A 109,096-nucleotide genomic window follows, 5' to 3' on the forward strand; every position below is an offset into this window, starting at 1 on the left:
GCGCCGTCGCCGAGCACCGTGCCGGGCGGCGCGCCGGCCTCGCCCTCGGTCGGCTCGGCGGCGAGGACGCGGATCGTCGTGCCGGCATGCTCGAAGAAGGTGCCGGGCCAGGGGTTGAGCGCGCGCACGCGGCGGTCGAGCGCGGCGGCATCCTGCGTCCAGTCCAGCCGCCCGTCCGCCTTGGTGAGCTTCGGCGCGTAGGTCACGCCCTCCTCGGGCTGCGGCACCGGGGGCGGGTCCTCCGCCAGCGCGCGCAGCACCAGCCGCGCGCCGAGCTCCGCGAGCCGGTCGTGCAGCTCCTGGGCGGTGGTGCGCGGGCCGATCGGCACCGCCTCGCGCAGCAGCATCGGGCCGGTGTCGAGCCCCTCGTCCATCCGCATGATGGTGACGCCGGTCTCCGCGTCGCCGGCGAGGATCGCGGCCTGGATCGGAGCCGCGCCGCGCCAGCGCGGCAGCAGCGAGGCGTGGATGTTGAGGCAGCCGCGCCGCGGCGCCTCCAGCATCGGCTTCGGCAGGATCAGCCCGTAGGCGGCGACCACGGCGGCGTCGAGATCGAGCGCGGCGAAGGCCGCGTGCTCCGCCGCGTCGCGCCGCAGCCGCGCCGGCGTGCGCACCGGCAGGCCGAGCTCGAGCGCCGCGCGGTGCACCGGGCAGGGCGTGGCGCGGTGGCCGCGCCCGGCCGGGCGCGGCGGCTGGGCGTACACCATCGCCACCTCGTGCCCCGCCGCGACCAGCGCGCGCAGCGCCGGCACGGCGAAGTCGGGGCTGCCCAGGAAGGCCAGTCTCATCGCCGCGTCCCTCGCCGGACCCCGCGCGCCGTCGCCGCGTGCCGCGGCGCTACGCCGCGCCGCGCGCCTTCGCCTTCAGCTCCTTGGCGAGCTTGCGCAGGATCATGTTGCGCTTGAGCGGGCTCAGGTGGTCCACGAACAGCACGCCGTCCAGGTGGTCGATCTCGTGCTGCAGGCAGGCGGCGAGCAGCCCGTCGGCCTCGATCTCCTGTCGCGCCCCGGTGAGGTCCTGGTAGCGCACCTTCACGCGGGCCGGGCGCTCCACCTCGGCGTACTGGCCGGGAAGGGAGAGGCAGCCCTCCTCGCGCAGCGCCCGTTCCTCGCTCACCGCGACGATCTCGGGGTTGACCAGCACGATCGGCGCCGGCTTGTCGTCCGGCTGGAGATCCACGACGGCGAGCCGCAGGCCGACCCCGACCTGCGGCGCGGCGAGGCCGATCCCCGGCGCCGCGTACATGGCGGCGAACATGCGCGGCACCAGCGCCCGCACCGCCGCGCCGTCGCCCGGCGCCACCGCGCGCGTCCTGGCGCGCAGGCGCGGGTCGGGGACGAGCAGGATCGGCAGGGGAGCGGCGGTGTCGGCGGTCGTCATGGCGAATGGGTGGACGGGCGGCGGCCTCGCGCCCGCGCCCCGCATGTAGCCCTCGCGGAACCCCCTTGCAACGGCGCGGGCGGCGGCCAACATCGGAACCGCGCGGGGTGCTTCGGGCCCCGCCGGACGCCCGCCGGCCGATGCCGCGCGAGGCGCGCTTCGCTCGCGACGAGGGGGCAAGAACGCCGTGACCCGCCATTCGCTGTTCGGCTCGCCGCTGTTCCTCGGCTTCGACCATCTGGAGCAGATGCTCGACCGGGTGGCCAAGAACGCCGACGGATACCCGCCCTACAACATCGAGCAGCTGCGCGACCCGAACGGGGGCGAGAGCCGGCTGCGCATCACCCTCGCCGTCGCCGGCTTCGGCATGGACGACCTGCAGATCACGCAGGAGGACAACCAGCTCGTCATCCGCGGCCGGCAGAAGGAGGAGGCGGCGGAGCGCGTGTTCTTGCACCGCGGCATCGCCGCGCGGCAGTTCCAGCGCGCCTTCGTGCTCGCCGAGGGCATCGAGGTGGAGGGCGCCTGGCTCGACAACGGGCTGCTGCACATCGACCTGCGGCGGCCGCAGCCGGAGAGCCGGGTGAAGACCATCCGCATCGCCGCCAGGGGCAACGGCGCCAGCCAGAAGCCGATCGTGGAGGGACGGGCCGAGAACGGGTGACCCTGGACTGAGGAGGAAGGACTGGCAGGGGCTGATCCGGGAGGGCCGCGCCGGACTCCCGCGAGCGTCAGCCCCCCGCGGGCCGCACGGACGGCCGCGCGAGGCAGGAGGACCGACGATGAGTCACGAGACCGACACCCCCGAGACCGAGCATCGCCCGGGCTGGCGCGCCCTTTCGGGCGCCGCCCTGAAAACGATGTCGCCGCATGACTGGGCTCGGTTCGGTGCGGGGGAGATCGCCTACATCCGCCCGGCCCTGGTCAACGGCACGCCGGGAGTGGTGATCCACGCCGCCGACGGCACGCCGATCGGCGCGGCGCCCGACGCTCGCCTTGCCGCCGCCGCGATCCGCCAGCACGAGATGGAGCCGGCGCTGCTCCACTGAGCGGGCCGGGCGGCGGAGTGCCGCCCGGCCCAGGCGCCCTGTGCGGCGGCGGGGCCGGCGGCCGCAGCGGCTGCCGGCACCCGCGCGATGCCGCGATCCTGGAACGGAACGCAGCGATACCCGATGCCGGCGCCGCCGCGTTCGCCCTCGCCTCGGCCGGGCACGGCGGCCGCGCCGCGCGGCCGGTTCCTCAGCCGGGGCTGCCGCGCTCCGCGCCGCGCAGGCGCAGCGGGACGAAGCGCTGCCCGCTCTGGCTCTCAACGAGCAGCAGGGCGGTGGCGCGGTTCTGCCGCCGCAGCCGCGCGATCTGCTCCTGCACGTCCTGCGGCGTGCTCACCTGCTGCTGCTGCACCTCGACGATGACATCGCCAGGGCGCAGCTCGCGCTCGGCGGCGGGGCTGTCCGGCGTGACCTCGACGATCACCACGCCGCGCTGATCCGGGCGCAGGCCGAACCGGTCCCGCAGCTCGGGCGAGATCGGCGCGACGCGCAGGCCGAGGCCGGAAAGCTCGGTCGGGCGCGGCGGCTCGCCGGGGGTCGCCGCGGCCTGCTGCGGCTCGGCCGGCAGCTCGCCGAGCGTGACCCGCACGGTCATCTCCCTGCCGTCGCGCCAGATCACCACCGCGACCTCGGAACCGACCCGGCTCTCCGCGACGATGCGCGGCAGGGCGCGCATCTCCCGCACCTCGTGGCCGTTGAAGCGCAGGATCACGTCGCCGGCGCGGATGCCGGCGCGGGCCGCGGGCCCGTCCTCCTGCGCGCGGGCGACCAGCGCGCCGCGCGCGCCGCCGGGAACGCGCAGCGCCTCGGCGATCTCGTCGGTCACCTGCTGGATGTTCACGCCGAGCCAGCCGCGGCGCACGCGGCCCGTCTCGCGCAGCTGGGCGACGATGTTCTTCGCGAGGTTCGACGGGATGGCGAAGCCGATGCCGATCGAGCCGCCGGAGGGCGAGTAGATCGCGGTGTTGATGCCCACCACCTCGCCCTGAAGGTTGAACAGCGGGCCGCCCGAATTGCCGCGGTTGATCGCGGCGTCGGTCTGGATGAAGTCGTCGTAGCGCCCGGCGCGGATGTCGCGCCCGCGGGCCGAGATGATGCCCGCCGTGACCGAGCCGCCGAGACCGAAGGGATTGCCGATCGCGAGCACCCAGTCGCCGACCTCGGCGGAGTCGGAGTCGCCGAACGCGACCGCGGTCAGCGGCTGCTCGGGCTTCACCCGCAGCACGGCGATGTCGGTGCTGGGATCGGTGCCCACCACCTCGGCGCGCAGCGTGGTGTTGTCGTGCAGGGTGACGCTGATCTCGTCGGCGCCGTCGATGACGTGGTTGTTGGTGACGATGATGCCCGAGGCGTCCACGACGAAGCCGGAACCGAGCGAGCGGGCGCGGCGCGGCGGGCGCGGCTGCTCCGGCTGGCCCTGGCCGGGCGGGCGCTGGCGGTTGAAGAACTCGCGGAAGAACTCCTCGAACGGGCTGCCGGGCGGCGCCTGCGGGATGTCCGGCATGTCCGGGCGCCCGGCGCGCGCCGCCGGCCGGGACTGGGTGGTCGAGATGTTGACCACCGAGGGGATGAGCTGGCGCGCCAGCGGCGCGAAGGTGTCCGGCCGGACGTGCAGCGGGACCGGCGTCGGCGAGGCCTGCGAGGCCGGCGGCGCCGAGGCGGCCGGCGGCGGGGCGGGCAGCGGGGCGGGCGGCGCCGGCACCGAGGGGGGCGGGACCGGTTGCGGCTGCGCCTGCTGCGCCGGAGCCGGAGCCTGGGCCAGCACCGGCGCGGCTGCCGTGAGGAGGGCGGCGAGGCTGAGGACGGCTATGCGCACTGGGGAGGCACCTCGATTGGAGAGACGGTGTCGTCGCCGATTAGGGCCGTTCCCGCGCCGAAGGGAAGCCGGAGGCGTGCAACGAACCGTGACGCGCGGCGGCGGCCGCTGCAAGGGCAGCGTCGGTCCCGGATGGATCCGGCCGCGGCGCCGCGCCGCACCGCCCCTCGCCCGCGCACGCTAGGCCGCGCCGCGCAGGGCCCAGGCGACGGCGATCCCGATCGCCGCCGCCACGAGGCCGCCGGTGCGCAGCCGCTCCTCCGGCGCCGCGAGGAGCGTCGCGAGGGCCCGGCGCATCGCCCCCGGGGCGAGGGCGTAGAGCAGGCCCTCGATGGCCAGGACCACGGCGACCGCCTGGAGCAGCGCCGTGACCGTCATTGCGCCGCCGGAGCGGGCAGTGCGGCCGCCGGGGCATCGGCGGTGGGCCCCTGCGCCCCGGCCACGCCCATGGCGCCCGCCGGCGGCGCAGCGCCGCCGGCGGCCGGTGCCGGCAGCGCGGCCGCGGCAGGCCGGGCCGCCGCGCCGGGCTGGGCCGCCGCGGCGGCGCCGGCCGGCGGCTGCGCGGCGACGACCGGCGCCGTGAGCGGGCCCGCCGGGCTCTCGCGGAAGAAGCGGAAGAACTCCGAATCCGGCGTCAGCACCAGCCGCGTCCCGCCCTCGCCGAGCGCTTCGCGATAGGCCTGCATGGTGCGCCAGAACTGGAAGAAGGCGGGATCGCGCTGGAACGCCTCGGCGAAGATGCGGATCGCCTCCTGCTCGCCCTGGCCGCGCAGGATGTCGGCCTGGGCCCGCGCCTCGGCCAGCAGCACGGTGCGCTCGCGGTCGGCGTTGGCGCGGATGCGCAGCGCCTCGCCCTGGCCCTCGGCGCGCTGCTCGCTCGCGACGCGCTGGCGCTCGGTCTGCATGCGCGCGAGGATCGCCTGGGTGTTCTCCTCAGGCAGGTCGGCGCGGCGGATGCGCACGTCCTCGACCTCGACGCCGAAGCGCCGCGCCTCCTCGTTCACGTGGTGGCGGATCTGGTTCATGATCCGGCCGCGGTCCTGCGAGAGCACGGCGAACAGCGGCTCCGTCCCGAGCACCCGGCGCAGCGCCGAGGAGACGATCGAGCGCAGCGTGGTGCTGAAGTTGACCTCGGTCCCGCGCACGGTCTGGAAGAACTCCAGCGGATCGGTGATGCGGAAGCGCGTGAAGCTGTCCACGATCAGCCGGCGCTGGTCGCCGAGGATCACCTCGTCGCCCGGCGAGGCGAGGTCGAGCAGGCGGCGGTCGAAGGTGATCACCGACTGGATGAAGGGCAGCTTGGCGTGCAGCCCCGGCTCGCGGATCACCCGCACCGGTTCGCCGAACTGGGTGATCAGCACCTGCTGCGTCTGGTGCACGGTGAAGAGCGAGGACAGCAGCGTGACGAGGGCGACGCCCGCGAGGACGAGCAGGGCGATGGCGCGGTTCATCGGGACAGTCCTCCCGTCGGCCTGCCGCCAGGCAGGAAGGATGATGGCTGGGCGCCGCCGCCCGTGGCCTGGCCCGCGGCGGGCACGGACACTTGGGGCGTGCCCGGCGGGCGGCCGGCCGGGGGCGCCGCGGGCGCCGGGCCGAGCGGCCGCCCGGCCTCGCCGAGCGGCAGGAACGGCACGATGCCCTGCAGCCGGTCGTCCACCAGCATCGTCGGGTTGCGCCGCAGGATCTCCTCCATCGTCTCGAGGTACATGCGCCGCACGGTGATGTCCCGCGCGGCCTGGTAGGCGGAGAGGACGGAGAGGAAGCGCTGCGACTCGCCGCGGGCACGGGCGATCTGGCTCTCGCGGAAGGCCTCGGCCTCCTCGATCAGGCGCTGGGCGTTGCCGCGCGCCTCCGGGAGGATGCTGTTGCGGTAGGCCTCGGCCTCGTTGCGCAGGCGCTCGCGGTCGGCGCCGGCGCGCTGCACGTCGCGGAAGGCGTCGATGACCTCGGCCGGCGGGTCGGACTTCAGCATCTGCACCTGGGTGATCAGCACCCCGGCGCCGTACTGGTCCATGATCGCCTGGGTGCCCTGGCGCACCTGCTCCTCGATCTGCCCGCGCGCCTCGGTCAGGGCGGGCTGGATCGGGGTGCGCCCGATCACCTCGCGCATCACGCTCTCGGCGGCCGACTTTACCGTGATCTCGGGGTTGCGGGTGTTGAACAGGAACTCGGCGGCGTCGCGGATCCGCCAGAACACCGCGAAGTCGATGTCGATGATGTTCTCGTCCCCGGTGAGCATCAGGCTCTCCTCGCGGACGTCGGTCTGGCGCTGCACGCGCTGCACCGGCCCGTCGAGCGGGGCGCGGAAGCCGATGTCGACGCGGTTGATGCGCGTCACGCTCGGCGTGGTCACGCTCTCGATCGGCCAGGGGATGTGGTAGTTGAGGCCGGGGCCGGCCCAGCGGTTGTAGGCGCCGAAGCGCATCACGATGCCGAGCTCGTCCGGCTGCACCCGGTAGAAGCCGGAGGCGCCCCACAGCGCGACGAGGGCGAGGGCGAGCAGCGCGACCCCCCGCCCGCCGCCGCCGCGCCGCGGCAGGAAGCGGCGCACCGCCTCCTGCGCCTGGCGGATGAGGTCGTCGAGGTCGGGACCGCGGCCGCCCGGCCCGCCGGGGCCGCCGCCCGGCGGCTGCGGCGGGCCCCCCCATGGTCCGCCGGGGCGGGGGTTGCCCCAGGGACTGGGTCCGCCGGGAGTGTTCCAGGGCATGCTGCGTGTCGCCTCCCAGTTCGTGGTCCGGTCGCAACGGGCGCTCGCCCGCCCGCACCGGCCGCGCGTCCCGCCGCATGCAGCCGGTCCGTCGCGGGGCGGCGAAGCCCCCGGGACACGGAGCGGTGCAGACGCGGCAGAGCCCGGCCATATATGCGGCCCCGGCCGGCGCCGGGCCATGCCCGCGGCGGCGGTGGCGCGGGCGGGCGCGGCCCTTCGCGACGGCGAAGCCCATCGCGATATTGTCGGGGATCGAGGGGTTTTCAAGCGATGGACGAAACGCATGCCGAGGCGATCCGCAGCGCGCTGCGCGCGCTGACGGACCCGGCGACCGGCCAGGACGTCGTCTCCGCCGGCATGGTGGAGGGGCTGACGGTGCGCGACGGGATGGTGCAGTTCGCGCTGCGGGTCCCGCGCGAGCAGGCGCGCGCGTACGAGCCGGTGCGCGAGGCGGCGGAGCGGGCGGCGCGCGCGGTGCCGGGCGTGCTGAGCGCGACCTGCGTCCTGACCGCGCACCGGGAGGCGGCAGCCGGGCCGCAGCGGCCGGCGGCGGGCCAGCCGGGCCGGCGCGCGGCGGCCCAGGCCGGGCGCGGGGCGGCGCAGGGGCCGATGCTGCTGCCGGAGGTGCGCGCGATCGTCGCCGTCGCCTCGGGCAAGGGCGGGGTCGGCAAGTCCACCACGGCGGTGAACCTGGCCGTCGCGCTCGCCGCGGAGGGGCTGCGCGTCGGGCTGCTCGACGCCGACGTGTACGGGCCGTCGCTGCCGCGCATGCTCGGACTGCGCGGGAAGCCGCAGGTCGCGGGGCAGCGCATCCTGCCGCTCTCCCGCTGGGGGCTGAAGGCGATGTCCATCGGCTTCCTGGTCGAGGAGGAGACGCCGATGATCTGGCGCGGCCCGATGGTGATGGGCGCGCTCGAGCAGCTGATGGGCCAGGTGGAGTGGGGCGCGCTCGACATCATGGTGGTGGACATGCCGCCGGGCACGGGCGACGCGCAGCTCACGATGAGCCAGCGGGTGCCGCTCGCCGGCGCGGTGATCGTCTCCACCCCGCAGGACGTGGCGCTGGCCGACGCCCGCCGCGGCGTGCGGATGTTCGAGCGGGTCAACGTGCCGGTGCTCGGCATCGTCGAGAACATGAGCTTCTTCTGCTGCCCGAACTGCGGCCACCGCACCGAGCTGTTCGGCCATGGCGGGGCACGCGCGGAGGCCGAGCGGCTCGGGGTCGAGTTCCTCGGCGAGCTGCCGCTGCGCCTCGCCATCCGCGAGCTGGCCGACGCCGGCACGCCGATCGTGGCGGCGCGGCCGGATACGCCCGAGGCGCAGGCCTACCGGCGCATCGCGCGGCGGCTGTGGGAGAAGGTCGCCGGCGGCGCCGGGGCGGCGCCGAGGCCCGGGCCGCGGATCGTGATCGACTAGGGCGGACCCGCGCGGCATATCATTCCTCCCGCGACGGGGTGGCGCGGAGGCGCGGCGCCCGCGGGGGGACGGATCCGGTCATGGCGAAGCAGCCGCTTTTCCGCGAGACGACAGGCTGGGCGGTGAAGAGCCTGCGGCAGGCGATGGGCGTCTGGAACGGCATGAGCCTGGTGGACAGCGACGTCTTCGACGCCACCCTCAGCACCTGCGTGCAGCAGTTCCGCGCGGCCTACGGCCTGCCGGCGAGCGACCACTGGGACTTCCCGGCCTGCTGCGGCTCGCCGCTGGTCTGGTGGGGGACGCGCTGCCCGTCCGGCACCTCGACCCCCTTCTGGTTCGACATCGCGATGTGCGAGATCGGCGAGCAGGAGGGGTCCGGCAAGGCGTCGAACAACCCGCGCATCGTCGAGTACCTGCAGCAATTCCAGCACCTGAACCGGTCCGGCCTCTCCGCCGTGGACGAGACGGCGTGGTGCGGCGCCTTCGTCGCCTGGTGCCTGCAGCAGGCGGGCGTCACCTCGAACGACTTCATCAACGGGAAGTACCTCGCCGGCGCGAAGATGTGGCTGCATGTCGGCGAGAAGCTGAACGAGCCGGTGCCGGGCTGCGTGACCGTCGTGTACAACGCCAAGGCGTCGTCCGCGACGACGGCCACGGGCTGGCACGTCGGGCTCTACGTGAGCGGCGGCAAGTCCGGGGTGACGCTGCTCGGCGGCAACCAGGGCAACAAGGTCTGCGTCGCGCCCTTCCTGCGCGCCAAGGGATGGAGCGTCGAGGGCTACCGCTGGCCCAGCGGGATGACGCTGCCGGCGCCGAAGGCAAAGGCCAAGCGGTAGGGCGCGGGAACGGGGCGGCGTCCGTCGCCGCGACGGGCGAGGCCGGGGCGCGGACCGCCAGGAGGTGCCGGAGGGCCGACCGGCTCCGCCTGGGCCGCGGCGGTTCGCGGACCGTAGGGACGGTATCTCACGCCCGCGGCTTGCCGGTCCAGCGCCCGAGGAGGAAGCCGAGGCCGAGACCGCCGAACAGCAGCACCCCGGCGTCGCCGAACAGCGCGTGGACGACCGGCAGCATCAGCAGCGCCGCCAGCGCGAGCAGCAGCGCCGCGCCCCAGCGGCCGAGCGCGGGCCGGCGGCGCCAGAGGGAGAGCGTGGCGGCGGCGCCCCGGCGGCCGGAACGACCGCGGCGCGGCGTTCCGCCCGCGCCGCGGGCGGCGGGCGCGACGCGGCTCATGGCGCCGGCGCCCGGGACGATCCCGGAGACTGCCGCGCGGCCTTCCGCCGACCGCTGCCGCGAGACGCCATGGCGCGCTTCTCCCCCCTCCGCCGCGCGTGGTTGACGCGGCCTGCATCGCCCGGAACCCGGAGGCGCGTCAACGCGCAGCGGGCGGGGCGGCGCGCCGCGGCTTGCATCCCGCCGTCGCGACGGGCGCAATGCGCGCCGAGGGAGGAGACCGCATGGACCCCATCACCGGACCCGAGCCCGCCGGACCAGGCGCCGCGCCGGCGCATCCGCTGATCGAGCGCGCGCGCGGCCTGGTGCCGCTGCTCGACTCGGCGGGGCCGCGGATCGAGGCGGCGCGCGAACTGCCGCCCGACGTGCTCGACGCGCTGTTCGAGGCCGACCTGTTCCGCGCGCTGCTGCCGCGCGCGCTCGGCGGGGCGGAGCTCGCGCCGCGCGTCTTCGTGGAGCTGACCGAGACGATCGCGCGCGGCGACGCCTCGGCCGCCTGGTGCCTCTGCCAGGGCGCGGTCTCGGCGATGTCGGTGGCGACCTACCTCGCGCCGGCCGTCGTCGCCGAGCTGTTCGATGGGCCGCGCGCCGTGCTCGCCTGGGGCGCGCGGCACGACCGCGCCCGCGCGGTCGCGGTCGAGGGCGGGCACCGCATCACCGGACAGTGGGGCTTCGCCAGCGGCAGCCGCCATGCGCGGCTGCTCGGCGCGCACATCCCGATCGCGCAGCCGGACGGCACGGTGAGGGACCGGACCTTCGTCTTCCCGCGGGCGAGCGCGCGGATCGTCGACGACTGGCAGGTGATCGGCCTGCGCGGCACCGGCAGCGACAGCTATGCCGTGGAGGACCTGTTCGTGCCGCTCTCGCGGAGCTGCGTGCGCGACGACGCCACGGCACGCACCCAGCCGGGGCCGCTCTACCGGCTGAACTCGCACCTGATGTACGCCGCGGGCTTCGCGGGCGTGGCGCTCGGCATCGCGCGCGGGCTGCTCGACCGGCTGCTGGCGCTGGCGCGCGACCGGCGGCCGCGCGGCCTGCCGATGCCGATGGGCGAGAATCCCGCCGTGCAGGGCCACCTCGCGCGGCTGGTGGCGCGCTGGCGCGCGGCGCGGGCCTATCTGCACGGGACGGTCGCGGAGGTCTGGGCCGAGCTGGCGCAAGGATGCGAGCCGAGCCTCGACCGGCGCATGGCGCTGCGGCTGGCGGCGACGCACGTGATCAACGAGGCGACGGAGGTCTCGGTCGCCGCCTACCGCGCGGCGGGGACCGGGGCGGTGCTGGAGTCGCAGCCCTTCGAGCGGCGCTTCCGCGATGCCTGCGCCGCCTCGCAGCACCTGCAGGGCCGGCCGGAACACTACGAGATGGTGGGACGGCACCTGCTGGGGCGGGAGCAGGAGACGCAGTTCGTCTGACGGGAGACGCGCCCGGGCGCGCCGGAACGGGGAGACGGCCGGGCGGTTGAGGGTAGCGGGAGCACCCGGCGCGCGTCCCGCTCCTGCGCCGGCGTGCGGCGCGGGAGCGGCGCCCCCGGCGGACGGGCCCGGGATCGCTGGCGGCGCCGATGGCTTCCGGCGTCATGGCGCGGGCGCGTCGGCTGGCTCCCCCGCCGACGTGGCAACGGCGGGCGGGAGCAGGTGCCGGATGCCGCGGGCATGGCCCTGACGGCCGCCGCACCGCGGCATGCGCGGCTGGCCCTGCCCTGCCCGCATGCCGACCTCTTCGGCCAGCCGGGGTCGAGCCGGCTTGCGAAGCCCTTCCGGCCCGATGACGAGGGGGCGGCCATCGAGCGGCCTCTGCGCGCGCTCGAACGGCCCGGCGAGGGCCGCGTCCTCGTCCATGGTCGGATCGGCGACCGCGCCGGCGTCGCGCGTGACGGCGATCGAGGGCGCCACGAACCCGTGGCGGGCAGCGGGCTGCCGCTGCCGATCGCCGAAAGCCCGTCGGGCGCGTGCCCGCGCCCCTGGCTGCGGGATCCGGCCTCCGCCCGCCCTGTCGGCGATGGCTCGGTTCGCCGCCCCTTCCCGTCTCGCGCAGCGGCGAGGCGCCGGGACGGCGACAAGGCCATGCGTCCGCACGCTCGATTGGGCCGGAACTGTGCGCGCATGCGCGATCGTCGCGATGCAGCACCCGATCGTGCCCAGGCCACGCGCGGGCGTCTGCGGTCAGGGGCCGGGCGCCCCGCGCGGCCCGTTCGCTTCCCCGTGTCCCGCGTCACCCGCGGGCGTGCCCTTGCGAGGGGCGCGCCTCACGCCTCCCGCATCGCCTCCGCCACCGCGCGGTCGCGCGGATCCGCGCTTGCGGAAAGCCCGGCGAGCACCCCGGCGCGGTCCGGCTCGCTGCGGTTCTGGCTCAGCTTGCGCTTGCCCTCGAGCGTCTCGATGCGGAGCGCCACGCCGACGATGCCGCGGAGCTGCGCGCGCACGAACTCCTCGGGCGCGTCCGAAACGGCCCAGGGCTCGGCGCGGCCCGCCTCGTGGCGCCGGGTCAGCATTTCGACCACGCGGCGCAGCCGCTCCGGCGCGTCGAACACCTCGACCGGTCCGCTCGCGTGCACGACCACGTAGTTCCAGGTCGGCACCACCTTCCCGTGGTCCGCCTTCGCCGGGTAGAGCGACGGCGAGACGTAGGTCTCCGGCCCCGCCAGCACCGCGAGCGCCCGGCCCGCCGCGGCCAAGCCGCGCCAGTGCGGATTGGCGCGCGCCAGGTGGCCGTAGAGGGTGCCGTTCGGCCCCTCCTCCGGCGCCAGGACCAGCGGCAGGTGGCTGGCCTCCGGCGCTCCGCCCTCGCATCCGTTGCTGACGAGCAGGGCCAGGCGCGCGGCCTCGATCATCGCCCGCAGCGCCTCGGGCCGGTCCTCGCGGAAGGCAGGCGGGTTGTACATGGCGCGGTCGGTCTCCCCGGGAGCGGGAAGGCGCCGTCCGTTCCGGCGCCTCGGCGGGACATGCCGACCATGCCGCGGACGCGGTTGCAAGGGCCGCGGCAGAACCGCATGTCCGCATGGCCTGCCTGCCCGAAGCCACCCCGGCCCCGACCTTGACGAGCCCGATTCCCGAAACCGCCGAGCGCCGCGCCGCCGTGGCCGCGGAGATCGCCGCCCGCACCGGCCTCGACGAGGCGACGCTGGAACGGGTGGTGCGCTCCTTCTACGGCACGGCGCGCCAGGATCCGCTGCTCGGCCCGCTCTTCGCCCACCTCACCGACTGGGAGGCGCACATCGGGCGGATCGTGGACTTCTGGTCCTCGGTCGTGCTGATGAGCGGCCGCTACCACGGCAGCCCGATGGCCGCGCACCTCCCGCTCGGGCTGGAACCGCATCACTTCGCCCGCTGGCTCGAGCTGTTCGGGCGCACCGCGGAGGCCGAATGCCGGCCCGAGGGGGCGGCGCTGCTCGCCGATCGGGCGCGGCGGATCGCGCGCAGCCTGGAGTTCGGCCTGGCGGTGCAGCGGGGCGAGCTGCCCCAGCGCCGCGGCGGGGCGGGCACCGCCGCCTCCGGCCGAAGCGGCCGCAGCACGGGGTGATCCGCGCCGGGGCGAACCGGGGCCGGGCCGGACGCGTTCGGTCGGCGACCGCAGGACGCCGCCATCCCATGGGATTCCTCGCCCGCACGGCGATCAACGCCCTCGCCCTCTGGGCGGCGACGGAGATCGTCCCCGGCATCCATGTCGCCGGCCTGGGCACCCTGATCCTGGCCGCGGTGGTCTTCGGCCTCGTCAACGCCGTGGTGCGGCCGGTCGCCGTGATCCTCTCGCTGCCGCTGACGCTGCTGACCTTCGGCCTGTTCCTGCTGGTGGTGAACGCGGCGATGCTCGGCCTGACCGCGCTGCTGCTCCCCGGCATGCGGATTGCCGGGTTCTGGCCGGCGCTGTTCGGCGCGATCGTCGTCTCGGTGGTGAGCTGGATCGCGGGCCGCGCCGTCGGCACGCAGCCGGACGGATCGGCGCGATAGCCGCCCGACGCGGGACCGTCCGAGGTCGCGGCCCGCTGGGGGGTGAGCCTTCCGGAGGCGTGGGCGGCAAGGCTGCCACCCGCCGGTCGGCGCCATCCTCCTCGCGCACCCCGCGGTCGGGCCGCTAGCCCCGGTGGTAGGGGTAGCAGCGGCCGCGATCGAGGGTCAGCCCGAAGTGCCTGCCCAGGTCGCGGATGGCGTCCGCATGCTCCGGGTAAGGATCGCTGTTCCCCGGGCCGACGATGATCGGGCTGAAGGCCCGGTCTTCCCGCCCCTGCGGGGGGAGCATCGCGGTCGCGAGGGCGTTCCCCTCGGCATCCCTCAGCGTCAGGAACATCGGCATGGTGCGCCGGATGTAGGCGGCGCGCCCGATGTCCTGCTCGACATACGGCCCCGGCGCCGGCGTGTAGGTCTGCGCCGCCCGCTCGTAGGCCCGGCGGAAGTGCTTCTCGACGGCATGGCGCATGAGTTCCGACTCCTGGGCGGCCTCCGCCTCCGTCTCGATCCGGAACCAGGTCTTCTGCCCCGTGGCGTCACACACGAACTGCATGACTCCTCCCCTGCGGACCGGAGGACAGTTTAGGGCGGATCAGGGCCGGGTCGACACGGCGCCGCGCCCGGGGCGGTGATGGTCGCGTGAGGAGCGGCCCCGCCGCGGGTGGACGCAGCCGCTCCCGGACCGCCGCGATCACGTTCCGGCGAAGGCGCGGATGACCGTCTCGCCGAAGCGCGGGAGGCTCTCCTCGAGGTCCGGCAGGAAGGCGGTGACGGGCAGCACGACGCGCCCGATGCCCCGCGCGCGGCGTTCCTCCACCGCGGCCAGCGGGTCCTGGCCGGAACTGGGCAGGGCGCCGGGGCAGCCGGTGATCATCTCGATGGCGGCGGGGTCGCGGCCCGCCGCCTCCGCGGTGCGGCGCACCACGTCGAGCAGCGGCAGGGTGTCCACCTGGGAGCCGATCGAGGGGAAGAAGCCGTCGCCGAGGCGGCCGGCGCGGCGCGCCGCGGCCTCGGAGTGGCCGCCGACGATGATCGGCACGCCCCGCGCCACGGGCTTGGGGTTGCAGCTCACGCGCTCGAACCTCACGAACTCGCCCGCGAAGCCCGCGCCGTCCTCGCGCCAGAGCGCGCGCATGGCGGCGACGTACTCGTCGGCGCGCCGGCCGCGCCGCTCGAACGGCACGCCGAGCGCGGCGAACTCCTCCTTCAGCCAGCCGACGCCGATGCCGAGCTCGATCCGCCCGCCGCTCATGTGGTCGAGCGTCGCGACCTGCTTCGCGAGCACCAGCGGGTGGCGCTGCGGCAGGATGATGACGCCGGTCATGAGGCGCAGGCGCGTCGTGGCCGCGGCCGCGAAGGCCATCCAGATCAGCGGGTCCGGGTAGGCGGTGGCGCGATTGCCCGGCAGCCGGCCGGTGGCCGAGTAGGGATAGGTGCTGGCGTATTCGTCCGGGATCACGACGTGGTCCACGGCGATGACCGAATCGAAGCCGGCCTTCTCGGCCAGGCGGGCCAGCCGCGCCGCGCCGGCGGCGTCCGGGAAGGTGTTGTTCCCGAAATGCAGCGCGAATTTCATGGCGGCCCTCCCTGCGAATCGCGTTCCGACGAGGCGCCGCCATGCGCCGGCGCGCTCCGGGCGCAGCATCGCACGGGACGCTCCGCGGATGGAGCCGTCATCGGAGGGCGCCGCGCCACGCCCCGCCGCGCCTCAGCCGGGCGCGCAGCCGAGCTGCCGCTGGATCGCGGCGAGGTCGCACCAGACGTTCTCGCGCGCGATCTTGCCGTCGCGGAATTCGAAGACGTGGAGCAGCCGGAAGCTCACCGGGCCGCTCCTCCCGTCGCAGAGGAAGGGCCGGCCGTCGGCGATGTGGCCGTGCCAGACCGCCTCGTCCACGACGAACCCGTCGCCGTACAGCCGCCGCACGGGCGTGACGCTCTCGCCCTTCAGGTCGCGGAAGAGCATCTCGTAGAAGGCGCGGATCCGCGCGCGGTCGTTGAGCGGCCCCATCGGGGAGGGGATCACCTCGTGCTCCGCGTCCTCGGCGAGGCTGCCGAGCACGGCCTCGACGTCGTCGGTCGCCTCGTAGGCGAAGTGCTCGTTGATGAGCTGGTCCACCTGCTCGCGGGTCATGCGCATGGGGTCGGCCCTCCGGGGTCGTGGGACTTGCGTCCCTTCGTGAGACGAAAGTATCATCATGCGATGTCGATCTCAGGTCAAGGGGATTCCGGGGCCATGGACAAGATGTCGGGGGCGCCGGTCCAATCGGACCCTCGGGCCAACCAGAAGGAGCGCACGCGCGCCGCGCTCGTCGCCGCCGCGGCGGAGCTGCTGCGCCGCGGCGCGCCGCCGACGGTCGCCGAGGCGGCCGAGGCGGCGCGCGTCTCGCGGGCCACCGCCTACCGCTACTTCCCGACGCAGGAGGCGCTGCTGCTCGAGGTGGCCGAGCTCGCCCCGGCCGTCGCGCCGGTGGAGGCGACGCTTGCCGCCCTGCCGGAGGGCGATCCAGAGGCGCGGCTGCTGCGGCTGCTCGACGCCTTCGTCCCCGTGCTGCTCGCCGAGCAGGTGCCGATGCGCAGCGCGCTCCGCGTCTACCTCGACAACTGGCTCGCGAGCCGCCGCGCCGGGGAGGAGGCTCCGCCCCTGCGCGAGGGGCGCCGGCGGCGCTGGCTCGACACGGCGCTCGAGCCATTGCGGCGGGAGCTGCCGGAGCGCGACTGGCTCCGCCTGCGCGCCGCGCTCTCCCTCACCCTCGGCATCGAGGCGGTGGTGGTGATGAAGGATGTCTGCCGGATCGAGGACGACGAGGAGGTGCTGGAGGTCCTGCGCTGGGCGGCGCGCGCCCTGCTGCGGGCAGGGATCGAGGAAGCGCGTCCGCGGCCGGTGGCGCGGGCCGACGGGACGCGCCGCCGCCGCGCCCGGGTCGGCTCTACGGGCGAGTCCGAGAGCTTCACGGGGCAGCCCACGGTCTGGAATGCGCCGCGCGTCGGGTAGTCGAGGTCGAGGATCATCTCGCGCCCGCAGGTGCGGGCCGGCCAGCACCTCGCCGGTGTCCTGGCAGGCGCCGCAGGGGACGCAGGCCTCACCCATCAGCCGCATGACCTCGTGCTTGCCGCGCTGGCGCGTCCACGCGCCGATGATGGCGTCGAGGACCTCGCGGGCCTCCCGGCGCGCAGGGGCGGGCCGTGCCGGGCACGACGCGGCCGAGCCGGTTGCCGGCGCGCGGCGCGACGGCGCCCGCCGGGCGCTTTCCGCCAGCGCCGCGCGGCGCTAGGGTCCGGCCGTGCCCTCCGCCGCCGCCCCCGCGCCGTTCTGGCGCGCCAAGACCCTCGAGGCGATGACCCGCGCCGAGTGGGAGTCGCTCTGCGACGGCTGCGGGCGCTGCTGCCTGCACAAGCTGCGCGACGACGAGACCGACGCGCTCGCCTTCACCGCGGTGGCGTGCCGGCTGCTCAACCTCGCCACCTGCCGCTGCGCCGACTACGAGAACCGGCGGAAATGGGTGCCGGACTGCGTGAAGCTGACGCCGCGGCGCGTCGCCGCCGCCGACTGGCTGCCGCCGACCTGCGCCTATCGCCTGCTGGCGGAGGGCAAGGACCTCCCCTGGTGGCACCCGCTCGTCTCCGGCGACCCGGAGACGGTGCACCGGGCCGGGGTGTCGGCGCGCGGCCGGGCGGTCCGCGAGCGCGACGCGGGCGCCTTCGAGGACCACCTGGTGGCCTGGCCCAAGCGCTGGCCGACGCGCACCGCCGGCCCGCCGCCGGGGCCGCTGCGGCGGCCGGGCTCGCCCGCGGGTGCGAGGACGCCGGGGGCGGGCCCGCGGACGGTGGTGCGCCGGGTGCCGGCGACGGCCGCCGCCGCGGCGCGCGGGCGGCCGACGGACAGGAACGGACGGAGATAGGAGCGGGACAGACCCCCATGCAGGACGCCCTCTTCGGCGGCATCAACGCCGCCGCCCTCACCCCCATGCACCCGGACCTCTCGCCCGACCTCGAGCGCATGGCGGCGCATTGCCGCTGGCTGCTCGCCAACGGCTGCAACGGCCTCGGCGTGCTCGGCACCACCGGCGAGGCCAATTCCTTCGGCCTGCACGAGAGGAAGGCGATCCTCGAGGGCCTCGTCGCCCGCGGCATCCCGGCCGGCGCGCTGCTGCCCGGCACCGGCTGCGCCGCGCTCACCGACAGCGTGGAGCTGACGCGCCACGCGGCGGCGCAGGGCTGCCGCGGCGTCCTCGTCCTGCCGCCCTTCTACTACAAGAACCCGAGCGACGACGGGCTGTTCGCCTACTTCTCCGAGCTGGTGAACCGCACCGGCGGGGCGACGCGGATCTACCTCTACAACTTCCCGCAGCAGAGCGCCGTGCCGTTCTCGCTGGCGCTGATCGAGCGGCTGCTCAAGGCCTTCCCGGGCGTGATCAAGGGGGTCAAGGACAGCTCGGGCGACTACGCCAACATGAAGGCGATGATCGCCGCCTTCGCCAAGGACGGCTTCGAGGTCTATTCGGGCAGCGACGAGTTCGTGCAGCGCATCCTCGCCGACGGCGGCGCCGGCTGCATCACCGCGGCCTCGAACATCAACGCCCGCTTCGGCGCGGTCGTCTACGCCAAGCGCACCGGGCCCGAGGCGGACGCGGCGCAGGCGGTGCTGAACGCCTCGCGCAAGGCGGCGACCAGCGTGCCGCTGATCCCGGGCCTGCGCGAGATCATGGCGCGCAGCACCGGGGATGCCGGCTGGCGCACCATCCGGCCGCCGCACCTGCCGCTCTCGCGCGAGCAGGCGGAGGCGGTCTGGGCGGCGCAGCAGGCGGCGGGCGTGCTGCCGCTGCCCGGCCTCGCCCCGGCGAAGGCCGCCGAATGAGCGAGGGGAAGGGCGGGGCGGCGCGCGAGCCGCTGCGCTGCCGCCCGCCGGCGGTCTGCACCCTGCAGCACGACGATGCGCATGTGCGCGTCTCGCGCTGGGATTTCGCGCCGGGCGCGGAGACGGGCTGGCACCGCCACGGCCTCGCCTATGTCGTGGTCCCGGTCACCGACGGCACGCTGCTGCTCGAACTGCCGGGGGGCGAGACGGCGACGGCGGCGCTCGCCGCCGGCGTCAGCTACGCGCGCGCGGCCGGGGTGGAGCACAACGTGGTCAACGCCGGGGCCGCGCCGCTGAGCTTCGTCGAGATCGAGCTGAAGCAGCTGCCGGGATAGGGGGCCGCCGCCCTCACTCCGCCCCGGCCCGCCCCGGCTGCGGCCGTGGCCGCGGGGAGGGGCCGCGCGCCATCAGGGCCAGCCCGACGAAGACCAGGCTGGTGGCAGGTACGGAAGCCAGCCCGGCACCTCGCCGAACAGCAGGAAGCCCCAGAGGAGCCCGGACAGGGTGACGAGGTAGCCGACCTGGCTGGTCACCACACCGCCACACGCCGCGAGCGAGCGGAAGTAGAGGAGGTAGGCCAGCGCAGTTAGCCCGGCCTGGAGCGGCGCGATCGCCGCCACCCAGCCGCCGGGTCCCGCCGGCAGCCACAATTGCCCGCTCAGCGCCGCCATCGGCACCAGCGCGGCGTGCCCGCGCACAGCGTTCCCGCGGCGAGCGGCAGGGGCGGCGTCCCGCGCGGGGCGAGCCGCACCGCGGCGACGTTGGACACCGCATAGCAGACGGGGGGGTGAGCGCCATCGCCAGCGCCACGCCGGCGAGCCCCAGCGCCGTGCCGGCCGGCCGCCCGAGGCCCGGCCGCTCCAGGCCGATGGCGGCGGCAAAAAGCGCGGTCAGCATGGGAGAGGGCGGAATGAGCAGGGCGAACAACCCGGCGGGCGCATATTGAAGGCCGGTCAACGCGAACAATTTGGTTGAAGGCCGGTCAACGCGAACAGATTGGCCAGGGCAAGGCCGCTCGCCCCGGCCAGGGCGTCATGGCGCAGATGCGCCCGGCCCCGGGGCACCCGCCTGGCCACGGGCCCGGCACACGACGAGCAGGATCGCGGCGCTTCCGGCGGCCGCGGCCAGCGTGACCAGGAGGGGCGGCCGGCCGCCCGAGGGGATCAGTCGTTTCGCCAGCGGGGGGTGAGCCCCCAGATCGCCCCCAGGGCGAAGAGGGTCGGCAGCACCCCGCGGACGATTCGGGCACGGGCACTCACATCGTTTCGCAACAGATCGTGTCAACCCATTGATCCGGAACCGGCGAGCAGGCCATCCTGGTGTCATGGACCCGTCGCATCCTGAAACCGTCGCGTTGCCCCTGCGAGCCTCCTCTCCGCCGGTGGAATGTCCCGTGCGCTGGCGGCGATCAGCGCGCGCGCGCCGGGTGTCGCTGCGGATCGACGCGCGGGCCGGGGCCGTGGTCGTGACCCTGCCGCCACGCGCCGGCCGCCGCGCGGGCATGGCGCTGCTGACCGCGCACGCCGCATGGGTGATGGAGCGGCTCGGCGCCCTGGCCCCCCACATCCCCTTCGTCCCGGGGGCGGCGGTGCCGCTCGGCGGCATCCCGCACGTCATCCGGCATGCGCCGGAGCTGCGCGGCGGCGTGATGCTGGCCGACGGCGAGATCCTCGTCTCCGGCGCGCCGGAGTTCCTCCCCCGGCGGGTGGGCGACTTCCTGCGCCGCGAGGCGCGGCGGCGGATCGGCACGCTGGTCGCGGGGCATGCCGCGGCGCTCCGGGTCAAGCCCAAGGCCATCCGGCTGAAGGACACGCGCAGCCGGTGGGGGAGCTGCGCGCCGGACGCCACGCTCGCCTTCTCCTGGCGGCTGGTGATGGCGCCGGACTGGGTGCTGGACTACGTCGTGGCGCATGAGGTGGCGCATCTGCGCGAGATGAACCACTCGCCACGCTTCTGGGCCGAGGTGGAGAAGCTGACGCCGCATCGGGAGGCGGCGGTGGAGTGGCTGCGCACCCACGGACCAGCCCTGCTGCGGGTGGGATAGCGGTCGAGCGGCGGCGGCCGCCGCCCTGCCTGCGCCGGCCTGCGAAGGGTCCGCTTCGCGGCTCGCCGGGCGGGCCGGTCGGGCGGCACCGGCACGGTGCGCCGCCGGACGCGGAGGTTCGCGCTGCGGCGGCGGACTGGAGGAGCACCTCTCGAGCTTCGGCCTCCTCCCGGGGGCCGACGACATCCTCGCCGCCGCCGCGCTGGCCGCCTGGTTCGGCCTGACGGACCCCTGGCCGGTCGGCGCCCCTCTTCCTGCGGTGACCCCCGCCCTCCGCGCTCGCTCCGCCAGGCGCGGGGCTGGCGCCGGACCGTTTCGCGGGCGCTCGGGATATCGCGGCGCCGGAGCGCGTTGAGACGGGGGTGGTGCCCGGCGGCGGACCTCCGCTCCGCCCGCCTGCCCATCGCCGCAGGAGCGGCCCGGAGAGGACCATGCCGAACCATATGAGCAGCGGCATCGAGGGCGTCTCGATCGCCGTCACGCCCATGCATCGCACCGAGGATGGGCTCTGGGAGAACGGCCCGCGCGAGGGTGCGCGCTTCTTCCTGGTGGAGTTCGTGCGCGGCGACGGAGAGGACGCCGAGGTGATCCTGGAATGCCGCGACGAGCGCACCGCCGCGCTCGCCGCGCGGATCGCCTCCGCCACCGTTGCCGCCCTGGGCCTGGCTACGCTGGGCGACAGCCTCGACGTCGAGGCCTTCGACGACCAGACCGCCGACATCCTCGCCGACAACCCGACGCCCGAGGTGGCGGCACCGTCGGGCGAGTGGCGCGCGCGGGACGACGATCCGGAGGAGACCGCGCCCTAGGGGCCGCTGCCGCGCGCAGGCCGCCCGGTCGCGGCGCCTCGCATCGCGGTCGGGCGTCCGGCGGCGAGGACAGAGCGCTCCGGCGCCGGCGCCTTGCGCCGCGCCGGCGCTGTCCCGTGCCGCCCCGGGCCGGCGCCCGCCTGGGCCGCAGCCGGCGAGGACCTCCCCCTCGGGGAGCAGCGAGCGGCGGCCCCCGCGGAAGTATCTGGCGCCCCCGGACCCCTGGCGCGGCTTGCCCCTTCCCCGCTCTGCGGCGAGCATGGAAAATCGCCTCTGGCACCGGACGGGAGGAAGCCGATGGGTCTGCGCCGCGCCGCCGCTTGGGCGGCCGTTCTCGGGGTGCCGGGGCTCGCGCATGCCCACCATGCCATGGACCGCGCGCTGCCGGTGACGGATTGGCAGGGCTTCGTTTCCGGACTGGCCCACCCGGTGATCGGGCTCGACCATCTCGCCTTCGTCCTCGCCGCCGGCGTTCTCGCCGCGGAGGCACGTCGCCGGCCCGGCGTCCTGGCGCTGCTGGCCTTCGTGGGCGCGGGGGCGGCCGGCACCGGCCTGCATCTCGCCGGCATCGGGCTCGGGCCGGTCGAGGCGATCGTGGCCCTCACCGCCCTCGGCGCCGGCCTCGCGCTCGCCGCGGCACCGGGCACGCGCCGCCCCGGCGGCGGCGCCCTCGCGCTCGCCTTCGCGATCGCCGGCCTGTTCCATGGCCATGCCTACGCGGAGGCGGTCGTCGGCGCGCAGCCGGGGCCGATCGGCGCCTACCTGGTCGGCCTCGCCATCGTGCAGGGGGCGATCGGGCTCGGCGCGATGGAGGCGGCGCGGCGGCTGGGGCGTCCGGAGGCGCTCGGACCTCTGCTGCCCCGCCGTGCGGTGGGCGTGGTCTCCGCCTTCGTCGGCGTCGTCGCGCTGGCCGGCGCGCTGGCGTAGTCCGCGCCTCGGCCTCCCGCGTGCGGCCGCGAGGGGGGGCCGAGGCCGGAGCGCGCCGGGTCCCGTTCGCGGGCGCCTATGCCAGCGCCGCGCGCAGCGGGTCGGGGATCGGCACCGGGCGGCGCGTGGCGAGCCGGACGAACAGGCCGGTCTGCCTCGCCGTCGCGTGCACGCGACCCGTGCCCGGGGAGACGAACTCGGCGGCCACCGTCCAGCGGACCCGCCCGATCGCGGCGACGGACATACGCCCTTCCGGCCGGTCGTGGATCGTCAGCGCGTCGCGGTAGGCGATGTGGGTCTCGAGCAGCACGGGCCCGAGCCCGTCCGCCACCATGCGGTCCAGCGGGTAGCTGCGCGCGAGGAGTTCCACCCGCAGGTCCTCGAGCCAGCGGATGTAGACGATGTTCGAGACGATCCCCGCGAAGTCGATGTCATAGGTCCGTATCGGGAAGGTGAGGCAGATCGGGTCCATGGCGCCGCGCCCGGTTGTCGCCTGCGCGAGCCTATCGCACGGCGCCGCAACAGCCGACGGCTTGCCCGGGACGCCGCCGCCCGCCGCGCGCCCGCATGCTACCGGCGCTCCCGCCCGGCCACCTCCGCGCCGGCATCGGCCGGCAGACGGGCGAAGAACGGGGCGGCGGCGAGCGCGACCAGCCCGCCCACCAGGAAGCCCGCAGCGAAGTCCGCCGTCTCCAGCCCGTGCCGTCCGGCGAGCGCCGCGCTCCCCTCCAGGCTCGCCGTCGCCAGCACCACGGCGAGCGCCGGGGCGAGCTGCTGCACCGTGCCGTAGAAGCTCGTCGCCGCCGAGAGCTTCGCCTGCGGCACCTCGGCGAAGGCGAGCGTGTTCAGCGCGGTGAATTCCAGGCTGCGCGCCAGCCCGCCGAGGGCGAGCACGACGAACACCGCCGCCACCGGCCAGGCGGCGGAGAAGGTCGCGCACGCCGCGATCCCCGCGGCCGAGAGCGCGGCATTGCCCACCAGCGTCGCGCGGAAGCCGAAGCGGTGCAGGATCGGCCGTGCCAGCGGCTTCATGGCGAGCGCGCCGAGCGCGGTGGCGAAGGAGACGAGGCCGCTCTCCGCCGGCCCCCTGCCGAAGCCGAGCTGGAGCACGAGCGGCACCAGGAAGGGCGTCACCCCCGCGCCGATGCGGAACAGGCTGCCGGCGAGCACCGCCTTGTTGAAGGACGGGATCGCCAGCAGGCCGAGGTCGAGCGCCGGGCGCCGCGCGCGCCGGCAATGCCGCAGCGCCGCCGCGCCGAGGGCGAGCCCGAGCGCCAGCGCCGCGGCCGGCACGGCGGCCGGCAGCACGCCGCGCCCCACCGTCTCCAACCCGAACATGAAGCAGGCGAGGGCGAGGCCGAGCAGGGTCAGCCCCTTCGAATCCGGCGGCCCCGGATCGCCCGGCGGCACGGCGGGGATCTTCCAGGCGACCAGCGCCAGCCCGATCAGCCCGATCGGCAGGTTGAGGTAGAAGACGAAGCGCCAGCCGAGCGTCTCGGTGACGAGCCCGCCGAGCGGCGGCCCGGTGATCGGGCCGAGCAGCCCCGGCACGGTCAGCCAGGTCATCGCCGAGAGCAGCTCCTCCTTGCGCACGCGCCGCAGCAGGAGCAGCCGCCCGACCGGAACCATCATCGCCCCGCCCAGGCCCTGCAGCACGCGCGCGGCGACGAGTTCGCCGAGGCCGGACGCCCTCCCGCAGAGCAGGGAGGCGAGGGCGAAGACCGCGATCGCCGCCATGAACACGCGCCGGGCGCCGAAGCGGTCCGCGACCCAGCCGCTGACCGGGATGAAGACCGTGAGGGCGACCAGATAGGAGGTGATCGCCGCGCCGAGGCGCGCCGGATCCTCGCCGAGGTCGCGCGCCATCGCGGGCAGGGCGGTGGCGATCGCCGCGCTGTCCAGGTTCTGCATGAACAGCGCGCTCGCCACGATGGCGGCGATCATGCGCGGATCGGAGGCGGCGCGGCCGTCGACCTCGGGCGGGGATGGCGAGTCGCGCATGGCACGAGGCTAGCAGTCCGTCGGACCCCCATGCGCCCCGGAATCCGGCAGGCTGCCGCTCGTCGCTGGCGGGACGGATCCGCATCTCCGACCGGTCCCGGCCGCCTGCGATCAGCCCTGCGGGAGCGGCGGATGGGGGTGAAGGCAACGGCCCGAGGTTCGGCCGGGGAAGTCAGGGCACGCCCGGGACTCCGAGGCACCGCGGGGCGGACCAGCCCGATAGAGACTCGGCCCCGGATCCCATCACGGCGGGCGGCCCATGGGCCGGCGCCAGACAGCCCCGACCATGCCGCCGGGTCGCGGATGGCGGCCGCGCGGCCGGCCTGCCACCGGAACGCCGCCCTTACGGGGCGGCCTGCCGGGGCTCGGGCTGCAGCCGCAACCAGGCCACCGCCGCCGCCGCCACGGCCAGCAGGACGATCGAGAACCAATTCAGCAGGTACCAGCCCAGGTGCTCCTGCAGGAAGCCGGCCATGAAGCTCGCCGTCGCCGTGGTCCCGAAGACCAGGAAATCGTTCAGCGCCTGCGCCTTGCCACGCTCGTTGGGGCGATAGCAGGTGGTGACCAGCGTCGTCGCGCCGACGAACAGGAAGTTCCAGCCGACGCCGTTCAGGGTCAACGCAATACGGAAATGCCACTCCGTGAGTCCGGCCAGGCCGGCCGCGACACCGAGCAGCAGGAGGGCGATTCCCCAGGCCATCACCGTCGTCGTGCCGTACCGGCCGATGAGGTTGCCGGTGAAGAAGGACGGCACGAACATCCCCATCACGTGCAGGAAGATGACCCAGTGCGCCTCCGTGTGGGGAAGCCCGCACGCGACGATGGCCAGGGGCGACGCGCTCATCAGGAAGGACATGGTGCCGAACGCCACCATGCCGGCGATCGCGGCCGCGGCGAAGCGCGGCTGCGACGCGATCTCCCACAGGGGCCGCGGCGGCGGCGCGCGGCCCGCCCCGGCGTCCCCGCCCCCGCCCGCCGGCGCCGCCGCTTCCTGCGGGTTCGGGAACCGGATGAACGACAAGATCGTGAAGACGACGACGTGCAGGCCGACCAGGGCGGCGTAGGTCGCCAGGTAGAGCGGCACCCACTGGTCGTGCGTCCACCGGACCAGGCTCGGGCCGACCACCCCCGCGACGACGCCGCCCGCGGTGACCCAGGCGATCGCCTTGGCGCGGTGCGAGGGCGGCACCAGCTCCGCGGCGGCGAACCGGTACATCTGCAGGCACGCCACCGCATATCCCAGGATCAGGCCGCCCAGGCACATCGCGATGAAGTTGGCCGAGTAGAGGCCATAGCCGACGATACCGGCGCCCGCCATGCCGAACACCGAGCCGACGCGGAATCCGAAGCCCCTGCCCATGCGCTGCATCAGCAGGGACGCCGGAAAAACCCACAGCATGACCCCCAGGTGCTGCATCGTGACAGGCAGGGTCGCCAGGTCGCGATGGGCGTAGAACGTCACCACCGAGAGCGCCGTGGCCGCGAACATCATCGTGTTGCCGGCCTGGCCGACCGCCTGGCAGCACGCCAGGAGGAAGAGGTTGCGCCGCATCCGCGGGTCGAGGCGCGCCGTCGTCGGACTTGGCTGTCTCATCGAGTCACGTCGTTCCGGCTGTCGGGTAGCGGTCGGGAGGGCCTCGACCTGCTTCGGGCACGCGATGCCGCGGTGCGGGCAGGCCGGCGGGGAGCGCCGCGAGCCCGGCCGTGAGCGAAGGGCGCTGCCCCGGCGCGCGCGGGCGGCTCAGCGATGCGGCGGCGGCATCTCCACGGGACCGCCCGCCCCCTTCCAGGCCGTGAAGCCGCCGCCGATATGGGCGACGTTCGGAAGACCCATGTCCTGCACCGTCTTCGCGGCGAGGGCCGAGCGCCAGCCGCTCGCGCAGTAGAACAGGAAGCGCCTGGGCTCGGCGAACACCGGCTTCGCATAGGGGCTTTCCGGGTCGACCCAGAATTCGAGCATGCCCCGGGGGCAGTGGAAGGACCCCGGTATCCGGCCCTCGCGCTGGATCTCGCGCGGATCGCGCAGGTCCACGAACACCACGCCGGCGTCCCCGTGCAGGCGCAGGGCCTGCTCCACGGGCAGGGTCTCGACCTCGGCCTCGGCCAGCAGCGCCTTGTAGCCCTTCTTCACCGGCGGCCTCCCGAGCCACCATGCGCCGGCCGCCGACGGCCGTCCGTCGCCATCGCCTCGCGCCGGCGAGCCCGACCGCCCGGATGCGGGCCTGCGGCCCCGCGCGACGGCCCGGCGATGCCGGCCGATCGGATTCGCTGGCGGCGGCGCGGCCGGGCGCCCCCGTGCCGGGGGAGCCGCGCAACGTCGCGGCCAAAGCCGGCGCCATCCGCAGCGGCGACGGGGCGCGCGCCCTTCATTGCGAGAGCCATGCGTTCCTTCCGCCTGCGCCGGCTGCGGCGCCGGGCCCCATGGCGACCCTGCGGCGCTCCGGCCGCCGATTTCACGCGATTCTGCGAATTCCGTTGACGTGGCCAAAGCCGATTGGCCAACATTCAATCGCAACGTTGACCGTATGAGCGAGCGACAGGCCTTGTCAAGCACCGGCGCCTCTCCCAGGCGCCGCCTGCTCGCGCATTTCGCGGCCGTGGCGCGGGCGCTCGGCCACGAGCATCGGCTCGAACTCCTCCAGATCCTCGGCCAGGGCGAGCGGAGTGTCGAGGTGCTGGCCGAGCGCTGCGGACAGCCCTTCGCCAACACCTCCCAGCATCTCCAGCAGCTTCGCCGCGCCGGCCTCGTCGCGGTGCGGCGGCAGGGCAAGCACGCGATCTATCGCCTGGCGGACGACGCGGTGCTGGCGCTGCTCTCCGCCCTGCGCCGGGTCGCGGAACGGAATCTCGCCGAGGTCGGCCAGATCGTCGCCACCTACTTCGCCGATCGTTCGCGCCTCGAGGCGGTGTCGCGGGACGAGCTGCTCGCCCGGCTCGCCGCAGGCGACGTCGTCCTGCTCGACGTCCGGCCCGAGGACGAATACGCGGCAGGCCACCTGCCGGGCGCGCTGAACGTCCCCCTCGATCGCCTGGACGCCGCCATCGCCACCCTGCCGCGCGACCGCGAGGTCGTCGCCTACTGCCGCGGCCCCTACTGCGTGCTGTCGGTCGAGGCGATCGAGGCGCTTCGGGCACGGGGCTTCAGGGCGCGTCGGCTGGAGGACGGCTTCCTCGAGTGGCGGGCGGCGGGCCTCGCCGTCGAGGTCGCGTAGAGCGGATCGCGGACGGCCGGAGACAGCCGGGAGCGCGAATCCGCTCGACAAGCAATGAGCGGGAGCCGTTGCAGCGAGTGCGGTCGAGCGAAAGCGGCTCTCGCCCCCGGCACCGCCCGCCGCGCGGGCATCGGGCCACGGGCGTTCGGCAAGGCCGCTTGCCGCTCGCTGCCCCGGACGAGGCCGCTCGCGCGGCGACCGCATGCCGCGGGCACGACGACCAGGCAGGCGCCGATCCCTGCCGCCGCCAGGGACGCGGGCGCCGCATGGGCGACGACCCCCCGTGCCCGAGGGCGAGGAACGGACAGACCGGCCCGAGCGAGACGGGGAGCGTCGCCGCCGGCGCCGACCGGCGGACCGGACCGTTCGACCGCGAAGGACGCAGGGACGACAACGGCGGCGCTGGTCGCCAGCTTCGCGATCAGCGCCGCGATGTCGAGGGCGGTCGCACGGCTGGGGTCACGGCTCCGCCTTCCCGGTGTGGAGCCGCAGGCGCATGTGCTCCGGCACCTCCTGCCCGGCGTCCTCGAAGGCCTTGCGCAGCGCGGCGATGGAGGGGCCGAAGATGCCCTGGCGGTTGGCGCTGCACCATTCGCGCGAGGCGAGGGTCGTCGCCGTCGAGCCCTGGAAGCGCGGCATCACCCAGCGCGCGAACAGCTCGTAGCTGCGCAGCGTGTCCTCGCGGTTCGCCCATTCGTGGGCGCGGAACAGGATGCCGCCGCAGCCGCCCTCGGTGAAGCCGATCAGCCGCTCGATCCCCCTGGCGATCGTGTCGGGCGAGCCGACCAGGGTCGTGCCGGCGGCGAGGCCCTCGGCCAGCGGGTTCTCGCTCCGCATCGGCGGGCGGCCGAGGGTCTCGGAGAAGTAGGAGAGCGTCTCGATGCGCTCGCCGTGGCGCACCTCGCGCATCGCGCGCTCGTCCTCCTCGGCGCAGTGCATGTTGACGACGAGCATCCAGTTGGCGCGGTCGAAGGTGGTGCCGTGCCTCGCCGCCTCCGCCTCGCCGAGGCGCCAGTGCTCGGCGAGCTTCTGCGGCCCGCCGGGCAGGCCGGCGCCGAGCGAGAGCAGCCCGACGCCGTACTTGCCCGCGGTCAGCACGCCGGAGGGCGTGGTCGCGCTCGCCACCGCGATCGGGAAGCGCGGGTGGGTGTAGGGGGCGAGGTGCAGCCGCGCCTCGCGCAGCTCGAACCAGTCGGTCCTGAGCGTGACCGGCTCCTCGCAGGCGAGCAGGCGCAGGATGGCGCCGAGGGATTCGTCCATCATGCGGCGCTGCTTCTCCGCCTCGATCCCCAGCATGTAGGCGTCCGAGACCAGCGCCCCGGGCCCGCAGCCGAGCATCACCCGCCCGCGCGTCATGTGGTCGAGCTGGACGAAGCGCTGCGCGACCAGGAAGGGGTGGTGGTAGGGCAGCGAGGTGACGCCGGAGCCGAGCCTGATGTGCTTCGTCCGCTCGGCCGCGGCGGCGATGAAGATCTCGGGGCTGGCGATGATCTCCCAGCCGGCGGAGTGGTGCTCGCCGATCCAGGCCTCGTCGTAGCCGAGCCAGTCGAGCCACTCGATCAGCTCGAGATCGCGCGCGATGGCCAGCGTCGGGTTGTCGCCGACGCGGTGGAAGGGGGCGAGGAAGATGCCGAAGCGCAAGCCGCGATGGGCCATCGGGGCGGATCCTTTCCGGTCGGCGCGGCACCCGTCGGCCGCCGACGGAGAACCAGCGCGCCAGCATGCCACCGCCGGCGCCCGGATCAACCGGCGGCCGCTGTCCGCACGCCGCGGCCGGAGGGGGACCCGGTCCGATCGGCGGCGCGGTCAGGGCATGAAGCTGCCGCCGCCCACGTCGAGCGTCGCGCCGTTCAGGTAGGACGCGCCGTCGGAGGCGAGGAAGGCCACCGCCTCCGCCACGTCGCGCGGCGTGCCGAGGCGGCCGACCGGGATGGCGCGCAGCATGCGGTCGTTCACGCCGGCCGCCGCGCCCTCCGCCATCGGCGTGGCGATGCGGCCGGGAGCGACGCAGTTGACCGTGATGCCGTCGGGGCCGAGCTCGCCCGCCAGGCTGCGCGCGAGGCCCATCAGCCCGCTCTTCGCCGCGGCGTAGTGCGCGCCGGCGATCGTCGCCCTGGTGCGCGCGGCCTGGCTGGTGATCATCACGATCCGCCCCCAGCCCCGCGCGCGCAGCGGCGGGATGCACGCCCGGCTGACGAGGAAGGCGCCGGTCAGGTTCACCTCCAGCACGCGCCGCCACTCCTCGGCCGGCATCGCCGCGACCGGGCGCGGCAGCCCGTCCGGCGCCTTGGGCGAGATGCCGGCGTTGTTGACGACGACGCCGAGCCGCTCCCACCAGTCGCCGAGCGCGCGCGGCAGCGCGGCGACCTGCGCGTCGTTCGACACGTCCATCGTCACGGCGCGCGCCGGGTGGCCGGCGGCGGCGAGCCGCGCGGCGGTCTCCGCGACCTGCGGCAGCACGTCGGCGAGCACGACCGGGTGCCCGGCCTCGGCCAGCCGCCAGGCGATGCCCTCGCCGATGCCGCGGGCGCCGCCGGTGACCAGCGCGACCCGGTCCGCGGCGGCGCTCATGGCGCGAGCATCACCTTGCTCGCGGCGCGCTGGCGCGCCAGCTCGAAGCCCTCGAGGCCGCGCTCGAGCGGCAGGCGGTGCGTGATCATCGGGCGGAACCCCTCCGGATCGCGGGCGAGCAGCGCCAGCACGCGGTCCCAGGTGGATCGGGCGGCGCCGTGGGTGGCGCGAAGCTGGTGCCGCGCGCGGACGAAATCGGTGAGCGGCAGGCTCACGGGGCCCGGATGGATGCCGGCGACGACGAGCGCGCCGCCCTTGCGCAGCACGGAGAGCCCCTCGACGACGCTGGGCGGGTGGCCGGTCGCCTCCAGCACCGCGTCCACCGCCCGGCCGCCCGTGGCGGCGAGGACCTGCTCGCGCAGCGGCCCCTCGGCGACGTCGATCAGCTCGGCGAAGCCGAGGCGGCGCAGCACCTCGAAGCGCGGCGCGTCGGCGCGGCCGGCGACCAGCACGCGGCCGGCGCCGGCGGCGCGCGCCATCAGCGCGATCGCCTGGCCGATCGTCCCGGGGCCGAGCACCAGCACCGTGTCGCCGAGCCCGACCTCGCCGACCAGCACGGCCTCGCAGCCGACGCCGAGCGGCTCGGCCAGCGCGCCGAGCTCGGTGTCCACGCCCTCCGGCAGGGCGATGCAGGAGGCGGCGGGGACGCGGACATGGCGCGCGAAGCCGCCGTCGCGCGTCAGGCCGATGGTCTCGCGCCGCTCGCAATTGCGGACATCGCCGCGGCGGCAGGAAGGGCAGGCGCCGCCGCAGGAGACGAAGGGCATCACCGCGACGCGCGCGCCTTCGCTCCACGGTGCGGCGCCGGGGCCGACCGCCTCGATCCGGCCGGCGAATTCGTGGCCCATGGTCAGCGGCAGGTGCGGGACCATAAAGCCGTAGCCGTCGGTCCACTCGTAGGCGTGCACGTCGCTGCCGCAGATGCCGGCGTGCTCGACGCGCACCACCACCTCGCCGGGGCCCGGTGCGGGCGGATCGGGCGCGTCGCGCAGCTCCAGCCCGAAGCCCGCGGCGGTCTTGCGCAGCGCGCGCACGGGGTCAGTGCTCCTCGCCGAAATGGCCGGCGAAGACGGTGATCGGCGGCCGCGCCCCGGGGTCGGTGATCACGTCGAGCAGCGCCGGCGCGCCGGAGGCGAAGGCGGCGTCGAGCGCGGGGCCGACCTCCTCGGCGCGCTCGACGCGCGTGCCGGCGACGCCGCAGGCGCGCGCGATGGCGGCGTGGTCCACGGGAGCGAAGTCCACCGCGTCGGTGTGCTCGCCGAAGCGCGCGTCCTCGGCGTCCTTCTGGTAGGCGAGGACGCCGTTGTTCAGCACGATCACGGTGACCGGGAGCCGGAGCCGCCGGAGCGTCTCCAGCTCCGCCCAGGAATGGCCGAAGCCGCCGTCGCCGGCGAGGCAGACGACGCGCCGGTCCGGCGCCGCGACCTGCGCCCCGATCGCCATCGGCAGCCCCCAGCCGAGCCCGGCGATGCCGCGCGGCGTCAGGTAGCGCGCGCCGGCCTTGCGCGCCGTGAGGCCCTGGGCGATCCAGATCGAGGAATAGCTCGCATCGGCCACGGCGATGGCAGTCGGGTCGAGCCGCCTGTCCAGCTCCGCCACGACGCGCTCCGGCCGCACCGGGCCGCCCGCGCGCGCGAGCAGGCCGGCGGTGCGGCGGCGCCAGTCGGCGATCGCGGATCCGATCTCGGCGGCGACGCCGGCGCGGGCGGCGGCGCGGGCCGCGAGGTCGTGCCGCGCCATCGCCTCGCGCAGCGCGGCGAGGGTCAGCTTCGCGTCGCCGACGAGGCGCAGCGCCGTCTCGTAGTTGCGGCCGATCTCCTGCGGATCGGGGTCTATGTGGATGAAGCGCGCCTCGCGCGGGAACAGCTTCCAGCTGTCGGTGCCGTTCTGGTTGGTGCGCGTGCCGACCAGCAGGATCACGTCGGCGCGGTCCACGATCGGGCGCATCGCGTGGGTGCGCGCGCCCGCGCCCATGACGTAGCCGATGACGCCGAGGGTGAGCGGGTGCGTCTCGTCCGCCGCGCCCTTGCCCATCACCGTGGTCGCCACCGGCAGGTGCGCGGCCTCCTGCAGCGCCGCCAGCTCGCCCGCGGCGTCGGAGAGATGCACGCCGCCGCCCGCGACCACCAGCGGGTGCCGCGCCTCCGCCAGCATCCGCGCCGCGCGCTCGACCAGCGTCGGATCGGGCAGCGAGCGGTCGAGCGGGTAGGTGCCGAGCACGGCGCGCCGCCGGCCCGGCGGCCCCGCGTTCTCGCTCAGCAGGTCGGCCGGCGCGAGCAGCACCGCCGGCCCGGGGCGGCCCGAGGCGGCGGCGGCGAAGGCCATGTCCACGTAGTCCTCGATCCGGTCGGCGCGGTCCACGCGGCGCACCCACTTCGCCACCGCGTCGAACATCCGGATGTGGTCGAGCTCCTGGAAGGCGTTGCGGTCGGTCTGGTCGCGGTTGACCTCCTGCACCAGGGCGACGATCGGCACGCTCGCCTTCAGCGCCTCGGCGAGCGGCGGCACGAGCAGCGTCGCCGCCGGGCCGTTCTGCGCCGTCACCACGCCGACGCGGCCGGAGACGCGCGCGTAGCCGTCGGCCATGGCGCCGCCCATGTTCTCCTGCCGGTAGGCGGCCTGGCGGATGCCGACATGCGGCGCGGCGAGCCAGAAGGCGCTCGGCAGGCTCTGCCCGAAGCCGACCGTCACGCCGTGGCGCGCGAAGGCCTCGGCGAGACGGAGCGCGACGGTGGCGTTGCGGGGCTGCGTGTCGGGCATGGGCGTCCTCCCTGCGGCGCCCCGCGCGATCCCGGCGGCGCCGCTGCGTCCGGGAGGGCAGTCCGACGCGGTCCGCCTGTCAAGCGGGCGGACCGCGCCGCCCGGTCACACGCGGGCCCAGGCGTCCCGCAGCGCGGCGGCGGAGGTCCCGATGATCAGTTCCGAGGCACGGATGAATTTCCCCATGGTCATCGCGCCATGGATCTGGTCGGCGAGGTGGAGGTGCGTCACGCGCACCCCGTCCTCGTCGAGCCGGCGGGCATAGGCGATGCCCTCGTCGCAGAGCGGATCGATGCCCGCCGTCACCACCAGCGCCGGCGGCAGGCCGGCGAGGCTCGCCGCGCGCAGGGGCGAGGCGCGCCAGTCGAATGCCTGGCCCGGCTCGGCGAGATAGTGGTCGCGGAACCAGCGCATGCCGCTCGCGGTGAGCGGCACGCCCTCGGTGACGCGCCGGTAGGACGGGGAGGTCATGGCGAGGTCCACCGCCGGATAGATCAGCACCTGGAACACCGGCATCGGCGTCCGCCCCGCGTCCTCCCGCGCGGCGAGGGACACCGCGGCAGCAAGATTGCCGCCCGCGCTGTCCCCGCCGACGGCGATCCGCGCGCGGTCCACGCCGAGCCGCTGCGCCTCCATCGCGACGAAGCGCAGCGCCGTGGCGGCGTCGTCGAAGGCGGCGGGGAATTTGTGCTCGGGCGCGAGGCGGTAGTCCACGGAGACGACGCGGCACTGGGCAGCGTTGGCGATGGCGCGGCACGGGCCGTCATGGGTGTCGAGGTCGCCCATCAGCCAGCCGCCGCCATGGTAGAATACGAGGCAGGGCGCGACGTCGGGCGCGCCGAAGCCGCGATAGGCGCGCATGCGGATCTCCCCGCCCGGGCCGGCGCAGGTGAGGTCGCGGACCTCGAGGACCTCCTGCGGCTCCGGCTGCAGCACCGTGCGCCCCGCGGCGTAGAGGCGCCGCGCCTCCAGGGCCGGCAGCGTCTCGTAGGGCGGGCGCCCGGATTCGCGGATCAGGTCGAGGACGCGCTGCGCGTCGGGATCGATCGGCATGACGGTTTCCTTACGCGGTCCAGGCCAGGATCGCCCTGGCGACCTCGTCGGGCCGGTCGAGCTCGGCGAGGTGGCCGGCGCCGGGGATGATGCGGATCTCGCTCGGGCCGGCGATCGCCCTGGCGAAGCGCTCGGCGTAGCTGCGCGGCATCACCCGGTCCTGCTCGCCCCAGAGCAGCAGCGTCGGCGCCCGGACCAGCGGCAGGCGCTTGGCGAGCCGCGTGTTGCCGAGCGGCCAGAGGAAGCGGGCCGCGGCCTCGCTCGCGCGCGTCTGCTCGATCGGCCATTCGATCGAGTTCGCGCCCTCGGGCGGCGCCTTCAGGCGGCGCCAGTTCTCCGGCTCGGCGCAGAGCAGCGCCGGCACGGCATCGGCGCGCTGCGCCCAGGGATCGGCGGGGGGATCGGCCTCGTCAAAGAGGCCGAAGGGCGCGATCAGCGCGAGGCGGCGCACCGCCTCCGGCCACAGCGCCGCGACCTCCGCCGCCAGCGCGCCGCCGACCGAGCTGCCGACCAGATCGGCGCCCTCCAGCCCCGCGAGGCCGATCAGCCGCCGCGTCGCCACCACCCAGTCGAGATGGTCGTCGAGCTGCGCGTGCCCGCGCCCGCCGCCCGGGAAGCCGGGCAGCGAGGGCACGATCACGGTGCGCCGCTCGGCCAGCCGGTCGAGGAAGGGGATCCAGCGCGGCAGCCCGCCGAAGCCGGCGAGGACGCCGATGCGCGGTCCGCTCCCCTTGCGCCAGACGCGCGTCTGGACGCCGTTGAGTTCGACGAAGGAGACCTCGGGATCGCTCACTCTGCTGCGCGCTCCGGAACTGGCGGGGAGAGGATGCGCGGGAGGGCCGGGCCTCGGCCCGTCCCGCGCCGCCCGATCGGGGGGCGGAGGGCTACTCGGCGGCGAGCGCCCGCGGCGCCGCGGAGAAGTCGGGCGGCACCGCGCGCTCCGCCTCCGCCATCGGCTTCGGCCACCAGCGGTCCTCCCACTCGGAGAACAGGCCCTTGAGCTGCGGCATCACCTTCTCGGCGAACAGCCGCGTGTTGTACTTGGTGAGCGCCTTGCTCATGTTGCCGAACTGCAGCAGCAGCATGAAGTGGCCGACGTTGAGGCTGGTCGCGACCTCGCGCAGCTGCGCCGCGACCTCGTCCGGGCTGCCGATGATGACGTAGCCGCGTTCCACGATGCCCTGCATGTCCTTCGCCGTGCCGGCGAAGCGCTCCTGCGTGCCCTTGCCGAGCGTGCTGTCCGCGCCCGCGGCCTTCGCCACCTGGCTGCTGAGGCCGGCGCGCTGCGTCGCCTCGGTCATGTAGCCCGGCGGCGTGGCCCAGCGGCCGTCCACGTGCAGGCAGCGGCCGTAGAAGTACTCGGCGGGCTCCCGATAGAGCTCCATCGCCTGCGCGCGCGTCTCGGCGACGCCGACGAACTGCAGGAAGCCGGCGCGGTAGGGGTTCCGGTCCTTGCCGAGGCGGTCCATCTCGGCCCAGAAGCCGTCCATGATCGCCTTGCCGGCCTTGTAGCCGTAGTAGGAGAGGTAGCAGTAGACGTAGTCCATCTGCGCGCACCAGCGCCAGGTCTCGACCGACCCGCCGCCGGGGATCCAGACCGGCGGGTGCGGCTGCTGCACCGGGCGCGGCCAGATGTTGACGTAGCGCTGCTGGTTGAAGCGGCCGTTGAAGGCGAAGGTCTCCTTCTCCGTCCACGCCCGGATCACCAGGTCGTGCGCCTCGAGGTAGCGCTCGCGCAGCATCGAGGGGTTCTGGCCGTAGGCGAAGCAGGTGTCCATCGGCGTGCCGACGGGGAAGCCCGCGATCAGACGCCCGCCGGAGATCACGTCGATCATCGCGAATTCCTCCGCGACGCGCGTCGGCGGGTTGTAGAGCGCGAGCGAGTTGCCCATGACGCAGATCGGCGTCTCCCGCGTGCGCCGGGCGAGCGAGGTGGCGATCAGGTTGGGCGAGGGCATCAGCCCGTAGCCGTTGGAGTGGTGCTCGTTGACGCAGATCGCGTCGAAGCCGCACTCCGCCGCGTACTCCAGCTCGTCCATGAAGTCGTTGTACATGTGGTGCGCGCGCTTCGGGTCGAACAGCGAGCTGTGGATGTCCACCCAGACGGAGGGGTGCTTCTCGCGGAAGTCGTCCGGCAGCTCGGTGTAGGGCATCAGGTGGAACCACATGAGCTTCATGGACCGTGCTCCCTATGCCTTGGGGCGGCCGTCTCCCCGAGGGCGGCCGCCCGCGCTGCCCGTAGCCTAGGAGGGGCCGGCGGGAACCGGCAAGCGGATCTCGTCGCCGCCCCGTTGCGCCCCTCCGCGCGCCTTGCGATGCTCGCGCGAGCCTGCCGCCCTCGCCTACGGGCGTCGCGCCGCGGCGGGGCAGAGGGAGGAGCACAGCAACAGCATGAGCGGCACACGCATGGGCGAGAGCGGCGGCGCCAACCGCTACGACCGCCGCACGGCCGACCTCGGCAACAGCGTCGAGCTCGGGCATGTGAACGTGACCATCCCGGACCAGCTCAAGGCCACGGCCTTCTACATCAGCGGGCTCGGCCTGACGCGCGATCCCTACCTGATGACCGGCATCGACAACATGTGGGTCAATGTCGGCGCGAGCAGCCAGTTCCACCTGCCGGCCGGCAAGCCCCAGGTGCTGCGCGGCCGCACCGGGCTGCTGCTGCCCGACCTCGCCGCGCTGCTCGATCGCCTCGCCGCCGCGCGCAAGTGGCTCGACGGCACGGCCTTCTCCTTCCGCGAGGGCGACGGGTTCGTGGACGTCACCTGCCCCTGGGGCAACCGCCTCCGCTGCCATCGCCCGGACGCGGCGCGCTTCGGCCGCCGCACCCTCGGCATGCCCTACGTGCGGTTCGACGTGCCGCAGGGCGCCGCGCCGGGCATCGCGCGCTTCTACCGCGAGATGCTCGGCATGCCCGGCGCCGTCGCCGAGGAGGAGGGCGCGCCCGCCGCGCGCGTTTCGGTCGCGGCCGACCAGTGGCTGATCTTCCGCGAGACCGACGCGCCGCTGCCGCCCTTCGACGGCCACCACATCCAGATCACGCTGGCCGACTTCTCCGGCCCGCACGCGCGCCTGCTGGAGCGCGGGCTGATCACCGAGGAGAGCAACGAGCACCAGTACCGCTTCACCGACATCGTGGACCTCGACAGCGGCAAGGTGCTGTTCGCCGTCGAGCACGAGGTGCGCAGCATGCGCCACCCGATGTTCGGCCGCCGCCTGGTCAACCGCAACCCGGCGGTCAACAACCGCAACTTCATGCCGGGCCACGAGGACTGGGCGCCGGCGATGCCGCCGGCGGAGCTGGCCTAGAAGTAGCCGAAGCCCAGGATGCCGTCCGGGCCGGGGCCGTCCGGGCCGGTCAGGCGCTTGCCGATCAGGTCGCGCAGCGTCTCCGACGCGCCGCCGCCGAGCGAGCCGTAGCGCGCGCCGCGGTAGAGGCGCGAGACCGGATACTCGTCGGTGAAGCCGAAGCCGCCGTGGAGCTGCACCGCCTCGCTCGTCACGCGGATCGCCATCTCGTTGCAGAACACCTTGGCGGTGGCGGCGAGGAACGGGTCGGGGAAGGGGTTGGCGGTGGCGCAGGCGCGGTAGAGCAGGCCGCGCCCCGCCTCGATGTCCTTGTACATGTCGGCGAGCTTCCAGCGCACGCCCTGGAAGTCGGCGATCGGATGGCCGAACACCGTCCGCTCGCGCACGTAGCGCAGCGCCTCGTCGAAGGCGCCCTCGGCGAGGCCGAGGGAGATCGCGGGGTTGAGGCAGCGCTGGGTGTTGAAGGCGGAGAGCAGGCGGCGGAAGCCGTCCTCGCGGATCACCAGGTTCTCCTCCGGCACGGCGCAGTCGTTGAACTGCACCTCGTGCAGGTTCTCGCCCCCCATGGTGTGGTAGGTGCCGGTCACCTCGAGGCCCGGCGTGCCGCGCTCGACCAGCACGCAGCCGATGCCCTCGCGCCCCGGCCTGCCCTCGATGCGGGTGAAGACGACGAACATGCCGGCCTCGGCGGCGCGGCTGATCAGCGTCTTGGTGCCGTTCACCACCCAGCGGTCGCCGCGGCGCACCGCGTTGGTGCGGTAGTTCGCGACGTCCGTGCCGGCGTGCGGCTCCGTCATGCAGATCGAGAGGATGCACTCGCCCGCGCAGACCGCGGGGAGGATGCGCGCGCGGATGGATTCCGGCGCGTAGCGCGCGATCACCCGCGTCTGCACCCCGGCCTCGCCGAGCACGGCCATCGCGGTCGGGTAGCAGACCTTGGCGATCTCCTCGAGGATCAGCGCGCTCTCGAACACCGGCAGGCCGAGGCCGCCGTACTCCTCCGGCACGCTCATCCCGAGCACGCCGAGGCTTGCCAGGTCGCGCAGGTTCTCCCACGGGAAGGTGCCGTCCATCCAGCGCAGCGCCCGCTCGCGGAAGGCGGTCTGGGCGAGCCGGCGGACGGGCTCGATCAGGGCGCGCTGGTCCTCGGTGAGGCGGAATTCCATGGCCGTTCAGTCCCGGTTCGCGAGGACCGCCGCGCGCCGTTCGAGGTAGCGCGGCCAGACCTCGGGGTTGATCAGCCGCGGCGGCCGCTCCCCGGCGAAGATGCCGAGGAGCTGCTCGGCCGCGAACCGCGCGACGCGGGCGCGCGAGTCCTCGGTGACGCCCGCGGTGTGCGGCGTGGCGATCACCGTGTCCAGCGCCAGCAGCGGATGGTCCTTGGGCGGCGGCTCGCGCCGCCACACGTCGAGCCCCGCCCCCGCGAGGTGCCGCGAGACCAGCGCCCCGTGCAGCGCCGCCTCGTCGTGGATGCCGAAGCGCGCGGTGTTGACGAAGACGGCGCCCCGCTTCATGCGCGCGAACTCCGCCGCGCCGAACATCCCCTCCGTCTCCGGCGTGCGCGGGCAGTGGACGCTGACGATGTCGGACTGCGCGAGCAGCGCCGCGAACTCCGCCTTCTCCGCCCCGCGCTCGGCGCAGGTCGCGGCGTCCAGGTAGGGGTCGTAGGCCAGCACCCGGCAGCGGAAGAGGCCGCGCGCCAGCTCCGCCACGCGGCGGCCGATGTTGCCGAGGCCGACGATGCCGACCGTCCTGCCCAGCAGGTCGCGCCCGAGCAGCTCCGCGCGCCTGTGCGGCCGCCCGGCGCGCACCCAGGCGTCGCCCTCCGGGATGCGCTTGAGCAGCGCGAGCATCATCGCCAGCGCGTGCTCGGCCACCGCCTCGGCGTTGCCGCCGGACTGGTTCACCAGCAGCACGCCGGCCTCGGTGCAGGCCGCGACGTCCACCGTGTCGTACCCCGCGCCGTGCATGGAGACGACGAGCAGGTTCGGCATGCGCGCGAGCAGCCCGGCGGTCACCATGTAGGCGGGCGGCAGGTCGTCCTTCACCGAGGTCGCCTGGTAGGCGTGGGCGCGGCGCAGCGCCTCGAAATTGGCCGCGACGTCGCCGGCGAAGGCGAGCCTCGTCACCTCCACCTCCGGCCGCGCGCCGAGCACGTCGAGGAACACCTGGTGCTGGACGAAGTCGAAATAGACCAGCCGCCAGGCGTGCGGGGTGTCCGGGATGCTCATGCGCGGCGGCCTGTCCTGCGGTGCGGCGGCGGGCAGCCTAGCGCGCGAGGCCGCGCCCGCAAGTCGGCGCTCGACGCCGGCGCGCGAGCGCGCCAGGATCGCGCCCGGCGAGGAGGAAACGACCATGCGAGAACGATGGACCGCCGTGCTCCTGCTGCTCTGCGCCTTCGCCGTGCCGCCCGCGGCGGCGCAGGAGGCGCCCTACCCCTCGCGGCCGATCACCATCGTCATCGCCTGGCCGCCGGGCGCCTCCACCGACCTCGTCGCCCGCGCGGTGGGCCAGCGGATGAGCGAGACGCTCGGCCAGCCGATCGTCGTGGACAGCCGCCCCGGCGCCGCCGGGGTGCTCGGCAGCGCCCACGTCGCGCGGGCGCGGCCGGACGGCTACACGCTGCAGGTGACGCACAATTCGACGCACGGGCTGATCTCGCTGTTCAGCCGCAACGTCACCTACGACCCGCTGCGCGACTTCACCTACATCGCCCCGCTCGCCGGCGCGGCGAACGCGCTCAGCGTGAACGCCTCCCTGCCGATCCGGAGCGTCGCCGATCTCGTCGCCTACGCGCGGGACAGGCCGGAGGGGGTGCAGATCGGCACCTCCGGCATCGGCTCGCACCATCACCTCGGCGTCGAGCTGCTGCGGATCCGCACCGGGCTCAACTTCATCCACGTGCCGTTCCGCGGCGGCGCCGACTCGCTCACCAACACCATCGCCGGCCACGTCCCGGCGGTGATCGGGGTGCTGTCCACGGCGCAGGGGCCGGCGCGCGAGGGCCGCGTGCGCATCCTCGGCGTGACCGATCCGCGGCGCGCGCCGACCTCGCCCGAGGTGCCGGCGATCGGCGAGGCGATCGAGGGTTTCGGCGTCCCGCCCGTGCACTTCGCGCTGATCGGCCCCGCCGGCCTGCCGCAGCCGGTCGTGGCGCGGCTCAACGCCGCCGCGAACGAGGCGCTCGCCACGCCGCAGGTGCGCGCGCGCTTCGCCGACGCCACGGTCTGGCCGCTCGGCGGCACGCCGGAGGAGGCCCGCCGCCTCTTCGCCGAGGATTTCGAGGCCTTCCGACGGATCACCGAGGCCGCCGGCATCCGGCCGGAATGAGGCCTCGCCCGCGGCCCCCGGCGTCGGGCGGCCGCGGGGGCGCGCTCGCGGAAGGCGGGCCGAGGGGCGGCCCGCGTTCATTGCGCCGTCGGCACGGGCCATTCGCCGCCGGCGCGTGTCGCAGGTCACACCGTCGGCGCGCCTCCGGGCGGGGCGGCGGCTGCGCCGGGCGGGGGCCGGAATTGCGCCGCGCGGGCTCGATTTGCCGAGGAAGCGCCCCAGATAGGCGCCGGCAGGACGCCGGGGCGACCGCTCGCCGGCACGCGCCGCGGCCGCCGCGTGACGGCGCGCCGGTTGCGGCGCGCCCGCCGGGAGACTACGCCGCAGGACACCCATGACCCCACTCGACGACACCCGCTCGCGCATGGACGGGCTCGGCAGCGAGGCCGGGATCTGCATGGCCTGCGGCTCGCGCTCGGTCGGGCTCTGCGCCCCGCTCGACGCGACGGCGCTCGGCGACATGGCGCGGGCGACCGAGCGGATCCATCTCGCCCCGCGCGAGCCGCTGTTCCGCCAGGGCGAGCCGGCGACCCACGTCTACACCCTGACCGACGGCACCGCGCGGCTGACGCGCGTGCTGGCGGACGGGCGCCAGGCGGCGATCGGCTTCCGCTTCCCCGGCGACATCCTCGGCTTCACCCCCGGCGCCGAACACGCCTTCGGCGCCGAGACGCTGACCGAGGCGACGGTCTGCCGGCTCGAGCGCAAGCGCCTCGACGCGCTGTTCCGGCGCCACCCGGTGCTGGAGCGGCGCTTTCTCGAGCTCTGCGCGCGCGAGCTGGCCGCGACCCAGGACCACGTGCTCGCCCTCGGCCGCTTCACCGCCGAGGAGCGGTGCGCGGCGTTCCTGATCTCGCTCGCCGAGGCGCAGGAGCGGCGCGGCCATACGGGGCCGGTGTTCCGGCTGCACGCGACGCGCGCCGACATCGGCGAGTTCCTCGGCCTGACGCTGGAGACGGTGAGCCGCACCTTCTCCGCCTTCCGCAAGCGCGGCCTGATCCGGCTGCACGGGCAGTCCGCGGTCGAGCTGACCGACCGGGAAAGCCTCGTTGCGCTGGCGTCCGGCGAGGGCGGGGCGTGAGGGCGGCCGGGCCGCGGCCGCGCCGTCATCCCTCCCGCACGCCCGCCAGCCGCAGCCCCTCCGCGTAGTGCGCACGGTCCTCGGGGCGGCGCACCGGCGCGCGGCGCAGGGCCTTCGCCACGGTGAAGTCCGGCTCGATCGCGAGCAGGCGCGCGCGCAGCGCCGCCGCCGCCTCGCGCCGGCCGAGATGGCCGAGCGCGGCGAGGGTGCACTTGTAGTTGGCGCTGAAGTTCGGCTGCAGCTCGATCGCCTGCCGGCCGTGCTCGGCCGCCTCGGCGTGGCGACGCGTGAAGAGCAGGGGGATGACGCGCGCCCCGTCGTAATAGAACGAGAAGGGGTGGAAGGGCGCGAGCTGCCGGTAGCGGTCCATCCGGGCCAGCGCCTCGGCATGGTCGCCGGCGTAGCTGTGCGCCATGGCGGAGAAGGCCCAGGCCATGGCGAGGTTGGGGTTGAGCCCCAGCGCGCGCTCGTGCAGCGCCAGCGCGTCCTCCGGCCGCTGGTGCAGGAAGGCGCGGACATGGCCGCAGATCGTCAGCGCCTGCGCGTCCTGAGGATCGAGCGCGACGGCCCGGACCGCGAGGCGCTCGGTGCGGGCGAGCACCTCCTCGCCGTCGCGCGCCCAGCCCTGGCCGATGAGCAGGAGGTGCCAGTAGGCGAGCCAGGCATGGGCCGCGGCGTAGTCGGGATCGAGCGAGGTGGCGCGCGCGAGCCACTCCCCGGCGGCCATGAAGGCGCTGCGGTCGAGCCGGTGCAGGGCCGGGATGGCGCGCAGCACCAGGTTGTAGGCGGGGACGTTCACCGGCGGGCGCCCGGCGGCGACCCGGCCGGCCTCGATCAGCAGGATCTCGGGATCGATCCGCGCCACCACCTGGGCCGCGATCTCGTCCTGCAGCGCGAGGAGGTCGTCGGCCTCGCGGTCGAACCGCTGGGTCCAGGCCACCCCCTCGGGCGGGCGCAGGTCGAGCAGGGTGAGGCCGATCCGGATGCGCCGCCCGGCACGCTGGAGCGTGCCGGTCAGCAGCAGGTCGAGGCCGAGGGCGCGGGCCGCCGCCTGCGCCTCGCGCGGCCCGCCGCTGCGCGCGGCGGCGGCGGCGAGGGAGGCGCTGTCGGTCAGGAACAGCCAGCGGAAGCGGGCCAGGGCCGCGGTGATCTCCTCGGCGAGGCCGATCGAGAGGGCCTCCGACTCGGCTTCCTCCGTGCCGCCGAGCACGCGCAGCGGCAGCACGCCGAGGCGCGCGCCGCGCAGCGCCGCGGGCGGCGCGCCGCGGGCCGTCGGCGCGGCGGCGCCGGCCGGCGGCGGCGCGCTCGGGGCGACCTGCGCGACGCCGGCGTCCTCCCGCAACGCCTGGGCGAGCGCCTCCGTCTCGGCCGACGGGCGGGCCTGGAAGCGGGTCGCCAGGATCTGGCGACAATCGGCATAGGCGGCGAGCGCGGCCGCACGGTCGCCGCGCGCCGCCTCGGCGCGGATCAGGGCCCGCCAGGCGCCCTCCTGGGCCGCGTCGATCGAGAGCACGCGCCGTGCCGCGGCGACGCTCGCCTCCGGGTCGAGGGCGGCCGCGAGCCGCGCGGTGGCGACCAGGAGGGCGGCGTCGCGCAGGCGGCGCCGCTGCTCGGCAAGCCACTGGTCGAAGGCGTCGTCGAGGCCGTCGAGATCGGCGAGCAGCTCGCCCGCCCCGAGCAGGTCGAGCGGCTCCGGTTGCTCGGGCGTGGCGCGCAGGACTTCCCGGGCGTCGGTCCAGACGGCGGCGAGGTCCATCGCGACGGTGGTCCGGCTGGCGACGATCACCGGGAGCCCGACGGGGCGGAGCGATTCGTGCAGCTCGTGCAACGCCTGGCGCAGCGAGCCGCGCGCCTGCTCGTTGCCGCGGCGCGACCAGAGCAGGTGGGCGAGCCGCGACCGGGCGACCGGCTGCGGCCCCGAGAGGGCTAGGATGGCCAGGAGCGCGCGCGCCTTGCGGGTGCGCGGCAGCACGCGTTGGCTCGTCAGGCTCCAGGCGTCCACGCGGCCGAGCAGCGTCAGCCGCAGCCGGATCTCGGGGCGCGGGCGGTCCCCGGCCGAGGACGGCGCGGGGCGGCCATCCACAGGGACCGGCGCGACCGCCGTGCCCGGGCGCGCCTCGCCCTCCGGCATGGCGCGGAGCCAGCCTGCGGCCGCGGTCATTGCCGGACCCTGCCCGGCTGTGCCATTGCGGGCGGCGGGCGAACTGCCACCGCGCAGCAGCAGCCCCGAGGAAACGGGGGTGGGGGTTGTACTTCCGGCAGCGGCCGGGGCCGGCACACGCTGCGCGGACGCATGGCCCTCGCCGCTTGGCGCCGCGACACCATCCATGCTCACAGTTTAATCAACCGCATTGGTTATGTCACCTAACGGTTGATAAGGCCGCGCCATTGCATCGGATAGGTGCGGTCGAGGGGCGGTCTGCCCCCTTGGCCCGCACCGGGGATCGCGGGACGCGGCGCCGCCCTGCCCGTGGCGCTGCGGCCGGCGGGCAGCGCGAGAGGAGGACAGGCGCACCGCGCAGGCCGACCCGCATCCGTCGCGTCCGGCCGGGGGGCATGGCGCCGCTACGCCGACTCGTCGTGACCGCGCGCATCGCGTTCGCGCACGGAGCGCATGGCCTGTCCGGCTGGCGCGGGCGCCGTTCGCGAAGGTGCGGCGTCCATCGCGCGCACCGCCCTGCGCAGTTCGCGCGCGGCGCGTTCGAGCCGGAAGGCGAGCGCATCGCGTTCGACGCCCTCGGCGAAGGTGAGGGGCGATGGCGCCGCTGCGGCCGATGAGGCTGCGGCCTCATCGTGAGCGGCGACGAAGCGGCGCGCGGTCTCGATCACCTCGAGGAACGCCGCTCCCGGTTCGGGCTGGGAACCCGGAGCCGGGGCGTCCCGCCTGACGATTGCGGTCATCCGTCACCGTCGCTCGCGATTCCGTGATTTCACATCCACAATGCCGCGCCGCGGGCCGCGAGGCGCGTCAGAAGCGCCCGGCAGACGTTAATTTTGGGTTAATTCAACGACAAGGCCCTCAGACGCCCGGCCGGCGCCATGGCATGTCCCCGATCCCGCCCCGTCGCACGGCGAGCGCGAGCGCACGCCGCGGATTCCGGCCGATCCGCTCCGCGGCGCGGCATGGCCACGGCACCCGTGCGCCGCGGCAGCGCCATACATGCGGCTCCACCGCGCGCGCCAAGGGAAGGCCGGCGCTGCTCCCGTCGGCGGTGACCGCTCCTTGCGCGCCGCGGGGCAGCACGCAAGGCAGGTGCCGCCGCTCTGCCCACGCGATCAGTCCGTGACCCCGGCCGCCGTGGCGGTGTCCGCGGCGAGACGCCGCGCGAACAGGCTGTCCGGCTTCGCCGCGCGCCGCGCCTCGGCCATCGCCCGCGCGGCGCCCACCTCCCCGGCGCGCAGCAGCGATTCCGCCAGGGTCAGCGCGATCACGTCCCGCTGCGCGTGCGAGCCGCCGAAGCGGTGCGCGATCGGCGGCAGCGGCGCGAGCAGCGCCGCCGCCTCCCCCTGGGCGCCGCGGTCGAAGGCGACCAGCGCGCGGCCGAGCGGCAGGCCGATGTCGCGCGCGAGCGCCGCGTTGCCGCCGGCGCTCGCCGGCGCGGAGGCCGCACGCTCCAGCGCGGCCAGCGACCGCGTCGCCGCCTCCCGCCGCCCGGCGCCGAGATGCGCCATGATCCCGTGCACGTCGTTGAAGGCGTAGCAGCTCTGCGGCCCGGCGAGCGTCGCCGCCCAGGCGTCCGAGACCTCCGCCCAGCGCGCCGCGCCGGCGTCCACGCCGATCAGGCGCAGCCGCCACAGCATGGCGCTGGCGTCCACCAGCTCCAGCGCCGGCGGGGGCTGCGGCCCGCCGGCGCGGCCCGGCCGCACGCCGCGGTCGTAGAGCGCCAGGGCCTCGGCAACCTCGCCGCGGTCGAGGTGGAACAGCGCCCGATGCCACCAGTTGTGGCAGGCGAGCAGGTTCCCCGGCGCCCAGTCCGCCTCGCGCGCGGCGAGCCAGCGCACGCCCTCCTCCGCGCGGCCCTGCATCTCCATCACGTGCGCCACGGCGTGGATCGCCCAGGCGTCGCGCGGGTCGAGCGACACGGCGCGGCGGCCCGCCTCCTCGGCCGCCGCGTTGCCCCCGCACTCCTCGAGGCCGAAGGCCTGCATGACGGGGATGTGGCCGAAGCCCGGCTCGCCCTCGCGCCAGGCGGCGAGCGCGGCGGCGGGGCGGTCGCGCAAGGTCTCGCGCCGGCCGAGGAAGAAGTCGAGCTGGTGCGCGACCTGCAGCGCGAAAAGGTCGCGCGGCCAGGCGGCGACGATCGCGCCGTAGCCCTCCCGGGCGCGGTCGAAGTCGCGCCCGAGCCAGGCGGAGGCCGCGACGATGTGGGCGCGCTCGCGCTCGTTGGTGCGGGCCTCGCGCGCGGCGGCGACGCTCCCCGCCGCCTCCGCCTCCAGCCCCTCCTCGGTGGCGCAGAGCAGCAGGCCCGCGCGCATCAGCTGCGCCATGGCGCAGTCGGGCGCCTCGGCGAGGGCGGCGTCGAGCTCGGCCATCGGGTCGGCGCGGAAGCGCGCGAACAGCGCGCCGGCCCGGTCGAGATGCCCGACCGCGGCGCGGGAGCCGGTGGAGACGGCAAGGCCGTTGGCGTCGGCGAGCGGCATGGGAGACCTCCGTGGCGCGCGTGGGACCGGGGGCGTCCGCGGCGCCCGGCCGGCGGCGGGTGCGCGGCGGCCCTGCGCCGCCGCCCCGTCACCGGCGAGCGCCGCGGCGGCGTCAGCGCCGGTCCGGGCGGATCGGCGCCGCCGGTGCGACACGCGGCAGGCCGACGTCGCGGCGGAGACGATCGTCCAGCTCGCGCAGGGAGCCGGCGGTGGTCCAGCCGCCCAGGCGCCTGCGCAGGCGCGCGGCCGGCACGGCCGGGAAGGCCGCAGCGTGCAGCATCGTCATGGTCCTCGTCCTCGATCGCGCGGGGCACCGCGGGCGGCGGCGCCGGTGGCGCAGTATCCGGGCGAGGAGGGTTTCACGATGACGACGCGGCGACGGGAATCGTGTTTCCCGGGTTGCGCGTGACGGCCGCCCGCAACCTCGGCCCGGCCCGGCCGCGCGCGCCGGTCAGGCGGGCCGGTGCAGGGTCGGCGGCAGCCGGGTGACGGTGCGCCGCCCGCGCTTGAAGGCGTGCAGCACGGGCGCGATCTCGCGCAGCGCGTCCACGGTCGAGGGCGCGTCCACCACCACGAAATCCGCCGGCCTGCCGGGGGCGATGCCGTACTCGGCGCGGCGCATGAGCTTCGCCGCGCCGGTGGTGAACATGCCCCAGACGGCGCGCAGGTCGTCCGGCATGCCGCGCTGCACCGTGTTGGCGAACAGGTTGGCCTGGCGGATGAGCTGGCCGTCGCCGAAGGGCGTGAAGGCGTTGAGGATGTTGTTCGACGCGACCGAGCAGGTCACCCCCTGGCGGACGAGGCGCACCGCGTCCACCACGCCGCGCGGGATGGCGTGGTCGGCGTCGCGGTGCATCAGGTAGAGGTCGGTCGCGGGCAGCACGGTCAGCGCCACGCCCGCGTCGGCGAGGCGCCTCGCGATCCTGTCGAACTCGGCCGGCGGCATGGTGGAGATCTTGGTGACGTGGCCGATCGCCACGCGCCCGCCCCAGCCGTGCTTCTCCGTCAGCTCGCAGACCAGCAGCGTGTCGAGCTCCGCCGCGCTGGAGCCGCTGTCGAGGTGCATGTCGATGTCGAGGTCGAATTCGCGCGCGATCTCGAAGACGCGGCGGATCTGCCCGGCGCGGTCGCTGTCGTAGTTCGGCGCGGCGCCGACGACGCGGGCGCCGTTCCGCAGCGCCTCGATCATCAGCGCCTCGGTGCCGGGGTTGTTCAGCAGGCCCTCCTGCGGCATGACGCAGGTCTCGATGTCGATGGCCCAGGCGTAGGCCTCGACCAGCGCCTTGACGCCCTCGAAGCCGCGCAGCCCGACCTTCGGGTCCACCTCCGCGTGGGTGCGCATCAGGGTGCAGCCGTGCAGGATGCACTTCTCCAGCGTGCGGCGGGCGCGGGCGTTCACGTCCTCCACCGTGAAGCTGTGCTTGATCGCGCTGACGCGCTCCATCGCGCGGTGCGGGAAGCGCGCGGTCTCGTGCGCGCAGCGGTCTATGGTGCAGCTCTTGTCGAGGTGGATGTGGGTCTCGACGAAGCCCGGCGAGACCAGGCGCCCGCCGGCGTCCAGCACCTCGCCCGCCCCGGCGGCGCCGAGGTCGCGGCCGATCGCGGCGAAGCGGCCGTCCTTCACGCCGATCTCGACCGGGGGCTCGGCGGGCGCCGCCTCCGGCAGGCGGGCATTGCGGATCAGGAGATCGAAGGCCACGATCGCATCCTCCCGGGGCGCGCGGCACCGATGCTAGGCCCCCGCCCGGGGCGGTCAATCCGGAGATGCACACGCCATGCCCGATGCCCCGACCGACGCCACGGCCAGGCCGCTCGACGCGAAGGCCATCGCCGAGCTCGCCGAGCAGCTCGCGGCGCTGCTCCGGCTGCGCACCCTGCCGATCGGCATGAAGCTGTTCGAGGACCTCGAGGCGATGGCGAGGGTCCCGGGGCTGCGCAGGCCGCCGAAGGGGAAGACCTTCTCCACCTGCCAGCTTGTCACGCAGTCGCGCATCGCCGGGTTCACCCTCGGCATCACCGCCGAGAACGTGCCGGAGCTCTCGAACTGCAGCGGCGTGATCGGCCTCGGCGGGCCCTCGGAGCTCTACCTGTCGGGCCGCAAGATGGAGGGGGTGTGGTTCGAGAACCGCGAGGCCGCGGCGGCACACCAGGCGCAGATGCCGCGCGTGCCGGGCGGGCGCTACGCGGGCCTCGTCGTCTCGCCGCTGCGCAGCGCGCGGCTCGATCCGCCGGACATCTGCCTGTTCTACGGCAACCCGGCGCAGATGATCCTGTTCATCAACGGACTGCAGTGGCGCACCTACCGGCGCTACGACTTCTCCGTCACCGGCGAGAGCGCCTGCGCCGATTCCTGGGGCCGCGCGCTGCGCGACCGCTGCGTCTCGCTCTCCATCCCGTGCTACGCGGAGCGGCGCTACGGCGGCGTGGCCGACGACGAGATGCTGATGGCCTGCCCGCCGGAGGACCTCGCGCGCGCCGTCACCGGCCTGCACGGGCTGTCCAAGGCGGGGCTGCGCTACCCGATCATGCCCTACGGCCCGCAGGCGGAGCCGGCGGAGGGGATGGCGAAGAGCTACGGCGGCAAGACCGCCTGACCGGCGGCGGCGCGGCGCGGCGCGGCGCCGGGGGTGTCGAGGCGGCGCGCGACGCCGCCTTGACCGGGCCGACGCGCCTCCGGATCATGCGGTGGTGAGCACGCCGAGCTTCGCCGACCTCCGGCGCTTCTTCGCCCCCCGGCGCGTCGCGCTGGTGGGCGCGACCGAGGACCTGTCGAAATTCGGCGGGCGCTGCCTGCGCCAGATGCTCGATTTCGGCTTCGCCGGCGAGGTCTTCCCGGTCAATCCCAACCGCGGGACGGTGTTCGGCCGGCCCTGCTTCCCCTCCCTCGCCGCGCTGCCGGCCGTGCCGGACCATGTCGGCATCGTGCTGCCCGCCGCGCGCTGCGCCGCGGCGATCGCGGAGTGCGGCCGGCTCGGCGTGCCCTTCGCCACCGTCTTCTCCGCCGGCTTCGCGGAGACCGGCGCGCCGGCCGCGGCGGCGCTGCAGGCCGAGCTGGCGGCGGCGGCGCGCGCCGCCGGCGTGCGGTTCATGGGCCCCAATTGCAACGGGCTGGTGGACTACATCGCCGGCTTCGCGATGACCTCGACCGCGACCGTCGCCGGGCCGCGCCGCCCCGCGGGCGACATCGGCGTGGTCAGCCAGAGCGGCGGCGCGGGCCAGGTGAACGTCATGTGGCGCGCGCAGGAGCTCGGCCTCGGCATCAGCCGCCAGGTCAGCTCCGGCAACGACGCCGACCTCGACATGTGCGACTACATGGCGTTCCTGGTCGAGGACCCGCACACCCGCGTCGTCCTCGCCATCGCCGAGCGCGCGCCGGACGGGACGCGGCTGCGCGCGGTGGCGGCGCGCGCGGCGGCGCTCGGCAAGCCGATCGTGATGGTGAAGGTCGGCCGCACCGAGGCCGGGCGGAGCGCCGCCGCCTCCCACACCGGCGCGGTGACCGGGGCGGACGCGGTGTTCGACGCGGCGCTGCGCCAGCTCGGCATCCTGCGCGTGGAGGACGCGCACGAGCTGTACGAGACCGCCATGCTGCTGCGCCAGGGCAGGCGGCCCGCAGGGCGGCGGGCGGCGGCGCTGTCCATCTCCGGCGGCAACCTGGTGCTGCTCGCCGATCTCGGCGCCGCCCGGGGCATCGAGTTCCCGGACTACGCGGAGGAGACGCGCGCGGCGCTGCGGCGCCTCGTTCCCGGCTTCGTCGGCGTGCGCAACCCGACCGACATGAGCGCCGGCGCGATCGGCCAGAAGGACATCTTCGCCGCCGCCGCGCGCGCCATCGCCGAGGACCCGGCGGTGGACGCGCTGATCCCGGTGATCACCTTCGCCCCCGCCGCCGACATCCGCCCGATCGCGGCGCTGGCCGCGGCCTCGCCGAAGCCGATGCCGATCCTCTGGACCGGCAGGTGCAGCGACGATCCGGCGCTGACCCCGGCGGCGCTGATCGCCGAGGGCCACGCCGTCTACCGCGATGCCCTGCCCTGCGTGGCGGCGCTGCGCCGCGCGATGCAGTACGGCGAGTTCCTGGCGCGCCGCGCGGGCGCCGAGGCGCCGCGACGGCCGGAGGGCGCGGATCGCGACGCCGCGCTGCGGCTGCTGCGCGGGGCGGGCGGGGCGACGCTCTCGGAGGCGGCGTCCAAGGCGGTGGCCGCGTGCTACGGCCTCGCGCCGCCGCGCGAGGCGCTGGCCGCGACCGCGGAGGAGGCCGTCGCCGCCGCCGCCTCCCTGGGCGGTCCGGTGGCGCTGAAGGTCCAGTCGCCCGACATCCCGCACAAGACCGAGGCCGGCGCCGTGCGCCTCGGCGTGTCCGGCGAGGCGGCGGTGCGCGAGGGCCACGCCGCCGTGCTCGCCGCCGCCCGCGCCCACGCCCCGTCCGCGCGCATCGAGGGCGTGCTGGTGCAGGAGATGGTCGCCGGCGGCGTCGAGATGCTGCTCGGCGCCACGCGCGACGCGCATTTCGGCCCGGTGCTGACCGTCGGCTTCGGCGGCGTCCATGTCGAGATCCTGCGCGACGTCGCCTTCCGCCTGCCGCCGATCACGGCGGAGGAGGCGCGCGGGATGCTCGAGGAACTGCGCCTCTTCCCCCTCCTCCTCGGCCCGCGCGGCCGCCCGCGCGCCGACCTGCCGGCGCTGTGCGACGCGATCGCGCGCTTCTCCTGGCTCGCGCACGACCTCGGCCCGCATGTCGCCGAGGTGGACATCAACCCGCTCGTCGTCCTCCCCGAGGGCCGCGGCGCGCGCATGCTGGACGCGCTGATCCTTCGGAGCACCCCCGATGCGCCTTGAGATCACCCCCGAACTCGCCGAGCTGCGCCCCTCCGTGCGGCGCTTCGTGACCGAGCGGCTCGAGCCGCTCGCGGAGGAGATCGACCGCACCGGCCGCATCCCCGAGGAGGCCTGGCGCCTGATGCGCGGGCAGGGCTGGCTCGGCATGCTGCTGCCGCCCGAATACGGCGGCGGCGGCACGGACCTCGCCACCTACTGCCTGGTGATGGAGGAGGTCGCGCGCTCGCACCGCGTCTTCACCCTGCTGATGGACTACACCAGCGGCCTGACGCCGGTCGCCATCCATCGCCACGGCACCGAGGCGCAGAAGCGCCGCTGGCTGCGCGGCCTCGCCGACGGCACGCTGCGCGCGGCCTTCGGCCTGACCGAGCCGGAGGCCGGCTCCGACTCCGCCGCGATCCGCACCCGGGCGGAGCGCGTCCCGGGCGGTGGCTGGCGCATCAACGGCCGCAAGCACTGGATCAGCGGCGGCCACGCGGCGGACGTGGTGATGGTGATGGCCGTCACCGACCCGGCGAAGCGGGCGCGCGGCGGCATCTCCGCCTTCCTCGTCGAGCGCGGCACCCCCGGCTTCGAGGTGACGCGCGTGGACACCACCATCGGCTCCGCCGCGATCGAGCTCGGCGAGCTGACCTTCACCGACTGCGTGGTGCCGGAGGAGGCGCTGCTCGGCGCGGAGGGCGCGGGCTTCGCCATCGCCATGGGCTCGCTGCTCAACGGCCGGCTCGGCGTCGCGCACGCCTGCCTCGGCGCGGCGGACCGGCTGCTCGAGATGTCGGTCGCCCACGCGAAGCGGCGCGTCACCTTCGGCAAGCCGCTGGCGGAGCGCCAGGCGATCCAGTGGATGCTCGCCGATTCCGAGACGGAGCTGCAGACCGCCCGCGCCTTCGCCTACGAGACGCTCCGCCGCGTCACGGCCGGCGAGGAGGTCGGCAGCGCCGCGAGCATCTGCAAGCTCGCCTGTTCCGAGATGGTCGGCCGCGTCGCCGACCGCGCGGTGCAGATCCATGGCGGCATGGGCCTGGTGCGCGGCTTCCCGGTAGAGCGCTTCTACCGCGACATCCGCCACTACCGCGTCGGCGAGGGAGCCTCCGAGGTCCAGCGCATGCTGATCGCGCGCGACCTGCTGCGGTAGCGGCGGCGACGCCGGGCCGGCCGGGAAGGGCCGGAGCCGCGCGTCGCACGGCCGGCGCGCAGGGGACGCACCGCCGAAGCGCACAGGGAGCCGCGCGGCGTCGAGCCCGACGCGACGAGAAAGGCGCCCCGGCGCGGTGATCGGGCACCGCTTCGCGCGCGCACCGAAGGGCCCGGCCTCGCGCACCTCGTCTCCGGGCACCGACGGCGCATCGGCGCTTGTCCGCGCCGCCCGCGGTTGACGCGGTTCCCGGCCGGCCGGAACATTCGCGTCCCGGCGCCGGGGTGCGGCGCGACCGGAGGGATGCGACCTTGCCGACGCCCCCCTTCCCTTCGCTCTCCCCGGCGGCGCGATCGGAGCGCGCCGCCGCCACGGCCGGACGCCCCGCGCAGCGAGCCTCCGTGCGGAGCGGCGCCATGACGACGCCGGAGGACGTCCGCGCCCGGCTCGAGGAAACGCGTGCCCGCCGCGGATACCCGCTGCCGCACCAGGGCGCGATGGCCGCGGCGCTGCCGGAGCTGCAGGACGCCTACGCCGCGATGTACCGCGCGCTGACGCTCGGGCCGCGCCACCTCTCGCCGTTCGAGAAGGAGTTCGTCTGGCTCGCCATCCTGATCGGCTGCGAGGGGCATGTCGGCACGCATCACGTGCGGCTCTTCCGCGAGACCGGCGGAACGGAGCGCAGGCGGAGGTCGCGTTCCGGCTCGCCGCATTGGCGGCCGGGGCGCGAAGCTTCGCCTTGCTCGGCCGCCACCGGCAGGGCCACTTCCCCGGGGTCGCCGCGGCGCGCGCCCACCTCGCCGGCACGGAGCGGCTGCTTGCCGGCAGTGACGGGCCGGGCGCGGCCGGCGGTGATCGGCGTGCACGCCGCGCGCGCCGAGCGCTGGGGCCTCGCCGTCGAGATCGAGGCCGCCTATGCGCGCGGCGTCGCCGAGCCGAAGATGGCCGAGGCGATGAGCCTCGCCATGTGGCCCGCCGGCGTGAACCGCTTCCTCGAGGCCTGCGAGGTCTGGCTCGGGGTGATGCGCAGCGACCGGGTGCACCCCTCGCCGTCCTTCCGGGCCTGGGCCAACATGCCCGACCGGGACGGCTTCCACCTGCCGCCGCGCGCCGGTGCGGCGGCGCCGACCCCGTAGGAGCGCGACCCCGCCCATGCGCCTCTGGTACCAGTCGCTGACCCGCGCCGACGCCTGGCCCGCCTACAGCGCCGCGCTGCGCCGCATGCTCGCCGCCGCCGCCGATCCCGGCACGGAGTTCGAGGTGCACGGCATCACCCGGCGCGGCGGCATCGGCGACCAGTACCGCTCGCTGGAGTTCATCGAGACGATCGAGGTGCTGGAGAACGTCGCGCGGGCCGACGCCTCCGGCTTCGACGCCATCCTCCTCGGCAACATCGCCGATCCCGGCCTGCGCGCGGCGCGCGAGATGGCGCGCGTGCCGGTGCTCGGCCTGTGCGAGACGGCGCTGCTCACCGCCTGCCAGATGGGCGCCTCGATCGGGCTGGTCGTCTCCAACGACAAGCACTACGGGCGGGTGATGGAGAACGTCGCGGCCTACGGGCTTTCCGCGCGCGTCGCGGCGGTCGAGCGGATGCGGGTCGAGCGCCTGGTGGACCTCGACGCCGCCTTCTCGGAGGGCGCGGTGCGCGAGCGCATCCTCGGCGAGTTCCAGTCCGCCGCCGCCGCCTGCGTCGCCAGGGGCGCGGAGGTGGTGATTCCGGCGGTCGGGGTCGCGATGGTGCTGATCGCGGAGGCCGGGATCGTCGAGGCGGGCCGCGGCGCGCCGGTGCTGAACGGGGCGATCGCGCTGCTCAAGGCGGGCGAGGCGGCGGTGAAGCTCAACCGCCTGATGGGCGGGCGCTTCACCAGCCGCCGCGGCGCCTACGCCCAGCCGCCGCCGGAGCAGATCGAGGAACTGCGCCGCTACTACGGGCCCGTCTTCCCCGCCGTGCGGGCGCCGGAGTAGACGCGAGCGGACCAGGCGTGCCGCGTGCCGATGCGGCGCGCGGGCGCGCCGTTCCCGCTCCGCCCGGTTCCGCGAGTCCTACTTTCGCCGCGCTGGCTCGCGGGGATCGGCGCCTGCGGCGGCCATGCCGCGGAGGACGACCGGCGCCGTCATCGGGACGGCGAGCGCGCCGGGCGTGATCCGCAACGACGACGCGGCGCCACCGTCCCCGCCAGCGTCCGCGACGGAGCCGACCGCCCTGGAGCAGCATTTCCTCGATCTGGTCCTCGATCTGGCGAACCCCGGGGCAGCTCGATCCGGCAGGAGCGGCGGCGAAGCACGGCTTCACGCTAGGCAACTACGCTGTGCCCGCCAGCCGCTGGCCTGGAACGACGACCTGTCAGAGGCGGCGCAGGCCCTCACGGGCTGGATGTACGCCAACCGCGCGCTGTCGCGCACCGGCGAGGGCGGCAGCCCCGTCTAAGCCTGCCTGTCCGACGCCGGCTACGGCTTCAGCGGCAGCTATGCCTATGGCAAGGACGTGGCGATGCGCGCCGGCAGTTCGTGGAGAGCAGCGGCCTTCGCGCCAATGTGCTGCGGGGCGCATTCGAGGAGATCGGGATCGCGGGCGGGACGCTGACCGCGTAGACGATGACCCTGCCGGCGGGCGGCCACAACCTGGCGCTCGCCGCAGGCACCTGCAGCGTCACCTTCTCCGGTGGCGGGCTGCCCGCGGCGGTCACCAGGACGGCGACGATCGGCGTGCGCAACGTGAAGGCGGACCTGGACGCGAACGCGACCGCCGCGGCGGCGCCGGCGGCGCCCGACCTCGCGTGGCCGCGGGCGGGGCGGACCGGGCCGCGGCGCCGGGCCCGCGCCCAGTCGAGGAGGTGGTGTCGGCGTTCTATGCCGGCGAGGCGGGGCCGGACGGCCCGAACACGGCCTTCGTTTGCCGCGAGCCGGCGGACCTCGTGTTCGGCTGACGCATCGGATCGCGGGCGGGGTGGCCGCCCCGCCGCACCCGCCGGCCGGTCCCCCGCGGGCCGCGCCGCAGCGCGCGCACGCCCGCGCGGGCTGGACCGGCGGCCGTCCTGGCAGCGCCCCGGCCGGCGCCGCCGCGCTACTGCGCCGTGATGCCCGCGGTGCGGATGATCGCGCCGGTCTCCTCGATCCGCCGCGCGACGTATTCGCGGAATGCCTCCGGCGTGCCGCCCACCGGCTCGACGCCGAGTCCGGCGAGGCGCTGCGCCAGCGCCGGCTCGCGGATCGCCGCGGCGATCGCGCCGTTCACCGCCTCGATCGCCGCGCGCGGCGTGCGCGCGGGCGCGAACAGGCCGAACCAGGAGGAGGACTCGTAGTCCGGCACCCCCTCCTCCGCCGCCGTCGGCACCTCCGGCAGCAGGGCGGAGCGGCGGCGCGCGGCGATCGCCAGCGCGCGCATCTCGCCCGCGGCGAGGTAGGCCTGCACCGACGGGTAGTTCTCGAACATCGTGTCCACGCGGCCGGCGATCAGATCCGTCGCGGCAGGCGCGGTGCCGCGATAGGGCACGTGGACCAGGTCCACGCCGGCACGCCACTTGAACAGCTCCGCGCTGAGATGCGCGAAGGACCCGATGCCGGCCGAGGCGAAGGTCAGCCTGCCCGGCTCCGCCCTCGCGCGCGCCACGAGGTCGCGCAGGCCGCGCAGCGGCGAATCGCGCCGCACCACCACGACCGCGGGGCTGTCGCCGACGAACACCACGGGCTCCAGGTCGCGCAGCGGCTGGTAGGGGATGCGCGGCTGGAGCTGCGGATTGATCGCGATCGATCCCGGCGTGCCGGCGAGCAGGGTGTAGCCGTCCGGCGCGGCCTCGACCACGCGGCTCGCCCCGATGGTGCCGCCGGCGCCCGTGATGTTCTCCACCACCACCGGCTGGCCTAGCCGCTCGGTCAGGATCTGGGCGCAGATCCGGCCGAGGATGTCGGTGCTGCCGCCGGCGGAGAAGGGCACGATGATGCGCAGCGGCCGCGACGGGAACGCGCCTCCCGCCTGCTGCGCCGCCGCCGGCCAAGCACCGCACAGCACGCCCGCGGCCAGGACCGCGCGGCGGCGCGCGGCCGGCCCGACCCGCATGGCGGCCGCGCCGGCGACGGCCGCAACGGACGCGGCGGCTCCGATCCCGGCCGCAGGGTTCCGATCCATCATGCCCTCCTCCTCGGTCGAGTTGGTCGAGTCCGCGCGGCCGTGCCGGGCGCTCAGCCCCGCCACTCCGCCCGCAGCGCGTCCATGATGCGGTCCACGTCGGCGCGCGAATTGTAGCCGTGGAAGCTGAACCGGATGCGCCCGCGCCCGTTCCAGGCGTAGACCCCGCGCGCGTGCAGGCCCGCCACGATCTCCGCCGCGCGCGGGCTCGCGATGCACACGCTCGCGCCGTGCCGCGCGGGATCGGGCGGCGTCGTCGAGGCGATGCCCGCCTCGGCCAGGCGCGCGAGCAGGGCGCCGCTCAGCGCCTGCACGTGGCGCTGCACGGCGGCCGCGTCGAAGCCGCGCAGGAAGGCGAGCGCCTCCGCCAGCACGTAGACGGCGCCGTGCGCCGGATTGCCGCGGGTGAAGCGCCCCGCGTCGGGCCGCAGCGCGAGGCCCGCCGCGTAATCGGGCCGCGCCGTGGAGGCGAGCGAGTACCAGCCCGCGCTCGCCGGGATCCAGCCGGGCTGCCGCGCGCGGTTCCAATAGGCGAGCGCGGTGCCGGTCATGCCGAGCAGCCACTTGTAGCCGGCGCTGAAGGCGAAGTCCGCCAGCGGGGCCTCGATCGGCATCCACCCCGCGGCCTGGGTGTGGTCCACGACGAGCAGCGCGCCGACGGCATCGGCCACGCGCCGCAGCGCCGCCAGGTCGTGCCGCGCGCCGTTGAGGTAGGAGACGTGGCTGGCCGCGATCATCCGCGTGCGCGCGTCCACGCGCGCGGCCACCGCCGCCGGATCGGCGAGGGGCGCGAAGCGCAGCTCGATCCGCGGATGGCGGCGCATCGCCAGCGGCGCGACCAGCGAGGGATACTCGTCCGGGTCCAGGCAGACGTTGTCGCCCTCGCGCCAGTCGAGGCTCTCGACCAGGAGGGACATGCCCTCCGCCACGTTGGCGACCAGGCCGATCTCCTCCGCGGCCGCGCCCCAGGCCTCGGCGGCGAGCGCGCGCGCCCGCGCCACCTCCGCCTCCTGCCGCTCGCGCCCGGGCGGGCCGGCGCTCTTGTCCTCCGCGTAGCGCGCGAGGGCGGCGTCGTGGCGGCGCAGGAAGGGCGTCTCGCCGCCGGCGCAGACATGCGCCACGCCGGGCGGGATGCGGAACAGCGCGGGATCGAACAGCGGCTCGGCCGCGGCGGCCGTATCGGCGGGCATCGGCGTCCCCTCTCCGCCGCCAGTCTCGCGCCATCCGACGCCGCAGCAAAGGGGAACCGCGCACCGCCCCGCTTTCCACGGCACCGCAAGCCTGCTGCACTGACCCCGCCAGACAACGCAACGACGAGGTCCGCCAGCATGAGGCCCTGCCTGCCGCCGCTCCGCGCCGTCCCGCGCCCCTCCTGGCGCGGCCCGGCCGGCTCCTGCGACTGCCACTTCCACATCTTCGGCCCGTTCGACCGCTATCCGCTGAGTCCGGGCCGCGGCTACACGCCGGCGGAATGTCTCATCCCCGCCTATCGCAGGGTCGCCGAGGCGCTCGGCATCGAGCGCATGGTCGTCGTGCAGCCGAGCATCTACGGCACGGACAACGCCTGCACCCTGGACGCGACGGAGGAATTCGGCCTCGACCACGCGCGTGCCGTCGTGGTGATCGACGAGGCCACGGACCCCGCCGCGCTCGCCGCCATGGCGAGGCGGGGAGCGTGCGGCGTGCGGTTCAACGCGGTGAGCGGCAACGGGACGCCGCTCGATCAGCTCGACGCGCTGGCCCGGCGCATCGCGCCCCTCGGCTGGCACCTCCAGCTCTACACGCATGGCGACACGCTGGCCGAGCTCGCGCCACGCCTGGCGGCGCTGCCCGTGCCGGTGGTGGTGGATCACATGGGCGGCGTGCGGGCGGCGGACGGGCTCAACGGCCGCGGCTTCCAGGCGCTGCTGCGGCTGCTCGATGGCGGGCGGGCCTGGGTGAAGCTGTGCGGCTACCGGATCTCCTCGGACGGACCGCCCTACGCCGACGTCGCGCCGTTCGCCCGCGCCCTGCTCGCGGCCGCGCCGGAGCGCTGCGTCTGGGGCACCGACTGGCCGCATCCCTCGCTCGATCGGCACATGCCGGACGACGGCGCGCTGTTCGATCTGCTCGGCGGCTGGGCTCCGGACACGGCGACCCGCCGGCGCGTGCTGGTGGATAATCCGGCGGCGCTCTACGGATTTCCCCCGCTTTCCGCCGCGGGCTGACCCCGCGGCGCACATGCCGGTGCCGGGCGGCGCCAGCGCCGGCCGCGAGCCGGGCTGGTCCGGCACGGTCAGCCGGCGCCGAGCGCCGCCTCGCGCTCCAGCGCCGCGCGGAACTCCGCCGGCACGCCGATCGGCCGCATCGTCGCGGCGTCCACGAAGGCGCAGACCAGCGTCCCCTCGTAGACCAGCCGGCGCCCCGCGCACCCCGCGACCACGAAGCGCAGGGAGGAACCGCCGAGGCGGGCGAGCCGCACCGTCGTCGCCAGCGTGTCGCGCGGCGTGACCGGGCTGCGGAAGTCGAGCGCGGCGTGCACGAAAGGGGTGCCGATGCCGCGGTCCACGTTCATCTCGTACCAGTCGGTCCCCATCCGGTCGCGCCACCAGGCCTCGATCGCCTCCACCGCGAAGTCGAGGAAGCGGGCGGTGTAGGCGATGCGCGCCGCGTCGGTGTCGGCCCAGGAGACGCGCCGGACATGCACGAAGGGGGAAAGCGGCGCGGCCCCCTCAGTCCGTTCCGGCATGCCGCCTCCTCCGTCCGCGCATCGCCGCGCACGGCGCGAGCCGGTCGAGACCGCGCGCGCCGCGGCCTGTTCCGCCTGCCCTGCCCATCTCGGCCTCCCTTCCCTTCCGGCCGCGGAACGCCGCGGCTTCGCCGGAGCGGCTCGCGGCCGCTCCCCGCTCCGGATGCCCGCGGCGCAGGCGCGGCGTCCGTGCCCTCGGCGTCCCTGCCCGCGCCGCCGTGCCCGACCGGCCCGCCGGGGCGCTGCGGCCGGCGACGGCCGCGGCCGGGGTCGGTCCGAAAGCCGAGGCGTGCCATGGCCCTCCCGCCCTCCGGTACACGCCGGACCAGGTCAGGCGGATCGCGCAACGGCAACCGCACCGGCCGGCTCGGGCGCCTTCTCGTCAGCCGGCCCGCCCGCGTGCAGCAGCCGCGCCGCGAAGTCGCGCACCGCCGCGAGCACGGCCTCCGGCGCCTCGAGGTGCGGCGCATGGCCGACCCCGGGCAGGACCAGGGTCTCCACCGGGCAGCGGCGGGCCTCGCGCTCCACCACCCGGACCTGCTCCAGCGTGCCGTAGGGGTCCGCCTCGCCCTGCACCACCAGGACCGGCACGCGGATGCGCGCGAGTTCGCCGGCGAGGTCGAACGCCGCCGCGAAGCGCGGGTCGGTCCAGGCCTCGCTCCAGCCGCGGAAGGCGACGTCCACATGCGCGTGGTGGCGGGCGAGGCGCGCGCGCAGGTCGCCCTCCTCGTAGCGCCGCCTCGTCTCGAGCAGGGCGGGCATCCCGGCCGCCTCGACCATGTAGTGCCCGGCCATCAGCACCAGCCCGCGCACGCGCGCGTCCTCGCGGGAGCCGGCATGGATCGCGGCGATCGAGGCGCCGTCCGAATGGCCGAACAGGATGCAGCGCCGGATCGCCGCCGCCTCGAGCACGCGCGGCAGGACCCCGAGCGCCTCCTCGTGCAGGTAGGTGAGAGGCCGCGGCAGCGGCACCGGGTCGGACCGCCCGTAGCCGAAGCGCGAATAGGCGAGCACGCCGAGGCCCGTCGCGGCCGCGATGCGCGCCGGCACGTCGCGCCACAGCGCCACGCAGCCCAGCCCCTCGTGCAGCATCACGACGCTCGGCGCCGCCTCGGGGCCCGGCCCCCACCAGGCGGCCTCGATCCGGCGGCCGTCGAGCGCGATGTCGCAGGGGCGCGGTTCGGGCAGGGCGAGGCTCATCCGCCGGCCCTCCCCGCCGCGCCGCGCCGGCCGGCGGCGGGGCGCGCGCCGGCCTCCATGCGGGCGGCGTGCCCCGGGCGGCACCGCGCGGCGCCCGGGGGCGACGGCTCCGGCCCGGCGCGGGGGCCGATGCGGTCCGGCGTGCGGTCCATCCGCGTTCCTCCTCCCGGCGGGGGCCGGCCCGGCTCCGTCCTCGCGCCGCCCGGGGATTGTGGCGCGGCCCCGCCGGACCGCAAGCGCGCCGCCCCGCCGCCGGCTTCGCCCGCCACCCGGCGCGGCACGGCTTGCCGGCGCCGCGGCCGGCGGGCGAGGCTGCCCGGCGGCGCGGCCGCCCCCGCGGGGGCAAACGCCCCGGCACCGCCGGGCGCGCCCGTCCGGGAAGGAGGGAGGACGGCATGGGCACGAGGGCCGAAGACCGGCGGACCGACGCGGAGTCCGCGACACCCCTGTTCGCACCGCCGCGCATCGAACGGCGCGCCCTCCCCGGCGGCGGCTGGCTGGTCCGCTCGGCCGAGCCGCTGGCGCCGCACGCGCCGCGCATCACCGACTGGCTCTGGCACTGGGCCGCGAACGCCCCGCACCGCCCCTTCCTGCGCGAACGCGCCCCCGACGGCGCCTGGCGCGGCGTCACCTTCGGCGAGGCCGCCGAGCAGGCGCGCCGGATCGCCGCCGCGCTGCGGGCGCGCGGCCTCGGGCCCGGGCGGCCGGTCGCGGTGCTCTCCGCCAATTCGGTGCGGCATGCGCTGATCGCGCTCGCCGCGCAGGCGATCGGCGTGCCCTGCGCCGCCGTCTCGCCGCCCTACAGCCTGATGAGCGCCGACCTCGGCAAGCTGCGCCACGTCCTGCGCAAGCTGCGCCCGCGCCTGATCTACGTCGAGGAGGCGGCGCCCTTCGCCCGCGCCCTCGCGGTCGAGGAGGCGGCGGGCGCCGAGGTCGTGACCGGCGAGGGCGGCGGCGGCACGCCCTTCGCCGCGCTGCTCGGCGACGCCGCGCCGGACGCCGCGCTGGAGGACGCCATCGCCGCGGTGGACCCGGACGCGCCGGTGAAGATCCTCTTCACCTCCGGCTCGACCGGCGTGCCCAAGGGGGTGCTCGGCACCCACCGGATGATGGCCGCGAACCAGCAGCAGATGGCGCAGGTCTGGCCGTTCCTGCTGCGCGAGCCGCCGGCGATCCTGGACTGGCTGCCGTGGAGCCACGTCTTCGGCGGCAGCCACAACCTCAACATGATGCTGCGCTTCGGCGGCACGCTCTGGATCGACGAGGGCAGGCCGATGCCCGGCCCGGCGCACGAGCGCACCCTCGCCAACCTGCGCGAGGTGCCGGCGACGATCCGCTTCGACGTGCCGCGCGGCTACGCGCTGCTGCTGCCGCACCTCGAGTCCGACGCCGCGCTGCGCGAGCGCTTCTTCGAGCGCCTGCGGCTGATGTTCTGCGCCGGCGCCGCGCTGCCGGAGGCGGCGTGGACGCGGCTCTCCGCCATCGCCGCCGCGCACGCGCCGCGCAAGGTGCCGATGGTCTCCTCCTGGGGCCTGACCGAGACCGCGCCGGCCGTCACCACGGCGCACATGCCCGACCCGCCCGCGGGCTGCATCGGCGTGCCGCTGCCCGGCGCCGAGCTCCGGCTGGTGCCCGTGGACGGCAAGACCGAGATCCGCGTGCGCGGCCCCATGGTCTTCCCCGGCTACCTCGACGAGCCAGAGGCGAGCGCCGCGGCCTTCGACGAGGAGGGCTTCCTGCGCACCGGCGACGCGGCGACCTGGGTGGACGAGGCCGACCCGAATCTCGGCCTGCGCTTCGACGGCCGGCTGGTGGAGGACTTCAAGCTCGCCTCCGGCACGCGGGTCAACGCCGCCGAGCTGCGCGGGCGGGCGCTGACCGCGCTCGCCGGGCTGGTGCGCGACGTCGTGGTGGTGGGCTCGGACCGGGAGGAGGTCGGGCTGCTGGTCTTCCCGGCCGACCCGGCCGCGGCGGCGGAGGCGGGCTACCTCGCCCGGCTGCGCGAGGGGCTCGCGCGGATGAACGCCGCCTCGGGCGGCGGCGCCTCGCGCCGCGTCGCGCGCGCGCTGGTGCTGGCGGAGCCGCCCTCGCTCGACGCCGGCGAGGCGACGGACAAGGGCTCGCTCAACGTCCGCGCCATCCAGGCGCGCCGCGCGGCCGACCTGGCGCGGCTCTACGACGACGCCTGCGCCGAGGTGATCCGGCCGGACTGAGCCATCGCCCGCGCCTCTGCGAGGCAGCGCGCGCGGGCGGCCTCGACGCGGGCGGCGACGGCGGCGACCGCCGCCCGGTCCTCCTCCAGCGCGCGCCGCCGCGCCGCGCCCATCGCCGCCATGTTCGCCGGCGCCGGGCCGCCGAGCACCGTGCGCACCGCGACGTTGCGCGCCGGGTCGAGCGCCTGCGCCACCGCCTCCTCGCGCAGCCCGAGGCCGCGGCCGAACAGCGCGCGCGCCGCGGCGTCGAGGTCGGCGCTGCGGATCGTCTCGGCGCTGCGCCCGGCCTCGACCGCCTCGCGCACCACCGCCGCCACGACGTTGTGGGCCATGCGGAAGCTCAGCCCCGTCTCGCGCACGATCACGTCGGCGAGCTCGGTCGCGCTGCCGAAGCCCTCGGCCGCGGCGCGCGCCATGCGCCCGGGCCTCAGCGTCAGCCCCTCCAGCACCTCGGCGAGGAGCGCGAGGATGCGCCGCGTGCGCGCCGCCGCGTCCATCGCCGGCTCGTTCACCGCGGTCACGGCGTCGTTCACGTCGGCGAAGGGCGTGTTCCTGGCGCAGCCGAGCGCCGCGGCGAGCGCCCCCTGCACCGCGGCGGCGGCGGCGCGGATGTGCTCGAGCGCCACCGGGTTCTTCTTCTGCGGCATGATCGAGCTGACCGCGCAGTGCCGGTCGGCCAGCTCGACGAAGCCGTACTCCCAGGTGCTCCAGGCGTAGAGGTCGGTCGCCAGGCGCGAGAGGAAGGTCGCCAGCACCGCCATCGCCGCCACCGCCTCCAGCGCGTCGTCGCGCGAGGAGACGGCGTCGTAGGCGATCTCGAGCGGCGCGGCGAAGCCGAGCAGCTCGGCGGTGAGGGCACGGTCGAGCGGGAAGGCCGTCGTCGTCAGCGCCCCCGCCCCCAGCGGGCAGAGATCCACCCGCGCCAGCGCGCCCGCGAGCCGCGCATGGTCGCGCGCCAGCACGTCCGCCGCGGCGAGCAGCCAGTAGCCGAAGGTCACCGGCTGGGCGTGCTGCGCGTGGGTGTAGCCCGGCATCACCGCCGCCGCGTGGCGCTCCGCCAGCGCCAGCATCGTCGCGCGCAGGTCGGCCAGCGTCCGCAGCGCCTCGATCAGCGCGCCGCGCAGCGCCATGCGCCAGGTGGTGGCGTTGAGGTCGTTGCGGCTGCGCCCCGTGTGCAGCCGCCCGCCGACATCGGGCCCGAGCCGCTGCACGATCGCGCGCTCGACGTAGGAGTAGAGGTCCTCCTGCCGGTGATCCACCGCGAGCGCGTCGCCTCCGCGCTCCGCGAGGTCGAGCACGGCGCCGAGCAGCGCGGCGACCGCCTCGCGACCGACGATCCCCTGGTGCTCCAGCATCAGCGCGTGCGCGCAGTGCGCCCACATCTCGTGGTCGAACACCTGCGCCAGGGCGCGCGCGACCGCGGGGCGGTAGTAGCTTTCGACCAGCGCGGCGGAGGGCGGCTCCTTCACCCGCTCGCGCAGGCTCACCTCCGGCTCGGTCATCGGCTTCGCTCCTCCCGGTCACGCGCCCGTGCGCGCCGCGCCCGATCGGGCGGCATCGCGCGGGAGCCGTCAAGGGCGGGAGGGTCGCCATCGCCGCGCGGCGGGCGTAGTGTTCCCGGAGGTCAGCGCAGGATCCGCCCGCCGATGAGCCAGACCGCCGCCAGGCCCTCCTTCGCCCCGACCCGCAGCCTGCCCCTGCCGGGCGGCGCGCGGCTCGTCTTCTGCTCGGGCGTGACCGCCCGCGGCAGCGCCGCCGAGGGCGGCCCGATCGAGGCCCAGGCCGAGGAGTGCTTCGCCCGCCTCGCCCGCGCGCTGGCCGCCGAGGGCGCCGGGCTCGGCGACCTGCTCAAGATCACGACCTTCCTCGGCGACATGCGCCATTACGCCGGCTTCGACGCCGCGCGCCGCCGCGCCTTCGCCGGCGTGGAGACGCCGCCCGCCAGCACCTGCGTCGGCGGCGCGCTCTTCACCTCCCCCGGCTGCGTCATCGAGATCGAGGGGATCGCCGTCCGCGGCGCCCTCGCGTCATGAGCGCCGCCCGCCTGCCGCCGCCCCGCGCCCCCGACCTCGCGGCGCTGATCCGCGCCGAGTCCGCCCGGCTCGCCGCCGCCTGCACCGCCTGCGGCGCCTGCGTCGGCGCCTGCCCGATGGTCCCGACCCTGCCCGCCGTCGCCGCGGCCGCGCCGGAGACGGTCGCCGCCGGCATGCGCGCCGTGCTCCGCGGCGAGGCGCAGGCGGCGCCGGCCGGGTCGGTCGCCTGGATCGGCGCCTGCACGCGCAGCGGGCTCTGCACCGCCGCCTGCCCGGAGCGCCTCGACGCCGCCTACATGATGCGGCTCGCCGGCATGCGCCTGCGCGGCGCGCTCGGCGCGGGCGAGGAGGGCGGCCCGCCGCGCCTGCCGGCCAGGGAGGATCCGGGCTGGTCGGCCCGCGTGAAGGCGTTCGCCCGCTTGACCCTGACCGAGGAGGAGCAGGCGCGATGGCTGTGACACCCCCGCCGCCCGCCGACCCGGCGCCGGAGCGCGTCGTCTTCTGGTTCGGCTGCAACATCGCCCGCCACGGCGAGATCGTCCGCCTCGCCACGCGGATGCTCGAGGCGGTGGGGATCGAGCCGGCGCCGGCCGGCGGCCCCTCCTATTGCTGCGGCTCCCCCAAGGAGGCGAACGCGCGCATCGCCGGCGGCATGGCGCGCCGCACCATGGAGGCGTTCAACGCCATGGGCCGCGACACCGTCGTCACCTGGTGCCCGTCCTGCCACATGAACATGGACGACTTCATGGCGCCGGCGACCGAGGCCGCCTTCGCCACGGCGCACATCAGCGAGGTGCTGCATGCGCGGCGCGACCGTCTCGCGCCGCTGCTGCGCCACCGCGTCGCCGCCCGGCGGGCGCTGCCGCATCTGCACCACGGCTTCAACGGCCGGGTGCCGGTGAACGCCCTGGTCCCGGACCTCCTCCGCCTGATCCCCGGCCTCGAGGTTCCGGACCATCCGTGCCGTGCGCCAGGTCACATGTGCTCCGCCCTCGCCGGAGTGCCGGGGGCGCTGGCGGCGGCCCAGCGCGCCCTGCTCGCCGCGGCCGAGGAGACCGGCGCGGACGCCCTCGTCACCATCTTCCATTCCTGCCACCGCGAGACGGTGTCGCTGGAGCGCGGGCGGCCCGGGCTGCGGGTCGTGAACTGGATCCACCTCCTGGCCGAATCGATGGGCCTCGCGTACCGGGACGACTACAAGGCCTGGCGCAACGCCCCCGACCCGCGCGAGGCGGTCGGACCGGACCGCCTCGCCGCCGCCGGCGAGACGGCCTTCGAGCGCCTGGTCGAACCCGAGCTGCGGCGCCCCCCGCCGGTGTGAGCGACGGTCCGCCCGGAGCTTCGCTCGCGGGATCGCGAGGCCCCGGCGCCACCTGCCGCGACGCCCGGCCCGCCACCATCCCTCGCCGAGCCCCCCGTGTCGCGCAATCCTCGATTGAGGATCGCGAGTGCCGGCAGGCGATTTCAGGGGCTATCGGTCGACGCGGGGAAACCCCATATTGCGGCGGCGCCGGAGCCCGGCGCGCCCCAGCCCGGACGGACCCCTTCGCGCCGCCCCCGCCGCCGATCGCGGCGGCCGGTCAGCGGCCAGGGGGGCGGACCACGAGCGGGAGGAGGCGCGACCGGCATGCCGCCGGCGCAGGGGAAGCCGATGGGACCGGCGCGTGGCGGAGGCAAGCTCCTGCCGCGCGCCGACCGCGTAATTGGGCCCGGTACGGACCATACCCGGCCGGGCAGGAGCATGTCAGTAATGGACGGGATGTTCCCTGGCAGGAGCGTGGCGGAGCAGGCCGAGGTCGAAGCGGGCGCGGCCGCGCTCGGCCTGCCGGTCGCGACGGTCGAGACGCTGCTGGCCCTCGGCCGCGAGCGCGGACAGCTCACGCGCGACGAGATCGACACCGTGCTGGCCCCCGAGCGGATCGGCGCCGCCGAGGTCGAGGAGCTGATCGCGCTGCTCGGCGAGATGGGCATCGACGTGGTCGAGGCCGCCGACGGAGCGGGCGAGGACGCCGCCTTCGGCCAGGACCTGGCGCGCCCTCCGGCCACCCGGACCGCGGAGGACGGCGCGGAGCGCGGGGCCGGGAACGCCCGCGGCGCCGATGCCGGCGCCGAGGCGGCCGCCGCCGAGCCCTCCGAGGCCGAGCCGGGCCCCGGCCGTAGCGACGACCCCGTCCGCATGTTCCTGCGCGAGATGGGCGGGACCCCCCTGCTCAGCCGCGAGGAGGAGATCGCGGTCGCCCAGCGCATCGAGGCCGGGCGCGACGCGATGCTCGCGGCGCTCAGCACGAGCCCGACCACCTTCACGGCCCTCTCCGCCTGGCGCGACGCCGTCGCCGCCGGGCGGTTGCTGCTGCGCGACCTGATCGAGCTGGAATCGTCCGCCGTCGCCGGCGGCAACGGCGAGGAGGAAGAGATCCCGGTCGCGCTGCCCCCGACCGCGGAGGAGGAGCCCGGCGAGGACGGCGCGGCCACCGCGCCCCTGGCCTCGCTGACCCAGGAGCAGCGCCTGCGCCCCGAGGTGCTCGCGGCGTTCGACGCCGTGCTGGAGGAGCGGGCGCGCCTCTCCGAGGGGCTGGAGCCGGGCCAGGCCCTGCCCCAGGCGGACGCCGTCGCGCTGGCCGGCAAGATCGCCGCGCTGCGCCTGCGCCCGAACCGCGTCGAGGAGCTGCTCGTCCGCGTGCGCGAGGCGCATCGCCGCCTGACCGCGCTCGACGGCCGGGCGCTGCGGCTCGCCCAGGGGGTCGGGATCGCGCGCGAGGAGTTCCTCCGCCTGTGGGACGGCGGCGAGGCGGGCCTCCGCCGTGTGCAGCGCGCCGCCAGCGGCAAGGCCCGCGCCGACGAGGAGGCCGCGGCCGCGCTGCGCCAGGGCCTCGCCGCGATCCGCGCCGAGCTGCGCCAGCTCGAGGCCGAGATCGGCCTCGCGGTCCCGGTGCTGCGCCAGGTGCACGCCGCCGCGGTGCGCGGCGAGCGCGAGATGCGCAAGGCCAAGGAGGAGCTGACGCGGGCCAACCTGCGCCTCGTCGTCCATCTCGCCAAGCGGTTCCGCAACCGCGGCCTGATGTTCGGCGACCTGATCCAGGAAGGCTCGATCGGCCTGATGCGCGCCGTGGACAAGTTCGACTGGCGCCGCGGCTTCAAGTTCGCCACCTACGCGACCTGGTGGATCCGCCAGTCCATCACGCGGGCCATCGCCGACCAGGCGCGCACCATCCGCGTGCCGGTGCACATGACCGAGACCGCGGCCCAGGTCGCGCGCACCGGCCGGCGCCTCGCCCAGGAGACCGGGCGCGAGCCGACGCCGGAGGAGCTCGCCCAGCGCCTCGGCATGCCGGAGGAGAAGGTGCGCACCGTGCTCCGCCTGGCCCGCGAGCCGGTCAGCCTCGAGGCGCCGATCGGCGAGGAGGAGGACGGCCGCCTCGGCGACCTGATCGAGGACCGCAACGCGGTGATGCCCTTCGACGCCGCGGCGCGCGCCGGCCTGCGCGAGGCGGCGGCGCGGATGCTCGCCGGCCTCACCCCGCGCGAGGAGCGCATCCTGCGCATGCGCTTCGGCATCGGCATGAACACCGACCACACGCTGGAGGAGGTCGGCCGGACCTTCAACGTGACGCGCGAGCGGATCCGGCAGATCGAGGCCAAGGCCCTGAAGAAGCTGGAGCGCAGCCGCGGCGGCCAGGCCCTGCGCAGCTTCCTCGAGGGCTGATCGCGCCCGCATCGGCGCGGCGTGCGGAGGCGGGGCCGCTCCCGCCTCCCGTCCGGCCGGCGGCGGGCACGCGGGCACTCGGCTGCGGCCATGTGGCCGGCCGAGATCGGCGCTCGCCAATCGCCGTCCGTTTCCGTTACCATCTCCCTCATGAAACGGAGCCGTGCGATCACCTTGGTTCTGCTGGGCGGCGGGGTGGTCCTCGGGCTCGGCGGCTGCGGGGATTCGCGCCGCGAGGACTGCGAGCGCGCCCGGCGCGAGATGCGGCCGGACGCCGAGGAGATCTGCGCGCGCGTCACCTCCTCCACGCGCTCCCGTCCGTACTACGGGGGCGGCTCCTGGTTCTTCGGCCGCAGCGCCGGCGCCGCCGCCCAGGGCACCGGGCTCTCCGATGCCGGCCGCGCCGCGACGTCGAGCCGCGGCGGCTTCGGCGGCACCGGCAGCCGCTTCGCTTCCGGCGCCTGACGGGCGGCAGGCCGGACGATGCAGCGCCTGCCCCAGGACCCTCGGCCGGACCGGCTGGAGCGTGCCCGGCGCATGGGCTTCGCCTTCGCCGAGTACGAGGGCGAGCCCTACTGGGACGAATCCGCCTACTACCGCTTCACCGCCGCGGAGGTGGACACGCTGGAGGAGGCGACCGCCGAGCTCGAGGCGCGGATGCGGGAGGCGGCCGACTACGCCATCCGCCACGACCTCAACGGCCCGCTCGGCATCCCCGCGGGCGCCTGGGCGCTGGTGAAGCGGTCCTGGGAGCGGCAGGAGCCCTCACTCTACGGGCGGATGGACCTGCGCTGGGACGGCTCCGGCCCGCCCAAGCTGCTGGAATACAACGCCGACACCCCGACCACGCTGTTCGAGGCCGCGGTGGTCCAGTGGGAATGGCTGGAATCGAGCGAGTTCCCGCACGCGAAGGACCAGTTCAACTCGCTCCACGAGGCGCTGATCGCCACCTGGCCGCGCCTCGCCCTGCCTCGCCGCGTCCACTTCGCCTGCGCCCGCGGCACGGCGGAGGACGAGGGGACGGTGGACTACCTGCGCGACACCGCCATCCAGGCCGGGCTCGACGCGCCCTTCCTGTTCATGGACGAGATCGGCTGGGACGGGCGCGGCTTCCGCGACCTCGAGGAGCGGCCGATCGCCGCGATCTTCAAGCTCTACCCCTGGGACTGGCTGCTGCGCGAGGAGTTCGGGCGGCACGTCCCCGCCGCGGCCACGCGCTGGATCGAGCCCGCCTGGCGCCTGGTGCCGACCTCGAAGGCGTTCCTCTCGCTGCTCTGGCACCTCTTTCCCGACCACCCGAACCTGCTCCCGGCCTTCCTGGAGCCGGGCAGGACCGGGGGGCCGGAGATCTCCAAGCCGATCTTCGGACGCGAGGGGCTGAACATCGTGGCGCCCGGCCACAGCGACGCGTCCGGTCCCTATGGCGACCAGCCGCGCGTCTGGCAGGCCTATGCCGAGCTTCCCGTCTTCGGAGGGCGCTATCCGGTGCTCGGGAGCTGGGTGATCGCCGGCGAGCCCGCCGGCCTCGGCATCCGCGAGGACGCGACGCCGATCACCACCGACGGAAGCCGCTTCGTGCCGCACCTGTTCACGCCCTGAGGCCGGGAACGCGGAAGGACCGGCCCGATGCGGCGCGACGCACCGCAACATCACGCCGCCATCAGGCGGCGGTCGCCACCGCCGACGCGTGAGAAGGGGGAGAGTCCGCCACCATGACCAGCCTCGCGACACTGCCGGGGTTCATCACCCACTTTCTCGCCGGCCTGGTGCTGCTCGGCGCGGCGATGTTCGTGCACGTCAAGGTGACGCCGCACGACGAAATGGCGCTGATCCGCCGCGGCAACACCGCGGCCGCGGTCGCGTTCGGCGGCACCGTGCTCGGCTTCGCCATTCCGCTCCATTCGGCGATCGCGCACTCGGCGAACCTAGTGGACGCGGCCGTGTGGGGCGTGGTCGCGCTGGCCGCCCAGCTCGGCGCATGGTTCGCGGTGGCGCGCCTGCTCGGTTCCACGCATGCCGAGGCGATGGAGGAGGAGGGTGCGATGGCGCGCGCGGTGGTCAAGGCCGCCGTCGCGGTCGCGGTGGGCGCCCTCAACGCCGGGGCGATGAGCAGCTGAGCGGGCGCGCCCCGGCCCCCGGCGCGGCGCGCGGACGCCGGGTCGAGCCGGATCGGCACCGGGCGCCGGTCACGCCGGACCGGCCCATCCACCCCGCGTTGACCTCGCGCCGCGGCGCGCCATAAAAGGCCCGCGAGATCGAGACGCCCGCCGCCCGCGCCCCCGAAGCCCGCGCGCCCGCGGCGGCAATCGGAGCAGCCCGCCCATGAGCATCATGAAGGACAGCCGGGAGGCGACGATGGTCGGCCACCGGTCGGACGGCGCCACGGTCCGCCGGCCGCTCTCGCCGCACCTGCAGGTCTACGACATGCTGCAGATGAGCAGCGCGCTCTCCATCTCGCACCGCATCACCGGCGTGATCTGGGCGATCGGGCTCGTCTTCCTCGTCTGGTGGCTGGTCGCCGCGGCCGCCGGCCCCGCGGCCTTCGCCGCCGCGCAGTGGTTCTTCTCCTCCTTCCTCGGCGTGGTCCTGCTGCTCGGGCTGACGGCGGCGGCCTGGTACCACACGCTGAACGGCGTGCGGCACCTCGCCTGGGACGTCGGGTGGGGCTACGACATCCCGACCATGTACCGCACCGGCTGGGCGGTGCTGATCGGCACGGCGGCGCTGACGGTCCTGACCTGGATCGTCCTGCTGGTCGCCTTCTTCTGACGGACGCGAAGGGACGGGCGCGCGACGCATGGCCAACGAACTCGCCGAACGCACGACGCTCCGCTCGCCGCTCGGGCGGGTGCGCGGACTAGGCTCCTCGCAGTCGGGCGTGCACCACTGGTGGCTGATGCGCGTCACCTCGGTGGCGCTGCTGCCGCTCTCGGTCTGGCTGGTCTTCGCGCTCGCCGGCCTCGCCGGCGCGAGCCATGCGGAGGCGCTCGCCTTCATCGGGCGGCCGTTCAACGCGGTGCTGCTGCTCGCCTTCCTCGCCGCCGCCTTCCACCACACCGCCTACGGCGTGCAGGTGATCATCGAGGACTATGTGCGCGCGGAATGGGGCCGGATCGGCGGGATCCTCGCGGTGAAGGGGCTCTGCGTGCTGCTCTGGCTCGCCGCCTCGCTCGCGGTGCTGCGCATCGCCCTGCTGCGCCCGCCGGCGGCGCTTTGAGGAACGGAACAAGGCCATGAACGCGATCGGCAAGCCGTCCCGGGGCGCGTACCGGGTGGTGGACCACACCTACGACGTGGTCGTGGTCGGCGCCGGCGGCGCGGGGCTGCGCGCCACCTTCGGCATGGGCGCGGCGGGCCTCAAGACCGCCTGCGTCACCAAGGTCTTCCCCACGCGCAGCCACACCGTCGCCGCCCAGGGCGGCATCGGCGCCGCGCTCGGCAACATGGGCGAGGACGACTGGCGCTGGCACATGTACGACACCGTGAAGGGGTCGGACTGGCTCGGCGACCAGGACGCGATCGAGTATATGTGCCGCGAGGCGATCCCGGCGGTGATCGAGCTCGAGCACTACGGCGTGCCGTTCAGCCGCACCGAGGACGGGCGCATCTACCAGCGCCCCTTCGGCGGGCACATGAAGCACTACGGCAAGGAGCCGGCGATGCGGGCCTGCGCCGCCGCCGACCGCACCGGCCACGCCATCCTGCACACGCTCTACCAGCAGTCGCTCAAGCACGGCTGCGAGTTCTTCGTCGAGTACTTCGCCCTCGACCTGCTGATGGACGACGAGGGCGCCTGCCGCGGCGTGATCGCGTGGAACCTGGAGGACGGCTCGATCCACCGCTTCCGCGCGCAGATGACGGTGCTGGCGACCGGCGGCTACGGGCGCGCCTACTTCTCCTGCACCTCCGCCCACACCTGCACGGGCGACGGCAACGCCATGGTGCTGCGCGCAGGCCTGCCGCTGCAGGACCAGGAGTTCGTGCAGTTCCACCCCACCGGCATCTACGGCGCCGGCTGCCTGATCACCGAGGGCGCGCGCGGCGAGGGCGGCTACCTCACCAACTCCGAGGGCGAGCGCTTCATGGAGCGCTACGCGCCGACGGCGAAGGACCTCGCCTCGCGCGACGTGGTCTCGCGCGCGATGAGCATGGAGATCCGCGAGGGCCGCGGCTGCGGGCCGCACAAGGACCACATCCTGCTGCACCTCGAGCACCTCGGCGCCGACATCCTGCACGAGCGGCTGCCCGGCATCTCCGAGACGGCGAAGATCTTCGCCGGCGTGGACGTGACGAAGGAGCCGATCCCGATCCTGCCGACCGTGCACTACAACATGGGCGGCATCCCGACCAACATCCACACCGAGGTGCTGAACCCGACCAGGGAGGACGAGGACCGCGTCGTGCCCGGGCTGATGGCGGTGGGCGAGGCGGCCTGCGTCTCGGTGCACGGGGCGAACCGGCTCGGCACCAACTCGCTGCTCGACCTCGTCGTGTTCGGCCGCGCCGCGGCGCACCGGGCGGCGGAGATCGTGAAGCCCGGCGCCGCGCAGCCGCCGCTCGCGGCGGACGCGGGCGAGGCCTCGCTCGACCGCCTCGACCGCCTGCGCCACGCCAAGGGCGGCACGCCGACCGCCGAGCTGCGCCTGCAGATGCAGCGCACCATGCAGGACCACGCCGCGGTGTTCCGCACCTCCCAGCTCCTCAGGGAGGGGGTGGAGAAGATGCGCAAGATCTGGGCCGGGATGGCCGACCTGCGCGTCACCGACCGCTCGCTGGTCTGGAACAGCGACCTCGTCGAGACGCTCGAGCTCGAGAACCTGATGGGCAACGCGATGACGACCATCGTCGGCGCCGAGGCCCGCAAGGAGAGCCGCGGCGCCCACGCGCACGAGGACTACCCGGAGCGCGACGACGAGAACTGGCTGAAGCACACCCTCGCCTGGTGCGACGCCGAGGGGAATGTGCGCCTCGACTACCGCGGCGTGAAGCTGCGCACCCTGACCAACGAGGTGCAGGTCTTCCCGCCGAAGGCGCGGGTGTACTGAGGAAAGACGGCACGCAATGGCCACCTTCACGCTGCCCAGGAACTCCCAGATCCGCGAGGGCAAGACCTGGCGCGCCCCGGCCGGGGCGAAGAACGTCCGCAACTTCAGGATCTACCGCTGGGACCCCGACAGCGGCGAGAACCCGCGCCTCGACACCTACGAGATCGACCTCGACGCCTGCGGGCCGATGGTCCTCGACGCGCTGATCAAGATCAAGAACGAGGTGGACAGCACCCTCACCTTCCGCCGGAGCTGCCGCGAGGGCATCTGCGGCTCCTGCGCGATGAACATCGACGGGCTGAACACCCTCGCCTGCCTCAAGCCGATCGAGGACATCAAGGGCGACGTGCGCATCTACCCGCTGCCGCACATGCCCGTGGTGAAGGACCTGGTGCCCGACCTCGGCCAGGTCTACGCGCAGTACCGCCTGATCGAGCCCTGGCTGAAGGCCGACAGCCCGCCGCCGCCCGATTCCGAGCGGCTGCAGAGCAAGCAGGAACGGGCGAGGCTCGACGGGCTCTGGGAGTGCATCCTCTGCTTCTGCTGCTCCACCGCCTGCCCCTCCTACTGGTGGAACGGCGACCGCTATCTCGGCCCGGCGATCCTGCTGCAGGCCTACCGCTGGATCGCCGATTCGCGCGACGAGGCGACGGGCGAGCGGCTCGACCAGCTCGACGACCCGTTCCGGCTCTACCGCTGCCACACCATCATGAACTGCACGCGGACCTGCCCGAAGGGGCTGAACCCGGCACAGGCGATCGGCGAGATCAAGAAGCTGCTCGTCGAGCGGCAGGGCTGACGCGCCGCCGGCGCGAGGCGCCAGCCGCGGCTGCGGCTGGCCTGGCTCACCGCCCGCCCCAGATCCCGTCCCAGACCGGCATCCCCGCCACGCCGGAGGCGAGGATCAGGCCGTAGGCGGCGAGCCGGAACACCCGCTCGCTCGCCAGCCCGAACAGCCGCGTCCCCAGCACCAGGCCGAGCGCGTAGGACGGCCCCGCGGCGAGGGCGAGCCAGCCGGTGCGCCAGCCCAGCAGCCCGGCCACCGCGTAGGCGCCGACCACGACCGCGGTCAGCGCCGCGAAATAGAGGTTCATGTTCGCCCGCACCCGCGCCGCCGAGGCCCTGGCGCCGCCCAGCCAGTAGGTCGCCGGCGCGACGCCGCCGAGCATCGCCGCGCCGCTCATCACCCCGCCCACCCCGCCGACCGCGAGGGTGAGCGGCGGCGCCGGCCGCCCGCGGTAGCGCCAGCCCGAGGCCAGCAGGGCGACCGCCGCGAGGACCAGGCCCGCCAGTCCCCAGCGCAGCGCCACCGGCTCCGCGCTCGCCAGCACCGCCGCGCCGACCGGCACGCCGGCGACCGCGCCCGCCGCCATCAGCCCGGCCTCGCGCCGGTCGGAGAGCCGCCAGGCGTTGGGCAGGAAGACCAGCACCGCGAAGCTCTCGAGCAGCGCCAGCACCGGCACCGCCTCGCGCGGCCCGACGGCGGCGCTCGCCAGCGGCACGAAGACCAGCGCCGCGCCGAAGCCGGAGAAGCCGCGCGAGAGGCCGCCGAGCACGGCGGCCAGCGCCACCCCGAGCATCGCCTCGGCCCCCGGCAGGGCGTGGAACGGATCCCCCATCGCGGCGCGACACTCCCCCGCGCCGCGCCGGCCGGCAAGTCCTGCCGCGGCCGCGCCTCGGCCGAGGCATGCATCCGCGGGCACGTCCGGCCGTTGCAGCCGTTGCGCCCGCCGGTCCGGTGCGGCGCGAAGGCGACGAAAGGAGAGCGACCCGATGGCGATGATCGACCCCTCGCGGATCGAGGAGCACATGCCGGTCATCGGCTCCGACGGCCAGCCGGTCGGCACCGTGGACCGGGTCGAGGGCAACCGCATCAAGCTCACCCGGGCCGGCGACCAGACCGGCGGAGGCCAGCACCACGTCCTTCCCCTGGACGCGGTCGCCTCCTGCGACGGCGGGCAGGTCAGGCTCAGCATGCCGGCCGAGGAGGCGAGGCGGCTCGCGACCCAGGGCATGGCGGGACCGGAGCGCGCCCCCGATCTGGGCCGCTGACGCCCCTCGGGGCCGCGCGGCCCGCCGGGCGCGGCGCCGTCCCCGCTTGCCGGACCGTTCTGGGCATCCAAGATCTCCGACCGGCCGGAGCGCCGCCACCCCCGACGCGGCGCAGGCCGGGAGGAACCGTCCATGATCCGCAGGACCGCTGCAGCACTCGGCGTCGTCGCGGCGCTCGCCGCCGCGTCGGCCCCGGCGCTCGCGCAGCAACAGCAGCAACAGCAGCAACAGCAGGCGCCGGCCTGGGCGCAGGGCCGGCCGCCGGAGATGGCGGGCTCGCGCCTCGCGCCGCACGCGCCGCGACTGACCGTCACGCCGCCCGACCAGGTGCCGGTCTCCGCGCTGCGCGTGCCGTCCGGCTTCCGCGTGGAGCTCTGGGCACACGGCCTGCCCGGGGCGCGCATGATGGCGCTCGGCCAGAACGGCACGGTCTTCGTCGGCACCCGGGTGATCGGGCGCGTCTATGCCGTGACCGACGAGGGCGGCCAGCGCCGCGTCCGCACCATCGCCGAGCGGCTCACCCAGCCGAACGGCGTCGCCTTCCGCGACGGCAGCCTGTACGTCATCGCCATCAACCGCGTGCTCCGCTACGACGGCATCGAGGGCAGGCTCGACGATCCCGGCACGCCGGTGGAGCTGACCGCCGCCTTCAACCTGCCGCCGGACGAGCATCACGGCTGGAAGTTCGCCGCCTTCTCGCCGGACGGGCGGCTGACGATGAACATCGGCGTGCCCTGCAACATCTGCGAATTCGACCGCGACCGCTATGCGCTGATCGTCTCCTTCCGCCCCGACGGCTCGGACCGCCGGATCGAGGCGCGCGGCATCCGCAACAGCGTGGGCTTCGACTGGCATCCCGTCACGCGCGAGCTGTGGGCCACCAACAACGGCCGCGACTGGGCCGGCAACGACGTCCCGCCCGACACCCTGCACCGCATCCGTCGCCCCGGCGAGGACCACGGCTTCCCCTTCTGCGTCGGCGACTGGAACGACCCCGCCGTGCCGCGCCGCAACTGCAGCGAATTCGTCCAGCCCGCCGCCTCGCTCGGGCCGCATGTTGCGGCGCTCGGCATGCGCTTCTACACCGGCGCCATGTTCCCCGAGCAGTATCGCAACCAGATCTTCATCGCCCGCCGCGGCTCCTGGAACCGCGAGCAGCTCATCGGCTACGACGTGGTGGTGGCGAGGCTCGACGCCCAGGGCAACGTGACGGGCATCGAGCCCTTCCTGACCGGCCTGCTCGACCAGGCGAACGACCGCTTCCTCGGCCGCCCCGTGGACGTGCTGCAGCTCCGCGACGGCTCGCTGCTGGTCTCGGACGAGCAGAACGGGGCGATCTACCGCATCTCGCGCGCGCAGTGACCTTTCCTCTGCGCTCCCTGGCGGCGGCGGTCGCCCTCGCGGCCGCCGCCTTTCTCTGCACGGCGGCGGGCGCGGCCGGCGACGACGCGGCGCGGCGGGGAGCCGCGCTGGCCGAGGCGCGCGGCTGCGGCGGCTGCCACGGCGAGCGCGGCCGCTCGCCGACCGCGAACGTCCCCTCGCTCGCCGGCCAGCCGGCCGAGGCCATCGTGCTCAACATGATCCTGTTCCGCGAGGGCCTGCGCGACGCGCCGCCGATGCCGGACCTCGCGCGCGACCTGACCGACCGGCAGATCGAGGACCTGGCCGCCTTCTATGCCTCGCTCCCGCCGGGCCCGCCGGAGGACCGCGGCGCTCCCGACCCGGCACGGATGCGCGAGGGGGCGCTCCTCGCCGAGCGGCTGAACTGCGGCGTCTGCCACCTGCCGGACTACGCTGGGCAGAACCAGGTCCCGCGCCTGGCCGGGCAGCGCGAGGACTACCTGCTGCTGAGCCTCAAGGGCTATCGCGACGGCACGCGGCGCGGCACCGACACCAGCATGAACGCCGTCGTCTACGGGCTGAGCGACGCCGAGCTCGCCGCGCTCGCGCACTATCTGGCGCACGCGCCGCCCTGAAGGAGACGCCCCGCGCCGGCACGGGCGGGGGAACGCTCCCGGAGGCGGCGGTTGACCGGCGCCGGCGGCCGCGGTTCCTTCCGGTGCCGCGAAGGGAGCCGCAAGCGCATGACGCCCGACCCCGTGAACCCCGCCGACCAGGTCGTGCTCGGCGCCCTCTACGGCACCGAGGCGATGCGCCGCGCCTTCGGCGAGACCGCCTACCTGCAGCGCATGCTGGACGTGGAGGCGGCGCTCGCGCGGGCAGAGGCGCGGCTCGGCATCATTCCCGAGGACGCGGCGCGCGCCATCGCCGCGGCGGCACGGGCGGAGAATCTGGACCGCGCCGCGCTCGCCGCCGCGACGCGCAACACCGGCTATCCGGTGGTCGGCCTGGTGCGCCAGCTCAGCGCCCTCGCCGGCGCCGAGGCGGGGCGGTGGACGCACTGGGGCGCGACGACGCAGGACATCATGGACAGCGCGCTGGTGCTGCAGATCCGCGACGCGCTCGACCTGATCGCATCCGACCTCGACGCGCTCTGCGCCGCGCTCGCCGCGCGGGCGCGGGCGCACCGCGACACGGTGATGGCGGGGCGCACCCACCTCCAGCACGCGCTGCCCGTCACCTTCGGCTACAAGTGCGCGGTCTGGCTCTCGCCCCTGCTCGCCATGCGCCAGCGCCTGATCGAGCTGCGCCCGCGCGCGCTGCGCGTGCAGTTCGGGGGGGCGGCGGGGACGCTGGCCTCGCTCGGCCCGCGCGGCCTCGAGGTCGCGGCGGAGCTGGCGCGCGAACTCGGCCTCGCCGAGCCCGACATCCCCTGGCACGTGGCGCGCGACGGGCTGGCGGAGGCGGTGTGCTGGCTCGGCCTACTGTGCGGCGCGCTGTCCAAGCTCGCGACCGACGTCATGCTGCTGATGCAGACCGAGGTCGCCGAGGTGGCGGAGCCGCACCAGGAGGGCCGCGGCGGCTCCTCCACCATGCCGCAGAAGCGCAACCCGATCGCCTGCGAGTACGTGCTCGCCCAGTCGCGCGGCGTGCACGCGCTGGTGCCGCAGGTGCTCGCCGCGATGGCGCAGGACCACGAGCGCGGCACCGGCCCGTGGCAGGCGGAGCCGCTCGCCATCCCGCAGGCCTTCCTGCTCGCCCACGGCGCGCTGGCGCAGGCGCGCACGATCGCCGAGGGGATGACGGTGGACGCCGCGCGCATGCGGCGCAACCTGGAGAGCACCGGCGGGCTGATCGTCGCCGAGGCGGTGATGATGGGCCTCGCGCCGATGCTCGGGCGCGGCGAGGCGCACCACGTCGTGAACCGCGCCTGCGACGTCGCGCGGGCGGAGGGCGTGCCGCTCGCCGAGGCGCTCGGGCGCGAGCCGGCGGTCGCCGCGCGGCTCGATCCCGCGGCGATCGCGCGGCTGACCGATCCGGCGGGCTATCTCGGCGCGGCGGGCGCCTTCGTGGACCGCGTGCTGGCGCGGGCGGCGGCGTCGCTGCCGGCCGGCTGAGGGCGCGGCGAAGACGCGAGCGCGGTCACGGCGGCGGCGTGCCGGCCGCGCCGGGCGCGCCCGGCGTGCCGGGTGGCCCGCCGCCGGAGTGCCGTCCCAGCGTCTCGCGCAGCACCCGCGCGGCGAGCGCGGCGGTGAAGGGCTTGGCGAGGAAGCGCGCGCCGGGCACCGCGCGTGCCGCGGCCATTGCCCCGTGCCGTCCGGATGCATAGACCACCGGCAGGTCGGGCCGCAGCACGCGCGCCGCGCGGGCGAGGGCGTAGCCGTCCGCTTCGCCGGGCAGGTTGATGTCGGTCAGCATCGCGAGGATGTCGCGCCGGGTAACGAGGAGGGCGAGCGCGGCCTGCGCGTCGCCCGCCTCGAGCACCGTGAAGCCCGCTTCCGTCAGGCCGTCGGCCAGCGTCAGCCTGACCAGGAAATCGTCCTCGACGACGAGCAGGACCGGCCGATCCCGCTGCACGTCCGCCTGCGCCATGCCCGCCTCGCCCACGAGGGGGAGATAGGCGCGGGCGGTGACGGCCGCATCGCGCCGTGCGTGACGTTGCCGTGATCCGGCAGGAGCGTGATCGGCGCCTCGGCGGAAGCCGCGTCAGCGCTCCGCCGCCTCCGCGAGCTCGAGCAGCGCCCGGCCGTCGCGCCGCAGCCGCGCCACCGCCGTATCTCCGCCGCAGCGGAAGCCCTCGAACACGGCGTGGCCGGGCGCGGTCACGTCCATCCTGCCGCGGACGCGGCAGACGAGACGCGCCGCGTTCTCCGGCGAGCCGCCGTGCCAGCGGACCAGCGCATCCGCCCAGTCGCCGGTGCGCTCGTAGTGCCGGCGCAGGTAGCGCGCGCCCCAGTCGGCGGCGACGAAGGGATCCAGCGGCCAGTCGCTGCGCCGCGCGTGCACGCCCGCGTTGACCTGGACGCATCCGGCCATCACCGGCTCCCGGCCGAGGGCTTCCCAGTACAGCCGGCGCGCCTCCTCGCGCGTCGCAGGGTAGTGGGAGCGCCCGCCGATGTTCAGCGCGAAGGCGTGCAGTCCGCTCTCGTTGAGCGCGATGGCGACCAGCAATCCTTCCGGGATGCCGTGCGCACGCTCCGCGGCGCGGACGGCGGCCAGGCATGCGGCGCGTGGCGAGCGGACGACGGAGCGCTCCGGCGACGGCTGCGCCAGCGCGGGGAACGCGGCCGTCGCGGCGAGCATCGTCCCGGCGGCGATCGCCATGCCCCATGTCGCGCGGGGCACCCGCCGTCGTCTCGCGCCGATGGCATGCGCCCTTGCCCCGTTGCATCGGGCGCCCCGCGGCAACGCACGCGGGCACGCCGCATCCCGTCGCCGGCGCTGGGGCACCGACATTCCGTTTGCGGTCGTCATGGGGGCGAGTCGCTAGCACGATCGCGTCGTCGTGCAAGCGAATTCACCGTGTTGCCGCGCGCCACATTGTCGCCACGATGTTGGTGTTGCGCGGCGCGCGTGTGCAGGGCGCTTGGTCGCGAGCGGCAGACACATGCATCGCGGATGATCCGCGTGATCCGCAACGGGCTCGCGATGCACGCCGACGGCGACGCGGCGTATCGCGCGCGATGCATGTCTTGCGCGAGAGTTCGCGTGTGCGCCGCGCTGTGCCGCGATGCTCGCGCGAATCTCGCCGACAATGCCATCGCGCCATGACGACGCCGGAGATCCTGAGCGCGCGTCCGGGCCCGCCGACATCGTCCGCGTCGAGGAGGCGTCGTGCGCGGCACCGCGCGGCGCGCCGAACGCCGCTGGCTCGCCGGGCCTGCGCGGTCGCGCGCCGGAGCGCGCAGCGCGGTGGTTCCGGGTCGGCCCGTGCGTTCCGGCTCGCCGGGCGAGCCGGCAGCGGAACGCACCGCTTCCGGACCGCGCGGGCGCGTCCGCTACGCGCTCCCATGGCCGGTGCGGGATCCTTGACTTCGTCGGGCCGCATCGGAGAACTTGCCTGCAAGGGGCCCGCCGCGATCGCCCCGTGAGGCGACAGCCGAAGGATCGCGTCCACCTCTCCCTCGGGAAGTGAACGCGCCATGCCGTCGCCCGACACCCTCACCGTCCCGCAATTGTCGCGCCTCGTCGGGCTGCCCGGCGCGCCCGTCGTCCTCGACGTCCGCACCGAGGAGGACCACGCGGCCGATCCGCGGGCGCTGCCCTGCGCGATCCGCCGGGACTGCCGCTCCGTCGCCGCCTGGGCGCCGGACTTCGCAGGCCGCCACGTCGCCGTGGTCTGCCGGCGCGGCTTGAAGCTCAGCCAGGGCGTCGCCGCCTGGCTGCGGCACCACGGGGCCCGCGCCGAATCCCTCGAGGGCGGCTTCGAGGCCTGGCGCGAGGCGGGCGGCCTGCTGGTCCGCCCCGACCGTCTGCCGCGCCGCGACGCGCAGGGGCGGACGGTCTGGGTCACGCGCGTCCGGCCGAAGGTGGACCGCATCGCCTGCCCCTGGCTGATCCGCCGCTTCGTGGATCCCTCCGCCGTGTTCCTCTTCGTCGCGCCGTCGGAGGTGCCGGCGGTCGCCGAGCACTTCGGCGCCACGCCCTTCGACATCGAGGGCGTGTTCTGGAGCCACCGCGGCGCCGCCTGCACCTTCGACGTGATGCTGGAGGAGTTCGGCCTCGCCGGCTCCGGACCGCTCGCGCGCCTCGCCGCGATCGTGCGCGGGGCGGACACGGCGCGGCCGGACCTGGCGCCGGAGGCGGCGGGGCTGCTCGCCGCCTCGCTCGGCCTGTCGCGCATGCACCGCGACGACCTGGAGCAGCTCGATGCCGCGATGACGCTCTACGACGCCTTCTACCGCTGGTGCCGCGACGCCACGGGCGAGACGCACAACTGGCCGGCCCCCGGCAGGGGAGCGTGACATGCGCGCCCCGCCCCGGGACATCCCGATGGACGCCGCCGCCTTCCCCACCTTCGCCCGGGCGTTGCGCGTCTGGCTGCGCGTCGGGCTGCTCTCCTTCGGGGGCCCGGCGGCGCAGATCGCGGTGATGCACCGCGAGGTGGTGGACGAGCGGCGCTGGGTCTCCGACGCGCGGTTCCTGCACGCGCTGAACTTCTGCATGCTGCTGCCGGGGCCGGAGGCGACGCAGCTCGCCACCTATCTCGGCTGGCTGATGCACGGCGTCCGGGGCGGCGTCGCGGCGGGCGTGCTGTTCGTGCTGCCGGGCGCGGCGGTGATGATGGCGCTCTCCGCCATCTACGCGCTGTACGGCGCGGTGCCGGCGATCGCCGCGCTGTTCTTCGGGCTGAAGTGCGCCGTGCTGGTCCTGGTGGTGGAGGCGCTGCTGCGCGTCGCCCGGCGCGCGCTGAAGACGCCGCCGAGCTGGATCCTGGCGGCGGCCGCCTTCCTCGCGCTGTTCGCCTTCTCTGTCCCCTTCCCGATCGTCGTGCTGGGCGCGCTGGCCGTCGGCTACGCCATGCCGCTGCAGTTCCGCGTCGCCGGGCACGGCGCCGCGGCCGAGGGTCCGCCCGCGCTGCTCGACGCGGCGCTGGCCGCCGACCCCGGCCGCATCGCCCGCATGGGCGCGGCGGCGCGGCGGGCCGGATTCGCGGCGCTCGCGCTCTGGCTCGCGCCGGTGGCGCTGCTGATGGGCGCCGGCGCCGGGGTGTTCGCGGACATCGCCTGGTTCTTCTCGAAGATGGCGGTGGTGACCGTGGGCGGCGCCTACGCCGTGCTCGCCTACGTCGCGCAGGAGGCGGTGGAGCGGTACGGCTGGCTCGACGCGGGCCAGATGCTCGCGGGGCTCGGCCTCGCCGAGACCACGCCGGGGCCGCTGATCCTGGTGCTGCAGTTCGTCGGCTTCCTCGCCGCCTTCCGCGAATGGGGCCTCTGGGGCGGCGTCCTCGGCGCCGCCGTCACGCTCTGGGCGACCTTCGTCCCCTGCTTCGCCTGGATCTTCCTCGGCGCGCCCGCCGTGGAGCGGCTCCACGCGCACCGCGCGCTGACCGGCGCGCTGGCCGCGGTGACCGCGGCGGTGGTCGGGGTGATCCTGAACCTCGCCCTCTGGTTCGGCCTGCGCGTGCTGTTCGGCGAGGTGCGGCCGCTGGCGATCGGGCCGCTAGCGCTCGACCTGCCGGTGCCGGCGAGCCTCGATCCGGCGGCGCTGGCGCTCGCGGCGCTGGCGGCCGCGTGCCTGTTCCGGTGGCGCCTGGGGCTGGTCCGCACCCTCGGCGTCGCGGCGCTGGCCGGCCTCGTCTTGCGCCTGGCGACGGCGGGCTGAGGGCGGCGCGGTCCGCCATCGGGGCGATCGGCCGCGACAGGGCCGCGCGGCCGCCCGGCGGCGACGGTCCCGCGGGGAGCTCAGCGTCCCCCGGCGATCGCGGTCGCCATGCGCCGCAGCCCGACCAGCTGCTGGCGCCACCAGCCGCCGGTGGCCAGCGCCTCCGGCGCCTCGGGGTCGCCGGTGCGCGGGTACACCTCGCGGCGGAAATCCGCCGTGCCGAAGATCCAGTCCCAGACCGGCAGCAGGACCGCGTAGTTCTTACCGTGCTCGCCGGCCGAGAGTTCGCCGTGGTGCAGCCGGTGGAAGCGCGGCGAGACCAGCAGCCGCTCGCCGACGCGGCCGAAGCTCAGCCGCACATTGGCGTGGCTCAGGCTCTCCGCCAGCCGCAGCACCAGCACGACCAGCGGGAACTGCCCCGGCGGCACGCCGATCAGCAGCGCCAGCCCGCCGAGCCAGAGCGCGGCGAGCACCTCGTCGAGCACGTGGTTGCGGTCGTCGGTCCAGAAGGTCATCTGGCGCTGCGCGTGGTGGATCGAGTGCAGCGCCCACCACCAGCCGAAGCGGTGCTGCAGGCGATGGCGCCAGTACTCCCCGAAATCCAGCACGACGATGTAGAACACCAGCGCCCACAGCGGGTGCTCCCGCAGCCAGGGCAGCAGCGTCTCGAGCGTCGGCGGGATGAACCCGGACTCGGCCACCCATCCCTCCCAGCGCGCCTGCAGGGTCGCGAACAGGACGAAGGCGATCATCGGCAGCAGTCCGAGCCGCGCGAGCAGGGTGTAGATCACGTCCGTGCGCACCGGCCCGCGGCTCTCCCAGCGCTCGACCGGGCGCCACGCCTCGAGCGGGCGGCAGACCGCGTAGACCGCGACGATCGTCAGCAGCCCGAAGATCGCGAAGTCGAGCCACTCGTAGGCGTCCTCGGCCCAGTCCATCAGGCCGAGCGCGTACAGGGCGGGCTGGATCGCCCCCTCGAAGATCCGGGCGGCGGCGGCGGCGTAGAGGTCCTCGAGCATGCGCCGGTTCTCACCCCTGTCGGCTAACGCCCCTGTGGCGGCAGCGTGTCGAAGCAGAAACCCCTGGCCTGGAGGGCCTCGATCAGCGGCTCGAGCACCTCCGCGAAGGGTTCGCGCCGGCTCCGCACGCCCCAGTGCATGACCAGCACCTCGCCGTCGCGCACGTCGCGCAGGGCGCGTCGGAGCAGCGCCGCGTTGGGGTGGCGGTCGGAGGGCAGCTCGTCGCCGAGGAAGCCGTGCGCGGTCCAGCCCTGGTGCGTCAGGCCGCAGGCGCGGGCCATGGCGAGCGCGCCGGGGGTGGTGATGCCGCCCGGGGCGCGCCAGAGCGGCAGCACCCGCGCCTCCGGCACCATCTCGCGCAGCCGGCGGATGGGCCGCTCCAGCTCCTCGCACAGCCCGGCCTGGTCGAGCAGCACGGCCGCCGCGCCGCCGCGGGCGACGTAGCGGACGCGACCGGGCCCGGCATCGGCGCGGAAATACCAGTGCCGCCAGGTATGGCTGGCGAAGACGTGGCCCTCCGCCGCGCGGGCGCGCCAGAAGTCGCGCCACGAGTCCGAGAGGGTCGAATCGCCGCGCCAGGTCGGCTCGTCCGCCACGAAGAGGGTGGCGCGCACGCCGCGGCGGCGGAGGATGTCGGCGATCCGCTCGGCCTCCCGCGACCAGCCCGTGTCGATCGTGAGGTAGAGCGTGCCGGCGGGACAGTACGGCGAGTGCGCGCCGTGGGCGGCGGCCGGACCCGCGCCCGGCCCCGGAACCAGCCATGCGCCGGCGCCGGCCAGCACGGCAGCGCCGATCCGCCGCCGCGTCGCGCCGCGCCGCGCCGCATCGTGCGGCGCCACGCCGCGTGCCGGCGCCTCAGCCGCCGCGCGGATGGACGTAGATGCCATGCGGGCTGCGCCCGACCCGGATCGTCTCGATCTCCTCCGTCCGCGGATCGATCACCGCGACGCGGCGGATCCACCGCAAGGTGACCCAGAGCTGCCCGTCCGGGCCGAAGGCGATGCAGTCTGGCCCGCCGGGCACCTCCCAGCGGCGCCGGACCTCGAGCGTGTCCGGATCCAGGGCGGTGACCCGGCTGTCCACCCGGCTGGTCGCGTAGAGGGCCTGGCCGTCGGGTGCGCGGAAGATGGCATGGGCCCCGCGGCCGACCGCGATCCTCCGCTCGACCTGCCGCGTCTCGGGGTTCAGCACGGCGAAGTGGTCGGTCCCCATGATGCCGACGATCAGCAGGCCGCGGTGCCAGAGGATGCCCGCCGGTTCGGGCCCGACCTGCGCCTGCCAGACCGGCTGGCGCGTCTCCAGGCTGATCGCGACGACGGCGCCGCTGCCCTGCAGGGTCACGTGGACCATGCGGCTGTCGGGGCTGAAGGCCATGTGGCTCGGCTTGTCCGGCAGGCGCAGGCGCTCGAGCAGGGTCGGCCCCGCGGCGTCGTAGATATCCACCTGGTCGCGCCGCAGCGAGGCGATCACCAGATGCTTCCCGTCCGGCGCGTAGTCGAGGTGGTAGGGATTGCTGATCCGCTCGCGCCGCTGCAGCGCGCCGGTGTCCGGATCGAGGAACAGCAGCTCGTTGGCGGCGGAATCGCCGATGACGAGGGAACGGCCGTCCGGGGTCGGCACTAGGTGGTGCGGCTCGCGCAGCACCGGGATCCGGCGCGTCTCCACGCGCTCGGCGCCATCGAGCACGCTGATGGAGGCATCGCCCGAGTTCAGGACATAGACGACGATCTCCGCCGTCGCAGCCCTCGCCCGACCGGCCAGCAGGGCGGCGAGCCCGAGCAGCAGGGCGGGGCGGCGGGCAGGCTGGAAGGGCGGCCGCATGGCGGGCAAGGTCGTCCGTCGTCCGAGACAGTCGTCACGGCACCTCCATAGCTGCCGCGACGTGATCGCGCTTTCAAGCGGCTTCCCCGCCCCCCGCCCTGACCCCCGCGCGCCGGGGACGCCGGGCCGGATCGCGTGCCCGGTCAGCCGCCTTCCGCCGGCTCGAAGCGCATCGCCACGCCGTTCATGCAGTAGCGCAGGCCGGTGGGCGGCGGCCCGTCCGGGAACACGTGGCCGAGATGCCCGCCGCAGCGCGCGCAATGGACCTCAGTGCGGGTCATGAAGAAGCTCCGGTCCTCGGAAGTCCCAACCGCGCCCTCGCGCGGCCGCCAGAAGCTCGGCCAGCCGGTGCCGCTGTCGAACTTGGCGTCGGAGTCGAACAGGGCGTTGCCGCAACCGGCGCAGACGAAGGTGCCGCGCCGCTTCTCCTTGTCGAGCGGGCTGCTGCCCGCGCGCTCCGTGCCGTGCTGGCGCAGCACCCGGAACTGCTCGGGCGTGAGCGCCGCCCGCCACTCGGCCTCCGACTTCTCGACGGGGAAGGGCGTCTCGCCCGGCCCCCGCGCGCCGCCCCGCTCGCGCTTGAACAGCATGGCTCGCTCCCTCGCTCTCCGCGGATCCTCGCCGTCGCCATCTGGGCATGGCGGCGGCCGGGGGCCAATCCCTCGGCCGGCCCGCTTCCCGATTTGGTCGCGGCCTGGCGCCCTGCTACCCTTCCTTCGGGCCCTGCCGGCGCCGCCTCGACCGGCGCGACGCCCGCCGGGCCGCCCCGCTCCGCCGACCGCGGCCCGGTCTGGCGGGACGCGGGAGCACCGGCGGTTTCCGGCCGCATGGCGCCCGCCGCCTCTCTCCCCGACGTCACGAACCTGCCCCGGTGCCGCATGACGACCTCCGCGACGATCGCCCCCCTCCGCTCGCTCGACGAGCTCGCGCCGGGGCAGGTGTACGACTTCGGCGGCTTCACGCTGAGCGAGGCCGAGGTGGTGGAGTTCGCCCGCCGCTACGACCCGCAGCCCTTCCACCTCGACCGCGAGGCGGCGCGGGAGAGCCTGTTCGGCGAGCTGGTGGCGAGCGGGCTGCACACCCTCTCGGCCGCCTTCGGCCACCTGATGCGCAGCGGCTGGCTCGCCGCGGTCTCGCTCGGCGGCAACCGGATCGACACGCGCTGGCCGGCGCCACTCCGCCCCGGCGAGCCGGTGCGGCTGAAGGTGGAGGTGCTGGAGGTGCAGCCCTCGCGCTCCGGCCGTCCGCTCGGGGTGGCGAAGCTGCGCTACCTGCTCGCGCGCGAGGCGGACGGCGTGGTGGTGCTGGACTCGGTCGGGACGCACTTCCTGCGGCGCTGAGCGTCGCCCGCGTCCTCTGCTATCCTCGCCCCGCGTCGGCTCGGAGAGACGGACCGGGGAGGGGAGGGATGACGACGGGAAGCGAAGCGGCCCAGCAGCAGCGCGCGAGGCGCAACACGATCGGCGACGCGCTGCGGCGCTCCGCCCGGCGGTTCCGCGACCGGCCGGCGCTCCGCTTCGGCGAGCGGCAGTGGAGCTACGCCGCGCTCGACCTCGCCGCCGACCGGGTGGCGCGCTGCCTGCTGGCGCAGGGCCTGAAGCCCGGCGACCGCGTGCTCGCCTACGGGCGCAATTCCGACGGCTACCTGCTCGCCTGGCTCGGCTGCGCGCGGGCGGGGCTGATCCACGTGCCGGCCAATTTCGCGCTCACCGCGGGCGAGCTCGAGCACATCGCGCGCCAGTCCGGCGCCGCGGCGCTGCTCACCCAGCCGGCGCTGAGGGCGACCGCGGAGGCGGTGCGCGGCCGGCTCGGCATCGCCGTCGCCGGCACGCTCGAGGAGGGCGCCGCCGGGCCGGGCGGCTTCGACGTGCTGGCCGCGGCGCAGGACCCGCGCTGGGGCGGGCCCGGCGACCCGCCGCCGGGCGAGGCGGTGCGCGACGAGGACGTGGCGCAGCTCCTCTACACCTCGGGCACCACCGGCCTGCCCAAGGGCGCGATGATGACCCACCGCGCGCTGCTCGCCGAGTACATGAGCTGCATCGTCGAGCTGGAGTTCGCCGGCGAGGACCGGGTGCTGGCCAGCCTGCCGCTCTACCACTCGGCGCAGATGCACTGCTTCACCATGCCGCAGCTCCTGGTCGGCGCCTCGATCGTGCTGATCGAGGCGCCGGAGCCGGCGCGGGTGCTGGAGCTGATCGAGCGGCACCGGATCAGCTCCTTCTTCGCCCCGCCCACGGTCTGGATCGGCCTGCTGCGCCATCCGGACTTCGCCCGGCGCGACCTCGGCGCGCTGCGCAAGATCTACTACGGCGCCTCGATCATGCCGGTGCCGGTGCTGCAGGAGCTGCGCGAGCGCCTGCCCGGCGTGCGGCCCTTCAACTGCTACGGCCAGAGCGAGATCGCCCCGCTCGCCACCGTCCTCAGGCCGGAGGAGCACGACGCCCGCCCCGGCTCGGTCGGCCGGCCGATCCTCAACGTCGAGACGCGGGTGGTGGACGCCGCGATGCGCGACGTGGCGCCGGGCGAGCGCGGCGAGATCGTGCACCGCTCGCCCCAGCTCCTCGTCGGCTACTGGGACAACCCGGAGGAGACGGCGCGCGCCTTCGAGGGCGGCTGGTTCCACTCCGGCGACGTCGCCGAGGTGGACGCCGAGGGGTACCTCTACATCGTCGACCGCACCAAGGACCTGATCAACACCGGCGGCGTGCTGGTGGCGAGCCGCGAGGTGGAGGAGGCGCTGTTCACCCACCCCGCGGTCGCCGAGGTGGCGGTGATCGCGGTGCCCGACCCGCGCTGGATCGAGGCGGTGACGGCCGTGGTGGTGCTGCGCGCCGACGCGGCCGGAGGCGGCGCGGCGCCGGAGGAGATCGAGCGCGCGCTGATCGCCCATGCGCGCGAGCGGCTCGCGCCGTACAAGGTGCCGAAGCGGGTGATCCTGACCGACGCGCTGCCGAAGAACACCGCGGGGAAGCTGCTCAAGCGGGAGCTGCGGGCGCGCTACGCGGGCACCGGCGACGCGGCGCTCGGGCACGGCCTCGCGGCGCCGGCGCCGGGCGGCGGATAGAGCGGATCGCGGACGGCTGGAAACAGCCGGGAGCGTGAATCTGCTCGGCAGACAACGAGCCAGAGCCGTTGCAGCGAGAACAGCCGAGCGAAAACGGCTCTAGCCGCGCCGCGCGGCGCGGCGCCTCAGATCTTCTCGACCTGGCTGTATTCCAGCTCCACCGGCGTGGAGCGGCCGAAGATGCTGACCGAGACCTTCACCCGGCCGCGCTCCTCGTCCACCTCCTCGACCACGCCGTTGAAGCTGGTGAAGGGGCCGTCGGCGACGCGCACCTGCTCGCCCACCTCGAACACCACGCTCGGGCGCCGGGGCTTCTCCACGCCCTCCTGCACCTGGCGGAGCATGCGCTGCGCCTCGGCCTCGCGGATCGGCGTCGGCCGGTTGCGCTCGCCGAGGAAGCCGGTGACCTTGGGCGTGTTCTTGATCAGGTGCCAGGCGTCGTCGGTCATCTCCATCTTCACCAGCACGTAGCCGGGGAAGAACTTGCGCTCCGTCTCGACCTTCTGGCCGCGGCGGACCTCGGTGACCGGCTCGGCCGGGACCAGGACCTCCTCGATCTTGTCCGCGAGGCCCTTCTGCGCCGCCTGCTCCTTGATCTGCTGGGCGATCTTCTTCTCGAAGCCAGAATAGACGTGGACGACGTACCACTTCTTCTCGGCCATGGTGGCTTGCGCCTCCCTCATCCCGCGATGCTTCCCGCGCGCCGCCGCGGCCGCGAGCCCCGCGCCGCGCCGCGGCCGGACCGCACCCGCCCCGGCATCAGCCGAGCCCGAACACGCCGCGCATGATCTGCGAGATCGCGAGGTCCACGAGCAGGAAGAACACCGCGGCGAGCGCCGACATGGCGAGCACGAGGCCCGTCGTGACGAGCGTCTCCTTGCGCGTGGGCCAGGTGACCCGGTTCACCTCCTGGCGCACCTCGCGGATGAACTGCGCGGGGTCGAGCTTGGCCAACTCCCAATCCTTCAACGAAAGCCGGGCGGCGCCCGCACGGGCGCCGCCCCGGAAGATCCCTGGCGGCCTGCGCGGCCCGGCCGGCACTGGCAGGGGCGGAGGGTCTCGAACCCCCAACCTCCGGTTTTGGAGACCGGCGCTCTAGCCAATTGAGCTACGCCCCTCCACGCCGCCGGCCGGCGCGGCCGCCCGCGCCGGACAGCCGACCTCGCCGCTCGGTCGGGCCGCGCGCGAGAGCCGGTCTATAGGTCAGCCGTGCGGGGCTGTCGAGGGCGGCGGGCGCGACGCCCCCGCCTCGCGCACGACAAGGGTCCGGCCGAGCTTGTCGTGCCAGGTCTGCCGCCGCGGATCCCACAGCATCCAGAGATAGCCGAGCCCGAGCGGCAGCGCCGACAGCAGGTAGCCGACGTAGCGCAGCGCAAGGTGGCCGAGGGCGGCATGGCCGCCGGTGCCGGCATCGACGATGCGCAGGCCGAGCACGCGCTTGCCCGGCGTCGCCTGGTGCGGGCCCGCCCAGAAGTTCAGCACCACCAGGCCGAAGATGAGGTTGAGCAGGGCCTCGGCCGCCGGCGTGGGATAGCCCGCCGCGCCGCCCCCCCCGCCGTGCAGCGCCGCGCCCAGCGTGACCAGGGTGAAGCTGACCGGCAGCATCCAGATCAGGTCGATCAGCGTCGCGAGCAGGCGCGATCCGAAGCCGGCGAGCTCGCCTCGGCCGGGCGGCACGCCGCTCACCGCCCGCCCGCGCACGATGGAGCGGGTGACGGGAATCGAACCCGCACAACCAGCTTGGAAGGCTGGGGCTCTACCATTGAGCTACACCCGCGGCGCGGCGCTCCGCACTCCGACGTCCCGTCCGTCCCACCGGCCCGGGAGAATGGCGAGTCATGCGATCGCACACATGATATGGAGGGGGTTGGATTCGAACCAACGTAGGCTCACGCCAACGGATTTACAGTCCGTCCCCTTTAGCCACTCGGGCACCCCTCCGCACGGGCTCGCGGGCCGATGGAGGGGGGCGACTAGCGGCTCGGAGCGGTGCCTGTCAATGCGCAGCGGCGCTTCCCCCCGCGGCAGGTGCGCGGCGCCCGTTCCTCCGATCCGCTCACCACACGCGAGCGAGCGGCGCCCGCTTGGCCTGCGCCCCGGCCCCCCCGCCGCCACCCGCGCCCGAGGCCGCGAGGACGCGCCGCAGCGTCTCGACCAGGTGATCCGGCGCGAACGGCTTGATGAGCAGCGCGAAGGGGGCCTGCGCCGGCGTCTCGCCGCCCACCGCGCCGCCGCGCCCGCTGTCCGAGGGGAGGCGGCCGGTCATCACCACCACCGGCAGGCAGGGCCGATCGGTGCGCAGCCGCCGGATCAGTTCCCAGCCGCCGAGGCGCGGCATGTCCAGGTCGGTCAGCAGGACGTCCACGTGGCGGGCGCCGGCACGCTCCAGCGCCTCCACGCCATCGGCGGCGAGGATCACCTCGAACCCCTCGCCCTCCAGCAGATCCCCCAGCAGCACGGCGAGCAGATGCTCGTCCTCGGCCAGGAGGACGACCGCCCCCATCGCAGGGCCGGGCGGTTGCGGCATCTGGGATCCTGGCGCAGCGGGCACGTCGGCACCCCCACCTCGTGCGAAAGTCTGCAACCATCTTGGCGCGTCATCGCCGATTTGCACGTAACGGTTGTGGGAGGGCGCAACGAATCGCCCCGCGCGCCGGCCCTCGCGCGGGCCGCCGACTTGCAAGCGCGGCGCGAGGGCGCAGGATGGCTCGCGCATGCGACGTCCCCTTCCTCCGCCGCGCCGCCGCGGCAGCGCCAAGGCGCCACCGCACGAGGGCCGAAGCGCCGGCCCCCCGGACCTCGACCGCGGCGCGCGCCGGACGAGGAGCGGCCGCGCCGAGCCGCCCGGGCCACCGGTGGCCGCCGCCCGCCGCGCCGGTGCCGGCCGCGGCCCGGAGAGGCCCCGCCCGCCGCGCCCGGACCGCGGAGAGCTGGCGGCGACGGCACCGCCTTCGGCCGGTCACCGTCCTCCGCCGCCGGAGGGACCATCCGTCGTGCAGTCGGCGCGGCATGCCGGGCGCGGCGGCGGCCCCGGCGCGAGCAGCGCCGCCTACTGGCTCCACGGCCAGCACGCGGTCGCCGCCGCGCTGGCGAACCCTGCGCGCCGTCTGCGCCGCCTCCTGGTCACCGCCGAGGCCGAGGCGGCGCTTGCCGCGCGCGTGCCGCCCCCCTGGCGCATCGTCCCGGAGCGGGTCGAGGACCGCGCGCGCTTCCGGACCTTCCTCCCCGAGGACGCGGTGCACCAGGGCGTCGCCCTGCTCGTCGAGCCGCTGGCGCCTGCCTCGCTGCACGCCGCGGTGGCCGGGCGTCCCGGGCCGGTGCTGGTGCTCGATCAGGTGACCGATCCGCGCAACGTCGGCGCGATCCTGCGTTCGGCGGCGGCGTTCGGCGCCGCCTGCGTCGTGCTGCAGCAGCGCCATGCGCCGCCCGAGGGCGGCGCGCTGGCCCGCGCCGCCTCCGGCGCGCTCGAACTCGTGCCCGTGGTGCGCGAGGTGAACCTCGCGCGCGCCCTGCTCGCGCTGAAGCGCATGGGCTTCTGGGTCGTCGGCCTCGACGCGTCGGCGCCGGCGACGCTGGCCGAGGCCGGGCTCGGCGCGCGCCGCGTCGCGCTGGTGCTCGGCGCCGAGGAGGGCGGCCTGCGGCGCCTGCAGCGCGAGGCCTGCGACGAGCTCCTCCGCCTGCCGATCGCGCCCGAGGTCGAGAGCCTGAACGTCGCCGCCGCCGCCGCGGTGGCGCTCTACGAGCTGGTCCGGTCGCGCCTGCCGGCGACCGGCCCCGAAGGGAAGGAATGACCGCGCCCATGCCGCACACCGATGCCACCGACGCCGCCGAACGGGCGGCCGCGGTCCTGTTCGAGGCGCGTCGCGCCCGGCCGCGGGCGCCGCTCGCCCCGCTCCCGCCGGGGGTCGCCCCGGCCGACGAGGCCGCCGGCTACGCGGCGCAGCACGCGCTCGCTCGGCGGCTCGGCGCGGAGCCGCCGGCCGGCTTCAAGATCGGCGCGACGACGCGGCAGATGCAGGCCTATCTCGGTCTTGCCGGCCCCGCGGCCGGGTTCGTGTCGCGCCAGGGGCTGCGCGCCACACCGGCAGAGTTCCGCTTCGCCGACTTCTTCCAGCCCGGGGTGGAGTGCGAGATCGGGCTGCGACTCGGACGCGACCTGCCGCCCGGCCCGTGCTCGCGCGCGACGGCGGAGGCGGCGGTCGCGGAGGTGTTCCCGGCCATCGAGATCGTCGAGCGGCGCTACGGCGCCGACCTCGCCGCCTTCGGCACGCCGAGCCTGATCGCCGACCAGGTGTTCCACGCCGCGGGCGTGCTCGGCGCGCCCGTGCCGGACTGGCGCGCCCTCGACCTCGGCGCGACGCAGGGACGCATGTGGGTAGCCGACGCGCTGCGCGGCGAGGGCCATGGGCGGGATCTGCTCGGCCATCCGATGGAGGCGCTGGCCTGGCTGGCCGGCTCCGGCGCGGCACGGGTGTTCGGCGGGCTGCGGGCCGGACAGGTGGTGTTCCTCGGCTCGGTGACGCCGCCCATCTGGCTGGAGGGGCCCTGCACGGTGCGCATCGCGTTCGACGGGCTCGGCATGGCGGACCTGCGCTTCGTCTGACGGCGTCGCCGGGACGGGCCAGGGGGCCTGCCGGACACGTTCGGTTAACCGCATGCCGGCGAGGATCGCCACGGTGTCCGTCGCCCGGCTGGGCGGCTTCGGCGCCAGGACGGCGCGGAATATCGGGAGAATCCATGCGCCGCCCCAGGACCGAGGAGCCGGCCGCCGGCGACAGCCCGGCCGCCGCCGGCTGGCACACACTCACCGAGGCCCAGCAACTGGCCCTGGCGCGCGAGGCGCTGCGCCGCGCGGCCGGCATCCTGGCCGACCAGGCCGAACTGCTCGCCGACGAGATGGAGGGCGGCGCGCTGCTCGACCGCGGCGGCCCCGACGCGCTCCGGCTGTTCGCCGCGGTGGTGCGCGCGACCAACCGCGACGCCATCGGCGCGACCATCGGCCGCGCCTGAGGTCGGGACGAGCCGCCCGCCGGCCGCCACTGGCGGCCAGGGGCCGCGCATGGACCTCCCGCGCCCGCCGCCGCGCCCCGGGATGGCGCTGGACCGGCGGCGCCGGGGCGTCTAGACGCTTGGGCCTGATCCGCCTGCCCCCGTGGCGGAATGGTAGACGCAGGCGACTCAAAATCGCTCGCCCGCGAGGGTGTGGGAGTTCGAATCTCCCCGGGGGCATTGGTTTCGCGCATGCGGCGCCTCGCGGCACGGTGGCCGGTTCGCCGGTGCGGCCAGTCTCGCCTTGCGATTTTCACGAATTCGTGATAAATGCCCCGGCGCCATGTTCCCGAGTGCCCGCTTCGAGCCGCGCAGGGCGGGCCGCCAGCGACACCTCGCCGCCTGGGCAAGCGCGCTCTCGGCCTGGGCGATATCCGTCCTGCTGCTGCACTGGTTCTACGCCACCCACCTGCAGCGCGAGGAGCAGGCGGCGGAGTTCGCCGCGCTCGAACGCGCCGCGGCGATGGCCGAAGCGGTCGAACAGGGCGTGCTGCGCAAGCTCGACTTCGTCGAGGGCCTGCACGAGCTCCTTCAGCTTCGCGAGCGCCTCGACCGCGCCGGCGACACCGCCGGCGCCGCGGCGATCGAGGAGCATCTGACCGCCGTCGCCCGCCGCGCGCGCTTCGGCGTGCAGGCGATCGGCGTGATTCGCGCCGACGGCGTGCTCCACTGGTCCACCGCGCAGGCTCCGGGGGCCCAGCCCGTCTCCGTCGCCGAGCGCGAATACTTCGCCGTGCACCGCGACGGCAAGCGCGAGCTGCATGTGAGCGCGCTGACCATCGGGCGCACCAGCGCGATCCGCTGGAGCATGCACCTCACCCGCGCCCTCGAGGACCGGTCCGGCAACTTCGCCGGCGTCGCCCTGGTGTCCCTCGATCCGATCGAGCTTTCGAAGAAGCTCGGCGCGCTGCACGCCGGCCACGGCGAGGCCTCGGTGGTGCTGCGTCTCGACGATGGTGCGCTGCTCGCCCTTGGCGCCCCGGAAGAGCGGCGCTTCCTCGGCGGAGCGCTGCCGGAGGAGGCCGTGCTGTTCCAGCTCATGCGCGCCGAGCGGGCGGGACGGGCGCGTGTCTGGAGCCATCTCTCGGGCCGCGAGCTGCTGTTCGGCTACCGCACCGTCTCCGGCGCCCCCCTCGCGGTCGCCTACGGGCTGGACGCCGAGCAGGAGCTGGCGCCGATCCGCGCGCTGCGCCGCTCGGCCCAGGCCTCGATGGCGATCGCGGCGACGCTGTCGCTGATGATCCTCCTCCTGGTCCTCTGGTGGATGCCGCCGACCCGCGCCCGGGCGTCCCTCCCCGCCGGCCTCGCGGAGCGCGCCCCGGGCTGATCGCGCCCTTGCGCGGGATCTCGGCGGCGAGGCGCATCCAGGCCCCCGCCAGGGAAGTCCGTGCCGTCGCCCCGGCGGCGGCAGGGCCGGACGCTTGCCAATCGCGCCGGATCGCGCAAAGACGCGCGCCGACGGACCGTCCCTCCGCCCCACCCCGCCACCCGTGCCCTCACCAGCCCGGAGTCCCGCGTCATGTCCGCCGCCTTCGACCGCATCGCCGACATCATCGCGGAGAACAGCGAGGTCCCGCGGGAGAAGATCACGCCCGATTCGCACGTGATCAACGACCTCGGCATAGACAGCCTCGACTTCCTCGACATCGTCTTCGCCATAGACAAGGCCTTCGGCATCAAGGTCCCGGTCGAGGCCTGGACGCAGGAGGTGAACGCGGGCAACGCGCCGGCGGAACAGTACTTCGTCATGAAGAACCTCGCCCAGCGCATCGAGGAGCTGGTCGCGGCCAAGCAGGCCCAGGGCTGAGGGCGCCCGCAGCGCCGTGCGCCTCGAGTATTTCCAGATGATCGACCGCGTCCTCGCCTGCGGCGAGGGCGTGATCGTCGCCGAGGCGCGGGTGCCCGAGGCCTCGCCGGTGTTCGAGGGGCACTTCCCCGGCCACCCGCTGATGCCCGGCGTGCTGCTGGTGGAAGCCATGGCCCAGGCCTCGGGCTATCTGATCCTGGCGACGCAGGGCTTCGCGCGCATGCCCTTCCTCGCCGGGGTGCGGGAGGCGAAGCTGCGCAGCTTCGTCACGCCGGGCATGACGCTGAAGGTGGAGGCGAGACTGGTGCACGACGGCTCGGGCTACGCGGTGACCGCGGGCAGCATCGGCGGCCCCGACGGCAGGCGCATCTGCGACGCGGAACTGACGCTGCGCACCCTCCCCTTCCCCGCGCCGGAGCTGGCCGCGGCCATGCGCGCCCGCGCGGCGGAGATCGGGCTGCCGGCCGCCGGCGCCGCGGGGAAGGCGGCGTGAGCGGCATGCGGCGCGAGGTCTGGATCACCGGGATCGGCCTCGTCACCTCGCTCGGCGAGGGGGCGGAGGCGCACTGGGCGGCGCTGTCCGCGCCCGGGACGAGGCCGGTGCTCGACGAGACGAGCTTCGCCCCCTTCCCGGTGCATCCGCTGCCGGCGCTCGATCTCGACCGCCAGATCCCGAAGAAGGGCGACCAGCGGCAGATGGAGCCCTGGCAGCGCCTCGGCACCTACGCCGCGGGGCTGGCCATAGACGACGCGCAGGCGCGCGACCTGGTCGCCGACATGCACCTCGTCGTCGCGGCAGGAGGCGGCGAGCGCGACGTGGCGGTGGACGAGGCGATCGCGGCGGAGCTCGCCAACGCGCCGCCCGAGGTCGCCGGGCCGCGGCTGAACGAGCGCCTGGCGGCCGACCTGCGGCCGACGCTGTTCCTCGCCCAGCTCTCCAACCTGCTCGCCGGCAACATCTCGATCGTGCACGGCGTCACCGGTTCCTCGCGCACCTTCATGGGCGAGGAGCAGGCGGCGGCGGACGCGGTGCGCATCGCGCATCTGCGCCTCGCCGAGGGGCGGGGCGAGATCGCGCTGGTCGGCGGCGCCTATGTCGCGCAGCGCTGGGACATGCTGCTGCTCTACGCGGCGGGCGGGGCGCTCTGGCACGGGCCGTGGGCGCCGATCTCGGCGCGGGCGGCGCGCGGCGGGGGGTTCGTCGGCGGCGGCATGGCCGCCTTCCTGGTGCTGGAGACGGCGGAGCACGCGCGCGCCCGCGGCGCCAAGGGGCTCGCGCGCCTGGCGGGCGTGGCGACGGACGTCGCGCACCGCCGCGAGGGCGGCGGCTCGGCCGCGGTGGCGCGCGCGCTCTGGGACCGGCTCGCGCCGCGCGGCGGCGCCGGCCGGCTCGGCGTGGTCTCCGGCGCCATCGGGGTCGAGCCGGCGCTCGCCGAGGAGCGCGCCTTCCTCGCCGGCCTCGCCGCGGGCGCGCTCGTCCGCACGCCCGGCACGCTGCTCGGCCACGGCGTGGAGGCGAGCTTCCCGGCCCACCTCGCCCTCGGCGCGCTGGCCCTCGCGCGCGGCGGCTTCTACCCGCCCCTCGATCCCGGCCTCGACACGCCGGAGGCCGGGGGCCGCGTGGACCGGGTGCTGGTCACCGGCTTCGGCCAGTGGCGCGGCGAGGCGCTGGCGCTCCTGGAGCCCGCGGCATGAACGGCATCCCGACCAAGGACAGGCACGGCCGCCCGCTGGTGGCGGTGACCGGCATCGGCATCGTCACCTCGCTCGGCTGGGGCGTGGAGGCGAACTGGGCGGCGCTGACCGCGGGACGGTCGGGCATCCGCCGCATCACCCGCTTCCCGACCGACCACCTCAAGACCACCATCGCCGGCCTGGTGCACCTGCCGGACGAGCCGCCGGGCGGCGAGTGCATCCCCTCCCCCGTCCGCGTCGAGCGCATGGCGGTCGCGGTGATCGCCGAGGCGCTGGCGAACGCGCGCATCGGCGACACGGGCCGCTTCCCGGGGCCGCTCTTCGTCGGCATGCCGCCGGTGGAGATGGAATGGCCGCAGCGCTTCGCGCTCGCCCGCGGCGCCAATGACGGCGCGCCGGGCTACCGCGGCCTCGTCGCCGCGGTCGAGGGCCGGCAGGACATCTACGAGACGGTGCTGTTCGGCGGCGTGGCCGAGCACCTCGCCGCGCGCTTCGGCACCCGCGGCGCGCCGATCAGCCTGACCACCGCCTGCGCCACGGGCGCCTCCGCGATCCAGCTCGGCGTCGAGGCGATCCAGCGCGGCGAGGCGGAGGCGGCGATCGCCGTCGGCGCCGACGGCTCGGTGCAGCCCGAGGCGCTGATCCGCTTCTCGCTGCTCTCCGCCCTCTCGACGCGCAACGAGGAGCCGGAGAAGGCGGCGCGGCCCTTCGACCGCACGCGCGACGGCTTCGTCATGGCCGAGGGCGCGGCGGCGCTGGTCCTGGAGAGCCTGGAGAGCGCGCGCGCCCGCGGCGCGCCGGTGCTCGGCCTGGTGCTCGGCTGCGGCGAGCGGGCCGATTCCTTCCACCGCACGCGCTCCAACCCCGACGGCAAGGCGATCATCGGCGCCATCCGCAACGCGCTGGCGGACGCCGGGCTGGAGCCCGGCGACATCGACTACGTCAACGCGCACGGCACCGGCACGCCGGAGAACGACAAGATGGAGCACCTCGGCATGCGCGCCGTGTTCGGCGACCGCCCGCCGCCCATCTCCTCCAACAAGTCCATGATCGGCCACACCCTCTCCGCCGCCGGCGCGGTGGAGGCGGCGTTCAGCCTGCTCACCCTCCGCGACCAGCTCCTGCCCCCCACCATCAACCACCGCGAGCCCGATCCGGCGATCCCGCTCGACGTGGTGCCGAACGAGGCGCGCCGGGCGCGGGTGCGGCACGTGCTCTCCAACTCCTTCGGCTTCGGCGGGCAGAACGTCTGCCTGGTGCTGGGCGAGCCGCCGGGCTGACCGCCATGCGCGCCTTGCGGCTGCACGCCGAGCGCGACCTGCGCCTCGACGACATCCCCCCGCCGCCGCCGCCCGGGCCGGGCGAGGTGCAGGTGCGCATGCGCGCCCTCGCGCTCAACCACATCGACGTCTGGGGCTGGCGCGGCATGGCCTTCGCGAGGCGCGCGCTGCCGATCTGCGTCGGCGTCGAGGCGGTGGGCGAGGTCGTCGCCGCGGGGCCGGGCGTGGAGGGATGGCGGCCCGGCGACCGCGTCGCCCCCTACGGCGCCATCACCTGCGGCGCCTGCCGCGCCTGCCGCGAGGGGCGCGACAATCTCTGCGAGGACGTCCGCGGCATCATGGGCTTCCACGTGGACGGCTTCGCGCGCGAGCGCGCCAACCTCGAGGCCCGGCTGCTGGTCCGCGTGCCCGACGGCATCGGCTGGGAGGACGCGGCCTGCGGCCCGGTCACCTTCGCCACCGTCGAGCACATGCTGTTCGACAACGCGCGGCTCGAGCCGGGCGAGACCATCCTGGTCCACGCCGCGGGCTCCGGCATCGGCACGGTGGCGATCCGCATGGCCAAGGCGCTCGGCTGCACGGTGATCGCCACCGCCGGCGACGACGAGAAGTGCGCGAAGGCCCGCGCGCTCGGCGCCGACCACGTGGTGAACTACACGACCGGGCGGTTCGAGAGCGTGGCGCGGCGCGTGACGAACAAGCGCGGCGTGGACGTGGTGTTCGAGCATGTCGGCGCGGCGACCTGGGCGGGCTCGCTCCTCTCGCTGCGCATGGGCGGGCGGCTGGTGACCTGCGGCTCGACCTCGGGCGTGGCGGCCGAGACCAACCTGATGATGCTGTTCCAGCGCCAGCTCCGCATCTTCGGCTCCTTCGGCGCCTCGATGCGCAACATCGCGGGGGGCTATGCGAGGATGGCGGCGGGCCTGCGGCCGGTGATCGACACCGTGCTGCCGCTCGAGCGCTTCGCCGAGGGCATCGCGCGGCTGGAGAGCCGGCGCGTGTTCGGCAAGATCGTGGTGACGCTCTAGAAGGCGGGGTCGGGGAGCCCACGGGGCGCCATGCGAGTCCTGCAGCGCCTCGCCGAAGGCGCGCTCGGTCTGCTCGTCCGCTGGCTGTTCGCGCTGATGCGCGTCCTCGGTCCCGATCGCGGCCCGCGCATCGGCGGCGCGGTGGCGCGCGCGCTCGGCCCGCTGACGCCGGCGCACCGCATCGGGCGGGAGAACATCCGCGCCGCCTTCCCCGGCCTCCCCGAGGCCGAGCGCCGGCGCATCCTGCGCGAGGCCTGGGACAATCTCGGCCGCACCGCCTGCGAGTACGTCCACATGGACGCGATCTGGGACTTCGACCTCGCCCGGCCGGGCGCCGGGCGGATCGAGGCGAGCCCGGAGGTGATCGCCCGCTACGGCGCGCTGCGCGACCGCAAGGGGCCCGCGCTGGTCTTCGCCGCGCACCTGGCGAACTGGGAGCTGCCGGCGGTGGCCGCGGCGAAGCACGGCATCCGCGCCGCGATCCTCTACCGCACGCCGAACATCGCCCCCGTCGCGCGCGAGATCCTCCGCCTGCGCAGGGAGACGATGGGCACGCTGATCCCGGCGGGCATCACCGCGCCGCTGCGCATGGTCTCGGCGCTGGAACAGGGCATGGTGGTCGGCATGCTGGTGGACCAGCGCTTCGGCCGCGGGCCGCGCGTGCCCTTCCTCGGCCGGCCGGCGGCGGCGAACCCGCTGATCGCGGAACTCGCGCGCCGCTTCGACTGCCCGGTGCACGGGACGCGCGCGATCCGCCTGCCGGGCGGGCGGTTCCGGCTGGAGCTGACCGAGGCGCTGGACCTGCCGCGCGACGCGGAGGGGAAGGTGGACGTCGCCGCCGCCACCGCCGCGATCAACCGGGTCGTCGAGGGCTGGGTGCGCGAGCATCCGGGCCAGTGGCTCTGGATGCACCGCCGCTGGCGCTGACGCGCCGCTTGCCCCGGACGCGCCGCCATGCGCACCCTGGGCGCATGGAACGCCGACGCAGCACCCCGCTCGACGCGCTGAGCCCCGGCGCGCGCTTCCGCACCGGGCGCCGCGTGACCGCCGCCGACCTGGCCCCGGTGGCGGCCATGCTCGGCGAGGCCGGGGGCGCGCTCGCCGCCCGCGCCGCCGGCTCGCTGATGACGCACCTGATCGCCACCGCCTTCCCCGGCTTCGGCACGGCGATCCTGCGCGAGGACTACCGCTACGCCGGCACGGTCGCGGAGGGCGACGCGCTGACCGCCGAGATCGAGGTCGCGGCGGTGGACCGGGCGGCGGGACGGGCGCGCCTCGCCTGCCGCGTGCTCGGGCCCGACGGCACCGCGCTCCTCTCCGGCGAGGCCGAGGTGGCGCCGCCGCGCGTGGCCGAGGAGCGTGAGCTGCCGGAAACGCCGGGCGCCTCGCCGCGGCCGGTGCGCATGCTGCGCGCGCTGCTCGCGCGCTGCGCCGGCCTGCCGCCGGTGCCGACCGCGGTGGTGCACCCCTGCGACGCGGAGAGCCTGCGCGGCGCCCTGCTCGCCGCCGAGCACGGCCTGATCGCGCCGATCCTCGTCGGCCCGGAGGCGAAGATCCGCAACGCCGCCGCCGCCGCGGGGCTCGACATCGCCGCCCTGCCGCTGGTGCCGGCGCCGCACAGCCACGCCGCGGCCGAGACCGCGGTGGCGCAGGTGCGCGAGGGCCGCGCCGCCGCGCTGATGAAGGGCAGCCTGCACACCGACGAGCTGATGGAGGCGGCGCTGGCGCGCGAGGCCGGGCTGCGCACGGAGCGGCGGGTGAGCCATTGCTTCGTGCTCGACGCGCCGCTCCATCCGCGCCTGCTGCTGATCACCGACGCGGCGGTCAACATCCAGCCCGATCTCGAGGCGAAGGCCGACATCGCGCGCAACGCCATCGCCCTCGCCCGCGCCATCGGCATCGAGCTGCCCAAGGTGGCGATCCTCTCGGCGGTGGAGACGGTGACGCCGAAGATCCCCTCGACGATCGACGCGGCCGCGCTGTGCAAGATGGCGGAACGCGGGCAGATCGTCGGCGGCGTGCTGGACGGGCCCCTCGCCTTCGACAACGCGGTGAGCCAGGCGGCGGCGAAAACGAAGGGCATCGCGAGCGCGGTGGCGGGCCAGGCGGACGTGCTGCTCTGCCCCGACCTCGAGAGCGGCAACATGCTGGCGAAGCAGCTCACCTATCTCGGCGGGGCGGAGAGCGCCGGGATCGTGCTCGGCCTCCGCGTGCCCGTGGCCCTCACCAGCCGCGCCGACAGCGCCACGGCGCGGCTCGGCAGCGCGGCGCTGCTGCGGCTGATGGCGCCGCGGGCGGCGGCCGTGGCCGCCACGCCCTGAGGCATGGGAGCACGCCCGCATGGAGCCCGTCGCCACCGTCGCCCTGCGCACCGACACGCTGGAGGTCGCCTGCGAACTGCGCGGGCCGGAGGCGGGCCCGGCGGTGATCCTGCTGCACGGCTTCCCGGACGACGCGCGCGCCTGGGACGGCGTCGCCGCGCCGCTCGCCGAGGCCGGCTGCCGCGTGGTGGTGCCGTTCCTCCGCGGCTGCGGCGCGACGCGGTTCCTGCGCGCGGAGACGCCGCGCTCCGGCGAGCAGGCGGCGCTCGGCCACGACCTGCGCGCGCTGATGGACGCGCTGCGCATCCCGCGCGCCGTGCTCGCCGGCTACGACTGGGGCGGGCGCGCGGCCTGCGTCGTCGCGGCGCTGTGGCCGGAGCGCGCGGTCGGCCTCGTCACCGGCAACGGCTACAACATCCAGGACATCGCCGCCTCCGCGCGCCCCGCCTCGCCGGCGCAGGAGCTGCGCTACTGGTACCACTGGTACTTCCACACCGAGCGCGGCCGCGCCGGTCTTGCCGAGAACCGGCGGGGGATCTGCCGCCTGCTGTGGGAATTGTGGTCGCCGACCTGGCGCTTCGACGACGCGACCTTCGAACGCACCGCGGCGAGCTTCGACAACCCCGACTTCGTGGAGGTGGTGATCCACTCCTACCGCCACCGCCACCGCGCCGCGCCGGGCGATCCCGCGCTGGCGCCGATCGAGGCGCGGCTCGCGCGGCGCCCGGCGATCGCCGTGCCGGCCATCTGCCTGCACGGCGCGGCGGACGGGGTGAGCCCGCCGGCGGACAGCGAGGGCCATGCGCGCCACTTCACCGGCCCCTATGAGCGCCGCGTCCTCCCCGGCGTCGGCCATTTCCTGCCGCGCGAGGCGCCGGAGGCGCATGTGCGCGCGGTGCTGGAGCTGCTGGGGCGGTAGGTCAGGCCTCGTCCGGCGGCGGCGGCGCCGCTCAGCCGCCGCCGCGCAGCATGCGGATGATGCCGGAGAAGTCCGCCTCCGCGCCGCCCTGCTCGAGGAAGCGCCGGTAGAGCGCGAGCGCCTGCGCGCCGAGCGGCGTCTCGACGCCGGCGGCGCGCGCCGCCTCCTGCGCCAGGCCGAGGTCCTTGGCCATCAGCGCGGCGGCGAAGCCGGGCCTGTAGTCGCGGTTGGCGGGGCTCGCCGGCACCGGGCCCGGCACCGGGCAGTAGGTGGAGAGCGACCAGGACTGGCCGGAGGAGCGCGACATCACGTCGAACAGGGCCTGGTGCGAGAGGCCGAGCTTCTCGGCCAGCACGAAGGCCTCGCAGGTGACGATCATGGTCGCGGCGAGAACCATGTTGTTGCAGGTCTTGGCCGCCTGGCCGGCGCCGGCCTCGCCGCAATGCAGCACGTTGCGGCCCATCGCCCTGAGGATCGGCTCGGCGCGCGCGAAGGCGTCGGCCGGGCCGCCGACCATGAAGGTGAGGGTCGCCGCCTCCGCCCCCATCACGCCGCCCGAGACCGGGGCGTCCAGCATGGGGCGGCCCACCGCGGCGGCGACCTCGCGCGCCGTCGCGACGTCGATGGTCGAGCAGTCCACCAGCACCGCGCCCGGATCGCTCGCCGCCGCCATGCCGCCCGTGCCGAGCCAGGCGTCGCGCACCTGCTCGCCCGCCGGCAGCATGGTGAGGACGAACTCCGCCCCGCGCGCCGCCTCCGCCGCCGATCCGGCCGGGGTGACGCCGGCCGCGGCGGCGCGGGCCAGCGCCTCCGGAACGATGTCGAAGCCGGTCACCGCGTGGCCCGCCCTGGCCAGGTTGCGCGCCATCGGTCCGCCCATGTTGCCGAGGCCGACAAAGCCGATCCGCGCCATCGCCGCGCCCTCCTCCCCGTGAATGCCGCCGCCAGGGTAGGCGGCGCGCACGGTCAGAGGAAGGCGCCGTCGATCGGCAGGCCGACGCCCGAGACGTAGCTCGCCGCGTCGGAGCAGAGGAAGCCGATCACCGCCGCCACCTCATGCGCCTCTCCGGCGCGGCCCATCGGCAGGTCGCGCAGCATCGCCGCGCGCGCCTCCTCCGGCAGGGCGTCGAAGCGGGCGCGGATGCGGCTGCCCTGCTCGGCGAGGATCAGCGCCGGCATCACCGCGTTCACCGTGATGCCGTGCGGTGCCTCGTCCTTGGCGAGCTGCGCGGTGAAGCCGAGCAGCGCCGCCTTGGCCGCGGCGTAGGCGAGCCGCGCCCCCTGCGTCGTCACCGGACCCCTGCGCCCGCGCGCGACGGTGGAGGAGAGGTTCACCACCCGCCCGTAGCGCCGCGCGCGCATCCCCGGCACCACGGCGCGGCAGCAGAGGAAGGCGCTGGTCAGGTTGAGGTCGAGCACGGCGCGCCAGCGCGCCTCGTCCATCTCCTCGATCGCGCGCACCGGCGTCGGGCCGGAGCCGCCGGCGATGTTGACCAGCGCGTCGATCCGCCCGAGGCGCTCCGCCTCCGCGACGGCGGCGGCGACCTGCGCCGCGTCGGTGACGTCGGCGACGCGCCAGGCGGCGCGCGCGCCGGAATCGCGCAGCCGCGCGGCGAGGTCCTCGAGCGGAGCGGCGTCGAGGTCGGTCAGGAACACCGCCATGCCCTGCGCGGCGAGCCGGCGGCAGACCGCCGCGCCGATGCCGCCCGCGGCGCCGGTGACGAAGGCCCAGCGCGGCTCGGCGGGGGTGGTGTCGGCGGCCATGGCGGGTCTCCTGCGCTGGGGGCGGGCGATCCATTCACCGATCGCCACGCCACTGGCAAGTCGCGTGGCATGGGCCGGCTGGACAAGGGCCGCGATCGCCCTACCGTTGGCACGGCCGCCGGCGGCGCGAGGAGCGGGAGGATGCGATGGGGATGCTGCGCGAACCGATCACCGGACCGAGCGCCTGGGACCGCGCCGCGATGGAGCGCGACCCGTCCTGGATCCTGCGCCTCACTCCCGCCCAGGCCGCCGAGGTGGACGCGGCGGTGGAGCGCGTCGCGGCGCGCGGCCTGCGCGGGGCGGAGTTCGGGCGGGAGGACTTCCCGCTGCCGACGCTGGCGCCGCTGCTCGCCCGCGCGCTCAGGGACCTGGAGACCGGCCGCGGCGTGGTGCTGCTCCGCGGCCTGCCGGTCGATCCCCTGGACGTGGAGCGCGCGGGGCGCATCGCCTGGGGCCTCGGCGTGCATCTCGGCCGCCCGCTGCGCCAGATCCCGCGCGTCAACCTCGCCGGCTGGCGCGACAACCTGATCGGCCACATCGCCGATCAGGGGATCGACTACAACGCGCCCAACGCCATCGGCTCCGGCACCAGCGCGGAGCAGATGCCGCATGTGGACGGCTCCGACCTTGTCGCCCTGCTCTGCGTGCGCCCGGCGGCGGACGGCGGCGGCGTCAGCCGCGTGGTCAGCTCCATGCGCATCTACAACGCGCTGCTGGAACGCCACCCGGACCTGCTCGAGGTGCTGTACGAGGGCTTCTACCACGACCTGCGCGGCGACGAGGCGAAGGGCAGCGGCCTGAGGGTGACGCCGCACCGCATCCCGGTGTTCAGCTGGTTCGGCGGAGTGCTGAGCTGCAACTTCAACGTGAAGACCGTCGAGCAGGGCGCGGCGAAGCGCGGCGTGCCGCTCTCGCCGCGCGAGCGGGCGGCGCTCGACGCGATGCTCGCCTTGGCGCTCGATCCCGCCTTCTCGATCGAGATGCGGTTCGAGTCCGGCGACTTCCAGCTCGTCAACAACTACACCGTGCTGCACAGCCGCACCGCCTGGCGCGACCCGCCGGAGCCGGAGCGGCGGCGCCTGCTGCTGCGGCTGTGGCTCAAGAGCTTCGCCTCGCGTCCGCTCGCACCCGATTTCGCAGGCGGCTACGTCACGGGCGCCGCCCACGACGTGTCGCGCGCGACGCTCGCCGCGTCCTGATCCGTCGCTACTCCGGCTCGAGCACGAATTTCAGCGTCGTCCCGCGCGTGACGATGCCGCCGCGGTCGCCCGGCGTCACCGAGCCGTAGCGCTGGGCGAAGGCCGGCGGCAGCGGGCGGCCCTGCTTCGGCGCGAGCCACAGCCGCAGCAGGTGGCGCCGCCGCTCCGGCTCCGGCCAGTCCTCGAAGTCGCCGCGGCTGTGCAGGACCTGGTGGTTGTGCAGGAACTGCATGTCGCCGGGCCGGAACTCCATCGGCAGGTTCAGCGCCGGCTCGTTCGCCAGCGCGTCGAGCATGTCGAGCGCCGCGTGCTCGGCCTCCGTCAGCCGCCGCGCCTGCGGGAAGTTCGCCTGCGCCGAGCGGATGTACTGGCCGGTGTAGATCGTCGTGAGCCGCTCCGCATACCAGTTGAACACCGGCAGCTCGAACCAGGGCAGCATGCCGGGCGGCACCTCGCCGCGGCGGTCCACCGGGAAGGGGTTGAACAGCGCGCGCCACAGCTCCGGCGCGCGGCGCAGCATCTCGTCGTGCAGCGTGACGGAGCTGACGATGCGGCTCTCCCCGCCCCGTTTCGCCGTCCGCAGGCAGAGCAGGCCGACGACGTCGCAGGAATCGGTGTGGTATTCGAGCGCGCGGCTGGTCTGGTAGTAGCGGACGTTCGGGTCGCGGATGTCGAGGCCGAGGTCGCGCACATGGCCGAGCAGGTGGCCCTTGGCGTTCTGCGAGCGGAAGCTGCCGAGATGCGCGCCGATGCCGAGATAGGCCGCCGCGCTCTCCGCGATCGTCCAGCGCTCCACCGGCAGGCCGCGCAGCAGCGCGAAGCCGCGGCCGTGCAGCAGCTCCTCGAGGATGGCGGCGAGCCGCGGCGCCAGCGTCGGCAGCGGGAAGGTCGCCGGCGCGATCTCGGCCATCGAGCGGCCGGCGGCGAGATGGGCGCGCACCGCGCCCTCGATCTCGGCGATCTCCGCGGGGTCGAGCTCGTGGATCCAGTCGCGCCGCGCCGCCATCCCGGCGCCGCGCCAGGCGCCGGGACCGCCGATCGGGCCGGGCGGCAGCGGCGGGTCCCGGGACATGGCGGCCTCCGACATCCTCTCCCTCCGCTCGAACGGTGCCGTCGGCCGGCGAGCCTCGCTCCGCCGCGGCGGGAAGTCCAGCCCCGCCGGCCGGCCTCCCTGGCGTGGCCGGCGGGCGCCGCGTAACCTCGCGCCGCCACCGGTCGCCGGACAAGGCAGGAAGCAGGGAAACACGTCCAGATGAGCAGCGCGCGCCGCGCCGTCTATCGCCACGCCGACCTCGCCCGCCTCTTCGCCCCGCGAAGCATCGCGATCATCGGCGCCTCGCCGCGCGCCGGCTCCTTCGGCGAGCGGACGCTCAACGCCCTCGCGCACTACGACGGCCGGGTCCACCTGGTGAACGCGCGCTACGAGCGCGTCGGCGACCGCCCCTGCCATCCCTCCGTCGCCGCGCTGCCGGAGGTGCCCGACTGCGCCATCATCGTCGTCGCGCGCGAGGCGGTGGAGCCGATCGTCGAGGAGTGCATCGCCGCCGGCGTCGGCGGCGCGATGATCTACGCCTCCGGCTACAGCGAGACCGGCCGGCCCGAGCGCATCGCGCAGCAGCGGCGCCTGACCGAGCTCGCCCGCGCCGGCCGCATGCCGATCGTCGGGCCGAACTGCATCGGCATGCTCAACTTCCGCAGCCGCGCCGGCGTCACCTTCATGCAGATCCCCCGGCTGCCGGAGCCGCGGCCGCACGCGGTCGGGCTGATCAGCCAGTCGGGCGCGCTCGGCTTCTCGCTCGCCCAGGCGCACGAGCGCGGCGCCTCCTTCAGCCACCTGCTGACCACCGGCAATTCCTGCGACGTGGACGTGGCGGATTGCATCGCCTACCTCGCCGAGGACCCGGACTGCGCCGTGATCGCCTGCGTCTTCGAGGGGATGCCCGACCCGACGCGGCTGCTGGAGGCGGCCGAGGTCGCGGAGGCGGCGGACAAGCCGCTCGTGCTCTACAAGCTCGGCACCGGCGAGGAGGGGGCGGCGGCGGCGATGTCGCACACCGGCTCGCTCGCCGGCTCCATGGCGGCCTACGGCGCGGCCTTCGATCGCGCCGGCGCGATCCTGGTCGAGGACTTCGAGGCGCTGGTCGAGACGGCGAGCTTCCTCGCCAAGGTGCCGCGGCGCCCGGCCGCGCGCGGCGCGGCGGTGGTCGCGGTCTCCGGCGGCTCCGCCATCATGGCCGCGGATCGCGCCGAGGTGCACGGCGTGCCGCTGCCGCAGCCGAAGCCGGAGGTGCGCGCGGTGCTGGAGGCGCGCATCCCGGAATTCGGCTCGCCCCGCAACCCCTGCGACGTGACGGCGCAGGTCGCCAACGACCCGGATTCGCTCACCGCCTGCGCCGAGGCGCTGCTCGGGGACGACGCCTACGGCGTGCTGATCTATCCGCAGATCTACGCGACCGAGCTGTCCTCGCAGCGCGTCGCGATGCTCTCCGACCTCGCGCGCCGCATGGCCAAGCCGGTCTGCATCGTCTGGACCACGGAGTGGCTGGAGGGCCCGGGCTCGCGCGCCGCGGAGGAGGATCCGCGCGTCGCGCTGTTCCGCTCCACCGACCGCTGCTTCGCCGCCCTCGCCGCCTGGCACGCGCGCGCGGCGCGGCGGGCGGCCGGCCCGCGCCGCTGGACGCGCCGCTCCGCGCCGGAGGCCGCGGCCGAGGCGGCGGCGCTGCTCGATGCCGCGGCGCCCGGCGCGACGCTGACCGAGCGCGAGGCGAAGCGCGCGCTCGCCGCCTACGGCGTGCCGGTCGTGCCCGAACGCCTCGCGCGCAGCGTGGAGGAGGCGGTCGCCGCCGCCGCCGCGCTCGGCTATCCGGTCGCGGTGAAGGTCGAGAGCCCCGACCTGCCGCACAAGACGGAGGCCGGGGTGATCCGCCTCGGCCTCCGGGACGAGGGCGAGCTGCGCGCCGCCTACGCGGCGGTGATGGCGAACGCCGGGCGCGTCGCGCCGCCGCCGCGGATCAACGGCGTGCTGGTGCAGCCGATGGCGCGCCCGGGCGTGGAGGTGATGGTGGGCGGGCGGATGGACCCGCAATTCGGGCCGCTCGTGCTGGTCGGCCTCGGCGGCGTGCTGGTCGAGCTGATGCGCGACAGCGCCACCGCCCTCGCCCCGGTCACGGCGGAGGAGGCGCGGGCGATGCTGCGGCGGCTGAAGGGCTTCCGCGCCCTGCAGGGCTTCCGCGGCGCGCCGCCGGCCGACCTC

109 protein-coding genes, 4 tRNA genes and 2 pseudogenes (2 of these 115 running past the window's edge) are annotated in these 109,096 nt (G+C 75.4%); 61 read left to right on the forward strand and 54 right to left on the reverse strand.

Going from position 1 to position 109,096, the window contains the following annotated elements; genetic code table 11:
• Together fmt and def are read right to left on the reverse strand one after the other, a co-directional pair.
• Positions 1 to 788, reverse strand: partial view of a methionyl-tRNA formyltransferase gene (gene fmt / locus IEX99_RS01020; RefSeq protein ID WP_188897535.1) — the 5' portion only. 139 nt of this gene lie to the left of the window's left edge; only the first 788 of its 927 coding nucleotides appear in the window; its start codon is at positions 786 to 788; its stop codon lies off the left edge, out of view.
• Positions 789 to 837: 49 nt separating this feature from the next.
• Positions 838 to 1,380, reverse strand: a complete 543-nt coding sequence (def, locus tag IEX99_RS01025; protein WP_188897537.1) for a peptide deformylase — start codon at positions 1,378 to 1,380, stop codon at positions 838 to 840.
• Positions 1,381 to 1,627: 247 nt separating this feature from the next.
• Here def and IEX99_RS01030 point away from each other — a divergent pair, with 247 nt between their 5' ends.
• Positions 1,628 to 2,044, forward strand: a complete 417-nt coding sequence (locus tag IEX99_RS01030; RefSeq protein ID WP_188898242.1) for an Hsp20 family protein — start codon at positions 1,628 to 1,630, stop codon at positions 2,042 to 2,044.
• Positions 2,045 to 2,162: 118 nt separating this feature from the next.
• Entirely contained in the window at positions 2,163 to 2,429 is a 267-nt protein-coding gene (locus IEX99_RS01035; RefSeq protein ID WP_229677726.1) for a DUF1150 domain-containing protein, read from the forward strand.
• A gap of 190 nt (positions 2,430 to 2,619) precedes the next feature.
• On the opposite strand, the gene IEX99_RS01040 is transcribed toward IEX99_RS01035, so the two are convergent.
• From IEX99_RS01040 to hflK, 4 genes are all read right to left on the reverse strand, one after another.
• Positions 2,620 to 4,245: a DegQ family serine endoprotease gene (locus IEX99_RS01040; protein WP_229677727.1), complete on the reverse strand. Its 1,626-nt coding sequence runs from the start codon at positions 4,243 to 4,245 to the stop codon at positions 2,620 to 2,622.
• A gap of 180 nt (positions 4,246 to 4,425) precedes the next feature.
• The gene (locus IEX99_RS01045) at positions 4,426 to 4,623 is read right to left on the reverse strand and encodes a DUF2065 domain-containing protein (protein ID WP_188897539.1); all 198 of its coding nucleotides are present in this window, start codon (positions 4,621 to 4,623) and stop codon (positions 4,426 to 4,428) included.
• Complete coding sequence (gene hflC, locus IEX99_RS01050) at positions 4,620 to 5,696, reverse strand: protease modulator HflC (protein ID WP_188897540.1); 1,077 nt, start codon at positions 5,694 to 5,696, stop codon at positions 4,620 to 4,622. Before hflC ends, IEX99_RS01045 begins: the two co-directional genes overlap by 4 nt.
• Complete coding sequence (hflK, locus tag IEX99_RS01055; protein WP_188897542.1) at positions 5,693 to 6,952, reverse strand: FtsH protease activity modulator HflK; 1,260 nt, start codon at positions 6,950 to 6,952, stop codon at positions 5,693 to 5,695. Before hflK ends, hflC begins: the two co-directional genes overlap by 4 nt.
• 270 nt (positions 6,953 to 7,222) lie before the next feature.
• On the opposite strand from hflK, the gene IEX99_RS01060 reads away from it, so the two are divergent.
• Positions 7,223 to 8,368, forward strand: a complete 1,146-nt coding sequence (locus IEX99_RS01060; RefSeq protein ID WP_188897545.1) for an Mrp/NBP35 family ATP-binding protein — start codon at positions 7,223 to 7,225, stop codon at positions 8,366 to 8,368.
• 80 nt (positions 8,369 to 8,448) lie between these two features.
• Positions 8,449 to 9,204: a TIGR02594 family protein gene (locus IEX99_RS01065; RefSeq protein WP_188897547.1), complete on the forward strand. Its 756-nt coding sequence runs from the start codon at positions 8,449 to 8,451 to the stop codon at positions 9,202 to 9,204.
• Between the two features lie 127 nt (positions 9,205 to 9,331).
• On the opposite strand, the gene IEX99_RS01070 is transcribed toward IEX99_RS01065, so the two are convergent.
• The gene (locus IEX99_RS01070; RefSeq protein WP_188897549.1) at positions 9,332 to 9,598 is read right to left on the reverse strand and encodes a hypothetical protein; all 267 of its coding nucleotides are present in this window, start codon (positions 9,596 to 9,598) and stop codon (positions 9,332 to 9,334) included.
• 224 nt (positions 9,599 to 9,822) lie between these two features.
• Here IEX99_RS01070 and IEX99_RS01075 point away from each other — a divergent pair, with 224 nt between their 5' ends.
• Positions 9,823 to 11,010 carry an acyl-CoA dehydrogenase family protein gene (locus IEX99_RS01075; protein ID WP_188897551.1) on the forward strand — a complete coding sequence of 396 codons (1,188 nt, stop codon included), beginning with the start codon at positions 9,823 to 9,825 and terminating at the stop codon, positions 11,008 to 11,010.
• 162 nt (positions 11,011 to 11,172) lie between these two features.
• Here IEX99_RS01075 and IEX99_RS01080 read toward each other — a convergent pair whose 3' ends face one another.
• Positions 11,173 to 11,490: a hypothetical protein gene (locus tag IEX99_RS01080; RefSeq protein WP_188897553.1), complete on the reverse strand. Its 318-nt coding sequence runs from the start codon at positions 11,488 to 11,490 to the stop codon at positions 11,173 to 11,175.
• Positions 11,491 to 11,843: 353 nt separating this feature from the next.
• Positions 11,844 to 12,479 (reverse strand): FMN-binding negative transcriptional regulator, encoded by a 636-nt coding sequence (locus IEX99_RS01085; RefSeq protein WP_188897555.1) that lies wholly within the window; start codon positions 12,477 to 12,479, stop codon positions 11,844 to 11,846.
• A 152-nt stretch (positions 12,480 to 12,631) separates the two neighbouring features.
• Here IEX99_RS01085 and IEX99_RS01090 point away from each other — a divergent pair, with 152 nt between their 5' ends.
• Positions 12,632 to 13,117 carry a group III truncated hemoglobin gene (locus tag IEX99_RS01090; protein ID WP_229677728.1) on the forward strand — a complete coding sequence of 162 codons (486 nt, stop codon included), beginning with the start codon at positions 12,632 to 12,634 and terminating at the stop codon, positions 13,115 to 13,117.
• Positions 13,118 to 13,185: 68 nt separating this feature from the next.
• Positions 13,186 to 13,545 (forward strand): phage holin family protein, encoded by a 360-nt coding sequence (locus IEX99_RS01095; protein WP_188897557.1) that lies wholly within the window; start codon positions 13,186 to 13,188, stop codon positions 13,543 to 13,545.
• 124 nt (positions 13,546 to 13,669) lie between these two features.
• On the opposite strand, the gene IEX99_RS01100 is transcribed toward IEX99_RS01095, so the two are convergent.
• The 3 genes from IEX99_RS01100 to IEX99_RS01110 all read right to left on the reverse strand — a co-directional run bounded on the left by IEX99_RS01100 (position 13,670) and on the right by IEX99_RS01110 (position 15,679).
• Positions 13,670 to 14,095, reverse strand: a complete 426-nt coding sequence (locus IEX99_RS01100; RefSeq protein ID WP_188897559.1) for a hypothetical protein — start codon at positions 14,093 to 14,095, stop codon at positions 13,670 to 13,672.
• 138 nt (positions 14,096 to 14,233) lie between these two features.
• On the reverse strand, positions 14,234 to 15,118 hold the full coding sequence (locus IEX99_RS01105; protein WP_188897561.1) for an LLM class F420-dependent oxidoreductase: 885 nt from the start codon (positions 15,116 to 15,118) through the stop codon (positions 14,234 to 14,236).
• A gap of 132 nt (positions 15,119 to 15,250) precedes the next feature.
• On the reverse strand, positions 15,251 to 15,679 hold the full coding sequence (locus IEX99_RS01110; RefSeq protein ID WP_188897563.1) for a nuclear transport factor 2 family protein: 429 nt from the start codon (positions 15,677 to 15,679) through the stop codon (positions 15,251 to 15,253).
• Positions 15,680 to 15,775: 96 nt separating this feature from the next.
• Between IEX99_RS01110 and IEX99_RS01115 the strand changes: the two genes are divergently transcribed.
• Positions 15,776 to 16,534 carry a TetR/AcrR family transcriptional regulator gene (locus IEX99_RS01115; RefSeq protein WP_188897565.1) on the forward strand — a complete coding sequence of 253 codons (759 nt, stop codon included), beginning with the start codon at positions 15,776 to 15,778 and terminating at the stop codon, positions 16,532 to 16,534.
• 27 nt (positions 16,535 to 16,561) lie between these two features.
• Here the strand turns inward: IEX99_RS01115 and IEX99_RS22770 are convergent.
• Positions 16,562 to 16,798 (reverse strand): annotated as a pseudogene (locus IEX99_RS22770) (CoA transferase); the annotation flags it as partial.
• Positions 16,799 to 16,823: 25 nt separating this feature from the next.
• Here IEX99_RS22770 and IEX99_RS01125 point away from each other — a divergent pair.
• From IEX99_RS01125 to IEX99_RS01135, 3 genes and pseudogenes are all read left to right on the forward strand, one after another.
• Positions 16,824 to 17,324 (forward strand): annotated as a pseudogene (locus IEX99_RS01125) (YcgN family cysteine cluster protein); the annotation flags it as partial.
• 134 nt (positions 17,325 to 17,458) lie between these two features.
• Complete coding sequence (locus IEX99_RS01130; protein WP_229677729.1) at positions 17,459 to 18,397, forward strand: dihydrodipicolinate synthase family protein; 939 nt, start codon at positions 17,459 to 17,461, stop codon at positions 18,395 to 18,397.
• Positions 18,394 to 18,732, forward strand: coding sequence for a cupin domain-containing protein (locus IEX99_RS01135; RefSeq protein WP_188897567.1), 339 nt, complete (start codon positions 18,394 to 18,396; stop codon positions 18,730 to 18,732). The genes IEX99_RS01130 and IEX99_RS01135 overlap by 4 nt, the downstream gene beginning before the upstream one ends.
• Positions 18,733 to 18,804: 72 nt before the next feature.
• Here IEX99_RS01135 and IEX99_RS01140 read toward each other — a convergent pair whose 3' ends face one another.
• Complete coding sequence (locus tag IEX99_RS01140) at positions 18,805 to 19,095, reverse strand: hypothetical protein (RefSeq protein ID WP_188897570.1); 291 nt, start codon at positions 19,093 to 19,095, stop codon at positions 18,805 to 18,807.
• 728 nt (positions 19,096 to 19,823) lie between these two features.
• Between IEX99_RS01140 and IEX99_RS01145 the strand changes: the two genes are divergently transcribed.
• The 3 genes from IEX99_RS01145 to IEX99_RS01155 all read left to right on the forward strand — a co-directional run bounded on the left by IEX99_RS01145 (position 19,824) and on the right by IEX99_RS01155 (position 22,177).
• Complete coding sequence (locus IEX99_RS01145; RefSeq protein WP_229677730.1) at positions 19,824 to 20,441, forward strand: M48 family metallopeptidase; 618 nt, start codon at positions 19,824 to 19,826, stop codon at positions 20,439 to 20,441.
• Between the two features lie 443 nt (positions 20,442 to 20,884).
• Positions 20,885 to 21,250 carry a hypothetical protein gene (locus tag IEX99_RS01150; protein ID WP_188897574.1) on the forward strand — a complete coding sequence of 122 codons (366 nt, stop codon included), beginning with the start codon at positions 20,885 to 20,887 and terminating at the stop codon, positions 21,248 to 21,250.
• A gap of 297 nt (positions 21,251 to 21,547) precedes the next feature.
• A complete protein-coding gene (locus IEX99_RS01155) occupies positions 21,548 to 22,177 on the forward strand; it encodes a HupE/UreJ family protein (protein WP_188897576.1) in 630 nt (209 codons plus the stop codon).
• A gap of 76 nt (positions 22,178 to 22,253) precedes the next feature.
• Here the strand turns inward: IEX99_RS01155 and IEX99_RS01160 are convergent, their stop codons facing one another.
• From IEX99_RS01160 to IEX99_RS01175, 4 genes are all read right to left on the reverse strand, one after another.
• Complete coding sequence (locus IEX99_RS01160; protein ID WP_188897578.1) at positions 22,254 to 22,649, reverse strand: acyl-CoA thioesterase; 396 nt, start codon at positions 22,647 to 22,649, stop codon at positions 22,254 to 22,256.
• A 98-nt stretch (positions 22,650 to 22,747) separates the two neighbouring features.
• Complete coding sequence (locus IEX99_RS01165; protein WP_229677731.1) at positions 22,748 to 24,121, reverse strand: MFS transporter; 1,374 nt, start codon at positions 24,119 to 24,121, stop codon at positions 22,748 to 22,750.
• A 400-nt stretch (positions 24,122 to 24,521) separates the two neighbouring features.
• Positions 24,522 to 25,772 (reverse strand): MFS transporter, encoded by a 1,251-nt coding sequence (locus IEX99_RS01170; RefSeq protein WP_188897582.1) that lies wholly within the window; start codon positions 25,770 to 25,772, stop codon positions 24,522 to 24,524.
• A gap of 147 nt (positions 25,773 to 25,919) precedes the next feature.
• On the reverse strand, positions 25,920 to 26,309 hold the full coding sequence (locus IEX99_RS01175; protein WP_188897584.1) for a rhodanese-like domain-containing protein: 390 nt from the start codon (positions 26,307 to 26,309) through the stop codon (positions 25,920 to 25,922).
• A gap of 412 nt (positions 26,310 to 26,721) precedes the next feature.
• Here IEX99_RS01175 and IEX99_RS01180 point away from each other — a divergent pair, with 412 nt between their 5' ends.
• On the forward strand, positions 26,722 to 27,390 hold the full coding sequence (locus IEX99_RS01180; RefSeq protein ID WP_229677732.1) for an ArsR/SmtB family transcription factor: 669 nt from the start codon (positions 26,722 to 26,724) through the stop codon (positions 27,388 to 27,390).
• Positions 27,391 to 27,849: 459 nt separating this feature from the next.
• Here the strand turns inward: IEX99_RS01180 and IEX99_RS01185 are convergent, their stop codons facing one another.
• The 7 genes from IEX99_RS01185 to IEX99_RS01215 form a co-directional block, all read right to left on the reverse strand.
• Positions 27,850 to 29,046: an LLM class flavin-dependent oxidoreductase gene (locus IEX99_RS01185; RefSeq protein ID WP_188897588.1), complete on the reverse strand. Its 1,197-nt coding sequence runs from the start codon at positions 29,044 to 29,046 to the stop codon at positions 27,850 to 27,852.
• Between the two features lie 150 nt (positions 29,047 to 29,196).
• On the reverse strand, positions 29,197 to 29,961 hold the full coding sequence (locus IEX99_RS01190; RefSeq protein ID WP_188897590.1) for an SDR family oxidoreductase: 765 nt from the start codon (positions 29,959 to 29,961) through the stop codon (positions 29,197 to 29,199).
• Positions 29,958 to 30,995 (reverse strand): zinc-dependent alcohol dehydrogenase, encoded by a 1,038-nt coding sequence (locus IEX99_RS01195; RefSeq protein ID WP_188897592.1) that lies wholly within the window; start codon positions 30,993 to 30,995, stop codon positions 29,958 to 29,960. Before IEX99_RS01195 ends, IEX99_RS01190 begins: the two co-directional genes overlap by 4 nt.
• Before the next feature lie 4 nt (positions 30,996 to 30,999).
• Positions 31,000 to 32,721, reverse strand: coding sequence for an acetolactate synthase catalytic subunit (locus IEX99_RS01200; protein ID WP_188897594.1), 1,722 nt, complete (start codon positions 32,719 to 32,721; stop codon positions 31,000 to 31,002).
• A gap of 105 nt (positions 32,722 to 32,826) precedes the next feature.
• Positions 32,827 to 33,774 (reverse strand): alpha/beta hydrolase, encoded by a 948-nt coding sequence (locus IEX99_RS01205; RefSeq protein ID WP_188897596.1) that lies wholly within the window; start codon positions 33,772 to 33,774, stop codon positions 32,827 to 32,829.
• 10 nt (positions 33,775 to 33,784) lie between these two features.
• Complete coding sequence (locus IEX99_RS01210) at positions 33,785 to 34,567, reverse strand: alpha/beta fold hydrolase (RefSeq protein WP_188897598.1); 783 nt, start codon at positions 34,565 to 34,567, stop codon at positions 33,785 to 33,787.
• A gap of 91 nt (positions 34,568 to 34,658) precedes the next feature.
• On the reverse strand, positions 34,659 to 35,951 hold the full coding sequence (locus IEX99_RS01215) for an LLM class flavin-dependent oxidoreductase (protein WP_188897600.1): 1,293 nt from the start codon (positions 35,949 to 35,951) through the stop codon (positions 34,659 to 34,661).
• A gap of 214 nt (positions 35,952 to 36,165) precedes the next feature.
• On the opposite strand from IEX99_RS01215, the gene IEX99_RS01220 reads away from it, so the two are divergent.
• Positions 36,166 to 37,086, forward strand: coding sequence for a hypothetical protein (locus IEX99_RS01220; protein WP_229677733.1), 921 nt, complete (start codon positions 36,166 to 36,168; stop codon positions 37,084 to 37,086).
• On the opposite strand, the gene IEX99_RS01225 is transcribed toward IEX99_RS01220, so the two are convergent.
• Complete coding sequence (locus IEX99_RS01225; protein ID WP_188897602.1) at positions 37,083 to 38,252, reverse strand: acyl-CoA dehydrogenase family protein; 1,170 nt, start codon at positions 38,250 to 38,252, stop codon at positions 37,083 to 37,085. The genes IEX99_RS01220 and IEX99_RS01225 overlap by 4 nt on opposite strands.
• Positions 38,253 to 38,258: 6 nt before the next feature.
• On the reverse strand, positions 38,259 to 39,317 hold the full coding sequence (locus IEX99_RS01230) for a hydroxyacid dehydrogenase (RefSeq protein ID WP_188897604.1): 1,059 nt from the start codon (positions 39,315 to 39,317) through the stop codon (positions 38,259 to 38,261).
• A gap of 124 nt (positions 39,318 to 39,441) precedes the next feature.
• Between IEX99_RS01230 and IEX99_RS01235 the strand changes: the two genes are divergently transcribed.
• Together IEX99_RS01235 and IEX99_RS01240 are read left to right on the forward strand one after the other, a co-directional pair.
• Positions 39,442 to 40,416: a Bug family tripartite tricarboxylate transporter substrate binding protein gene (locus IEX99_RS01235; RefSeq protein ID WP_188897606.1), complete on the forward strand. Its 975-nt coding sequence runs from the start codon at positions 39,442 to 39,444 to the stop codon at positions 40,414 to 40,416.
• Between the two features lie 334 nt (positions 40,417 to 40,750).
• Positions 40,751 to 41,497 carry a Crp/Fnr family transcriptional regulator gene (locus IEX99_RS01240; protein ID WP_188897608.1) on the forward strand — a complete coding sequence of 249 codons (747 nt, stop codon included), beginning with the start codon at positions 40,751 to 40,753 and terminating at the stop codon, positions 41,495 to 41,497.
• Positions 41,498 to 41,522: 25 nt separating this feature from the next.
• Here IEX99_RS01240 and IEX99_RS01245 read toward each other — a convergent pair whose 3' ends face one another.
• The 5 genes from IEX99_RS01245 to IEX99_RS01265 form a co-directional block, all read right to left on the reverse strand.
• On the reverse strand, positions 41,523 to 43,658 hold the full coding sequence (locus IEX99_RS01245) for a BTAD domain-containing putative transcriptional regulator (RefSeq protein ID WP_188897610.1): 2,136 nt from the start codon (positions 43,656 to 43,658) through the stop codon (positions 41,523 to 41,525).
• 404 nt (positions 43,659 to 44,062) lie between these two features.
• A complete protein-coding gene (locus tag IEX99_RS01250; RefSeq protein WP_188897612.1) occupies positions 44,063 to 44,398 on the reverse strand; it encodes a hypothetical protein in 336 nt (111 codons plus the stop codon).
• A gap of 375 nt (positions 44,399 to 44,773) precedes the next feature.
• Positions 44,774 to 46,138, reverse strand: a complete 1,365-nt coding sequence (locus IEX99_RS01255) for a tetratricopeptide repeat protein (RefSeq protein WP_188897614.1) — start codon at positions 46,136 to 46,138, stop codon at positions 44,774 to 44,776.
• A gap of 112 nt (positions 46,139 to 46,250) precedes the next feature.
• Positions 46,251 to 46,424, reverse strand: coding sequence for a hypothetical protein (locus IEX99_RS01260; protein WP_188897616.1), 174 nt, complete (start codon positions 46,422 to 46,424; stop codon positions 46,251 to 46,253).
• 165 nt (positions 46,425 to 46,589) lie between these two features.
• Positions 46,590 to 47,837, reverse strand: a complete 1,248-nt coding sequence (locus IEX99_RS01265; RefSeq protein WP_188897618.1) for an amidohydrolase family protein — start codon at positions 47,835 to 47,837, stop codon at positions 46,590 to 46,592.
• 76 nt (positions 47,838 to 47,913) lie between these two features.
• Here IEX99_RS01265 and IEX99_RS01270 point away from each other — a divergent pair, with 76 nt between their 5' ends.
• From IEX99_RS01270 to IEX99_RS01295, 6 genes are all read left to right on the forward strand, one after another.
• On the forward strand, positions 47,914 to 48,732 hold the full coding sequence (locus tag IEX99_RS01270) for a DUF169 domain-containing protein (protein WP_188897620.1): 819 nt from the start codon (positions 47,914 to 47,916) through the stop codon (positions 48,730 to 48,732).
• A 94-nt stretch (positions 48,733 to 48,826) separates the two neighbouring features.
• On the forward strand, positions 48,827 to 50,977 hold the full coding sequence (locus IEX99_RS01275; RefSeq protein WP_188897622.1) for an acetate--CoA ligase family protein: 2,151 nt from the start codon (positions 48,827 to 48,829) through the stop codon (positions 50,975 to 50,977).
• Positions 50,967 to 52,112, forward strand: a complete 1,146-nt coding sequence (locus IEX99_RS01280) for an acyl-CoA dehydrogenase family protein (RefSeq protein ID WP_188897624.1) — start codon at positions 50,967 to 50,969, stop codon at positions 52,110 to 52,112. The genes IEX99_RS01275 and IEX99_RS01280 overlap by 11 nt, the downstream gene beginning before the upstream one ends.
• Positions 52,113 to 52,528: 416 nt before the next feature.
• On the forward strand, positions 52,529 to 53,248 hold the full coding sequence (locus IEX99_RS01285; RefSeq protein ID WP_188897626.1) for a hypothetical protein: 720 nt from the start codon (positions 52,529 to 52,531) through the stop codon (positions 53,246 to 53,248).
• A gap of 16 nt (positions 53,249 to 53,264) precedes the next feature.
• On the forward strand, positions 53,265 to 54,077 hold the full coding sequence (locus IEX99_RS01290) for an aspartate/glutamate racemase family protein (RefSeq protein WP_188897628.1): 813 nt from the start codon (positions 53,265 to 53,267) through the stop codon (positions 54,075 to 54,077).
• Between the two features lie 175 nt (positions 54,078 to 54,252).
• Positions 54,253 to 54,540 (forward strand): spore germination YkwD domain-containing protein, encoded by a 288-nt coding sequence (locus tag IEX99_RS01295; RefSeq protein ID WP_188897629.1) that lies wholly within the window; start codon positions 54,253 to 54,255, stop codon positions 54,538 to 54,540.
• 636 nt (positions 54,541 to 55,176) lie between these two features.
• On the opposite strand, the gene IEX99_RS01300 is transcribed toward IEX99_RS01295, so the two are convergent.
• Positions 55,177 to 56,169 (reverse strand): Bug family tripartite tricarboxylate transporter substrate binding protein, encoded by a 993-nt coding sequence (locus tag IEX99_RS01300; protein ID WP_188897631.1) that lies wholly within the window; start codon positions 56,167 to 56,169, stop codon positions 55,177 to 55,179.
• Between the two features lie 122 nt (positions 56,170 to 56,291).
• Entirely contained in the window at positions 56,292 to 57,428 is a 1,137-nt protein-coding gene (locus IEX99_RS01305) for an aminotransferase class V-fold PLP-dependent enzyme (RefSeq protein WP_188897633.1), read from the reverse strand.
• Positions 57,429 to 57,566: 138 nt separating this feature from the next.
• Between IEX99_RS01305 and IEX99_RS01310 the strand changes: the two genes are divergently transcribed.
• On the forward strand, positions 57,567 to 58,445 hold the full coding sequence (locus IEX99_RS01310; protein ID WP_188897635.1) for an amidohydrolase family protein: 879 nt from the start codon (positions 57,567 to 57,569) through the stop codon (positions 58,443 to 58,445).
• Between the two features lie 68 nt (positions 58,446 to 58,513).
• Here IEX99_RS01310 and IEX99_RS01315 read toward each other — a convergent pair whose 3' ends face one another.
• Complete coding sequence (locus tag IEX99_RS01315) at positions 58,514 to 58,966, reverse strand: acyl-CoA thioesterase (protein ID WP_188897636.1); 453 nt, start codon at positions 58,964 to 58,966, stop codon at positions 58,514 to 58,516.
• 330 nt (positions 58,967 to 59,296) lie between these two features.
• Entirely contained in the window at positions 59,297 to 60,166 is an 870-nt protein-coding gene (locus tag IEX99_RS01320; RefSeq protein WP_188897638.1) for an alpha/beta fold hydrolase, read from the reverse strand.
• Positions 60,167 to 60,561: 395 nt separating this feature from the next.
• Between IEX99_RS01320 and IEX99_RS01325 the strand changes: the two genes are divergently transcribed.
• Positions 60,562 to 62,379 (forward strand): AMP-binding protein, encoded by a 1,818-nt coding sequence (locus tag IEX99_RS01325; protein WP_188897640.1) that lies wholly within the window; start codon positions 60,562 to 60,564, stop codon positions 62,377 to 62,379.
• Here the strand turns inward: IEX99_RS01325 and argH are convergent.
• Positions 62,340 to 63,881 carry an argininosuccinate lyase gene (gene argH / locus IEX99_RS01330; RefSeq protein WP_188897642.1) on the reverse strand — a complete coding sequence of 514 codons (1,542 nt, stop codon included), beginning with the start codon at positions 63,879 to 63,881 and terminating at the stop codon, positions 62,340 to 62,342. The genes IEX99_RS01325 and argH overlap by 40 nt on opposite strands.
• A 144-nt stretch (positions 63,882 to 64,025) precedes the next feature.
• Between argH and IEX99_RS01335 the strand changes: the two genes are divergently transcribed.
• The 11 genes from IEX99_RS01335 to IEX99_RS01385 all read left to right on the forward strand — a co-directional run bounded on the left by IEX99_RS01335 (position 64,026) and on the right by IEX99_RS01385 (position 73,959).
• Positions 64,026 to 64,412 carry a RidA family protein gene (locus tag IEX99_RS01335; RefSeq protein ID WP_188897644.1) on the forward strand — a complete coding sequence of 129 codons (387 nt, stop codon included), beginning with the start codon at positions 64,026 to 64,028 and terminating at the stop codon, positions 64,410 to 64,412.
• Positions 64,409 to 64,870 (forward strand): 4Fe-4S dicluster domain-containing protein, encoded by a 462-nt coding sequence (locus tag IEX99_RS01340; protein WP_188897646.1) that lies wholly within the window; start codon positions 64,409 to 64,411, stop codon positions 64,868 to 64,870. Before IEX99_RS01335 ends, IEX99_RS01340 begins: the two co-directional genes overlap by 4 nt.
• Positions 64,861 to 65,733 carry a (Fe-S)-binding protein gene (locus tag IEX99_RS01345; RefSeq protein WP_188897648.1) on the forward strand — a complete coding sequence of 291 codons (873 nt, stop codon included), beginning with the start codon at positions 64,861 to 64,863 and terminating at the stop codon, positions 65,731 to 65,733. The genes IEX99_RS01340 and IEX99_RS01345 overlap by 10 nt, the downstream gene beginning before the upstream one ends.
• A gap of 429 nt (positions 65,734 to 66,162) precedes the next feature.
• Complete coding sequence (rpoD, locus tag IEX99_RS01350) at positions 66,163 to 68,115, forward strand: RNA polymerase sigma factor RpoD (RefSeq protein WP_188897650.1); 1,953 nt, start codon at positions 66,163 to 66,165, stop codon at positions 68,113 to 68,115.
• Positions 68,116 to 68,265: 150 nt separating this feature from the next.
• On the forward strand, positions 68,266 to 68,580 hold the full coding sequence (locus IEX99_RS01355; RefSeq protein WP_188897652.1) for a hypothetical protein: 315 nt from the start codon (positions 68,266 to 68,268) through the stop codon (positions 68,578 to 68,580).
• 18 nt (positions 68,581 to 68,598) lie between these two features.
• On the forward strand, positions 68,599 to 69,714 hold the full coding sequence (locus IEX99_RS01360) for a glutathionylspermidine synthase family protein (protein WP_188897654.1): 1,116 nt from the start codon (positions 68,599 to 68,601) through the stop codon (positions 69,712 to 69,714).
• A gap of 113 nt (positions 69,715 to 69,827) precedes the next feature.
• Positions 69,828 to 70,232 carry a DUF350 domain-containing protein gene (locus IEX99_RS01365; protein ID WP_188897656.1) on the forward strand — a complete coding sequence of 135 codons (405 nt, stop codon included), beginning with the start codon at positions 69,828 to 69,830 and terminating at the stop codon, positions 70,230 to 70,232.
• 205 nt (positions 70,233 to 70,437) lie between these two features.
• The gene (gene sdhC, locus IEX99_RS01370; RefSeq protein ID WP_188897658.1) at positions 70,438 to 70,884 is read left to right on the forward strand and encodes a succinate dehydrogenase, cytochrome b556 subunit; all 447 of its coding nucleotides are present in this window, start codon (positions 70,438 to 70,440) and stop codon (positions 70,882 to 70,884) included.
• Positions 70,885 to 70,912: 28 nt separating this feature from the next.
• Positions 70,913 to 71,332 carry a succinate dehydrogenase, hydrophobic membrane anchor protein gene (sdhD, locus tag IEX99_RS01375; protein WP_188897660.1) on the forward strand — a complete coding sequence of 140 codons (420 nt, stop codon included), beginning with the start codon at positions 70,913 to 70,915 and terminating at the stop codon, positions 71,330 to 71,332.
• A 16-nt stretch (positions 71,333 to 71,348) separates the two neighbouring features.
• Positions 71,349 to 73,160: a succinate dehydrogenase flavoprotein subunit gene (gene sdhA, locus IEX99_RS01380; protein ID WP_188897662.1), complete on the forward strand. Its 1,812-nt coding sequence runs from the start codon at positions 71,349 to 71,351 to the stop codon at positions 73,158 to 73,160.
• A 16-nt stretch (positions 73,161 to 73,176) separates the two neighbouring features.
• Entirely contained in the window at positions 73,177 to 73,959 is a 783-nt protein-coding gene (locus tag IEX99_RS01385) for a succinate dehydrogenase iron-sulfur subunit (RefSeq protein ID WP_188897664.1), read from the forward strand.
• Positions 73,960 to 74,005: 46 nt separating this feature from the next.
• Here the strand turns inward: IEX99_RS01385 and IEX99_RS01390 are convergent, their stop codons facing one another.
• A complete protein-coding gene (locus IEX99_RS01390; RefSeq protein WP_188897666.1) occupies positions 74,006 to 74,779 on the reverse strand; it encodes a sulfite exporter TauE/SafE family protein in 774 nt (257 codons plus the stop codon).
• A 154-nt stretch (positions 74,780 to 74,933) separates the two neighbouring features.
• Here IEX99_RS01390 and IEX99_RS01395 point away from each other — a divergent pair, with 154 nt between their 5' ends.
• From IEX99_RS01395 to pcaB, 4 genes are all read left to right on the forward strand, one after another.
• Complete coding sequence (locus IEX99_RS01395) at positions 74,934 to 75,212, forward strand: DUF2171 domain-containing protein (protein ID WP_229677734.1); 279 nt, start codon at positions 74,934 to 74,936, stop codon at positions 75,210 to 75,212.
• Positions 75,213 to 75,344: 132 nt separating this feature from the next.
• A complete protein-coding gene (locus IEX99_RS01400) occupies positions 75,345 to 76,574 on the forward strand; it encodes a PQQ-dependent sugar dehydrogenase (RefSeq protein WP_188897668.1) in 1,230 nt (409 codons plus the stop codon).
• Entirely contained in the window at positions 76,571 to 77,188 is a 618-nt protein-coding gene (locus IEX99_RS01405) for a c-type cytochrome (protein ID WP_188897669.1), read from the forward strand. The genes IEX99_RS01400 and IEX99_RS01405 overlap by 4 nt, the downstream gene beginning before the upstream one ends.
• A gap of 108 nt (positions 77,189 to 77,296) precedes the next feature.
• Positions 77,297 to 78,670, forward strand: a complete 1,374-nt coding sequence (gene pcaB / locus IEX99_RS01410) for a 3-carboxy-cis,cis-muconate cycloisomerase (protein ID WP_188897671.1) — start codon at positions 77,297 to 77,299, stop codon at positions 78,668 to 78,670.
• A 25-nt stretch (positions 78,671 to 78,695) separates the two neighbouring features.
• On the opposite strand, the gene IEX99_RS01415 is transcribed toward pcaB, so the two are convergent.
• Both IEX99_RS01415 and IEX99_RS01420 read right to left on the reverse strand, forming a co-directional pair.
• The gene (locus IEX99_RS01415) at positions 78,696 to 79,145 is read right to left on the reverse strand and encodes a response regulator (RefSeq protein ID WP_188897673.1); all 450 of its coding nucleotides are present in this window, start codon (positions 79,143 to 79,145) and stop codon (positions 78,696 to 78,698) included.
• 114 nt (positions 79,146 to 79,259) lie between these two features.
• Entirely contained in the window at positions 79,260 to 79,877 is a 618-nt protein-coding gene (locus tag IEX99_RS01420; RefSeq protein WP_229677735.1) for a transglycosylase SLT domain-containing protein, read from the reverse strand.
• Positions 79,878 to 80,171: 294 nt separating this feature from the next.
• On the opposite strand from IEX99_RS01420, the gene IEX99_RS01425 reads away from it, so the two are divergent.
• From IEX99_RS01425 to chrA, 3 genes are all read left to right on the forward strand, one after another.
• Positions 80,172 to 80,324, forward strand: coding sequence for a hypothetical protein (locus IEX99_RS01425; protein ID WP_188897675.1), 153 nt, complete (start codon positions 80,172 to 80,174; stop codon positions 80,322 to 80,324).
• Positions 80,325 to 80,695: 371 nt separating this feature from the next.
• Complete coding sequence (locus tag IEX99_RS01430) at positions 80,696 to 81,517, forward strand: chromate resistance protein ChrB domain-containing protein (RefSeq protein WP_188897677.1); 822 nt, start codon at positions 80,696 to 80,698, stop codon at positions 81,515 to 81,517.
• A gap of 1 nt (position 81,518) precedes the next feature.
• Positions 81,519 to 82,877: a chromate efflux transporter gene (gene chrA, locus IEX99_RS01435; protein WP_188897679.1), complete on the forward strand. Its 1,359-nt coding sequence runs from the start codon at positions 81,519 to 81,521 to the stop codon at positions 82,875 to 82,877.
• A gap of 80 nt (positions 82,878 to 82,957) precedes the next feature.
• Here chrA and IEX99_RS01440 read toward each other — a convergent pair whose 3' ends face one another.
• From IEX99_RS01440 to msrB, 4 genes are all read right to left on the reverse strand, one after another.
• Positions 82,958 to 83,896: a sterol desaturase family protein gene (locus IEX99_RS01440; RefSeq protein ID WP_188897681.1), complete on the reverse strand. Its 939-nt coding sequence runs from the start codon at positions 83,894 to 83,896 to the stop codon at positions 82,958 to 82,960.
• A gap of 23 nt (positions 83,897 to 83,919) precedes the next feature.
• On the reverse strand, positions 83,920 to 84,735 hold the full coding sequence (locus IEX99_RS01445) for a polysaccharide deacetylase family protein (RefSeq protein ID WP_229677736.1): 816 nt from the start codon (positions 84,733 to 84,735) through the stop codon (positions 83,920 to 83,922).
• Positions 84,736 to 84,751: 16 nt separating this feature from the next.
• Entirely contained in the window at positions 84,752 to 85,717 is a 966-nt protein-coding gene (locus IEX99_RS01450; RefSeq protein ID WP_188897685.1) for a YncE family protein, read from the reverse strand.
• Between the two features lie 143 nt (positions 85,718 to 85,860).
• A complete protein-coding gene (gene msrB / locus IEX99_RS01455; protein WP_188897687.1) occupies positions 85,861 to 86,307 on the reverse strand; it encodes a peptide-methionine (R)-S-oxide reductase MsrB in 447 nt (148 codons plus the stop codon).
• Between the two features lie 288 nt (positions 86,308 to 86,595).
• Here msrB and IEX99_RS01460 point away from each other — a divergent pair, with 288 nt between their 5' ends.
• Both IEX99_RS01460 and IEX99_RS01465 read left to right on the forward strand, forming a co-directional pair.
• A complete protein-coding gene (locus IEX99_RS01460) occupies positions 86,596 to 87,057 on the forward strand; it encodes a MaoC/PaaZ C-terminal domain-containing protein (protein WP_188897689.1) in 462 nt (153 codons plus the stop codon).
• A 68-nt stretch (positions 87,058 to 87,125) separates the two neighbouring features.
• On the forward strand, positions 87,126 to 88,781 hold the full coding sequence (locus tag IEX99_RS01465) for a fatty acyl-CoA synthetase (protein WP_188897691.1): 1,656 nt from the start codon (positions 87,126 to 87,128) through the stop codon (positions 88,779 to 88,781).
• A 125-nt stretch (positions 88,782 to 88,906) separates the two neighbouring features.
• Here IEX99_RS01465 and nusG read toward each other — a convergent pair whose 3' ends face one another.
• The 7 genes from nusG to IEX99_RS01500 form a co-directional block, all read right to left on the reverse strand.
• Positions 88,907 to 89,443 carry a transcription termination/antitermination protein NusG gene (gene nusG / locus IEX99_RS01470; RefSeq protein ID WP_188898258.1) on the reverse strand — a complete coding sequence of 179 codons (537 nt, stop codon included), beginning with the start codon at positions 89,441 to 89,443 and terminating at the stop codon, positions 88,907 to 88,909.
• Positions 89,444 to 89,540: 97 nt separating this feature from the next.
• Positions 89,541 to 89,735 carry a preprotein translocase subunit SecE gene (secE, locus tag IEX99_RS01475; protein ID WP_188897693.1) on the reverse strand — a complete coding sequence of 65 codons (195 nt, stop codon included), beginning with the start codon at positions 89,733 to 89,735 and terminating at the stop codon, positions 89,541 to 89,543.
• Between the two features lie 87 nt (positions 89,736 to 89,822).
• Positions 89,823 to 89,899 (reverse strand) — tRNA-Trp (locus IEX99_RS01480).
• An 85-nt stretch (positions 89,900 to 89,984) separates the two neighbouring features.
• A complete protein-coding gene (locus IEX99_RS01485) occupies positions 89,985 to 90,458 on the reverse strand; it encodes an RDD family protein (protein ID WP_188897695.1) in 474 nt (157 codons plus the stop codon).
• A 26-nt stretch (positions 90,459 to 90,484) separates the two neighbouring features.
• Positions 90,485 to 90,558, reverse strand: a tRNA-Gly gene (locus tag IEX99_RS01490).
• An 81-nt stretch (positions 90,559 to 90,639) separates the two neighbouring features.
• Positions 90,640 to 90,722, reverse strand: a tRNA-Tyr gene (locus tag IEX99_RS01495).
• Positions 90,723 to 90,837: 115 nt separating this feature from the next.
• Positions 90,838 to 91,308 (reverse strand): response regulator, encoded by a 471-nt coding sequence (locus tag IEX99_RS01500; RefSeq protein ID WP_188897697.1) that lies wholly within the window; start codon positions 91,306 to 91,308, stop codon positions 90,838 to 90,840.
• Positions 91,309 to 91,774: 466 nt separating this feature from the next.
• Here IEX99_RS01500 and IEX99_RS01505 point away from each other — a divergent pair, with 466 nt between their 5' ends.
• The 13 genes from IEX99_RS01505 (at position 91,775) to IEX99_RS01565 (ending at position 102,880) form a co-directional block, all read left to right on the forward strand.
• Positions 91,775 to 92,572 (forward strand): TrmH family RNA methyltransferase, encoded by a 798-nt coding sequence (locus tag IEX99_RS01505; RefSeq protein ID WP_229677737.1) that lies wholly within the window; start codon positions 91,775 to 91,777, stop codon positions 92,570 to 92,572.
• An 8-nt stretch (positions 92,573 to 92,580) separates the two neighbouring features.
• The gene (locus IEX99_RS01510) at positions 92,581 to 93,384 is read left to right on the forward strand and encodes a 2-keto-4-pentenoate hydratase (protein ID WP_188897699.1); all 804 of its coding nucleotides are present in this window, start codon (positions 92,581 to 92,583) and stop codon (positions 93,382 to 93,384) included.
• Positions 93,385 to 93,518: 134 nt separating this feature from the next.
• Positions 93,519 to 93,791, forward strand: coding sequence for a hypothetical protein (locus tag IEX99_RS01515; protein WP_188897701.1), 273 nt, complete (start codon positions 93,519 to 93,521; stop codon positions 93,789 to 93,791).
• A 136-nt stretch (positions 93,792 to 93,927) separates the two neighbouring features.
• Positions 93,928 to 94,010 (forward strand) — tRNA-Leu (locus IEX99_RS01520).
• A gap of 103 nt (positions 94,011 to 94,113) precedes the next feature.
• Positions 94,114 to 95,157 (forward strand): PDC sensor domain-containing protein, encoded by a 1,044-nt coding sequence (locus IEX99_RS01525; protein ID WP_188897703.1) that lies wholly within the window; start codon positions 94,114 to 94,116, stop codon positions 95,155 to 95,157.
• A gap of 192 nt (positions 95,158 to 95,349) precedes the next feature.
• Entirely contained in the window at positions 95,350 to 95,637 is a 288-nt protein-coding gene (locus IEX99_RS01530) for an acyl carrier protein (RefSeq protein ID WP_188897705.1), read from the forward strand.
• A gap of 37 nt (positions 95,638 to 95,674) precedes the next feature.
• A complete protein-coding gene (locus IEX99_RS01535) occupies positions 95,675 to 96,130 on the forward strand; it encodes a 3-hydroxyacyl-ACP dehydratase FabZ family protein (protein WP_229677738.1) in 456 nt (151 codons plus the stop codon).
• 5 nt (positions 96,131 to 96,135) lie between these two features.
• Positions 96,136 to 97,332, forward strand: coding sequence for a beta-ketoacyl-ACP synthase (locus tag IEX99_RS01540; protein WP_188898262.1), 1,197 nt, complete (start codon positions 96,136 to 96,138; stop codon positions 97,330 to 97,332).
• Positions 97,329 to 98,612 carry a beta-ketoacyl-ACP synthase gene (locus IEX99_RS01545; RefSeq protein WP_188897709.1) on the forward strand — a complete coding sequence of 428 codons (1,284 nt, stop codon included), beginning with the start codon at positions 97,329 to 97,331 and terminating at the stop codon, positions 98,610 to 98,612. The genes IEX99_RS01540 and IEX99_RS01545 overlap by 4 nt, the downstream gene beginning before the upstream one ends.
• Before the next feature lie 5 nt (positions 98,613 to 98,617).
• Entirely contained in the window at positions 98,618 to 99,640 is a 1,023-nt protein-coding gene (locus tag IEX99_RS01550) for a zinc-binding dehydrogenase (RefSeq protein WP_188897711.1), read from the forward strand.
• Between the two features lie 30 nt (positions 99,641 to 99,670).
• Complete coding sequence (locus IEX99_RS01555) at positions 99,671 to 100,567, forward strand: lipid A biosynthesis lauroyl acyltransferase (protein WP_188897713.1); 897 nt, start codon at positions 99,671 to 99,673, stop codon at positions 100,565 to 100,567.
• Positions 100,568 to 100,611: 44 nt separating this feature from the next.
• On the forward strand, positions 100,612 to 101,961 hold the full coding sequence (locus IEX99_RS01560; RefSeq protein ID WP_188897714.1) for a bifunctional enoyl-CoA hydratase/phosphate acetyltransferase: 1,350 nt from the start codon (positions 100,612 to 100,614) through the stop codon (positions 101,959 to 101,961).
• 19 nt (positions 101,962 to 101,980) lie between these two features.
• Positions 101,981 to 102,880, forward strand: a complete 900-nt coding sequence (locus IEX99_RS01565; RefSeq protein WP_188897716.1) for an alpha/beta fold hydrolase — start codon at positions 101,981 to 101,983, stop codon at positions 102,878 to 102,880.
• Between the two features lie 31 nt (positions 102,881 to 102,911).
• On the opposite strand, the gene mmsB is transcribed toward IEX99_RS01565, so the two are convergent.
• Together mmsB and IEX99_RS01575 are read right to left on the reverse strand one after the other, a co-directional pair.
• Positions 102,912 to 103,793: a 3-hydroxyisobutyrate dehydrogenase gene (gene mmsB / locus IEX99_RS01570; RefSeq protein WP_188897718.1), complete on the reverse strand. Its 882-nt coding sequence runs from the start codon at positions 103,791 to 103,793 to the stop codon at positions 102,912 to 102,914.
• A 53-nt stretch (positions 103,794 to 103,846) separates the two neighbouring features.
• Positions 103,847 to 104,644 carry an SDR family oxidoreductase gene (locus IEX99_RS01575; protein ID WP_188897720.1) on the reverse strand — a complete coding sequence of 266 codons (798 nt, stop codon included), beginning with the start codon at positions 104,642 to 104,644 and terminating at the stop codon, positions 103,847 to 103,849.
• A 152-nt stretch (positions 104,645 to 104,796) separates the two neighbouring features.
• Here IEX99_RS01575 and IEX99_RS01580 point away from each other — a divergent pair, with 152 nt between their 5' ends.
• Positions 104,797 to 105,843, forward strand: coding sequence for a TauD/TfdA family dioxygenase (locus IEX99_RS01580; protein WP_188897722.1), 1,047 nt, complete (start codon positions 104,797 to 104,799; stop codon positions 105,841 to 105,843).
• 7 nt (positions 105,844 to 105,850) lie between these two features.
• Here IEX99_RS01580 and IEX99_RS01585 read toward each other — a convergent pair whose 3' ends face one another.
• Positions 105,851 to 106,915, reverse strand: coding sequence for a TauD/TfdA family dioxygenase (locus IEX99_RS01585; RefSeq protein WP_188897724.1), 1,065 nt, complete (start codon positions 106,913 to 106,915; stop codon positions 105,851 to 105,853).
• A 180-nt stretch (positions 106,916 to 107,095) separates the two neighbouring features.
• Here IEX99_RS01585 and IEX99_RS01590 point away from each other — a divergent pair, with 180 nt between their 5' ends.
• On the forward strand, positions 107,096 to 109,096 hold the 5' portion of the coding sequence (locus IEX99_RS01590; RefSeq protein WP_188897726.1) for an acetate--CoA ligase family protein. Its footprint extends 150 nt past the window's final position; the window shows 2,001 of its 2,151 coding nt (coding positions 1–2,001); the start codon lies at positions 107,096 to 107,098; the stop codon falls past the right edge of the window.

Origin of the sequence: Caldovatus sediminis (assembly GCF_014644455.1) — a bacterium.
GTDB lineage: Bacteria > Pseudomonadota > Alphaproteobacteria > Acetobacterales > Acetobacteraceae > Caldovatus > Caldovatus sediminis.

Coding starts and splice junctions, on each gene's coding strand:
- IEX99_RS01300 (WP_188897631.1), bottom strand. CDS start 56,169: ATGCGGGTCGGGCCGGCCGCGCGCCGCCGCGCGGTCCTGGCCGCGGGC.
- IEX99_RS01360 (WP_188897654.1), top strand. CDS start 68,599: ATGCAGCGCCTGCCCCAGGACCCTCGGCCGGACCGGCTGGAGCGTGCC.
- IEX99_RS01345 (WP_188897648.1), top strand. CDS start 64,861: ATGGCTGTGACACCCCCGCCGCCCGCCGACCCGGCGCCGGAGCGCGTC.
- IEX99_RS01305 (WP_188897633.1), bottom strand. CDS start 57,428: ATGCCCGCCGATACGGCCGCCGCGGCCGAGCCGCTGTTCGATCCCGCG.
- IEX99_RS01105 (WP_188897561.1), bottom strand. CDS start 15,118: ATGAAATTCGCGCTGCATTTCGGGAACAACACCTTCCCGGACGCCGCC.
- sdhC (WP_188897658.1), top strand. CDS start 70,438: ATGAGCATCATGAAGGACAGCCGGGAGGCGACGATGGTCGGCCACCGG.
- IEX99_RS01215 (WP_188897600.1), bottom strand. CDS start 35,951: ATGAAGCTCATGTGGTTCCACCTGATGCCCTACACCGAGCTGCCGGAC.
- IEX99_RS01225 (WP_188897602.1), bottom strand. CDS start 38,252: ATGGAATTCCGCCTCACCGAGGACCAGCGCGCCCTGATCGAGCCCGTC.
- IEX99_RS01355 (WP_188897652.1), top strand. CDS start 68,266: ATGAAACGGAGCCGTGCGATCACCTTGGTTCTGCTGGGCGGCGGGGTG.
- IEX99_RS01270 (WP_188897620.1), top strand. CDS start 47,914: ATGCCCGATGCCCCGACCGACGCCACGGCCAGGCCGCTCGACGCGAAG.
- IEX99_RS01185 (WP_188897588.1), bottom strand. CDS start 29,046: ATGGCCCATCGCGGCTTGCGCTTCGGCATCTTCCTCGCCCCCTTCCAC.
- msrB (WP_188897687.1), bottom strand. CDS start 86,307: ATGCTGTTCAAGCGCGAGCGGGGCGGCGCGCGGGGGCCGGGCGAGACG.
- IEX99_RS01560 (WP_188897714.1), top strand. CDS start 100,612: ATGGAACGCCGACGCAGCACCCCGCTCGACGCGCTGAGCCCCGGCGCG.
- IEX99_RS01245 (WP_188897610.1), bottom strand. CDS start 43,658: ATGACCGCGGCCGCAGGCTGGCTCCGCGCCATGCCGGAGGGCGAGGCG.
- IEX99_RS01500 (WP_188897697.1), bottom strand. CDS start 91,308: ATGCCGCAACCGCCCGGCCCTGCGATGGGGGCGGTCGTCCTCCTGGCC.
- IEX99_RS01400 (WP_188897668.1), top strand. CDS start 75,345: ATGATCCGCAGGACCGCTGCAGCACTCGGCGTCGTCGCGGCGCTCGCC.
- IEX99_RS01320 (WP_188897638.1), bottom strand. CDS start 60,166: ATGAGCCTCGCCCTGCCCGAACCGCGCCCCTGCGACATCGCGCTCGAC.
- IEX99_RS01335 (WP_188897644.1), top strand. CDS start 64,026: ATGAGCCAGACCGCCGCCAGGCCCTCCTTCGCCCCGACCCGCAGCCTG.
- IEX99_RS01170 (WP_188897582.1), bottom strand. CDS start 25,772: ATGAGACAGCCAAGTCCGACGACGGCGCGCCTCGACCCGCGGATGCGG.
- sdhD (WP_188897660.1), top strand. CDS start 70,913: ATGGCCAACGAACTCGCCGAACGCACGACGCTCCGCTCGCCGCTCGGG.
- IEX99_RS01075 (WP_188897551.1), top strand. CDS start 9,823: ATGGACCCCATCACCGGACCCGAGCCCGCCGGACCAGGCGCCGCGCCG.
- IEX99_RS01150 (WP_188897574.1), top strand. CDS start 20,885: ATGAGCAGCGGCATCGAGGGCGTCTCGATCGCCGTCACGCCCATGCAT.
- rpoD (WP_188897650.1), top strand. CDS start 66,163: ATGGACGGGATGTTCCCTGGCAGGAGCGTGGCGGAGCAGGCCGAGGTC.
- IEX99_RS01100 (WP_188897559.1), bottom strand. CDS start 14,095: ATGCAGTTCGTGTGTGACGCCACGGGGCAGAAGACCTGGTTCCGGATC.
- IEX99_RS01540 (WP_188898262.1), top strand. CDS start 96,136: ATGCGGCGCGAGGTCTGGATCACCGGGATCGGCCTCGTCACCTCGCTC.
- IEX99_RS01385 (WP_188897664.1), top strand. CDS start 73,177: ATGGCCACCTTCACGCTGCCCAGGAACTCCCAGATCCGCGAGGGCAAG.
- IEX99_RS01060 (WP_188897545.1), top strand. CDS start 7,223: ATGGACGAAACGCATGCCGAGGCGATCCGCAGCGCGCTGCGCGCGCTG.
- IEX99_RS01390 (WP_188897666.1), bottom strand. CDS start 74,779: ATGGGGGATCCGTTCCACGCCCTGCCGGGGGCCGAGGCGATGCTCGGG.
- IEX99_RS01510 (WP_188897699.1), top strand. CDS start 92,581: ATGCCGCACACCGATGCCACCGACGCCGCCGAACGGGCGGCCGCGGTC.
- IEX99_RS01250 (WP_188897612.1), bottom strand. CDS start 44,398: ATGACCGCAATCGTCAGGCGGGACGCCCCGGCTCCGGGTTCCCAGCCC.
- IEX99_RS01555 (WP_188897713.1), top strand. CDS start 99,671: ATGCGAGTCCTGCAGCGCCTCGCCGAAGGCGCGCTCGGTCTGCTCGTC.
- IEX99_RS01045 (WP_188897539.1), bottom strand. CDS start 4,623: ATGACGGTCACGGCGCTGCTCCAGGCGGTCGCCGTGGTCCTGGCCATC.
- IEX99_RS01515 (WP_188897701.1), top strand. CDS start 93,519: ATGCGCCGCCCCAGGACCGAGGAGCCGGCCGCCGGCGACAGCCCGGCC.
- IEX99_RS01135 (WP_188897567.1), top strand. CDS start 18,394: ATGAGCGAGGGGAAGGGCGGGGCGGCGCGCGAGCCGCTGCGCTGCCGC.
- IEX99_RS01310 (WP_188897635.1), top strand. CDS start 57,567: ATGAGGCCCTGCCTGCCGCCGCTCCGCGCCGTCCCGCGCCCCTCCTGG.
- IEX99_RS01115 (WP_188897565.1), top strand. CDS start 15,776: ATGGACAAGATGTCGGGGGCGCCGGTCCAATCGGACCCTCGGGCCAAC.
- pcaB (WP_188897671.1), top strand. CDS start 77,297: ATGACGCCCGACCCCGTGAACCCCGCCGACCAGGTCGTGCTCGGCGCC.
- IEX99_RS01425 (WP_188897675.1), top strand. CDS start 80,172: ATGATCCGCGTGATCCGCAACGGGCTCGCGATGCACGCCGACGGCGAC.
- IEX99_RS01065 (WP_188897547.1), top strand. CDS start 8,449: ATGGCGAAGCAGCCGCTTTTCCGCGAGACGACAGGCTGGGCGGTGAAG.
- IEX99_RS01535 (WP_229677738.1), top strand. CDS start 95,675: ATGATCGACCGCGTCCTCGCCTGCGGCGAGGGCGTGATCGTCGCCGAG.
- IEX99_RS01260 (WP_188897616.1), bottom strand. CDS start 46,424: ATGACGATGCTGCACGCTGCGGCCTTCCCGGCCGTGCCGGCCGCGCGC.
- IEX99_RS01365 (WP_188897656.1), top strand. CDS start 69,828: ATGACCAGCCTCGCGACACTGCCGGGGTTCATCACCCACTTTCTCGCC.
- argH (WP_188897642.1), bottom strand. CDS start 63,881: ATGACCGAGCCGGAGGTGAGCCTGCGCGAGCGGGTGAAGGAGCCGCCC.
- IEX99_RS01525 (WP_188897703.1), top strand. CDS start 94,114: ATGTTCCCGAGTGCCCGCTTCGAGCCGCGCAGGGCGGGCCGCCAGCGA.
- IEX99_RS01325 (WP_188897640.1), top strand. CDS start 60,562: ATGGGCACGAGGGCCGAAGACCGGCGGACCGACGCGGAGTCCGCGACA.
- IEX99_RS01230 (WP_188897604.1), bottom strand. CDS start 39,317: ATGAGCATCCCGGACACCCCGCACGCCTGGCGGCTGGTCTATTTCGAC.
- IEX99_RS01565 (WP_188897716.1), top strand. CDS start 101,981: ATGGAGCCCGTCGCCACCGTCGCCCTGCGCACCGACACGCTGGAGGTC.
- IEX99_RS01070 (WP_188897549.1), bottom strand. CDS start 9,598: ATGAGCCGCGTCGCGCCCGCCGCCCGCGGCGCGGGCGGAACGCCGCGC.
- IEX99_RS01240 (WP_188897608.1), top strand. CDS start 40,751: ATGACCCCACTCGACGACACCCGCTCGCGCATGGACGGGCTCGGCAGC.
- IEX99_RS01165 (WP_229677731.1), bottom strand. CDS start 24,121: ATGATCGCCGCCATCGTGGCGAGCGCGCTGTTCATGCAGAACCTGGAC.
- hflK (WP_188897542.1), bottom strand. CDS start 6,952: ATGCCCTGGAACACTCCCGGCGGACCCAGTCCCTGGGGCAACCCCCGC.
- IEX99_RS01315 (WP_188897636.1), bottom strand. CDS start 58,966: ATGCCGGAACGGACTGAGGGGGCCGCGCCGCTTTCCCCCTTCGTGCAT.
- mmsB (WP_188897718.1), bottom strand. CDS start 103,793: ATGGCGCGGATCGGCTTTGTCGGCCTCGGCAACATGGGCGGACCGATG.
- IEX99_RS01035 (WP_229677726.1), top strand. CDS start 2,163: ATGAGTCACGAGACCGACACCCCCGAGACCGAGCATCGCCCGGGCTGG.
- IEX99_RS01580 (WP_188897722.1), top strand. CDS start 104,797: ATGCTGCGCGAACCGATCACCGGACCGAGCGCCTGGGACCGCGCCGCG.
- hflC (WP_188897540.1), bottom strand. CDS start 5,696: ATGAACCGCGCCATCGCCCTGCTCGTCCTCGCGGGCGTCGCCCTCGTC.
- IEX99_RS01545 (WP_188897709.1), top strand. CDS start 97,329: ATGAACGGCATCCCGACCAAGGACAGGCACGGCCGCCCGCTGGTGGCG.
- nusG (WP_188898258.1), bottom strand. CDS start 89,443: ATGGCCGAGAAGAAGTGGTACGTCGTCCACGTCTATTCTGGCTTCGAG.
- IEX99_RS01030 (WP_188898242.1), top strand. CDS start 1,628: ATGCTCGACCGGGTGGCCAAGAACGCCGACGGATACCCGCCCTACAAC.
- IEX99_RS01415 (WP_188897673.1), bottom strand. CDS start 79,145: ATGGCGCAGGCGGACGTGCAGCGGGATCGGCCGGTCCTGCTCGTCGTC.
- IEX99_RS01190 (WP_188897590.1), bottom strand. CDS start 29,961: ATGAGCGCCGCCGCGGACCGGGTCGCGCTGGTCACCGGCGGCGCCCGC.
- IEX99_RS01340 (WP_188897646.1), top strand. CDS start 64,409: ATGAGCGCCGCCCGCCTGCCGCCGCCCCGCGCCCCCGACCTCGCGGCG.
- IEX99_RS01220 (WP_229677733.1), top strand. CDS start 36,166: ATGAGCGGCACACGCATGGGCGAGAGCGGCGGCGCCAACCGCTACGAC.
- IEX99_RS01430 (WP_188897677.1), top strand. CDS start 80,696: ATGCCGTCGCCCGACACCCTCACCGTCCCGCAATTGTCGCGCCTCGTC.
- def (WP_188897537.1), bottom strand. CDS start 1,380: ATGACGACCGCCGACACCGCCGCTCCCCTGCCGATCCTGCTCGTCCCC.
- IEX99_RS01420 (WP_229677735.1), bottom strand. CDS start 79,877: ATGGCGATCGCCGCCGGGACGATGCTCGCCGCGACGGCCGCGTTCCCC.
- IEX99_RS01575 (WP_188897720.1), bottom strand. CDS start 104,644: ATGGCCGCCGACACCACCCCCGCCGAGCCGCGCTGGGCCTTCGTCACC.
- IEX99_RS01550 (WP_188897711.1), top strand. CDS start 98,618: ATGCGCGCCTTGCGGCTGCACGCCGAGCGCGACCTGCGCCTCGACGAC.
- IEX99_RS01440 (WP_188897681.1), bottom strand. CDS start 83,896: ATGCTCGAGGACCTCTACGCCGCCGCCGCCGCCCGGATCTTCGAGGGG.
- IEX99_RS01200 (WP_188897594.1), bottom strand. CDS start 32,721: ATGCCCGACACGCAGCCCCGCAACGCCACCGTCGCGCTCCGTCTCGCC.
- IEX99_RS01085 (WP_188897555.1), bottom strand. CDS start 12,479: ATGTACAACCCGCCTGCCTTCCGCGAGGACCGGCCCGAGGCGCTGCGG.
- IEX99_RS01110 (WP_188897563.1), bottom strand. CDS start 15,679: ATGCGCATGACCCGCGAGCAGGTGGACCAGCTCATCAACGAGCACTTC.
- IEX99_RS01280 (WP_188897624.1), top strand. CDS start 50,967: ATGCGCCTTGAGATCACCCCCGAACTCGCCGAGCTGCGCCCCTCCGTG.
- IEX99_RS01290 (WP_188897628.1), top strand. CDS start 53,265: ATGCGCCTCTGGTACCAGTCGCTGACCCGCGCCGACGCCTGGCCCGCC.
- IEX99_RS01095 (WP_188897557.1), top strand. CDS start 13,186: ATGGGATTCCTCGCCCGCACGGCGATCAACGCCCTCGCCCTCTGGGCG.
- chrA (WP_188897679.1), top strand. CDS start 81,519: ATGCGCGCCCCGCCCCGGGACATCCCGATGGACGCCGCCGCCTTCCCC.
- IEX99_RS01235 (WP_188897606.1), top strand. CDS start 39,442: ATGCGAGAACGATGGACCGCCGTGCTCCTGCTGCTCTGCGCCTTCGCC.
- IEX99_RS01155 (WP_188897576.1), top strand. CDS start 21,548: ATGGGTCTGCGCCGCGCCGCCGCTTGGGCGGCCGTTCTCGGGGTGCCG.
- IEX99_RS01460 (WP_188897689.1), top strand. CDS start 86,596: ATGACGACCTCCGCGACGATCGCCCCCCTCCGCTCGCTCGACGAGCTC.
- IEX99_RS01585 (WP_188897724.1), bottom strand. CDS start 106,915: ATGTCCCGGGACCCGCCGCTGCCGCCCGGCCCGATCGGCGGTCCCGGC.
- IEX99_RS01285 (WP_188897626.1), top strand. CDS start 52,529: ATGACGACGCCGGAGGACGTCCGCGCCCGGCTCGAGGAAACGCGTGCC.
- IEX99_RS01450 (WP_188897685.1), bottom strand. CDS start 85,717: ATGCGGCCGCCCTTCCAGCCTGCCCGCCGCCCCGCCCTGCTGCTCGGG.
- IEX99_RS01395 (WP_229677734.1), top strand. CDS start 74,934: ATGGCGATGATCGACCCCTCGCGGATCGAGGAGCACATGCCGGTCATC.
- IEX99_RS01130 (WP_229677729.1), top strand. CDS start 17,459: ATGCAGGACGCCCTCTTCGGCGGCATCAACGCCGCCGCCCTCACCCCC.
- IEX99_RS01160 (WP_188897578.1), bottom strand. CDS start 22,649: ATGGACCCGATCTGCCTCACCTTCCCGATACGGACCTATGACATCGAC.
- IEX99_RS01205 (WP_188897596.1), bottom strand. CDS start 33,774: ATGCCGATCGATCCCGACGCGCAGCGCGTCCTCGACCTGATCCGCGAA.
- IEX99_RS01530 (WP_188897705.1), top strand. CDS start 95,350: ATGTCCGCCGCCTTCGACCGCATCGCCGACATCATCGCGGAGAACAGC.
- sdhA (WP_188897662.1), top strand. CDS start 71,349: ATGAACGCGATCGGCAAGCCGTCCCGGGGCGCGTACCGGGTGGTGGAC.
- IEX99_RS01255 (WP_188897614.1), bottom strand. CDS start 46,138: ATGCCGCTCGCCGACGCCAACGGCCTTGCCGTCTCCACCGGCTCCCGC.
- IEX99_RS01465 (WP_188897691.1), top strand. CDS start 87,126: ATGACGACGGGAAGCGAAGCGGCCCAGCAGCAGCGCGCGAGGCGCAAC.